The organism is Streptomyces sp. NPDC018045, assembly GCF_044327445.1.
Classification (GTDB): Bacteria; Actinomycetota; Actinomycetes; order Streptomycetales; family Streptomycetaceae; genus Streptomyces.
This window is the reverse complement of the sequence record NZ_JBIRFL010000009.1, coordinates 173015-286449: the sequence shown is the minus strand read 5'-3', so window position 1 is coordinate 286449 and position 113435 is coordinate 173015. Positions and strand designations below refer to the sequence as shown.

Sequence of the window (113435 nt, the reverse complement as noted above, 5' to 3'; positions counted from 1 at the left end):
GGCCGCCGCCCGCGCCCTCGACATGGAAGACGTGGATGGAATGGCCCTGGATGGTGAGCTGGGTGCTCTCGAAGAACCCCGCTTCGTTCATTGAGTCGGCGTGCAGGGCGATCTGGACGTCGACGTCATCCGCACAGACCTCCAGACACGCCTTGAGAGCGGCAGGGGTGGCCCCCCAGTCCTCGTGGATCTTGAAGCCGATGATGCCGGCGTTCAACTGGTGATGCATGGAATCCTTGGACATGGTGGAGCCCTTGCCGAGCAGCCCGATATTGACCGGGAAGGCGTCCAGCGCCTCGAACATCCGCTCCAGGTGCCAGGTGCCGGGCGTGACGGTGGTGGAGGTACTGCCGTCCGCCGGCCCCGTACCGCCGCCGATGAGCGTGGTGACACCCGACGCCAGCGCCTCGCCGATCTGGTCGGGGCAGGTGAAGTGGACGTGCGTGTCGATCCCGCCGGCGGTGAGGATCTTGCCGTTGCCCGAGATGACCTCCGTCTCCGGCCCGATGACGAAATCCGTAGGGGTGGGACGACCGTCGACGGAAACGGCCCCGTCGTGGATTTCGTTCATCGTCTCGGGGTTGTACGCCTTGCCGAGCGCGGTGATGTAGCCGTCGCGGATGGCCACGTCGGCCTTGACGACGCCCCAGTGGTCCAGGATGACGGCACCGGTGATCACCGTGTCGGGAGGATGAGTCGCGTCACCGGTCGGGGGGTTGTCCGGGTCGACGGGGGAATCACCCGGGGCGGTGGACGGCCTGCATGCCTCGTGCGTTGGGCGGGCTGCCGTGTCCTGGCACGGGTCGCGTGGCGTGATGGACTGTCCCATCGACTCACGGATCACCTTTCCCCCGCCGAAGATCATCTCGTTGCCGCTGTGGTCGGGACCGCCGCACCAGTCCTCCTCGATCCGGATCCACAGATCGGTGTCGGCGAGGCGGATTCGGTCACGGACCGTCGGGCCGAACCGCTCCGCGTACTCCTTGCGCGGCAGGGGGGCGAAGACCGTACGTTCAGGCGTCGTTCGCCGACCCCCCGTCGAAACGGAAGGAAGCCGCGGGATCGGCGTGTCCTTGGTCTTCTCGCGCAGGCCGTGGACTTCGCGGTTACCCAGAATGGGTACGAGCTCCACCTCTTGGGGATCGTTCCAGTCGAAGCGGACGGAGCTGCCGGCCGGGACGTTGAGACGCATGCCCAGAGCGACGTCACGTGACACCGTGGCCCCCTCGGCATCCTGGAACTCCAGACCGTCGTTGACCTCGAAGAAGTGGTAGTGCGAACCGACCTGGACCGGACGCTTCTTCTCATCGATGTTGACGACGGTGACGTACTCGACCTTGTTGTCGTCCACGAGCTGCTTGTTGTGGACCACCGTCTCATCGCCGACCTTCTCGGAGTACCGCACCTCACCCGGATGGACGGCCGGCCCAACCCGGTACTGCGGGCGCGGGTCGAAGACGGGGTCGCGGATGGTGACGAGTTTCGTGCCGTCGGGAAAGGTCGCTTCCACCTGCACGTACTCGACCATCTCGGGGACACCCGACATGACCTTCACGCCCTTCAGCACCTCCTCCCTCCCGGACTTCATCAGATCAGCGACGGTCTTGCCCTCCCTCGCCCCTTCGAGGACATGCGCGCTCAGCAGTGCCACCACCTCGGGATAGTTGAGCGGCCGAGGCGACGCCCCGGCCATGCGCTCCCTGGCGAGGCCCGCCACCGCACGAATCATCAGACGCTCTTGTTCATGTGAAGTCAGATGCATGGTTCCACCCAGTGCTCGCCATCCCCAGAGCCATTGCCCTGAAGCCCGTGAGCTGGGACCTTGCACCCTCAACAGCCCGGGCGGAGAACTTCACGGTTCCGCCTCACACGTCATCGGCGCAGTACCGTCTCCGCGGCCACCGGTCCGGTCCTCACACGAGGACCTTGGGCATGCCGACACCACTCAAAACGGCGTACCGGCCCACTCCCCTCGTACGGGTGACGGCCGAGCGCACATGCGTGACGTCATCAGCAGAGCACGATGCGGAACTGCCCTGGGGCGCAGCTCAGACATGGGCGGGCATCACCAGGTGGAGGGGAAGGCGCCGACAGGCTCACCGACTGGGCCACCGCCGAACTCGCCGAAGCATCCGCGAACGTGTTCCTCGCCAGGGGGCGGAGGTGCAGGCGGGCGGCACCGGCCGCTTGGGCAGCAGCGTCTCCCGCACATCGCCGCGCCCCTCCGTCGCGCGGCGGAAACGCCGGGCAGCCTGAGGGGCGGCGGCCCCCTGGGGCCCCTCCGGGGCTTCGCGTCAGGGCCGGGGCCGGTCGGGCCGGTTGCGGGTCGAGGCCGAACTCGGCCCTGCCCGGTCCGGGCCGCGCGAAGAAGCGTCGACGGCGCCGCCGCCCCCGTGCGCCCGCGCGAGGCGAGGCGAAGGGGGGTGTTGGTGCAGGAGTGCAGTGAACCACCTTATATATCACCGGAGTTGATGTCCGTGCGGGACGGATTTGCTTGACGGCTCATCAGGGCGGGTCCAGACTTGGATGCCAACCCGGCTCGCATGCTCATCCGCCCCTTCCGGCTGCGGTCAAGAAGAAGAGCGGGGTACCCCAGGGGCTACCGAGGGGAAATCCGAGTGAAGGTCAACCTGTATTACGCCCCGTTCCCGTCACAGATATTCAGGGGCTACGACGAGCCCATCAACACGGAGCGGCCGCTCAACCCGAAGAGTGCGCTGCCCACGCTCGCGGCGGGGCTGCGCATGTTCTCGGAAGAGATGGGTTTCGACTGCGACATCGAGATCGTCGACATGCAACTCGGCCGCGCGCGTACCTACTACAAGACGATCCCGTACGGCCCGCACCAGATGGACTGCTTCCGCTTCGGGACGCCTTTCGAGGCTTTCGTGGAGAAGATCAGAGAAGCGGACATCCACGGGCTCACGTGCAACTTCACCAACAGCGCGCAGATCACGGCGGACCTGGCGACGTTCATCAAGAGGGTCAGCCCGGACGCGTTCGTCGTCGCCGGCGGCGTGGACCCGACGGCCCGGCCGTACTACTACCTGGAGCGCGGGGTCGATCTCGTCGTCCAGGGCGAGGGCGAATGGGTCTTCTCGCGAGTGGTCCAGGAGTGGGGTGGCAACCGGGACTTCAGCGAGATCCCCAACATCACGACCACGAGCCGCGCCACCCGTAAGACGGATATGTCGCACATCCTCGACATGAATTCCCTGAAGCCGATGGCACTGGATCTCGTCGGGGATCTCTCACGGTTCACCGATACGGCCGAGGGGCCGCCACCGGACGGTGTGCGGACCAACTACATCTGCTGGGAGACCTCGCGGGGGTGCGCCTGGCGCTGCTCGTTCTGCACCGCGCCGTCCCGGGGCCGGTACCGCTTCATGTCACCGGAGTCGGTGGAGAAGCACCTGAAGCACTTCCGGGCGAACGGCATCCGGACCATCGTCTGGCAGGAGGACAACCCGCTCTCCCGGATCCAGCAGAACGGAACGGGGCGGTCCCTGTACGACTCGGGCCGCGAGGAGCTGCTGGACATCTTCCGCATGATCCGGGACTACGGTTTCTCCTGGGAGTTCGCCAACGGCATCGAGTTCGGGAAGTTCAAGCAGGGCGGACGGTTCGACCACGAACTGGCCCAGGCGCTGCTCGGGAACGAGAAGTCGGCCGACGGCTGGGTCGGCTGCTACCGCGTGCAGATTCCGCTGGACAACATGAACATCGTCAAGAGCCGCTTCCCCAAGCTTCTCGGATTCGACGATCAGGTCGACATCCTGGCCACGATGCTCACCGATTACGGGGTGGGGCACCAGACGTACGACTTGTTCATCGGCTACCCGGAGCAGGACGCGGCGGCCATCGACCAGTTCAACGACTACTGCCTGCGCATCAAGGACGAACTGGGGGAGCTGGGGGGAAGCGAGTACCACCCGTACTTCAACGTGTTCAACCTGTCGCTGTTGCCCGGCGCGCGCGACTACGTCACCCTGCGCGACCTGCTCGCCTTCGACATCGACCAGCACCCGGAAGTCATCGGGATCTTCCTGTCGGCGATCAACACCCCACACTTCTCGTACTACGACATCTACGAAAAGCGACTGGAAATGACCAACTCCTTGAACGACCGCGAAATGCACCGCCTCTACGACGGCATATACGCGGGCGCCGCGCCGACGGAGGTGTGAGCGGTGCGGGTTCACCTCTACTACGCGCCCTACCCGGGCCAGAAGTTCAAGGACGAGGAACACACCATCAGCCCGGTGCGGCTGTTCAACCCGAAGAGCGCCCTGGTCACCCTGGCCGCGGGTACCCGCGCGTACCTGTCCGAGTGGGGGGTGGACGCGGAGCTGAGGGTCATCGACACCCAGGTCGACGAGGACGAGCCCGTCCACTACAAGACCTTCGGCTACGGGGCGAGCAGCATCGACTGTCTGCGCTACGGCGGCGCCTTCGAGCGTTACGACCAGTCCTTCCGCGAAGCCGACATCATCGGCGTGTCCAACAACTTCACCAATTCCGCGGGAGTGGTCACCGACTTCGCCAAGCACGCGAGGACCGTCAATCCGCGTGCTGTGGTGATCGGTGGCGGCATGGATGTCACGGCGCGCCCGGAGTGGTATCTCGACAACGGCTTCGACGTCGTGGTGCAGCTTGAGGGGGAACTCACCTTCGCCAAGGTCGTCGAGGCGGTCGCCAGGAAGCAGCCGATCAAGGAGGCGGTGCTCACCCGGGAGCACGGCCCGGGGCTCGTCGTCCTCGGCGGGCCCGCGCTGAAGCTCGACGACCTCCCGCCCATGGCACTGGACCTGGTCGATGAGCTGGGGCGGTACAACGACACCGGGGAGGGCACCCCGCCGCCCACGGTCGCCGCGCCCTTCACCTGCTTCGAGTCCTCCCGAGGCTGCTACCGCACCTGTTCCTTCTGCGCGACGCCCCTGCGGGGCAAGTACCGCTACATGTCGCCCGAGGCCGTCGAGCGCCACTTCGCCTATTTCCGCCGCATGGGCATACGGAACCTCCTCTTCCAGGAGGACAACATCCTCTCCCGGCTCCAGCGCAGCGGCCGCGGCACGATGCTGCACAAGCAGGGCCGCGAGGAGGTCAAGGAGATCTTCCGGCTCGCCCGCGCCTACGGATTCTCCTGGGAGTTCGCCAACGGACTGGAGTTCGGAAAGTTCCTGGACCTGGGCAGGCCGGACACCGACCTCATGGCGGAGATGTTCTGGAGCGACAAGTCCGGTGAGCACTGGAAGGGCTGCTACCGGGTGCAGATCCCGCTGGAATTCCTCGGTGACGACCCGGGCAGCCGGTTCAACAAACTGCGCGAATTCGAGGAGGAGCTGGAGATCCTGGACGCCATGCTGGAGTACGGCGTCACGTACCAGACGTTCAACGTCCTCATCGGGCACGACGGCGACGACGCGGCGGCCATCGACCGCTACCTGGAGCGCAGTCTGCGGCTGAAGGAGGCGTTGCGCGAACGGGACGCCGAGGTGGTGCCGTACTTCAACGTCTACAACCGCACCCTTCTGCCGGGGACCGCCGACTTCAGGAACAAACACGAACGGCTGCGTTTCGACATCGAGCGTGATCCGGAGGTCATCAGCGTTTACCTTGCTCCCATGGACACCGAGTACCTCACGTACGACGAACTGCTGGACGCGCGTCTGAGGATGATGAGCGAACTGAACGAGGGCCTCATCGACCAGTACGACGGGATCCAGCGCCGCCCCGTGGCGGGGAAGGCCCAGCGGACGACGTGACAGCGCGACCCGAGCGGGGGTGCGGCAGTTCCGGGCCGGACCCCCGCGGTGCGTCCGGATTCGGAAAACTGTGGCTGGGGCAGAGCGTCTCGCTCGTGGGAACCCAGATCGGGGCGCTGGCGCTGCCCCTGGTGGCCGTCTCGTACCTGCACGTCAGCTCCGCTGAGCTGGGCTTCCTCAACGCCCTGCGCTACCTGCCGTTCCTGCTGCTGGCCCTGCCGCTCGGGGTGGTCGTCGACCGCGGCGACCGGCGCCGGCTCATGGTGCTCGCGGACTGGGCGCGGGCGCTCCTGGTCGCCGCGGTGCCGCTGCTGTACGCCTGGGACGTCCTGGCCATCCAGGTGCTGCTGGTGCTGGCCTTCGCCATCGGCGCCTTCCAGGTGCTCTTCGACTCGGCCTGTATGTCGTTCCTGCCGCAGTTGGTGTCCCGGGCGCGTCTGACCAAGGCCAACCGCAACCTCCAGGCCAGCCAGTCCGCCGCCGAGCTGGGCGGGCCGGGGCTCGGCGGCGCCGTGTGCGCGGCCATCGGCGCTCCGGCGGCCCTCGTGGTCGATGCCGTGTCGTACGTGGTCTCGGCGGTGGCCGTGGGCCTGGTCAAGTCCCCGCGCCGGCCGCCCGCGCCGACGGCGCCGCAGAAGCGGGGCGCCGGGCAGCCCTGGGCCCTCGTCTGGTGGACGGAGGTCCGGGAGGGCCTGTCCTTCGTCTTCCGGCACCGGGAACTGCGCGCCCTGGCCCTGGAGACCGCAGTCTTCAACACCTTCGAACAGGGCGTGCTCACCGTCTACATGCTCTACGCCGTACGGGAGTTGCACCTGTCCACCCTGCTGCTGGGCCTCACCCTCGCGGCGACCGGGGCCGGTTCCCTGATCGGGTCCGCCCTCGCCGAGCCGGCCAGCCGCCGCTTCGGCCTCGGGCCCGTCATCACCGCCGGATCGCTGCTCGGCTGCGGAGCCTACCTGCTGGTGCCCGCCGCCTCGGGAGGTCCGGTCCTGGTGCCCGTCGTGATCTGCGCGGGTTTCTCCGTCGCCGGGGTGGCGATCGGGCTCTCCAACGTCCTGCAGGTGTCCTTGCGCCAGACCACCACGCCCGACCGCCTGTTGGGCCGCATGACCAGCTCGTACCGCTTCGTCGCGTACGGCACCGTGCCGCTGGGCGCGCTGCTGGGCGGCATGCTCGCCGAGGTGGCCGGGCTGCGTCCGGCCCTGTGGCTGGTCGCCGCCGGGCTGCTGCTCGCCCCGGTGGCCATCGTGTGCTCGCCGCTGCCCCGCCGCCGCCGGCTCCCCGAGACCGCCACCGAGCCGACCGGGCGCTCGGTGGAGCGCGGCGAGGCACTCTGACCACGTGCCGGGCGCGTCCTCCGGGCACGCCGCGGCGGCCACCGGTTCCGGCCCCGTACGCGGATGCCGCCCGGGGCCCGTACAGAAGTGCCATCCGCTCCCCGTACGGAGGCGCCCTGTGCGTCCTGCGCGAGGGCCGGCCGGCCTGCCGCTAGACTCGCCCCCGACTGCCGCCCGGCCCGGTCCAGGCCAAGGAGGACGCGTTGGCGGACTGCTTCCACTACGACGACGGCGTGCTGCACTGCGAGGGTGCGAGCCTGGAGAAGCTCGCCCGTACCCACGGCACCCCCTCCTACGTGTATTCACGCGCCACCTTCCGCACCCACCTCGCCGGGCTGAAAGCCGCCTTCGCCGCGCTCGATCCCCTGGTCTGCTACGCGGTCAAGACGTGCGGGAACATCCACCTGCTGAGTGAGGTCGGCGCGAGCGGCGCGGGGGCCGACGTGGTCAGCGGGGGCGAGCTGTACCGGGCGCTGTCGGCGGGCATCCCCGCCGAGCGTGTGGTCTTCGCGGGCGTCGGCAAGTCCGACGGGGAACTGCGCGAGGCCGTCGAGGCGGGCATCCGCTCGGTGAACGTCGAGTCGGAGTCCGAGTTGTCGGCGCTGGGGCGGATCGCGGCCCGCGCCGGGCGCACCGTACGGGCCGCCGTCCGCGTCAACCCGGACGTCCAGAGCCGGGGCACGCCGGAGAAGACCACGACCGGGGTGCGCGGCAGCAAGTTCGGGGTGGACCTCGGCCAGGTCCCCGCGCTCTTCGAACGGGCCGCCACGCTGCCCCAGGTGGCGCTCGACGGGCTCCACCTCCACCTGGGCTCGCCCATCCACTCTCCGGAGCCCTACGTCGTGGCCCTGGAGAGGATCCTGGAGCTGACCGACAAGCTGCGCACGGTGGGCCACACCGTCAACTCGATCAACATGGGGGGCGGGTTCGCCGCCGCGTACGAGACGGGCGGTGCGCCCGGCTGGGACGCGTACGCCGCCGCCATCGTGCCGGTGCTCGCGCCGTTCGTCGCGTCCGGTGGCCAGGTGATCATGGAGCCCGGCCGGACCATCGCCGCCAACGCCGGGGCACTGCTGACCCGCGTGCGCTTCATCAAGCAGGCCGGCGACCACCGCGTCGCCGTCGTCGACGCCGGCATGAACACCCTCATTCGCGCCGCCCTGTACGACTCCTTCCACTTCCTGTGGCCGGTGCGCCCGTGCGACGGCCTGGTGCCGCCGCACCGCGCGGGCCGGCTGCACCTGCCCGGCCTGATCCGGTACGACATCGCCGGGCCCATCTGCGAGACCACCGACTACCTGGCGCGCGACCGCGAGCTGCCGCCGCTGGCCGAGGGCGACTTGATGTGCATCTTCGGCGCGGGCGCGTACGGGATGGCCATGGCCAGCCAGTACAACGCGACCCCGCGTCCACCCGAGATCCTCGTCGACGAGGAGCGGGCGACGCTGATCCGGCGCCGGGAGACCTACGCGGACCTGATCGAGGCGGAGCTGCCGCCGCCGTCCGCCACGAGTGCGGCGAGATAGGGCCGTATCTCCTCGGGTGTCGTCGGGCTCCAGTCCAGACCCGCCCGCTCCGCCAGGCAGGCGGCGCGCTCGGTGGAGAACCGCTGCGACACGTCGGTGAACAGCCGGTCCGGCCCCACCGGGCGCGCGACTGCCGGATCCGGCAGCACGGCGAGCAGTTGTCCCATGGCGGCGTCCTGCGCGTCAGCGGCCTCACGCACCGCCCGATGGAATTCCCGGTAGCCGACCTGCCGCAGCGGCACCCGTCGGGCGAGCATGCCGAGGACGGCGTCCAGCCGTACGCCCCGGGGGCGGACCAGGTGATGGATCCCCTCGGTGGCCGGGTCCTGGACCGCGGTGACGACGGCCCGCGCCACATGGTCGACCGGCGTCCAGTCGGTGACCGTGTCGCAGGGGAACCACAGCCGCAACCGCAGACAGGCCCGTAACAGCCGGTCCAGGGCCGAGCGCGGGTTGCCGTGCCCGGTGCGGGAGTGCGGCATCACCTCCCCCATCCGGTGGACCGTGGCCGGCAGGCCGCGCTCGCGGGTGGCCAGCACCATGCGCTCGGCCGCCCACTTGGACTGCCCGTAGCCGTGTGCGGGGACGTGCTCGCCGGGCGGCTCCTCCCGCACGGGAGCGGAAGACGGGGCGGCGGGGGCGTACGTGCGGTCGGCGCGGGGGCCGGCGGAACGGGGAAAGCCGGCGCGGGGGCCGGCGGGGCCGGGGAACACGGCCAGGGTCGACAGGTGATGAAAGCGCGCCGCCCGCCCCTGGGCGGCCAGCCGCAGCAGTTCCAGGGTGCCGAGCGCGTTGACCCGGCGCAGCGCGCGGTAGCCGAGCAGAAGGTTGACCTGGGCCGCTGCGTGCACGACGGTGTCCGCCGCGGCGGCCAGGGCGCCGAACGCGGCCTCGCCCAGGCCCAGGTACGGCCGCTCCAGATCGCCCGGGACCGCGCGGATCCTGGCCGGGTCGTAGCCCCGGCCCAGCGCGCCCAGCGCCTCCTCCAGGCGGCGCCGGGCCAGGGCGGAGGACCCGCCCTCGGCCCGTACGACGCAGTGGACCGTGGCGTCGGTGCGCTCCAGCAGTTCGACGAGCAGATGGGCTCCGATGAAGCCGGTGGCGCCGCTGAGCAGCACCTGTCGCGGCGGCCCGGCGGCGGCCCGGCGTGCCGGGGCCGGGAGGCCGGCGGCCCGTGCGATGTCCGCCAGCACGGCGGGCGAGGGGCGGTCCGCGCCGGGGCGGGGGGCGGCGCGCCCCAGCAGGGCGGCCTGTTCGCGCACCGTGGTGGCGGTGGCCAGCTCGCCCACGGCCGGGCTCGTGCCGCGGCGCGTGCGCAGCGCGGCGCTCAGCCGCTGGAGGTGGAGCGAGGTGCCGCCCAGGTCGTGGAAGTCGTCGTCGGGCGAGAGACGGGTGTCCGCGGGCAGCCCGAGGAGGTCGCGCCAGAGTTCCGCGATGAGCGCCTCGTGCGCGGACGGCGGCCCGGTCCGCCCGCCGGGTGCCGACGGTGCCGACCGTCCGCCGGGCGCCGGTGACGAGGGCCGGCGCGCGACGATGCGGCCCAGTGCGGCCCGGTCGGCCTTGCCGTTGTGGGTCAGCGGTATGCGGTCCAGGAAGACGAAGCGGCTCGGTACGGAGTGGCCGGGCAGGGCCGTGCGGACGTGGTCGCGCAGCACGCCGGGGGTGAGCGGCTCGGCCGCGACGACACAGCACACCAGGGCCCGGTCCGCCCCCGTGTCGTGCACCAGGGCTTTGGCCTCGCGCACCTGGGGGTGGGAGGCCACCGCGGCTTCCACCTCGGTGAGTTCGAGCCGCACGCCACCGATCTTGACCTGCTGATCGCGGCGGCCCTTGAACAGCAGGGCGCCGTCCGGGCGGTGCCGGCCCAGGTCCCCGGTCCGGTACAGCAGCGGCCCGGGTATCTCGGGGAAGGGGTTGCGTACGAAGGCGGCGGCGGTGCGCTCGGGGTCGTCCAGGTAGCCCGTCCCCAGGCAGTCGCCGCCCAGATGGATCTCGCCGGTCTCGCCCGGCGGTACCGGCTCCCCGTTCTCACCGAGCAGGACCGCGTAGGTGTTCTCGATGGGGCGGCCGATGGGGATGGTGTCCCCGTCGGTCTCGTCGACCTCATGGAACACACTGCCGATCGAGGCTTCGGTCGGGCCGAAGGTGTTGGTGAGGGCGACGTGCGGCAGCAGGCCGCGGAAGGCGCGTACGGCACGCGGGCTGATCTCCTCCCCGCCGATCAGCAGGCGGCGCAGCGAGCCCAGTTGAGGGACCAGCGCGGGGTCGGACACCAGCAGGTCGACCAAGGTGTTGAAGACCGAGGGGACGAAGTCGGTCATGGTGACGCCGTGGCGTTCGATCGTCTCGACGGTGCGGTGCAGGTCGACGATGCCGTTGTGGCAGGGAAGCACCACGCGGCCTCCCGTGGTCAGCGGCCACAGCAGTTGCCAGAGGGAGGAGTCGAAGGAGTGGCGGCTGTTCTGGAGCACCACTCCCCCGTCGGAAGCGAAGCGCCGGGTCATGACGAGAAACCGGTTGAGCAACCCGAGGTGCTTGTTCAGGGCGCATTTGGGCGTGCCGGTGGAGCCCGAGGTGAAGAATCCGTACGCGAGGTCCTGACGGGAGGGAGCGGTGCCGGGATGCGGGCGTGGGCCCGCCGGGGCGGAGGACGTCGAAGGAGGCTCCAGGGAGGACTCCGAAGAGGGCTTCGAAGGGGGCTCCGGGACCTCCAGGCACCGCCACCGCTCTCGGACGTCCGCCGGTGCCGGGCCGGTGCAGAGCACCAGCCCGGGGTGCAGCGTGTCCAGCGCGGCGCGTATCCGGGCCGGCGGCCAGGTGGCGTCGACGGGTACGAACGGGGCGGCGGCCTTCATGGCGGCGAGTACCGCCACGGCCAGTTGCGGGCCGCCGTGGGACAGGACCGGCAGCAGGTCGCCGTGGCCGATGCCCTGTGCGCGCAGCGCCCCCGCCCATGTGGTGGCCGTGCTGTCCAGCTCGCCGTACGTCAGGCTGCCTCCCTCCCATACGAGAGCCGTCCTGGTGGGGGTGGTGCGGGCCTGGCGTCCGATGAGGTCGATGGTCGTGGAGCCGTCCGGCGGGTAGGGTGCCGGGCACCCGTTGAACTCGGTCAGGACCTGGTGTCGCACTGTGGACTGCATGTCGGCTCCTTCTGCGCTCAAGGCGTCCCCGCTGCCCAGGTTCGGTGGTGCGAGTGCAGCGAAGGAGTCGTCGACGGGTCAACCTGCCGGGGAAAAGCGGTACGTGACCGACCGCTTGTGCCGGGTGCCGAGGGGCGCGCGGTGCGGAGGAGAGGGGGACGTGCATGCGGTACCGAAGGCTGGGGCGCACCGGATGGCAGGTCAGTGAGGTCGGCTACGGCATGTGGGGCGTGGGCGGCGGGCCGGGCGGCTGGACGGGTGAGGACGACCGGACCAGCGCCGCGTCGCTGCGGCTCGCGGTGGAGTCGGGGTGTAACTTCTTCGACACCGCCTGGATCTACGGGCGGGGCCACAGCGAGCGCCTGCTGGGCGGGTTGCTCAGGGAGCACGGGGCGAGGGGCCTTTACGTGTCCACCAAGATTCCGCCGAAGGACCGCGCCTGGCCCTCCCGCCGTGACTCCCGGCTGGAGGACGTCTTCCCCGACGACCATGTGCGCTGCTACCTGGACAAGAGCCGGGAGAACGTCGGTGTCGACCGCATCGACCTGCTGCACTACCACGTCTGGGAGGACTCCTGGGCCGCCGACCGGCGCTGGCAGGACCAGGTCCGGGCCATGAAGTCCGAGGGGCTGGTGGGCGCGGTGGGCATCAGCGTCAACCGCTGGGAGCCGTGGAACGTCCTGGCCGCGATCGCGACCGGCCTGGTCGACGTCGTACAGGTCATCTACAACATCTTCGACCAGGCGCCCGAGGACCGGCTCTTCGACGTCTGCGCGGCACACGACGTGGGCGTGATCGCCAGAGTCCCCTTCGACGAGGGCACCCTCACCGGCACCCTCACCGAGGACACCCGCTGGCCGGAAGGGGACTGGCGCAGCAGCTACTTCGTCCCCGACAATCTCGCCGCCAGTGTGGAGCGCGCGGAGCGGCTGCGTCCGGTCGTGCCGGAGGGCATGACGATGCCCGAACTCGCCCTGCGCTTCGTCCTCCAGCACCCCGCGGTCGCGACGGTGATCCCGGGCATGCGCCGCCCGGAGCACGTACGCGCCAATCTGGGTGTGAGCGACGGCGTGCGGCTGTCCGAGCGGCTGATGTCCCGGCTGCGCGAGCACCGTTGGGACCGGCAGCCCACGGAGTGGTCCCAGTGAGCGACCGGCCCCTCGTCGCCGTCGTCGACCCGTTCTCCACGGGCTCCCAACTGGCCGCGGAGTTCGGCCGCCGCGGCTGGGACACGGCCGCGGTGCTCAGCGGCACCTGCGTCCGTGACGGGTCCCGGCGCGACTACCGCCGGGAGGAGTACCGCGCGGTGATCGACATGGCCCGGGACGGCGACCCGGTCGGACGGCTGAGCGCCCTCGCGCCGACGCATGTGATCACCGGTTCGGAGTGGGGGGTGGCCACCGCCGACCGGCTCGCCGAGCAGTTGGGCGTGCCCGGCAACGGTACGGCGCTCAGCCTCAGCAGGCGCGACAAGTTCGCCATGGCAGAGCGGGTGCGCGGGGCAGGGCTGCCGGTGGCCGCGAGCCTGCTGGCCACGAACGCCGAGGACATCGTCGCCTGGGCCGACCGGCACGGCCACTGGCCCGTGGTCGTCAAGCCGCCGGCCAGCGCCGGGTCGGACGAGGTCACGTTCTGTGCGGACGCGGACGGGGTCCGGACGGCGTTCGCCCGGATTCACCGCAGGCCCAACCAGATGGGCGGCTTCAACCAGGCCGTACTGGCCCAGGAGCGGCTCGTCGGTGAGCAGTACTTCGTGAATTCGGTCAGCCGGGACGGCCGCCACCACCTCCACGAGTTCTGGCGGGAGCGCCGGGCACACCGCGCGGGACGGGTCGTCTACGACACCCAGGACCTGCTCCCGGCGCGCGGTACGCCCCAGGACGAGCTGTCCGCCTATGTCGTCGGCGTCCTGGACGCGCTCGGCATCGCCCATGGCCCGGCCCACACCGAAGTGATGATGACCGCGCGCGGTCCCGTGCTCGTGGAGTGCGGTGCGCGTCTGGAGGGTTCGGTGACCTCCCGCGGTCCGCTGGCCGCCACCGGCCACAGCCAGGTGTCGCTGACGGTGGACGCGTACACCGCCCCGGAGCGCTTCGCCGCCCTGCCGGGCACCGCCTACACCCTGCGCCGGCACCTGCGCGTGGTGTGCCTGATCGTGCCCGAGGACGGGTACGTGGCCGAGGCCCCGCTGCGGGCCGTGCGCGCGCTGCCCACGTATCTGTGCGGGTCCGTCGACGATCTGGCCCCCGGCACACCGGTCCGGGCGACCACGGATCTGTTCAGCTCACCGGGGCACCTGTACCTTCTGGGCCGCACCCCGCGGGAGATCGAGCGCGACTACGCGGCGATCAGGGCGGCGGAACGGGATGAGCTCTACCAGCGAAGCCCCCAGAAGTGCCACTGACACCGGTCCGCCACGCGGCGGGGTGCAACGGTAGCGGCATGGCGGCTGCCCGAGTCCGCGTACCGGCACGGGCGCGTCGCGTCGACCGTTCGGCTCACCGCAGGCGGCGCCTGAAGACGTCGCTCTCCCCGTTGCCGTCCTCGGGCACGAGGTGGCTCGCCGTGCTGTCGAACACCACCGCGCGCCCGGCCAGGTCGGCGCTGAAGTTCAGCGTGAACTCGTTGCTCTGCGTCCCGTCGGACGCGACGCTGACGCGTTCCACCGTGCCGGTGCGCAGGTCGCGTACGAACACGTCCGCCCGGCCGTTGGTGTCGCCCGGCACCAGGTTGGAGGCGGAGGAGGTGAAGAACGCGTACCGGTTGCCGAAGCTCATGGCCACGTGCCCGTAGGTCAAGTCGTTCCCCTCGGTGCCGTCGGCGGCCACGCTGAGCCGCCGGGCGACGCCCGTGCGCAGATCCGTGGCGAACGCGTCCGCGGTGCTGTTGGTGTCTCCGGCGACGATGTCGGTGTTGGAGCTCATGAACAGCGCGTAGCGCCCGTCAGGGCTCAGGCCGATGTCGGTGAGGACCGCCACCTTCGAGCCGGTGCGGTTGCGCGCGGCCAGTTGGGTACGGCCGGTCCGCAGATCGTGTGCGAAGAACGCGCGGGCCCGCGGCCGCGCCAGCCGGTCCTCGTCGTCGGCGCCCGCCGAGGGGTCCAGGTTCGACGCCCTGCTCTTGTACCCGACCCGGCTGCCGTCCGCGCTGATCACCGGGGAGGCGGAGTAGCCGTTCGCCTGGGTGCCGTCGGAGGCGACACTGACGCGTGTGACGGTGTCCCGCCACCGGTCCTTGACGAACACGTCTTCCACGTTGTTGGTGTCCCCGGGCACCAGGTCGCCGCGGGTCGAGCTGAAGGCGACATAGCGGCCGTCCGCGCTGATCGACGGTTCTCTGTTGTGGATACGCTCCTGCTTCGGGGCCCCGATGAGGATGTCGGTGCGCCCGGTCCAGCGGTCGCGTACGTACACCTCGGTACTGCCGGTGGGGTTGCCGCCCGGCACGAGGTTCGTCGCGTCCGAGCTGAAGACGACGTACCGTCCGTTGCCGCTGATCCCCGCGTCATCCGTCCGGCCGTCGGCCTCGGTGCCGTCGTTGGCCACGTTGACCCGCTCGACCCTGCCGGTGGGCAGGCTCTTCGTGAACAGGCCGCCCTTCTGGGGGTCGCCGGGAATCAGGTTGTCGGCCCCGGAGAGGAAGACGACGACGCGTCCGTCCCCGCTGATCCTGCCCTGCTCCGACCCGCCGTTCGCCTCCGTACCGTCGGCGGCGACGCTCACCCGTTCGGTGCGCCCCCGGTGCCCCTCCGCCCCGGCGGCCGCCGGCAGCACCGTCATGCAGGAGCCCAGGACCGCCGTCACGGCGGCCATCCGTCTGAGACAGCGCATACCGACCCCTTTGCCGACACGGCACATGGTGTGCGAGCAGAGCGAAGCCAACAGCCTATTGAGCCCACGGTCAACAGGCGGGGGCCGGCTCCGGCCGGTACCGGCCAGTGCTCAGCCGACCCGGGCCACGCGCCCCCCCGGCCCTCCGCCATGCGGTGGAGCCCCGTGGCGGGGCCTCCGCCGCATGGGGGAAGCGGATCGTCCGCCGGTCCGATCCCGGCACGCCGCGGACCCGGCACAGTGATCCCGTGGAGATCAGCGGGACGAGTGTGACGAGGCGGACGCGGGGCGGTCCGCGCATCCGACGGGGACGGTGCCGGCCGCTGCGCCGGCCGGCGGTGTTGAGGGCGGCAGGGGAGCATCGGTGACGGCTTGGCTGATGTCGTTCCCGGCGTTCGCGTGTCTGCTGGCGTTGTTCGCCCTGGTGGAGAGCGCGTGGCGATGGTTCACGGGGCTGGGTCTGGTGCCGTGGCTGCGCAGGCGCACGGGGCGGTCGTTGTCGCACATCGCCTTCGACGAATTCACGGCGGTCGTGAACGGGAACAAGACGGTGGAACTGCGGCAGCGGCGGGTGGAGCTGCTGCGGCGGGACGACGAGAGCGACGGCGCGCCACCCCGCTCCAGCGTCGACCTGACCGGGGGCACGGCGTTCATCGTGCTGCCGCGGCGGGTGGACGGACCGTACGCGGACAGGCGTGACGCCCTTGACGGCCGGCGGTGAGACGCCACCGGGAGCCGCGTTCGCCCCACCGGACGCACGCGACTGAGTCGCCCCGGGCGTCCGCCCCAGGCCCGGCCGTGCCGCATCGTCCGCGGCCCCGTGTTGCCCTGCCTTGGCCGGAACCCCATAAGGAAAACCGCAGGGCCGCACCTCTTCCACCGACCGCCGCACCGGTGACGACATCTCCCGCCGGTAACCACCCTTTTGTCGCTGGTTCTCGGGCCGCCGGCCGGTGCGTCACCGACCCCCGCGGGCAGTGACTCCGGTATCGAGGAAGCGCAGCAGCACGGCGGCCTCCGCACGCAGCCGCGCTGCCCGGTCGGCGTGTGCGGGGGCCGTCAACCGCGCGGCGACCGCGAGCCGTTCATCGGCCTCGGCCCGTACGATGTCCGTGACGCCGGACTCGCTCAGCTCCTGCCGTGCCGCTTCGGTGGAGCCGGCACCGGCCGGCGACTGTTCAAGGGCCACGCCGCGCAGCGCGGAAGCGTCCACGGGGACCGCTTCGGCGTTGTCCAGCGCGGCGAGCGTCGAGCGCAGGGCACTGACCGCGGCCTTGTCCCGGGCTCGCATCGCTTCCGTCAGGGCTTGGCGCATTCGCAGGCGTAGGGGCATGACGGTGACCTTATGTCCGTGGCTCGGCGCCGACAACGGGATTTCCGCTGCTCACGGGCCGGGCCACGGTCCGGCTCCCGCACCGGGCCACGGCCGTGCGAGCGCCCATGGCCGTGGACGCCCGCACATCATCGGCGCGTCTTCAGAGTTCCCGCCGGAACGTGACCCGGTCCAGTGTGGGGCCGTCGTAGTCCGGGATCGGGGCGGAGGGGGTGAAGCCGAGGGCGGTGTGGAAGGCGATGGAGCGGTCGTTCTGGGGCGAGGTGATCGCCTTGACGACGGTCCGGCCGTTCGCGCGTGCCATGTCGAAGAACCGCTCGTACAGGAAGCGACCCAGGCCGCCGCGCCGCCAGGCGGGGGCGACTCCGGTGAAGTGGATGTACGCCTCCCGGGGGTTGGACGGGGACAGGAAGCCGATGACGAAGCCCGCCAGCTCGCCGTCGCGCTCGGCGATCAGGCTGGTCTCGTGGAAGTGGTTGACGAACACCCGGGTCAGGTCGCGGGAGGCGGCGCGGCCCCACCACTCGTCGACCACGCCGACGACGGTGTCGAAGTCCTGGGGCACCGCCGCGCGCGTCGTGAAGGGCTCCAGGGTACGGACCTCCGGCGCGCCGAGCTTCCGGCGGAAGGCCACCCGGTCCTGGCCCGGTCCGTCGTAGTCGCTGTGCACCGGCAGGCCGTCCACCTCCCGGTCGCCCGCTTCCGCTGCGAAGCCCATGGCCTGGTGGAAGGCGATGGATCCGGTGTTCTGCGGCGAGGTGATGGCGCGTACCTCGGTACGGCCGGCCGCCGCGGCGCGTTCGAAGAAGGCGGTGTAGAGGCGGCGGGCCACGCCCTGTCCGCGCAGTTCCGGGTCCACGCCGACGAAGTGGATGTACGCCTCGTGCGCGTGGTCGGCGGAGTGGAAGCCCACCAGGAACGCCCGGATCCCCCGCTCGTCCTCCAGCACCAGGCTGGTGTCCGCGAAGTGCTGGAGGAACAGCCGGGGCAGCAGCAGCGACAGCTCCCGCGATTGTTCGGGGGTGCGGGAGTCGCCCCACCACCGCTGGACGCACTCCACGAGCGTGGTGTGGTCGGCCGTACGGGCCCGGCGTACGTCGTGCATGTCCTGCCTCTCGGTTGATGACGGAGTCGGTACAGGTACGCGGAGGTACGTGTACGGATACGCTGTCAAATACGGGTCGCGGTGCTACTTCTGGGGTGGCGTGTCGCTGCCCTGGTCCCGGCCGCCGTCCGGGATCACCGGGAGCGTCACCTTCGACGGGTGCGCCGCGTCGTGCAGCACGGTCTGCCGTGCGGTGCGCTGGTCCGTGGACACCCCCAGCCAGCTCCCCGTGTTGGGGTTCGGGTCGTACTGCGGGTAGTCGCTGGAGGACAGGTCGAGCCGGATCCGGTGCCCCTTCTTGAACAGATTGCTGGTCGGCCACACCTTGATGGTGTACTCGTACACCTTGCCGGGGACGATCGGTTTCGGGTCGCTCAGTGATTCCCGGTAGCTCGCCCGGAGGATGCCGCTGTTGAGGTTCACCGCGGTGCCGTCGGGGTGGACGTCGATCAGCTTGGCGGTCCAGTCGGTGTCCGGCGCGGAGGACCTGGCGTACAACGTGACCGTGATGGGGCCGGTGACCTCGGTGTCCTTGGCCAGCGGCGCGCCGGTGTAGACAGCGACGTCGGGGCGCTGCTCGATCTGCTGCTGATCGTAGGGGCCCTGGGTGCTGACGGCCGCCGTGCAGCAGGAGTGTCCGCCGACGCTGGGTACGGGATTGCGCGGGTCGTAGGTGTAGTGGTCGGCCGGGGTGTGCGCGGCGGGCCGGGCCGTGGACAGCGTGCCGTCCTGGGTGTTGCCGGCGGCGTGACCGGTGCTGGAGAGGTAGTAGTCGGTCCAGCGGGTCTGCGGGAGGGGCCAGGAGGGCGCGGTGCGCCACCTGTTGGCGCCCATGACGAAGTAGTCCACGCCGTTCTTGCCGACGCCGTTGTCCTTGCCCTTGAGGTGGTGGTCCCACCAGGCGAGCATCATCTCGTTGACGGGGCTGTTGCCCACCGGGCCGATCCGCTGGAGCATCGGGGCCGGGCTGCTGGTCGGCCGGCCCCAGCCGGTGTGGTCCCACGGGCCGATGACCAGCCGCTGGTTCGCGCGGGCCCGGGGCGAGCCGCCGCGCTGGACCATGCCCTGGTAGTTGCGGATCGAGCCGTCCAGGAAGGCGTCGTACCAGCCGGCGTAGTTGAGGACCGGAATGCCGACCTTCTCGTAGTTCTCCTTCGGGGCCCATCGGCGCCAGTAGTCGTCGTACGTCCGGTGCCCGATCCAGTCGAAGAAGTACGGCGCGACCTTCGGGTCGCCGGGGTGGAAGGGCCGGAAGCGGTTGTACGGGGCGCTGCCCAGCCACTTCTGTACGTCCTGGTAGTCCCGGTTGACCTGGTGGTACGTGTCCCGGTCACCGCGGTTGGCCGCGGCGGACGGAACGATCTTGCGCATGGCCCACGGGATGACGAAGTTCAGCCGGAACGCGCCGCCTTCGTAGGTCCAGCCGTCGTAGTAGTCGTCGGAGGTCTTGTCGGGCACGATCGTCTTCAGGTGCGGCGGGCGCTCCTGGGCGGCCAGCCACTGGGTGGCGCCCACGTAGGAGGATCCGTACATGCCCACCTTGCCGTTGGAGCCGGGCAGCCGGGCCGCCCATTCGACGCTGTCGTAGCCGTCCTTCGCCTCGTTGGCGAACTCGTAGAAGTCGCCGTCCGAGGCGTACTGACCACGGACGTCCTGCACCACGACGAGGTAGCAGTGCGAGGCGAACCACTGCGGGGTCTGGTAGCTGGAGGGCTGGACCTCGGCCGCCTTCTTGCCGTACTGCGTACGCATCAGGATGACCGGGACCTTCTCGTCGGTGCGCGGCCGGTAGACGTCCGCGCGCAGGACGGTGCCGTCCCGCATGCGCGCGCCGACGTCGCCGGTCCTGCCGACCTTGCAGGGGCCTGTGCCGGTATTGGGCGGCCAGGCCCCGGCCGCGGGTTCGGGGCTTGGGCCCTGGGCGGCGGCCGGGGCCGCCGCGGGAGTCTTCGCCGCGCCGCTGTCCGCGGCCTCGGCGCGGGTCCCGGTGCCGGTCAGGGCGACCGGGGTCAGCGCCAGCGCGCAGGCTCCGGTGAGCGCCACCGCGGTCCAGCCGGCCGTCCGTACACGCCGGTTCACCGCCGCTCCTCCCCGCCGTGGCCCGCGTGCAACGTGTCCGGGCCGATGTCCGCGATCGTGGTGCAGCCGGACAGCCCCATCGTCAGGTCGAAGTCCGCGAGCAGGCCGCGTACGACGTGCTCCACCCCCGCGGCGCCGCCGAGGGCCAGCCCGTAGACGTACGGACGCCCCAGCAGTACGGCCCGCGCGCCCAGGGCCAGCGCCTTGAACACGTCGGCGCCGCCGCGGATACCGGAGTCGAAGAGCACCTCCGTCTCGGCACCGACCTCCGCCACCACGTCGACCAGCGCGTCCAGGGCGGCCACCGCCCCGTCCACCTGCCGGCCACCGTGGTTGGACACCACGATGCCGTCCATCCCGGCCCGCACCGCCCGGCGCGCGTCCTCGGGGTGCACGATGCCCTTCAGGACGATCGGGCCGTCCCAGTTCTCCCGCAGGAAGCCCAGCTCGTCCCAGGTGTGCGCCTTGCCGCTGAAGATCGGCAGCCACTGCATGGCGGCACCCTGCGGGTCCTCCTCAACCGGCCGCTCCAGCCGGGAGCGGAAAACCGGGTCGGACAGCGGGATCGCCACTCCGTTGCCGCGCAGGAACGGCAGGTAGGCCTGGTCGAGGTCGTGCGGCCGCCAGGCGAGCTGCCAGGTGTCCAGGGTGACCACCAGGGCCGTGTAGCCGCAGGTCCGGGCCCGCTTGAGGATGCTGGCGGTCACCTCGTCGTCGTGCGGCCAGTAGAGCTGGAACCAGCGCTGTCCGTCGGCCCCGTTGGCCTCCGCGACCTCTTCGATCGTGTGCGAGGCGGCGGTGCTCAGCACCATCGGCACACCCGTCGCGGCGGCGGCGCGGGCGGTGGCCAGCTCGCCGTCCGGGTGGACCAGCGACTGCACACCGATCGGCGCGAGCACGACGGGGGCGGCCAGTTCGCCGCCCAGCACGGTGGTGCGCTGGTCGCGGGCGGTGGCGTCGCGCAGCATGCGCGGGACGATGCGGTGCCGGTCGAAGGCGGCCCGGTTGGCGCGCGCGGTGGCGCCGCTGCCGGCCGCTCCGGCGATGTACCAGTACGGCTGGGGGCCGATCCGTTCGCGGGCCACCTCCTCCAGAGCACCGAAGTCGGTGGTGAACGGCGGGATCCGGTCCTCAAGCCCGTTCATGTATATCCGGAACTGGTAGTCCGCGTAGCCGCGTTCGGGCGCTGTCATGTGCTGGTGTGCTCCTTCTTCCGTTCTTCCGCTTCCTCTGCCGTCCCCGGGGGCGCGCTCCGGCCCAGCCCGAGCAGGATCAGGGCGAGCCGGGCGCCGGCCGGGCCCAGCTCCTCCTGGTAGCCGCGCAGTACGGAGTTCTCCCAGGTCAGGTCGGTACGCGGGTGTCCCCGTGCGCGGCGCGCCGTCTGCAGGCGGTGGTCCTCGGCGGTGCGCAGGCGGACGAGCCGGGCGATGTCCCGGTCCAGCTCGTGGATGCGGGCCCGGTGGCGGGCCGTACCGTCCCCGTCGTCCACGGCGCCGGGCACCGTGCCGGTCCGCTCCCGTTGCTCCGTCCGCTCGCTCACGGCCGGTCCGGCTGTCGCAGGAGGCGGCGGTAGGCGGTGGCCACCCGGGCCACGAACGCGGCGGGCGCCTGGCGCGGCCGGTGCCCGAAGACCACCTCGGCGCCGCCCGCGTCGTCCGGCCACACCTCCACCTCCAGCTCGTGCACGGCCCGTGGGTGCGGTTCCCGGACGGTCTCGGTCACGCACCGCTCCAGGGCCAGGCGCGGTGGCGGGCCCTCCTGGAGGGCGAACATCGTCTGGAAGAGCGGGTGCCGGGACCGGTCCCGTGCCGGGTCGGCGGCCAGCCGTACCACCTCCTCGAACGGCACGTCCTGCGCGGCCAGACCGGCGTGGACGCCCTCCAGGAGGCGGGGCAGCGCGTGCGCGGTCCCGTCCCCGGCCGGGCGCATCCGGAAACAGACCACATCGATCAGGCAGCCGACCGCGTCGGCGGTGTCCGGGTGGTAGCGCTTGGCGATGGGCGCGCCGACCGCCAGATCGCGCTGCCCGGTCGCGGAGGCGAGGGCTTCGGCGTATGTCGCGAGCAGCACCGCGAAGCGGGTGCTGCCGTGGCGCCGGGCCCGCTCGTCCAAGGCCGCGTACTCGGCGGCGGAGAGGGGGAAGCGGAGCGAGGGCGGGGAGGGGGCCGAAGCGGCGGCCGGGGCCGGGTCCTCCTCGGCCGGGTCGGGCGAGGGCAGGTCCAGCGGTGGCACGCCGGTCAGTTCGGTGCGCCAGTACGCGCGCTGCTCCTCGGCGGCGGCCCGGTTCACCTGCGCGCGGTGGCCGGCCAGGACGGCCGCCAGCGGGGCGGGGCGCGCGGCCCGGGGCGCCGCGCCGCGCAGCCGGGCCGCGTAGGCCGCCGACAGGTCCTCGGCCAGTGGCCGTTCGGAGCCGCCGTCGAAGGCGATGTGGTGCACCACGATGCCCAGCAGCCAGCCGGCTCCGGCCCCCCACGGCGCCAGGACACAGCGCCAGTTGGCCCCTGAGCCGATGTCCAGCGGCTGGAGGAGCACGGTGTGTACGGCCGTGAGCGCGGCCGTCTCGTCCGCGTGCGGCTCCAGGACCCGTACGTCCACCGGTGCGGCCGGCCCGTCCAGGACCGCCACCGAGCGGCGGTCGAAGACATAGCGGGCGTGCAGCGACTGGTGCCGCCGGTGCACGTCGTCCGCCGCGGCCCGGAACGCCTCGGGGTCGAAGGCGCCGGTCACCCGCCACAGCAGGACGCAGTGCGCCGAGGTGCCGGCCGGGTCGAGCTGCTGCTCGTACAGGAAGCCGGTCTGGACGGGGAGCAGCGGCAGCGGACCCGCGTGTGCGGATTCCCCGGCGTCTCCCGGCTCTCCCGGCTCTCCCGACGGCTCGTCCGCCCGCCGTTTCTCGATCCACCGCGCCAGGTCGCGCACGGTCGGGCCCGCGATCAGTACGGAGGCCGGTACGGGGACGCCGGTGCGCACGCCGATACGGACGCACAACCGGGCGCCGTCGAGCGAGGTGCCGCCCAGCTCGAAGAGCGAGGCGTCGGCGGGAATGTCCTCCGGAGGCGTACCCAGGACCTCGGCGAAGGCCGCGGTCACCTGGCCCGCCACCGCGCCGCTCCCGGGGCCGGGGAGCGGGGGCGCGTCGGCCCGGGGCCGGGCCGCTCGCGTACCTGCCATGACCAGGTCGAGCAGCGCGGCGGTGTCCAGCTTGCCGTTGTCGGTCAACGGGAAGGCGTCCACGGGGGCCAGCGCACGCGGCACCAGGTACTCCGGCAGCCGCTCGGCCAGCACGCCGCGCACCGTCTCCGCGCACACCGGCTCCCCGCCGTCCCGCACCGTGTACGCGGCGGCCAGCCCCACACAGCTCCCGTCCGCCGTCATCGGGACGACGGCGCACCGGAGCACCCCGGGCACCTGGGCCACCGCCGCTTCCACCTCGCCCGGCTCGATGCGGTGGCCGCGCACCTTGATCTGCCGGTCGCCGCGGCCCAGGTAGTGCAGCACGCCGTCGGGGGTGCGGAAGCCGAGGTCGCCGGTGCGGTAGACGCGGCGTACGGCGCCGTCGTCCAGCGGTGTGTCGACGAAGGCGCGCGCGGTCTGCTCCGGGTCCGCGAGGTAGCCGCGGGCCAGCCCGGCGCCCGCGACGCAGATCTCGCCGGTGCTGCCCGGCGGGACCGGCCGCAGCTCCGCGTCCAGGACGAACACGTCGGTCCGTCCGACCGGACGGCCCACCGGGATCTGCGCGCCGGGGTCCGCGCCGTCGGCGACATCGGCGGCGGTGATCCGGTGGGTGGTGGCGAAGACGGTGGTCTCGACGGGTCCGTAACCGTTCACCAGGGCGATGCGGGGGTGCGCCCGTACGAAGCGGCGGACGTGTGCGGGCGAGAGCCGTTCACCGCCCACCATGAGCTGCCGCAGCCCGCGGAAGCACGCCAGGTCCTCCTCCACGAACAGGTTGAACAGCGAGGCGGTGAGCCACAGCGTGTTCACGCCCGCCCGGCGTACGAGGTCGCGCAGGCCGTCCACCGTCAGGTAGGGCTCGTCCACCAGGACGGCGGTGCCTCCGTTCAGCAGCGCTCCCCACAGTTCCAGGGAGGCGGCGTCCCAGGGCAGCGGGGCGGCCTGCGGCCAGACCGTGTCCGGGCCGAGGTCCGCGAAGCGGGCCGCCGGTTCGGCCGGGGTGAACAGCCGCACCGTTCCGGCGTGCGGGGAGAGCACGCCCTTGGGGCGCCCGGTGCTGCCGGAGGTGAAGAAGACACAGCACAGGTCGGTCTCCCGTACGGACACCCCGGACGGGGCGCTGCCGGTGGCGGCAGCCTCCTCGACGTCCGTGCCGGGCACCCACACCGGGACCGGCGGCCCGGCCGAACCGGCGGCACCGGGCGCCTGCCCGGGGGCCGCGGCGAGCAGCGGGGCATCCGAACGCCGTGTCAGCTCCGCGATCCGGGGCGCGGGCCAGCGGGGGTCCAGGGCGGCGTAGGCGGCACCGAGTTTCAGGACCGCCAGGACGGTCGCCACCTGGCGCGGGGAGCGCGGCATCACGACCGGCACGATGTCCCCGGGGCGTACGCCCGCCGCGGCGAGTTCGGCCGCGTAGGCGTCCGAGGCGCGGTCCAGTGTCCGGTAGCTCACGGCCCGCTCCCCGTGGAGCAGGGCGGTGGCTTCCGGGTGCGCCGCCGCCCGCCGCCGGAAGATCTCGTGCACCACGGTCATCGTCCACCCCCGGCGACCAGCCGCTGCGGCCCGCCCTTGTCCGTGTCCCGGTCTTCGTCCCGATGCTCGTCCCGGTGCTCGTGCCGGTGCTCGTTCTCGTACGGATCGCCGTCCTTCCGGACGAGCGGCTCCCGCGACGGCGGCGGGGCCGTCCGCGCACCGTCCGCCGAGGCGCGCGGCCGCTCGATCCGCAGGGCCACGCCGACGCACGCCACACAGCCCGTGCCCAGGACCACGGCCAGCAGCCAGGGCTGGCCCCCGGTGAGCAGTTGGCCGCCCAGCAGCGGGCCCACGACCAGGCCCGCCGACATGGCCGCGGAGTAGGCGCCGTTGTACCGGCCGCGCACCCGGTCGTCGGCCAGCGTGTTGACGAGGGTGGGCAGCGCCACGGCCAGCAGCGCCTCCCCGACGGCGAACACCGCGAGCGCGCCGATCACCAGCGCTGCCTGGACCGCCGTACCGCTGCCCACGGTGGCCAGCAGGAGCAGCAGCCAGCTCGCCGCCCAGCTCCCGGCGGTCCAGGCGAGCAGGACGGCGGGCCGGGAGCGGGAGATCCGGGTCACCGCGGCGAACTGGATCAGCACGATGCAGCAGGTGTTGGCCACGAACCCCCACGCCATGATCCGCGCGTCCATGCCGCGCACCGCGACCAGCCCGGGAATGCTGGACTCCAGTTGCCCGTACCCCACCACCATCAGCGCGACGGTGAAGGCCAGCACCTTGAGCAGCGCGCGGTCCCGGAGGACGACGGCGTACCCACGGGGTTCGGTGGCGGGTTCCGGCACGGCCGGCGCCGGTCCTCCCGTCCGCCGTCCCACCGCGAGGACGAGGACGGCGCCGGCCGCCACGAACGACAGGCCGTCGCCGATGTACAGGAGCTGGAAGCGGGTGGGGTCGGCCGTCGAGGCGAAGATCCCGCCGAGCAGGCCGCCGAGCCCCACGCCCGCGTTGAGCCCGACGAACTGCAACCCGAACGCCGTGGAACGGGCCGCCCCTTCGACGCTCCGGGCGATGGCGGTGTTCCATACGGAGACCATCGCCCCGTACGCCAGTCCGTAGGCCAGCCCGGCGAGCACCGCGCCGCCCACCCCGGTGACCAGGGCGAAGGAGGCCGTGCCCACGGCCGCGAGGGCCATCGCGGCGGCGGCCGTGCCGCGCAGCGAGCGGCCGTCGGCCAGCCGCCCGGCCACCGGGCCGCCCACCAGCGACGCCACCGCGATCACCGAGATGACGGCGGTGGCGGCACCCACCGGCAGCCCGCGTACCCGGGTCAGATACAGGACCAGGAACGGCTGGACCAGCCCGGTGCCCACCGAGCTGACCAGGTTGGCGCCCATCACCGCACGGGTGCGCGGCGGGAGTTGCCGCAGGGCGGCCACTGACTGGATCTTCACGGCCGGGCGGTCTCCTCGTGGCCGGCTCCGGCCGCCGTCAGCACGGCACCGACGGCCCGCAGCGAGGCGTCCTCCAGCAGCGCGCCCAGCGCCACGGGGACGCCGAACTCCTCGCGCAGCCGCTGCACCAGGGACATGGCCTGGAGGGACGTGCCGCCCAGGGCGAAGAATTCGTCCTCCGGGCCGAGGGGTGTCCCGGCGTCCAGGTCCAGGATCTCCCGCCAGATTCCGGCGGTCCTCTCCTCTACCGTCGGCATGTGCTCATTCCTCCACGGGATGCAGTAGAACCGCGGCGACGTGCGCCGCGCCGGTGCCCAGCAGTACGACGGGGGACGGCTCGGCGCCCCCGGCCGTACGGTCGGTGAGATTGATCAGCGGGTCGCTGCCCAGACAGTGCGCGGTACGCGGGACGTTGTCCAGGTAGAGCTGGCCGTCCGCGAGGCCGGCCTCGCCCAGGAACGTCCGCAGGGTGTCCCGGGCGAGGTTGCTGGGCAGCACGGCGCCGGCCCCCAGGTCCCGCGCCGCCAGCCCCGTGGCCTGCCACAGATCGGCGAACACCCCTTGGTACAGCGCGAGCTGGGCGATCAGCCGGCGGCCCGGCGGGCCGGGCCCGAAGACCTCGTGGGCGATCCGGCGGGCCCCGCCGAGCACCTCCCAGCCGTGCCGCCGCCGCGAGACCACGGCCGCGGCGGCACCGTCGCCGGCGACCGCCGTGCCGCCCGGAATCACCCGGCCGTCCGGCAGCACCGTACGGACGAGGTCCCCGGAGACGACCAGTACGGTGCCGGACGCGCCCGACCTGACCAGGGACGCCGCGAGGTCGAGGGCGGCGGTGGCGGTGGAGCAGTCGGCCAGGCCCAGCGTCAACGGGTAGGCCCGGCGCAGGCCGAGACCGCTCAGCAGCTCCATGGCGGCGTGCCGGGCCGGGCCGTCGGCGGGCAGCGACTCGGTGGCGAGCAGCACGGTGTCCACGTCCGCCGGGTCGGTCCCGGAGGCGTCCAGGGCACCGCGCACGGCCGGTTCCAGGAGGCCGAGGATGCCGCCCTCGGCCTCGCGGTACTCGGCGAAGCCGGTGCCCGGGGCCGGTGGCGCGGCCGCGTACTCGGGAAGGTCGGCGACCGTTCGGCGGAGCGCGCCCAACTCCGCGGCGCAGCCGTTCACATAGGCCGCCGCCCCGGCGCTCACCCGGCCGCCTCCGCCGGCAGCGGGCGGGCGCCCAGCAGCACGGCCGCCAGGTGGGAGATGCCCGCGCCGAGGAGCACCAGACGGTCCGCGCCGTCCGCCTGCTCCTCCCCCGTGGCCTTCGCCTCCGCGAGCCGGTCGGCGAGGTTGATCAGCGGGTCGCTGCCCAGGCAGTGCCCGATCCGGCCGACGTTGCCCAGGGCGAGCCGGTCACCGCCGTAGCCGACGTCGGAGAGGTAGATCTCCAGTACGTTGCGCGCGAAGTTGCTGGGCAGGACGGCCCGCACCTCCTCGGGCCGGACCGGATGACGCGCCGCGAGCCGGGTGAACAGTTCGCGGTGCGCGGCGACCCGGGCCGCCAACTGCCGCCTCGCGGGCTCGCCCGGAGCCGGTTCCGGGGCGGCGTGGTGGGCCATGCCCAGCACCGGGAGCCCGGCCGCGGTGGCCGACACCAGGGCGGTGGCGGCGGCGTCGCTGGCGATGGCCGCGCCACCCGCGACGACGCGTTCGCCGCCGGTGGCGTGGTCGGCCAGGTCGCCGGAGACGACCAGGACATGGCGGGCGCTGCCGTCCCGGACCAGGGAGGCCGCGGTGCCGACGGCGGCCATGGCGGTGGCGCAGTCCATCAGGCCGAGCGTGCTCGCGGTGGCCCGGGTCAGCCCGGTCTCCTGGAGCAGTTCGGCGACGTCCCGGTGGGCCGAGCGGTCGCGGGGCAGCGAGTCGGTGGCCAGCAGCACCAGGTCGACCTCGTCGCCCGGCACTCCGGCCTCGCCCAGGGTGCGCTGGGCGGCGGCGGCCATCAGCTCCACCACCTGCCCGTCCGACCAGCGGTAGGTGTCGAATCCGGCGGCCGGGGCGGTCAGCCGGTCCGCGGCCTCGGGGTCCGCCAGCAGCTCCGGCAACTCGGTGACGGGGTCGGCGTACTCGCCCAGTTCATAGGCCGGGGCACACAGCCGTGCGGTGGTCATCCCTGGTCCCCGTCCCCGCCGCCCGCCTCGGCCGCGGCCGTGGCCAGGGCGGTGAACCGCTCGGCGAGACGGCGCACGGTGGCCGCGTCGTACAGCTCGGAGTCGTACTCGATCCAGCCCTCGGTGCCCTCCGGGCCGGGGTAGACGGACAGTGTCAGGTCGTAGCGGGCGGTGCCCTTGTCGAGGTCGGCGGTGGTGGCGCGGGCGCCCTGGATCTCCCGGCCGCCCTCCCCGAGGTTGTCGAAGACGAAGACGGCGTCCAGGAGGGCGTGGGTGCCCGGCACGCGGGGCGGCGACACCTCCGCCGCGATCAGCTCGCCCGGGTACGCGGCGTGCCGCAGGCCGGACCGGGTCGCCGTGCGGGCGGCGCGGGTCCGGGCGGCGTGTGAGCCGTCGCCCGGGTCGCGCAGCCGGACCGGCAGCACGTTGAGCAGGTAGCCGGCCACCTCGGCGGTGCCGGGGCGGTCCCGGCCCGCGGTGAACGTGCCGAGCAGGACGTCCGCGCGGCCGCCGAACTCGGCCAGCGCGGCCCAGGCCACGGCCAGCCAGCCGGTGTACGCGGTGGCCGCCGCGCGCTGCGCCGCGGCGGCGATCGCCTCGGTGACGTCCCGGGACACCGTGAAGTCCACCCGGCCGCCCTCGCGCGAGGTGCCGTCGGCGGTGCGCGGCCGGTCGGTGGGCAGCGGGGGCGGGGCGTCGGCCACTTCACCGGCCCAGTACGCGGCCGCCTCCTGCCCCTCCGGGCCGGCGATCCACTGCCGCAGGCCCTGGGCGTGGTCGCTGAACGCGGGGGCGGCGGCGGGCTCCGTGTCGGCGGGGCGGGCCAGTTCGTCCAGCAGCAGTTCGAAGGACCACGCGTCGAAGACCAGGTTGTGCACCACGACCAGCAGCCAGGCCTCGTCGGGAGCGGACCCGTCGGCGAGGACGACCCGCAGCAGTGGCCCGGCCGCCAGGTCGAACGGTTCGGCGGCCAGTTCCCCGGCCAGCCGGTGCGCCTCGTCGGCGTCGGCGCAGCGGGTCCGGGCCAGCCGGGGCGGCAGTTCGTCGTGCACCACCGGCCGGAGGCCCGAGCCGTCCTCCTGGAAGGTGGTGCGCAGCGCCTCGTGCCGGGCCGCGAAGCCGCGTACGCGCTCGGCGAGCAGGTCGAGGTCCACGGGGCCGCCGGTGAGGTGTACGGCCTGGCAGACCACGTCCACCGGCCGGCCGGGCAGCCGCTGCTGGGTCAGCCACAGCCGGCGCTGCCCCGGGGTCGGGCGGCGCTTGTCCGCCAGCGCCCGGGGGATCCGGCCGCGCAGGCGATCGCGCTGGCCGGGGGTGAGGGCGGCGAGCCGGGTGACGAGGTCGGCGCGGGAGGGGGCGGTGGTCATGCGTAACGCCTCCGGAGTTCGTTGAGGTGGCTCAGGCTCTGCACGACGAGGTCCTCGTCGACGCCGAAGTCGATCAGGCAGGCGATCTCGTTGACCCCCATGCCCCGGAAGCGGTCGACCACCGCCGCGCAGGAGTCGGGGGTGCCCAGCAGCGCGCCCTTCTCGAAGTACTTGTCGAAGGCGAACTTGATCAGTTCGTCCTGGTCGTCGGCGGAGATGTCCCGGACGCCCGCGCCGGGCGCGAGGTTCTTCTTCTGCGAGTCGATGACGGTGAAGAAGGAGCGCAGGTAGTCGCTGAAGGGCGGCCGGACGGTCTCCCTGACCTCCTCCAGGTCGGTGCCGATGAAGGTGTGCAGCATCAGCGTGACCGTGGTGCTCTCGGGGTCGTGCCCGTACTCCTCCAGGGTCTTGTGGTAGAGGGCGAGCTTCTCCTCCAGCTCCTCGTTTGTCATGTCGATCAGCGCGGTCAGCACGTTGCAGCCGAGCCGCCCGGCCGTCTCGAACGTCTCCGCGCTCTTGGTGCAGGTGAGCCAGATGGGGAGTTCGGGCTGAACGGGCTGCGGGTGCAGCTCCACCTCGACGTGGTTGCCCAGGCCGTCCTGGACGTAGACCGGCGCGCCCTCCCACAGTTCGCGGATGGTGCCCACCGCGTCGAACGTGCGCTGCCTGCGGTCGGACCAGCCCTCCGGCCGGATGGCGAAGTCCAGCGGGCTGAAGCCGGTGGCCAGGGCGATGCCCGCCCGGCCCCGGGAGAGGTTGTCGACCACCGCCCACTCCTCGGCGACCCGGATCGGGCTGTGCAGCGGCAGGATGACGCTGCCCGCCCGGATCTGGAGGCGCTGGGTGTGCATGGCCAGGCCCGCGCCGAGCACCGAGGGGTTGGGGTAGAGGCCGCCGAAGCGGTGGAAGTGCCGCTCCGGGGTCCAGATTGCGGTGAAGCCGTTCTCGTCCGCGTAGCGGGCCGCGTCGAGCACGAAGCGGTACTTGTTCTTCTCGTCCCCGGAGAAGAAGATCAGGCTGAAGTCCACGGTCAGCGCTCCTGTTCCTGCCGGTCCTGGTCGTTGTGGCCGTCCTGCCGTGCCTCGGCCAGCAGGCGTTCGATGTCGTCCGGGTCGAGCGCGGCCAACTGCGCCGCCAGCGACGCGATGTCGTCGGCGGGGGCGTCGGGGGCGGGCGCGTCGGCCGCCCCGGCAGCGGCCGCCGTACGGGCGTCCAGCCGTTCCTGTACGAGCGCGGCCAGGGCCCGGGGCGTCGGCTCGCCGAGCACCTCCGCCAGCGGCACCTCCGCCGAGAACTGGTCCCGCAGGTCCGACAGCAGCCGCACGATCAGCAGCGAGTCACCGCCGAACTCGAAGATGTCCCCGTCCAGCGGCATCTCCTCGGCGCCCAGCGCGGTGCGCACCAGCCGCGCCACCTGCCCGACGAGGTCGTCCGCCGCCTCCTGCGCGCCGGCGCCGTCCGCCGCGGCGGCGGTGCCCGCAGTCGGCCGGGCGATCCGCTCGTCCCGCACCCACTGGTCGAGCCGGTGCCCGATGTCCCAGGTGGACACGGCGACGTGGGAGACGTCGCGCAGTGTCAGCAGGCGGCGGACGGCCTCCAGGCCCTCCTCGGGCTGGATCGCCTTGTCGTCCATGCTGCGGCCGATCGCGGAGATCGCCCGTTTCTCGTCCTGGTGGTGCTGCCACACGTCCCAGGCCGCGCTGATCCACACCGTACGGTCCAGGCCGCGGTTGGCGCGCTCGGCGGCGGCGTCCATGAAGTGGTTGGCGGCGCCGTAGCCGAGCAGCCGCAGCCCGCCGAGCACACCGGCCAGCGAGGAGAGCAGCAGGACGAAGTCCACGTCGTGGCCGGCCAGTACCTTCTCCAGGGCGATCTGGCCGTGTGCCTTGGGCGCGAAGTGCCACCGGCACTGCTCGGCGCTCGCCGCGGTGATCGCCCGGTCCCACTGCTCGCTGGGCAGCCCGGCCGCGTGCACGACCCCGTGCACCGTGCCGAAGTGCGCGGTGACCTGGTCCACCGCGGCCCGCAGCGCGTCCTCGTCGGCCACGTCGGCGTGGACGAGGAGGGGCTCGCCACCGCCGTCCTCCAGGGCCCGCAGCCGTTTGATGCGCAGCGCCGTCCCGTCGTCCTCGTCGTGCGTGTCCAGCCAGGTGTCCCACTCCGCGCGGCCGGGGAGCGGTTCGCGGGTGAGCAGTGCCAGGCGGACGCCGGGGCACTCGCGGCGCAGCCACTGCGCGATGGTGGCACCGATCTCGCCGAGGCCGCCGGTGATGAGGTAGACGCCGTCCTCGCGCAGCCGGGAGACGGCCTTGGCGGTCCAGTCGGCGCGTACCGGCTCCAGGTCGGTGATCCACCGGGTGGCGCCGCGCAGGGTGGTGGCCACCTCGGGGCGGCGCTGTCCGGCCAGTTCGGCGGCGAGGGTGCGCAGCGAGTGCTCGTCCACGGGGGCGGGCAGGTCGAAGTGGCGGGCGCCGATGTTGCCGTGCTCCTGGCCGATGACCCGGGCGGCGACGGCGAGCGGGACCAGTTCGGACGCCGGTTCCGGCTCGGCCGGGCTGACGGCGTAGGCGCCCGCGCTGATCAGGTCGAGGTGCAGCGGTTTGCTGACGCCGTGTTCGCTGAGCGCCTTGACCAGGGCGATCAGGCTGTACAGGCCGTGCCGCTGGGCGGCCTCGAAGCGTTCTTTGCCGCGTTCGGCGGGCAGCGGCGCGGTGGACCAGGCGTGCAGGATCCGGTCCGGCAGCCGTTCCTCGGCCAGCAGGTCGGCGACGAGGCGGGCGTGGTCCTCCTCGGAGTCCGGCCGCAGCGTCCAGGTGTCGCCGTCCCGCCCGTACGCGGTGCCGGCCCGCACCGTCAGGATCTCCCCGGCGCAGGCGTGCGCGGCGATCCGGCCGGCGGTGCCCGGCGCGTCGGCGAAGAGCAGGACGGGGTCGGCGACCGGCTCGGCGGGCGCGTCGAGGGTGCCCACGGCGGGGCGCCACACCGGGGCGGAGAACCACTGGTCCAGGGGGAGTTTGCGCACCCCGCCGCCGGTGCCGCCGCCCGCTCCGGTCAGGGTGCCGGTGCCGGGCTCGACCCAGTAGCGGGTGCCTTCGAAGGGGTACGTCGGCAGTGGCACCCGGCCGCGGCCGCGGCCTGCGTAGTAGCCCTGCCAGTCCACCGGCAGGCCGGCCGCCCACAGCCGGCCGAGCGCGGCGGTCACCGCGGTCAGGTCGGCACCGGCGTCCCGCCCGCGGGCCGCGGAGGTGAGGACCGGTACGCCGGTCTCGCGGTCCGGGTGCCGCCGGGTGAAGGTGGCCAGCGTCTGGCCCGGCCCGGCCTCCAGGAAGACCGGGGCCTCGCCGTCCAGCACGGTGGCCACGTTGTCGGCGAACCGTACGGTCTCGCGCAGATGCCGTCCCCAGTAGGCCGGGTCGGTGGCTTCCTCGTCGGTGATCCAGGTGCCGGTCCGGTTGGACAGGAACGGGATCTCGGGGCGGCGCAGCGGGACATCGCGCAGCAGTTCGGTGAGGGGGCCGACGGCCGGGTCCATCATGGCCGAGTGGAAGGCGTGCGAGGTGACGACCTTGCGGTGGGCCACGCCGTCGGCGGTGAGCCGGGTGGTGAGCGCGCGGACCGCGTCCTTGGGCCCGGCCACGGTGCACACCGCGGGCTCGTTCACCGCGGCGAGCGCGACCCGGCCGTCCTCGGTGCCGTCTTCGAGGTACGGGGCCAGTTCGGCGGGCGGGAGCATGACCGCCGCCATCACCCCGCCGGGCAGCCCGTCCACCAGCCGGCCGCGCTCGGCGATCACCCGCAGGGCGTCGGGGAGCCGGAAGACCCCGGCGAGGGTGGCGGCCACGTACTCGCCGACGCTGTGCCCGACGAGCGCGGCCGGGCGCACGCCCCAGGCCGTCCACTGCCGGGCCAGCGCGTACTCCACCGCGAACAGCGCGGGCTGGGTCAGCCGGGTGCGGTTGAGGTCGTGCGGGGCGCCGGTGTACTCGCGCAGTCGCGGGTAGAGGGCGTCCCGCAGGTCCAGGCCCAGGTGCGGTTCCAGCAGCCGGGCACACTCGTCCAGCACCTCGCGGAACACCGGGAGGTGCTGGTACCAGCCCTGGCCCATGCCCGGGTGCTGGGCGCCCTGGCCGGGGAAGAGGAGCACGACGGGTCGGTCGGCGGGCTGCCCGGAGTCCTGGTGGGTGAAGCGCGGGTCGCCGCTGCGCAGCGCGCGCACGGCCGTCGCGCGGTCCGGGACGGTGAGCACCGCGCGGTAGTTGAAGGTGCGGCGGGCGGTGGCCAGGGTGTAGGCCGCGTCCTCCAGGGCGGTGTCGCCGAGGGCCTGGGGCGCGTCCTCGCCGGGCGCCGTGGCCTCCAGGTGGTCCGCCAGCTCCTGGCGCGCGGTCTCCAGCGCGGCCGGGGACTTGGCGGAGACCGGCAGCAGGACGACGGGGGCGGCGGGCCGTGCCGCCGGGCCGGGCTCCGGGGCTTCCTCCAGAACGACGTGCGCGGTGGTACCGCCCATGCCGGTGGAGGTGACCGCGCAGCGCAGCGGGCCGCCCTCCGCCGGCTGCCAGGGCTCGGTCCGCGTACCGACACGGAAACGGGTGCCCGCGACCTCGCACTGCGGGTTCCACCCGGTGAAGTGCGGGGTGGGCACCAGTGTGCGGTGCCGCAGCATCAGCACGCACTTGATGAGCGAGGTGACACCGGCGGCCGTACTCAGATGGCCGAGGTTGGCCTTCACCGACCCGATGGTCAGCGGCGGCGCGCCCGCCACCTGGTAGGACTGCGCGACGGCGGCCAGTTCGACGGGGTCGCCCATCGCGGTGCCGGTGCCGTGGGCCTCCAGGTAGCTGACGGTCGCCGGGTCCACGTCCGCCACGGCCAGCGCCTCGGCGAGGACGGCCGCCTGGCCCGTGACGCCCGGCGCGGTGTAGCCGACCCGGTCGGCGCCGTCGTTGCCGACGGCGGAGCCGCGCAGCACCGCCCAGACGGTGTCGCCCTCGGCGAGGGCGTCCGCCAGCCGTTTGAGCACCACCACACCGACGCCGTTGCCGAAGACCGTGCCGTCCGCGCCCGCGTCGAAGGGCCGCACCGTGCCGGACGCCGAGGTGATCCCGTCGGTCTCGTGCCGGTACCCGGCCTCCTGCGGGAAGCGCAGCGCCACCCCGCCGGCCAGCGCGACGTCGCACTCCTGCGCCAGCAGGCTCTGCGCCGCCTGGTGCACCGCGACCAGCGAGGTGGAGCAGGCGGTCTGCACGGAGATGCTCGGGCCGGTGAGGTTGAGGTGGTACGAGACCCGGGTGGCCAGGTAGTTGGAGTCGTTGCCCATCAGCGCGGACAGGTCCTGGCGCAGCCTGGGCAGCGAGCCGGCGAAGCCCTGCTCCCCGGTCAGCACGTTGTTCAGCAGGTACGTGCTGTTCAGCGCGCCCGCGAAGACGCCGATGCGGCCCGCGTACTGCTCGGAGTCGTGGCCGCTGTGCTCCAGCGCCTTCCAGGAGGACTGCAGGAACAGCCGGAGCTGCGGGTCCATCCGCTCGGCCTCGCGGGCGCTGAGGTAGAAGAAGGAGGCGTCGAAGAGGTCCGCGTCCTCGACCGTCGCGGCCCGTCGCACGTAGCGGGGGTCGGCCAGTTCGCCGGCCGCCACTCCGGCGGCGGTGAGCTGCTCCTCGTCCACGTCGCGGATCTGGTCGGTGCCCGCCAGCAGGTTGCGCCAGAAGGCGTGGTGGTCGCGGGCGCCCGGCAGCCGGCAGTCCAGGCCGACGACGGCGATCCGTCCGTCGAGGTCGGCGCCGTCCGCCGCGGCGGCGTCGGCGTAGGGACGGTCAGTCACGAGTTCCTCCTGGTTGCTGGGGATGCGGCGGCGGACCGGCGGGGCGCGTACGGGCGGCGGCCCGGCGGGTACCGCCACGGGCGGCCGCGCGCCTGCGGGCGCCCCGTACGGTGCCCGCGGTGGAGTCCTCCTGGCCGCTGCCGATGAGCCGTACCAGGCTCCGGATGGTCGGTGCCCGGTAGAGGTCGGTCATCCGCAGTCCGGGCGCGACGGTGCGGGTGAGCCGTTCGTGGACGGCGGCCACCCGCAGGGACGTCCCGCCCAGGTCGAAGAAGTTGTCGTCCAGCGCCACCGCGCCGGTGCCGAGCACCTCGCGCCACGCCTCGGCCACGGCCCGCTCCAGCGGCCCCGTCCCGGGCGCGCCGGCGGCCGGCCCGGTCTCCCGGGCCGCGAGCGGGTCGGGCAGGGCCGCCCGGTCGATCTTGTGGTTGGGGGTCAGCGGCAGCGCGTCGAGCAGGACGTACGCCGTGGGCACCGCGTGGTCGGGCAGCACGCCGCGCAACTTCGCCCGCAGCGCCGCCGGTTCGGCCCGCGCCCCGTCGGCCGCCACCAGGTACGCCGCCAACTGCCGCTCGCCCAGCCGGTCGGTGAACGGCATCACCACCGCCTCGCGCACCTCGGGCAGCTCCTTCAGTGCGCTCTCCACCTCCCCGGTCTCCACCCGGATCCCGGAGATCTTCACCTGGAAGTCGCGGCGCCCGATCAGCAGCAGAGTGCCGTCCGCCAGCCGCCGGGCCAGGTCGCCGGTACGGTACGTCCGCCCGTCCGGGACCGCGCCGGGCGCCAGGTAGTCGCTGCGTACGACGATTTCGCCCTCGCCCGCCCCCTCGACCGGCTGCCCGTGCTCGTCCTGGAGCCACACCTGGGTGGCGGCCACCGGGGAGCCCAGCGGGAAGACCCCGGTCGGCGGCCGGTAGTCGCGGTCGGCGACCCGCAGCAGCGCGCAGGAGCACTCGGTCGAGCCGTAGGCCCCGGCCACCCGGCAGTGCGCCGCGAAGGCCCGCCGGGCGGCGTCGAGGTCGGCCAGGTGGAGGGTGTCCCCGCCGAGGGCGAGCATCCGCATCGCGGGCAGCGCGGTGCCCCGCGTCTCCATGGCCCGTACCAGGGCCCGGAAGACCGGGAGCGTGGAGTGGTAGACGGTGATCTCCTCGTCCGCCATCCACCGCAGCAGGCCGCCGATGCCGAGCGACTTGAGGTCGACGGGGTACAGGGCCGCCCCGTTGAGCAGGGCGGCGAAGGTGTCCTGCACCGCCGAGTCCCAGCTATAGGCGGACTGGAGGGTGAGCCGGTCCAGCGGGCCGATGCCCAGGCCGTCGGTCCACGCCCGCGTGTGGTGCAGGACGTTGCGGTGCCGCTGCGCGACCGGCTTGGGCTGCCCGGTGGAGCCGGAGGTGTACAGCACGTACGCCTCACCGTCGGGCCGCGCCCGCACGGCTGCCGCCTCGTCCGCGTCCCCCGCCACCAGCTCCTCGTACGCCAGCACCGGCCGCTCCCCCGCCAGCCGGCCGGCCGGCGACAGGTGCTGCTCGGTGGCGGCCAGGGCCCGTACGCCCGCGTCCCGCGCCATGAAGGCGAGGCGCGGCTCGGGGTAGGCGGCGTCCAGCGGTACGTACGACAGTCCGGCGCGCAGCACGCCGAGCAGTGCCGCGATCATCTCGGCGCCGTGCGAGAAGAGCAGCCCGACCCGGTCGCCCGGCCGCAGTCCGGCCGCGGCCAGCGAGGCGGCGACGCGGGCCGCGCGGTCGGCGGTCTCCCGGTAGGTCCAGCGCGCCTCGGGGGTGACCACGGCCGCCCGCCCCGGGTGGGCGGCGGCCTGTTCCAGGAAGCGGTGCACCAGGGTCCCGGCCTGCTCGGCGGGCGGGAACGGCCGGTGCCCGGTGGGCACTTCGGCGGGTGCTGCCGGCGTCGTGGTCATGGCGTGGTGCCCCCTTCCGGTGCGGCGGCCGGGCCGTGGGAGAAGAGGACGGCGGGGTGCGCGGGCCGCTCGCGCAGCCGCGCGTAGGCTTCGGCGGCCCGCTCCAGCGGAAGGCGCGGCAGCCCCATCAGGGCCGGGCGGATCGCGCCGGAGCCGATCAGGTCCAGCGCCCGTCGCAGGTTCTCGGTGACCGTGCCCTCGCCGTCCGGCGCCACGACCTCGGTGAGCCCGCGGGCGTACGAGGCGTCCCGGTACCCGGCTCCGCAGCGGGCCGCGTACCGGATGTCGAGGTTGCCCAGCTCCACGCTGAAGTCGATGTGTGCCGCGAACCGGCCCACCCCGACCAGCCTGGGGCGCCCCGGGGCCCGGCCCGCCCAGCGGGCCGCCGCCGCGACGGTGGCCCCGGCGTCCCCGGTGCCGCACAGGAAGACGCACCGGCCCCCGCGCGCTTCCTGCCCGGGGTCCGCTGCCCGCTCCGCGAAGAAGCGCTCCCCGTCGGCCGCGGCCAGTCCGAGCGCCGACGCCGTGCGCAGCCGCTCCGGGCGCAGGTCCAGCAGGGTGGTCGGCAGGCCCCGGGCCGCCGCGATCTGGGCGACCAACTGGCCGACCATTCCGGCGCCCACCACGGCCACCTCGTCCGCGGGTTCCAGCACGGCCCGGTCCACCGCGTGCACGGCGGTCGCCGCCAGCCCCGCCACCACCGCGTCCGCCAGGTCGAGGCCGGCCGGCACCCGGTGGCACAGCCGGTAGGGCACGGTGACCGCCTCGCTGTGCACGGCCTCGCCCCAGCCCATGGCGATCACCCGGTCGCCGGGCGCGAACCCGGGCGCCCGCGGGCCGACCGCGTCCACTTCCCCGGCCGAGCAGTACCCGAGGACGAAGCGCTCGCCGGTGCGTGCCGAGCGGTCCAGGTAGTGCAGTTCGGTGCCCGGGCTCACCAGGCTCCACGCGGCGCGCAGCCGTATCTCGCCGCGCCCCGGGGGCTGCCGCAGCACCTCTTCGACGACCGGGTCCGGGCTTCCGTGCGCCACCAACTGCCGTACGGGTAACGGGAGTACGGCGGCCGCTCCGGACACTGCGGACACGTCACCGAGCGGCGCCGCGGCCGCCCCGGACACCGCCGCACCGGCGGCCTCCGGCGCGATCCGCTCGAAAGACGTCTGGTCCGTCATCGCCCCGCCCCCTCATCGGCCCCTCGCCGCATGGTTTCCCTCCCGCTCGGGTGCCGCTATCCACCGCTCGTCCGGCACGATGTCCAGTTCCTCGCGGTGCCCCGGTATCGGCCCCAGCGGCACCGGCCGGCCCGACCGTTCGTAGGTGGCGCGCCGGTTGCGTTTGCGCTCCAGGCCGAGGTTGAGGCCCGCCAGGTCCACGGGTTCGTGGGTGAGCAGCCCGTGCTGCCGCCCGACGGCCACCGCCTCGGCACCGGCCCCGGTACGGATGAACACCCGGCCGTGCTTGGGCTGCCCCTCGCCGCTCACACTCGCGGCGAAGATGTTCGGGTCGCCGTCGCTGACGCTCACGTCGGCCAGCCCCGACATCCAGTCCCCGCAGGACAGGCAGCGGTGCGTCTTGTTGCCGGCGAAGTCCCGGACCGCCTGCCAGAACTCCACCTGGTGGTCCACGCCGTCTTGCGTACGGATCCCGATGTTGCCCGGGTACTCGCCCTCGCGGTACCGCAGCCGCACCACCGACTCCAGCGGCACGTGGGCGCGTTCACGGATCACCGCGGCGGTGCCCTCGGGGCGCGTACTGGAGGAGCACGCGGGCTCGACCAGCAGGACGACGTGGTCGCGTGCCCACCGTCCGGCCTCGGTGTCCATGGCCTGGAGCTTGCGCATCGCCTGAATATGACAGGCCACTCCGGACATGGCGACCCGGGCGTCGGGCTCCTCGGTCATCACCTGCCGTAACGCTCCCAGGTACGGAGCGAGTTGATAGGTGGACTGCGCGGTCTCCACCAGGTCGCCGGGGTCGCGTACCAGCGCGGGCGCCGCCCGCCAGGGCTGCTCGGCGTCCCGTCCCATGGAGAGCACCGCCGTCACGTCCAGCACCCGCATGGCCGTCTGGAGCAGCGCGGTGAGGCTGCCGCCGCTGGCGGACGCCTCGTACACCACGGGGTCCAGCGCATGTCCGGCGACCACCTCCTCGAAGACCCCGGTCCAGCGCTCGTCCGGGGTGCGGGTCCGGCCGAACAGCCGCTCCTCGGCGGCCGGGGTGCCGGGGTCGGCCCCCGGGCAGACGTCCAGGCAGTCGGTGCACTCCCCGCAGTCGGCGGCGGTCCAGGAGGCCACGGTGAGCACCGGGTCCAGCTCGTCGAAGCCGATCACCCCGGCCGGGCAGGCCAGCTCGCAGGCCCCGCACACGGTGCACAGTTGCGGCGCCAGCACGTCCTTTTCCAACTGCTGGAACGTCATGCGCGACCGCCGTTCGGGGTGGGGGTGGCGGGGGCGGCGTGGTGCCCGCCGTTCCGTGTGGCGTCCGGGACGGCCCCGGCCACCGCCGCCTCCAGCGCGTCGATCAGGAACCGGTAGCCGTCCTCGTCCAGCAGCGCCGGCGGCACGATCTTGACGGTGGCGCCCTCCGGTCCACCGCCGAACAGCAACAGCCGGCCGCGCAGCGCGCCGCCCGTGACGGCCCGCGCCCGTTCCGGGTCCGGTCGCCCGTCCCGTACGCAGTCGAAGGCCGCCAGCGCGCCGGTCGCCCGCACCGCCCGCATCCAGGAGTGCCCGGCGGCCAGTGCCGCCAGGTCGGCGCGCAAGCGTCTCCCCAACTCCCGTGCCCGGCCCGCCAGGTCCTCCCGTACGACGACGTCCAGGACGGCCCCGGCGGCGGCACAGGAGACCGGATGCCCCGAGAACGTGGAGGTCTGCACGCCCGGCGGCAACGCGTCGACCACCGCGCGCTCCCCCACCACGGCGCCGACCGGGAAGCCGTTGCCCAGCGTCTTGCCGAGCAGCGTCAGGTCCGGGCGCTCGGTCATCAGCTCGGCGGTGAACAGCCGCCCGGCGCGCCCCAGTCCGGTGTAGATCTCATCCAGTACGAGCAGCGCGCCCCGGGAGTGCGCCTGCCGGGCGATCTCGTCCAGCAGCCCCGGCGCCACATCCAGCACGCCCTCGGTCACCTGGACCGGCTCCAGCACCACGGCCGCGGTGCCGCCGCGCCGGTCGGCGGCGTCCAGCGCCGCGGACAGCCCCGCCGCGAACCGCGCCGCGTCGTCGGGCCCCGGTTCCCTGGGGTCGGGCAGCTCCGCGATGACGGCCGGCCCGCGGCCGTCCTCGTCCCCGAAGCCGCTGTAGGTCTTGAACTCCGCGCGCCAGGTGAGCGCCAGCGCCCCGGCCGTCTTGCCGTGGAAGCCGTAGCGGAAGCCGACCACGGCCCGGTGCCCGGTGGCCGCGCGGGCGATCTTCAGCGCGGACTCCACCGCCTCCGCGCCGGTCGTGGTGGGCAGCACTGCGGGCTCCGCGTACGGGGACAGCGCGCCGATCCGCTCGACCATCCGCCGGCGGGCGTCCGAACCCAGCTTGCAGCCGGTGTGCGCCAGGCGGCCGGCCTGAGCCGTCACGGCGGCGATGACGTCCGGGTGCTGATGCCCCAGGGTCGCCGCGCCGCTTCCCGCGGTCCCGTCGAACCAGGCGGTGCCGTCCTCGGCGTAGAGCCAGGGCCCGCTGCCGCCGCTGAAGGCCGGCCCCAGGGTGCTGCCCGTGGACCGCGCCTCGGTACTCGCCTCACTCATCATGCCTCGGGGTCCTTTGCGATCCGGGCGCCGACGGCCCGTTGCACATCGGCGAAGTCGGGAAATGACGTGCGGTGACAGGCGCCGCCGCGCACCGTGGTGCGCCCCGGCAGGCACCCCGCGAGCGTCGCGGCGGCCATGGCGATCCGGTGGTCCTCGAAGCCCGGCACCACACCGGCGCGCAGCGGCGCGCCGCCGTGCACCGTCAGCCCGTCCGCCGCCACCTCGATCCGGGCGCCGAAGGCTTCGGCCATCCGCGCCGTGGTCGTCAGCCGGTCCGTCTCCTTGAAGCGCAGTTCCTGCGCGCATCCGATCCACGATGTCCCGGGCAGCCGGGCCGCGACCAGGGCCAGCAGCGGCACCTCGTCGATCAGCGCGTGCAGCAGCCAGGGCTCGTCCACCCGCACGGACTCGACGGCGTCCAGCCCTCCCCGGACCACCACGGTCCCCACCGGCTCACCGGCCCGCGGGCGTCCCCCCTCGGTGCTTCCGGTCCCGCTTCCGTCCCCGCACTCGGGCGCGTCCCCGCGCCCGTGCTCGTACGCGTAGGAGATGTCCGCCCCGCCCCGCCGCAGCACCTCGAAGAATCCGGTCCGGGTCGGGTTCAGGCAGACGCCCGGCACCCGCAGCGTACCGCCGTCCCCCCACAGCAGATGCGCGGCCACGGGATACGCCGCGAGCGACGGATCGGCCGGTACGTCGATGCCTCCCGGCACCTGGAACGCCCGCCCGGCCCACACGAGTTCGCTGTCCCCCTCGTCCAGCTCACCGCCGAACGAAGCGAGCATCCGCTCGGTGTGGTCCCGCGAACGCACCGGGTGCCGTACGGTCCCGGGCAGGCCGGCGGCGGCCAAGGCCAGCAGTACCCCGGACCGTGCCTGCGCGCTCCCCACGCGTAACTCCACCGTCCTGCCGGGCCGGCACACCGGTCCCTTCACCCAGACGGGCAGGCAGCCGTCGTCCCCGAGATACGTGATGTCCGCGCCCAGTTCGGCCAGCGGGTCGACCAGCCAGTCCATCGGCCGGTGCCGCAGTACGTCGTCGCCGTCCACCACCGCCGGGGTGCCACTCCCCGCGAGTACGCCGATCAGCAGCCGGGCCGCGGCGCTCGACCCTCCGGTCTCCACGTACGGCACGCCCTCGGGCCACCGGGCGACATCCGGGTGCTCCCGTACCCGCTGCGGCACCGGTGCCGCACCGCGCCGCACGGTCAGCGTGGCGCCGTCCGCACCGGCCACGACCTCCACGCCCAGCGCGCGCATCGCCGGCAGCAACGCGCGTACGGCGCCGCCCACGTTGGCGTTGCGCACCGTCAGCACCTCGGGTGCTCCCGGAAGCAGGGCCGCGAGCAGGGCCCGGTGACTGACCGACTTGTCGCCCGGCACCCCGACGCTCAGCGCACCGGCACCGACGGCCGCCGCGGCCCGCCCGCCGTCCACCACCAGATCCGCCGATTCGGTACCCGGCTTGTCGAATGTCTTCCGGGTCCCTCTCCGGGCGTCAAGCACACCTTGCTCCTTGTTCCTGGACACCGGGTTCAAAGTCGCCCGGGACACCCGCCTTGCAGTCGGCATCACCATGACGGCACGGGGGATTCACCGCGTACGGCAACGTGAACGCCTCACCGACACCGCATCAAGAAGGGGAAAAACCCCTCGGTCAAAACCGCGGTCGCCGCGGCGGACCGGAATGTCCGGCAGATGCCGGGGACGGGGATTCGATGGTCAGGGCTCGATGGACAGGACTCAATTGACGGTCACCCCTCCCCGCGGTACGGCAAACCATGGGCAAGGCCCCCGTGGCGAGGCCGACTCAACCACCCGTACAGAGCAACTGTCAATGAATAGTTGACCACTTCATCAAGTCCCCCACACCCCCCGGCCCCCAAAGAAAACCATCCTTCCCCCACGCGCCCCACCGCAATCCCACCGCCACGCAAAAGGTTCCCGGAAACCCCTCGAACCCCGCTCCGCAGCCCGTCACCACCACCCACCTGACACCTCGCGCACCCTCTCCCCAGGCCACCACGCACCCACCACGACCGCGCCCGGCCACTCCCACCACCTCATCCACAAACTTCCCACCGGAAGCAACAGCGAGAAATACAGCGACCAATAAGCGGCACAGAAACACCCTCGGCGGCGGTGCCGACGACGCCTTTGCCGCATTCGCAGAACGGTGCGCCGCCCGGATGGCCGATGCAGCCATCCCGGAATCCCGCTTCAGCCGCGGTGAACTCACGATCGGGCGAGGCGCGCGACGAGGCAACGCCCCACCCGAATCGGCCCGGCAGGGTTTTCTGTTGCGGTGTGGCGGCGGAGGCACAAGGGCCGCCCGACCCGCCCCGCCGGCTCCCCTCGTGTCCCATCTCACGCGCCGCCACACGAACAGGTCTGTCCGTACGAGGGGTGAGGGACCTACTCTGTCCGGTGCAACTGGTTCGCCCTGTCCGCCAGGCAGGTGCGTCGCAAGAGGGAACCCGGTGGGAATCCGGGACTGCCCCGCAGCGGTGAGCGAGAACGACCGCCGTCATACGCACTGGATCCGGGCCGCGGATCCGGGAAGCGACGGCCAGTAGGTGCCCGCCGGACGAAGGTCCGGCAGGCGTGCCCGCGAGTCCGAAGACCTGCCCGTTGCCCGCGTGCGTCCATACGTGCGCGGACATTCCGGTGACCTCGAGGGCGGGTCGGCGTACACATCAGACGAGCACGCGTGCCGTTCGGCGGCGCCGGGTGGCCCGTCCGGTGCGTCATTCCTTCGCGTTCTCGTCCCGTCACCGGGACTCGGAGAAGAACACGTCCGCGAAGGAGATTCCGTGACAGCGAAGCCCGCAGCCGCGGCAGCACGGGCCACCGTGTACGGCTACCCCCGCCAGGGTCGCAACCGGGAACTGAAGAAGGCCGTCGAGGGGTACTGGAAGGGCCGCGTCAGCGCGGACGCGCTGACGGAGACCGCGAAGGACCTGCGCCGTTCGAACTGGCAACAGCTCGCCGACGCCGGCATCCACGAGGTACCGACCGGTGACTTCTCGTACTACGACCATGTGCTGGACACCAGCGTCATGGTCGGAGCGGTCCCGGAACGGCACCGCCCCGCCGTCGAGGCCGACGCCCTGGACGGCTACTTCGCGATGGCGCGCGGCACGCAGGACGTGGCGCCGCTGGAGATGACCAAGTGGTTCGACACCAACTACCACTATCTGGTACCGGAGTTGGGCCCTGACACGGTCTTCACCACCGACTCCGCCAAGCAGGTCGGCGAGGTGCGGGAGGCGCTCGCGCTCGGCCACGCGCCGCGCCCGGTCCTCGTCGGCCCGGTCACCTATCTCCTGCTGGCCAAGCCCGCCCCGGGTGTCGCCGCCGACTTCGATCCGCTGACCCTGCTGGACCGGCTCCTGCCCGTCTACGCGGAGGTCCTGGCCGACCTCCGTGCGGCCGGTGCCGCGTGGGTGCAGCTCGACGAGCCCGCCCTGGTGCAGGACCGCACCCCGGCCGAACTCAACGCCACCGAGCGCGCCTACCGCGTCCTCGGCGGCCTCGACGACCGCCCGAAGCTGCTGGTCGCCTCGTACTTCGACCAGCTCGGCGAGGCCCTGCCGGTGCTCGCCAAGAGCCCCGTCGACGGTCTCGCGCTGGACTTCACCGAGGCCGCCGCGGACAATCTGAACGCGCTCGCCGCCGTGGGCGGCCTGCCCGGCAAGCGGCTGGTCGCCGGTGTCGTCAACGGCCGCAACATCTGGCTCAACGACTACGAGAGGTCGCTGGGCACGCTCGGTACGCTGCTGGGCCTGGCCGACCGGGTCGACGTGGCGGCCTCCTGCTCCCTGCTGCACGTGCCGCTCGACGCCACCGCCGAGCGGGACATCGACCCGCAGGTCCTGCGCTGGCTCGCGTTCGCCCGGCAGAAGACCACCGAGATCGCCACGCTCGCCCGCGCACTCGCGCACGGCACCGACACGATCGCCGCCGAACTGGCCGCCAACCGAGCCGCCCTGGCGTCCCGCGCCGGTTCCGCGATCACCCACGACCCCGCCGTACGGGCCCGTACCGCCGCCGTCACCGACGCCGACGGCCGCCGCTCGGCGCCCTACGCGCAGCGGACCACCGCGCAGCGGGCCCACCTGGGCCTGCCCCTGCTGCCGACCACCACCATCGGCTCCTTCCCGCAGACCGCCGAACTGCGCACCGCCCGCGCGGATCTGCGCGCGGGACGCATCGACACGGCCGGGTACGAGGAGCGCATCGAGCACGAGATCCGCGAGGTGCTCTCCTTCCAGGAGCGGGCGGGCCTCGACGTCCTCGTCCACGGCGAGCCCGAACGCAACGACATGGTGCAGTACTTCGCGGAACAGCTCACCGGCTGCCTCGCCACACAGCACGGCTGGGTCCAGTCGTACGGCACGCGCTACGTCCGGCCGCCGGTCCTCGCGGGCGACATCTCACGGCCCGAGCCGATGACGGTGCGGTGGACGCGGTACGCGCAGTCGCTCACCGACCGGCCCGTCAAGGGGATGCTGACCGGCCCGGTCACCATGCTCGCCTGGTCCTTCGTCCGGGACGACCAGCCGCTCGGCGACACCGCCCGGCAGGTGGCGCTGGCCCTGCGGGACGAGGTCGCCGACCTGGAGGCGGCCGGCACCTCGGTCATCCAGGTGGACGAGCCGGCCCTGCGCGAGACACTGCCGCTGCGCGCCGCCGGCCATGCCGCCTACCTCGCCTGGGCCACCGCGGCGTTCCGCCTCACCACCAGCGGCGTACGGGACCGTACGCAGATCCACACGCACATGTGCTACGCCGAGTTCGGCGACATCGTCCGGGCCATCGACGACCTCGACGCCGACGTCATCAGCCTGGAGGCCGCCCGCTCCCACATGCAGGTGGCCCGGGAACTGGCCGAACACGGCTACCCGCGGGAGGCCGGGCCGGGCGTGTACGACATCCACTCGCCCCGGGTGCCGAGCGCCGAGGAGGCGGCGAGCCTGCTGCGCAAGGGTCTCGGAGCCATCCCGGCCGAGCGCCTGTGGGTCAATCCCGACTGCGGTCTGAAGACCCGCGGCTGGCCCGAGACCCGCGCTTCGCTGGAGAACCTCGTCGCCGCCGCCCGGACCGTCCGGGCGGAGCTGCCGCCCTCGGCCTGACCTGAGCCGGTGGCGGTGGCGGCGAGGACCTCGGCTCCTCCGCCGCCTCCGGTTCCGCACGGACGACCGGGGCTGAGGGGCCCCGGTGTGCCGCCGGGGTGAGGGCCCCGGCCGCAGAACGGGCGGGCGCGGAACGGAACTGAGGCTGCTCCGCGCCCGCCCGTGACGTCCTGAAGGCGGTCAGCTCTCCCCCGCGCTCTCCAGGACGATTTGCAGCTCGACCTCCTGGTCGCCCGAGACCGTGCCTTCCGTACGGACGGAGAACGCGCGCGTCAGCACGTCGCGCAGCCGGTCCACCGCCAGGTGGCTGCCCTGGAGGTCGGCGGTGACGGTGGCGGCCAGGCCCACGCTCGGCCGGACCTCGCCGCGTACCTCCGAGGTTTCGAAGGTCTCGGTCCAGACGGTCGGGTGCCCGGGCTGTTTCGGCTCGTCGTGCGCGGTGTCGCCGGCGGCCCGGTCGGAGTCGAAGCAGCTCCGCAAGGTGCTGAACACGGCCTCGGCGTCGGCCGGGGACTGTGCGCTGAGCACGACCTGGGCCGGCTCGTCGTTGTGGGGTGTGCGGGTCATGTGGGCTGTGTCCTCTCCGCGCTGTGCGTTGGGGTGGTGCGGCGGGCTTCCTTGGCCGCCCGTTGGGGTACGACGGTGTACTTCGGGTCCTCGGCGGAGGCGATGCCGGCCGCGAAGACCCCGAAGCGGGTGCACGCGGAACCGGCGAGCAGCGCCAGGCCGCTCGCGGCGGCCAGCGGGCGTGAACGGCCTCCGCACACGGCGCCCACGGCGGCTCCGGCCGCGGTGAGCGTCCTCGCCGTACGGAGCAGCGTGCCGGCCCGCCCCGCGCGGTAGGTTTCCGCGACCATGCCGAGGCGCCGTTCGGCGGCCTTGGTGACCGCTTCGTCGGCGGCCGCGGCCAGTACCGCGGCGCAGCGGGCGGGCGCGGTCTCCCGTGCGGGGGCGACGACGAGCGCCATCCCGCAGGCGGCGGCCGTCGCCGACGCGGCGAACAGGTACGGGAGTTCGCGGTGGGCGCCGTGCCAGGCGGGGACGGCGGTGTCCGCCGCGAGGACCGCGGTGTAGGTGGCGACGGCCGGTCCGAGGAGCGCCGCGGCGCCGGTCGCCACGGCGCCCGCCCGGGGCAGCCTGCCGGTGACCGCGGCCGCGGCCGCGGCGCCCGCGGCGGGCCCGTAGGCGGCCAGCAGCCAGGAGCCGACGCTCATCGGCGAGGTCGGCTTGAGGACCCGCAGCATGTTCCCGAACCGGCCGGGTCTGCCGAGGTCGTTGACGAGCGCCGCGGTGGACAGGGAGACCGCCGCCAGGGAGGAGACCTTCATCGCGGTGGCGGTGGTGGCGCGGCCGGTCGCGTGGGCTCCGGCGGCCAGCACCGATCCGGCGCCGGCCAGGCCGCCGAGGAAGAAGTACCCGGCGATGTCCCGGGCGCGCCAGGCGGGCGCCTTGATGACCGGTCTGCCGTAGTACGACGCGAACTCGGCCGGCGGTGCCATGAGCTGCTCGCCCCGGCCGCGCTTGCCGCCCCGGCGTCGTCCTCGGCCGTCGCCCTCTCGGCCCGGCCCGGCCCCGTCAGGCCCGCCCGGCCCGCTCGCCCCGCCGCGCAGCATCTCCGGCGCGGCGGCGCGCCCAGGGAGCCCGCCCTCGGAGCCCTCACGGGTGACATCGGAGCCGTTCATCCGTTCATCCCTCGTCCGTTGATCGCCATCCGTTCATCGCCTGCCCTTCCGGACGGTGGTGATGCCGAGGTGCTTGAGTGCGGGCCCGGCGAACGCCAGCGCGATGCCGCCGGCCAGCGAGAGCGCCGCGGTGCCCGCGTGCTTCCACATGGCGGGCAGGTCGCGGGTGGTGACGACGGGGTCCGGTGGCAGTCCGTAGACCTCGGGTTCGTCGAGGAGCAGGAAGAACGCGCCGTCCCCGCCGACGCCGTCGGTCGGCTCGTGACCGTACAGCCGCGCGTCGGTGACGCCTGCCGCGTGCAGTTGGCCGACGCGGAGCGCGGCCCGCTCGCGGAGTTCGTCCAGCGGCCCGTACTGGATGGATTCGGTCGGACACGCCTTGGCGCAGGCGGGTTCCTGTCCGGCGCCGAGCCGGTCGTAGCACATGGTGCACTTGAAGGCGCGGCCGTCGGCGGGGCGCTGCTCGATGACGCCGTACGGGCAGGCGGGTACGCAGTAGCCGCAGCCGTTGCAGATGTCCTCCTGGACGACGACCGTGCCGAACTCGGTGCGGAAGAGCGAGCCGGTGGGGCAGACGTCCAGGCACGCGGCGTGCGTGCAGTGTTTGCAGACGTCGGAGGCCATCAGCCAGCGCAGCTCACCGCCGGGGCCGGCCGGGTCGCCGCCCGGCGGCGCGCCGCCGGTGCCCGGCGTGTCGGCCAGGGGCAGTTCCGTACGGCCCTCGGGAGCGGGCGGAGCCTGGTCCGCGGCCGGGTCCCGGCCCGGCGGTACGGATTGTTCGATGAAGGCCACGTGCCGCCATGTCGACGCCCCGAGGCCCTGTGTGTTGTCGTAGCTCATCCCCGACAGGGTCAGGCCGTCCTCGGGAAGCGCGTTCCACTCCTTGCAGGCCACCTCGCACGCCTTGCAGCCGATGCACACCGACGTGTCGGTGAAGAAGCCCGTCCGGGGCGGTGCGCCGGGGTGGCCCGCGTCGCCGACCGGGTCCGGTTCGACGCCGCTGAGCAGGTGGCCGGTCATGGGCGGGGCTCCGTTCCGGTGGTCGCGTCGAGGCCGGCGCGCCGCCGGTGGGCCGCGACCAGTTCGGGCAGTCCGGGGCCGCGCGGGCGGCGTCCCGGCCGGATGTCGGCGGTGAGCGCCTTGTCCTCCTGGATGTGGGCGTTGGGGTCGAGGGCGATCGCCACCAGCTCATTGGCGGCGTCGCCGGTGACCACGCCGTTGGGCCCCCAGTGGAAGGGCAGGCCGATCTGGTGGACGGTGCGGCCCTGCACGGTCAGCGGGGTGATCCGCCGGGTGACCATGACGCGGGCCTCGATGGCACCCCGCGCGGTGATGATCGTGGCCCAGCCCAGGTGCTCCAGTCCGCGTTCGGCGGCGAGCCGCGGGGAGATCTCGCAGAACAGCTCCGGCTGGAGTTCGGCGAGGTAGGGCGACCAGCGGCTCATGCCGCCCGCGGTGAAGTGTTCGGTGAGCCGGTGGGTGGTGACGATGTACGGGTAGACGTCGGCGCCCGGCTCGTCGCCGCTGGGGTGGTAGCGGTTGCCCTCGTGGGGGTGCAGGCGGCGGACCGGTGAGCGGGGCGTGGCCGGGTACAGGGCGTTGCCGAACGGGGAGTCCTGGGGTTCGTAGTGGGTGGGCAGCGGCCCGTCCACGAGGCCGGCGGGCGCGTACAGCCAGCCCTTGCCGTCCGCCTGCATGATGAACGGGTCGTCGCCGCGCAGCGCGTCGGGGCCGGTCGCGCCGTCCGGCGGCTCGTGGTCGGGGGCGCGGTCGGGGATGAAGTCCGGCACGTCGTGGCCGGTCCAGGTGCCTTCGGCCGCGTCCCACCAGACGTACGCCTTGCGTTCGCTCCACGGTGTGCCGTCCGGGGCGGCGGACGCGCGGTTGTAGAGGATGCGGCGGTTGGCGGGCCAGGCCCAGGCCCATTCCGCGGCCACCCAGTCCTGTTCGGTGTGCGGCTTCCTGCGGGCCGCCCGGTTGACGCCGTCCGCGTACACGCCGCAGTAGATCCAGCAGCCGCACTTCGTCGAGCCGTCGTCTCTCAGCTCTGTGTACGCGGTCAGCGGGGCGCCGTCCGGGCCGTGTCCGTTGATCTCGGCGAGCACGGCGTCGGCGACCGGCTCGTCGAGCGGCCCGTGCACCGGGTAGTCCCAGGTCAGGTCCTGTACGGGTCGGTCCATCGGGTCGGTGGAGGCGGCCAGTTTCGCCTTGATCCGCCGGCCGAGGTGGTACATGAACCACAGGTCGCTGCGGGCGTCGCCCTCGGGTTCGACGGCCGCGTGGTGCCACTGCACCCAGCGGTTGGTGTTGGTGAAGGAGCCGGACTTCTCGGTGTGCGCGGCGGCCGGGAAGAAGAACACCTCGGTGCCGATGTCCTCGGTGCGCAGTTCGCCGGTCTCGATCTCCGGGCCGTCCTGCCACCAGGTCGCCGACTCGATGAGGGAGAAGTCCCGTACGACCAGCCACTCCAGGTTGGCCATGCCCAACCGTTGCAGGCGGGTGTTGGCGGAGCCGACGGCGGGGTTCTCCCCCATCAGGAAGTAGCCCTCGCAGACGCCGTCGAGCTGGGCCATGACGGTCTCGTACGTGGCGTGCGCGCCGGTCAGACGCGGCAGGTGCCCGAAGCAGTAGTCGTTGCCGGCGGTGGCCGCGTCGCCGTAGTACGCCTTGAGCAGGCTGACGAAATAGGCCCGCATGTTGCCCCAGAAGCCCTTCTCGGTGCGGCTGGAGCGGACGAAGGTGTCCAGGTCCTGGTGCGCGTGGGCGTGCGGCATCGGCAGGTAGCCGGGCAGCAGGTTGAACAGGGTGGGGATGTCGCTGGAGCCCTGGATGGAGGCGTGGCCGCGCAGGGCCTGGATGCCGCCGCCGGGGCGGCCGATGTTGCCGAGGAGCAGTTGCAGGACGCTCGCGGCCCGGATGTACTGCGCGCCGACCGTGTGCTGGGTCCAGCCGACCGCGTAGACGAAGGCGCTGGTGCGGTCGCGGCCCGAGTTGGCGGTCAGCTCCTCGCACACCCGCAGGAACGTCTTCTTCGGCACGCCGCAGATCCGCTCGACCATCTCGGGGGTGTAGCGGGCGTAGTGGCGCTTGAGGACCTGGTAGACGCAGCGCGGGTGCCGCAGCGTCTCGTCGCGCGGCGCCTGCTGCGCGGTGCGGGCGCCGCCGGAGCCGTGCGACTCGGGGCCGCCGGCCTCCTGGACACGGGCCTCGTACAGCTCGTCGACCTCGCCCGACGGGGCCTGCACCGCGACGCCCTCGTACTGCCAGCTCAGGGTGTCGTAGTGGGTGGTGGCCTCGTCCAGGCCGGAGAAGACGCCGTCCAGGTCCTCGGTGTCCCGGAAGTCCTCGCCGACCAGGGTGGCGGCGTTGGTGTAGTTCAGGACGTACTCGCGGAAGTCCTTCTCCTCGGTCAGGACGTGGTGGACGAGCCCGCCGAGGAAGGCGATGTCGCTGCCCGCCCGGAGGGGGACGTGCAGGTCGGCCAGGGCGCTGGTGCGGGTGTAGCGCGGGTCGACGTGGATGACGCGGGCGCCGCGGGCCTTGGCCTCCATGACCCACTGGAAGCCGACGGGGTGCGCCTCGGCGAAGTTGGAGCCCTGGATGACGATGCAGTCGGCGTGCTGGAGGTCCTGCATGAAGGTGGTCGCGCCGCCGCGCCCGAAGGAGGTGCCGAGGCCGGCGACGGTGGAGCTGTGGCAGACCCGGGCCTGGTTCTCCACCTGGACCACACCGAGGCCGGTCAGCAGCTTCTTGATGAGGTAGTTCTCCTCGTTGTCGAGGGTGGCGCCGCCCAGGCTGGCGATGCCCAGGGTGCGCGCCGTGTAGAGCCCTTCGCCGGACTCCCACTCCCAGGTGCGGCGGCGGGTCTCGACAACCCGGTCGGCGACCATGTCCATGGCCGTCTCCAGGTCCAGCGGCTCCCAGTCCGTTCCGTACGGGCGCCGGTGGAGCACCTGGTGGCGGCGGGCCGAGCCGGTGGTGAGCTGGAGCGTCGCCGATCCCTTGGGGCAGAGCCGGCCGCGGCTGACGGGCGAGTCCGGGTCGCCCTCGATCTGGACGACCTTCTCGTCCTTGACGTACACCTGCTGGCCGCAGCCGACCGCGCAGTACGGGCAGACGGAGCGCACCATCCGGTCGGCGGTGTCGGTGCGCGGGCGCAGCCGCTCCGTGTACGGCGACATCGCGGCGCGGCCCCGGCCCAGCGGGTCGCCCCCGGTGAGCTGCCGGTACACGGGCCAGTCACGGACCCGTTTGCGCACGCCCATCGCTTTCCTCCAGCGCGTCTGCGGTCCGCCACGGCGGGTGGCCGGCGGCGGGTGCCCCCCTCAAAGGCTCGCCCGCCGGAGCCCCGGCGGCGAGCGGGGGCGGCCGGCGGGGCACCGGGCGGCAGGCCGGTACCGCCGGTGTCCGGCCGGCGGCGCGAGGGCGGGTTCCCCGCGCCGGGCCGGGAAAACCCGCGTGGACCGGCGAAGATCCACGAGCGGTGGGCCCGCGCCTTCCACCGTACGGGCGGGAACGCGCCCGCGTGGCCCCGTACCCGTCGCAACGCGCCCGCCTCGCGTCGTACGGGTGAGCGGCACCACGGGCGGAATCGGACCGTACGGTGATTGACCCGTCCGGGCCCGGGGAACCCCTGGCCCATGGCTGTCGATCACACGCAGGCACCGGTTCTGGAGGCGCTGGCCCGCTACCGGCAGGCCGGGGAGGTCTCCTTCACCCCGCCGGGGCACAAGCAGGCCCGCGGCGCCGACCCGCTGGTGCGGGAGGTGCTGGGCGACGCGGTCTTCCACAGCGATCTGCTGGCCTCCGGCGGTCTGGACGACCGGCTGGGCCGGGGCCGGGTGCTGGAGCGGGCCGAAGCGCTGATGGCGGACGCGGTGCACGCCTCGCACACGTTCTTCTCCACCTGCGGCAGTTCCCTGTCCGTCAAGGCGGCGATGCTGTCCGTCGCGGGTCCGCACGAGAAGCTGCTGGTCGGCCGGGACGCGCACAAATCCGTGGTGTCCGGTCTGATCCTGTCCGGCGTACGGCCGATCTGGGTGGACCCGCAGTGGGACGCGGAGCGCCGGATCGCCCATCCGCCGCCGGTCGCGGCGTTCGAGCGGGCCTTCGAGGAGCATCCCGACGCACGCGGTGCGCTGGTGACCAGCCCGACGCCGTACGGCGCCTGCGCGGACCTCGACGCGCTGGCGAAGGTGTGCCACCGGCGAGGGCGCCCGCTGGTCGTGGACGAGGCGTGGGGAGCGCATCTGCCCTTCCACCCGGATCTGCCGTCCTGGGCGATGGACGCCGGCGCCGACGTCTGTGTGACGAGCATCCACAAGATGGGCAGCGGCCTGGAGCAGGGTTCGGTGTTCCATCTCCAGGGCGACCTGGTCCGGCCGACGGTGCTGAAGTCCCGGGCCGACCTGTTCGGTACGACCAGCCCTTCGGTGCTGCTGTACGCGGGCCTGGACGGCTGGCGGCGGCAGATGGCCCTGCGGGGCCGGGACCTCCTCGGCCGGGCCCTGGACCTGGCCGCGCGGGTGCGGGCCGCCATCGAGGAGATCGACGGGCTGCACGTCAACGACCGGGCCGACTTCTGCGGTCCGGGGCTGGCCGACGCCTTCGACCCGCTGCCCGTGGTGATCGACGTCAGCGGACTGGGCACGTCCGGCTACCGGGCCGCCGACTGGCTGCGCGAACACCGCCGCGTCGACGCCCATCTCGCCGATCACCGGCGGATCAGCGCCCAGCTCACCCACGCCGACGACGACACGACGGCGGGCGTGCTGCTCGACGCGCTGCGTGACCTGTCGCGGCACGCCGCCGACCTGCGCCCGGCCCCCGAGGTCGAGGTGCCGACGCCGGGCGAGCTGCGGCTGGAGCAGGTGTGCCTGCCGCGGGACGCCTACTTCGGCGAGGTCGAGGACGTACCGGTGAGCGCGGCGGCCGGCCGGATCGTGGCCGAGATGCTGACGCCCTACCCGCCGGGCATCCCGGCCGCGCTGCCCGGCGAACGGCTCGACAGGCCCGTGGTGCGCTACCTGACGAGCGGGGTGCGGGCCGGGATGAACGTGCCGGACGCCGCCGACCCCGAGCTGAAGTCCGTCCGGGTGCTCGTGGAAGGAAACGGCTGACATGCGTACGGCGCTCATCGTGATCGACATGATCAACACGTACGAGCACGAGGACGCCGAGCGGCTGCTGCCGTCGGTACGCGACGCGCTGCCCGGCATGCTGCGCGTGCTGGAGCGGGCCCGCGCGAAGGGCTCGGACGTCGAAGTCATCTACGTCAACGACAACTTCGGCCGGTGGCGCTCGCACCACGACGAGATCCTCCGTACGGCGCTGGACGGGCCGCACGCCGACCTGGTGGAGCCCCTGCGCCCCGACGCCGCCTCACTGTTCGTGGTCAAGGCCCGGCACTCGATCTTCTACGAGACGCCGCTGGGGTACCTGCTCAGTCAGCACGGCATCGGGCGGATAGTGCTCTGTGGCCAGGTGACCGAGCAGTGCGTCCTGTACTCGGCCCTCGACGCGCACATCCGGCACCTGGACGTCACGGTCCCGCGCGACGCGGTGGCCCACATTCACGCCGATCTCGCCGATGCCGCCCTGCGGATGATGGAGCGGAACATGGGCGCGGACGTGACGGAGTCGACGGCGGAGCAGCTCTTCGGCTGACTTCGGGACACAGCAGTGCCAGGAACCGCCCCCCTTCCGGCCGCTTCCTCCGGCCCGAACGGCCGCTCCTCCCCGCCCGCACCGAAGTGCCCCCTGGTCAAACGGGGGCGCGTGGTGGCCAGTTGAAGGCACACTCCACGCTGAAGCGGATGAACGCGGCGCCGACCACCAGCAGTGCGGAAGCGGCCATCACCCCGTCCCGCCGTCCCCGGTACGGCGGGGATTGTCCCCGCGTACGGGCGGGCTCACCTCCTGGCGTGCCCCTTCTACCCCCAATGGTCGATATGTCGATTTAGGAGTACTTTGGGAGGTGGCATCGGGGGCATCACCGACCTTGGTGGTGACATCTCTTCGAGGGAGCGAATGATGCTTGCCCAGACCCTTCAGCCCACCGGCCTCACACTCGACAAGGAAGCACTCGGGTGGGTGGCGGCCCAGCCCGAAGCGCCGCTGAGCGACGCGCCCGTCCCCGCCCCGCACGGCGCCGCCTGGGGCGTCCTGCTCCTGGGCCTCCTGATCTCCCCCAAGGAGCCGAAGGAAACGAAGCGCCGGTGATCTCCGAGCGTTCACGGACCGCCCACAGCGAATCGGCCGACCAGTTGGCCCGTCGCGCCCTCGATGCCCTCCGGGGCACCGGGGGCGCCGCCGTGGCCGCGGCCCATGTCGAGGCAGCCGCGTCGGAGTCCGGGGGCGACCCGGCGGTGGCGCTGGGCGCCGTCCGCATCCTGGGGGCGGACGTCCTCGCACCGTATGTACTGACCGGTCAGGCCCCCTCCGCCGGTGAAACGGCCGCCGTCGGCCTGGCACTCAGTGCCCTGCCGCCCGACGAGGCGCCACCCCCGCCGCCGCCCGCCGGCACCGAGGAAGCGTGGGTCATGGCCTGGATCGACTGGGGACTCGCCACCGTGCTGGCCCGCCTCGATCCCGCCAACTCACCGGTCCGGGCGGCGCCTCTCCCCCAGGGCCCGCCGCGCTGCGACGACTCCGCACCCCGCGGCCTGCCACCCGCCACCGTCACCGGCGGCGGTCAACCGGACGGCACCGGCAGCCCCGTACGGGAAGGCTGGGTGTCCTGGTCCGTACGCATGGGGAAGCTGGCCTCACTCGCCCTGCCGGGACTGGACGGGCCGGTGCACGCCGCCGCCCGGTCCGGAGCCCTGGGCCTGGCCCGCGGTGCCACCCGCGCCGCGCTGCGGCGGGACCACCCCACCGCCGCCCGTATCACCCGCTGGCTGGCCTGGCTCCGCGCCGACGGGGCCGCGCTGCCGCTGGATCCCGCGCCCCTGACCGAGCACATCGCGCTGCTCGGCGGCGGCGACCGCCCCGCGCTGGACACCGCCGTCGCCCGCCGGCTGCTCGGCCTGGAGGACATATGAGTCCCGCCCCGGCGCAGACCGCGCACACCATCGGCTCCCGGGCCCTGGCCTGGCTGCACGCCAACCGCGAGCACGGCAGACTCTCCGACTGCCCCCGGGCCGACCTCCTCGACGACGCCGACACGTACAAAGGTCTGGGTGAAACGGCGCTCGCGGCCTCCCTGGTCCTGCGCGGCGGCGTCGCCGGAACCACGGAACTGGCCCTGGCCCGCGAGCTGCTGGAGTTCTGCTGGCAGCAAGTGGACAGCGGGGCGCTGCTGTACGAGCGGCTGCTGCGCCATCCGCTCAAGACCGACCCGCTGGAGACCTACGCCCACTTCGTCCGCGGCGGCTACCGCCACCCGCAGTTCGAGCGGCTGGCCGCCCACACCGTCACGCTGCGTTCGACGCACGCCGTGGAACACGTACCGAACCGGCGGCTCGCGGTTGCCAACTCCGCACGCGTCACCGGCCTCGACCACGGCCCGGCGGCCCACGACTGGGCCACCCTGACCCGGGCCACCTGGCTCGGGGCCACCCCCGAGCCCTGGCACATCGACTGGCTGACCGGATACGGCGTCACCCACGTCGTCTTCCACCTCACCGACTGGGGCCGCCTGCCCGCCGAACTCCCCGCCGACATCGCGGAATACCTCACCCGGTGGCTCCCGGCGTGGACCGAGATCTGGGCGGAGAGCGGCCAGTGGGACCTGATGGCCGAGCTGATGATCGCCGGCGCCTGTCTGCCGGAGCCCTGGACGGAGACCGACGACTGGCAGCGGCTGGCCGGCCTCCAGCGCGACGACGGGCTCGTGCCCCGCGACGACCAGCCCGTCGAAGGCGACCCGGCCGAACTCTTCGACGCCCACCAGCACCCCACCGTCGTGGCCGTCGTCGCGGGCACCGTCGCCCTGACCCGAGCGCTCGGTGCCACCGGGCAGCCCGGCCCATGACGGCGCCGGCCCCGGGCCCGGCGGCACATGGCCGGCCCGAAGCGCTGCTGCGGCACCTGCCGGAAGCACTGCTGTCGGCCGCCCCGGACGCGAGTGCCGTCGCCGTCGGCCTGTACCGGCGCGGGCAGCGGGCCTTCCTCGTCCGGGGCAGCACCGCGTTCGAGGGCGGGGTGCCGGTGGAGCCGTCCACCCGCTTCGAGATCGGCTCCCTCACCAAGACGTTCACCGCGCTGCTCTTCGCCGAGCACGCCGCCCGGGGCGAGGTGGGCCACCACGATCCCGCCGTCCGCCATCTGCCGCCGGGCACGCGCGTCCCCGTACGCGGTACCCCCATCACCCTCACCCACCTGGCCACCCACACCTCGGGCCTGCCCCGCCTGCCGCCGGGGCTGCTGCGCTCCGCCGCCCGCCGCCTCCCCACCAACCCCTACGCCGGCTTCACGCGCGCGGACGTGCTCCGCGCCCTGGCCCACACCCGGCTGCGGTCCCGGCCGGGTGCGCGGGTGCGGTACTCCAACTTCGGTGTCGGCCTCCTGGGGCACGCGCTGTGCGGCGCGGCGGGGGGACTCCCGTACGAGGACCTGCTCGCGGCCCGCGTCCTGCGACCCCTCGGCCTGTACGACACCAGTGCCACGGCCGACCCGCCCCCCGGAGGCACCCAGGTCACCGGCCACTGGCACCGCCGCCCCCGGCCGCCGTTCAGCATCCCGGGCCTGCCGGGCGCCGGCGCCGTCCGCTCCAGCGCCCGCGACCTCCTGACCCTCGCCGAGGCACTGGCCGGCCCGGGAGAGGCGGCCGTCACCGGCGTACCGTCGGCGCCCTTGCGCACGGCCCTGGAGGACGTGACCCGCCCCCGGCTCGTCCTGCCCCGCACGACCTCCCGGCTCGCCCTGGTCTGGAACATCCGCCCCCGGCCCGACGGCCCGGACCTCTACCACCACTCGGGCGGCACCCGCGGCTGCACGGCCTTCGCCGGCTTCAGCCCACAGCACGACACCGCGCTGATCGCCCTGGCCAACTGCGCACCGGGCTTCGGCGCAGCCTTCGTCCAGGAGGCGTACGACGCCCTGTCGGCCCTGCTACGTGATCCCTGACGGCCTCGACCGCACCAGTACTCCCCGTACCGGCCCTACCCGTACGCCTCGCCGCCCAGCTCCAGACCCGCCGTACCCGCCGTCGCGTCGGCCAGCCAGCCGCGGAAGGCGTCCAGGTCGGACTCCGGCAGCCCGACCTCGATGCGCACGTCGGCCCCGTACGTCACCTCGCGCACGGCCCGGCCCGTGGTCCGCAGATCGTTCTCCACCCGTCCGGCACGCTGGTGGTCGACGGTGACGGTGACCAGGCGGAAGCGCTGCCGGGTGACCGTGCCGAGCGCGTCCAGGGTCTCCCCCACGGCGCCCCCGTACGCGCGGATCAGACCGCCGGCCCCCAGCTTGATGCCGCCGAAGTAGCGGGTGACGACCGCGACGACGTACCGCACCTCGCGGCGCACCAGCATCTGGAGCATCGGCACCCCCGCGGTCCCACCCGGCTCGCCGTCGTCGCTGGCCTTCTGCACCCCGCCGTCGGCTCCGAGAACGTACGCGAAGCAGTGGTGCCGCGCGGTGGGATGCTCCTTGCGGACGCGCGCGATGAAGTCCTGGGCCTCGGTCTCGGTCGCGACGGGGGCGAGCGCGCAGATGAAGCGGGACTTGTTGATCTCGATCTCGTGAACACCCTCGCGCGCGAGAGTCCGGTACTGCTCCTGCATCAGACCACCCTATGCGCCGCACGACGAAAGCCGGCACCCGCGGGAATCCTCACCCCCGCGCACACGTTGAGCGAACCAGACGGCCGCCACCGCACGGCCGCGTCCGAGCGGCCCCGGCCCGACCCACGGGAGGCAACTGTGTACGGCGATCCGGCGACCATCCGCAGGATCCTTCAGGACTCCGGCACCACCTGGGCCGTCGTGGGCCTGTCCCGGAACGAGAACCGCGCGGCGTACGGCGTCGCCGACGTCCTCCAGCGGTACGGCAAGCGCATCGTCCCGGTCCACCCGAAAGCCGAGCCGGTCCACGGCGAACAGGGCTACCCGTCCCTGGCCGCGATCCCGTTCCCGGTCGACGTCGTGGACGTCTTCGTCAACAGCGACGCGGCAGGCGGCATAGCCGACGAGGCCGTGGACATCGGGGCCAAGGCGGTCTGGTTCCAGCTCGGCGTCATCGACGAAGCGGCGTACGACAAGGTCAGGGCCGCCGGTCTGGACATGGTGATGGACCGTTGCCCGGCCATCGAGATACCCCGCCTGGGCTGACGCGCCGGGCATTCCGCCGCCACGGGACCTCTTCCCCGGGAAGCGCCATTGGTGGAAAGCACCGTGGCAAGCGGTCGCAACGACATCAGCGGGACGCGGCCGCGGGGAGGGTTCGATGCGGACGACACAGCGGACGGGCTTCGCGACGTTCGTCTGCGCGTTCGCTCCGGAAGGGCCGCGGGCGGGCTCGATCATCTTCGCTGCACCGCCACCAGCGAGGTGTGGCGCTCGTTCCGGGAGTGTTCGTCGGTCACCCACGGGGTGGGCGCCGAGGCCGGGCGGAACCGGATCCAGCCGGCGGGGACCGTGCGCCGCCCTGGCCTCGCCCCCGCTCCCAGCCCCGCTCCGCCGGTACGAACGCCTCAGCGGTGCCGCTCGATGAGCGTGCGGGCCATGTCCTGCGCCCGCCGGGCGGCCTCGGTGTCGCCCTCGGCCGCCGAGATGATCGACCCCTTCATGAGGATGTGCCAGGAGCGGGCGAAGTCCTCGGTGTCCCGGAGCCCGGCCTCCTCGGCCAGGGACCGCACGATGGCGCGGATGTTCTCCAGGTAGCCGATGCTCGCTCTCCCCAGCGGGTGTTCCCGGCCCATCTCCAGCAGCACGTTGATGAAGGTGCAGGCGTCGAAGTCGGGCAGGCGGAACCACTCGTCGAACACATCGAAGACGGCGAGGAGCCGCCCCTCCGCGTCCGTGCCCCGCCCCCGGGCGCCGGCCTCCACGAAACCGCGGGTCCAGCGCTCCTCGCGGCGTTCGAGGAACGCCAGCACCAGGGCGTCCTTCGAGGGGAAGTTGCGGTAGAGCGTGGCCTTGGCCACACGGGAGCGGGCGATCACCTCGTCGACGCCGACCGCGCGGATGCCGCGCCGGGAGAACAGCTCGTAGGCCGTCTCCAGGATGCGCTCGCGTGCCTGGGCGGGCGGACGGACTGCCGGCACCGTGCCTTCGGCGGCCGTCGCGTCCCCTGGAGCCATCGTGTCCCCCTGACAACGTGGGCGGTGATTGTGGACAGGCTCGTCCGACCCTGACACGGTAAGGGCATGGCCCCTGAGACAGAACTGTCTGGCCCGGACTTCCTGAACATCTTGACGGTCCGCACCCGTCTGCACGGCGACCGGGCGGTGCTCCGCCCGAGAGGAGAGATCGACTGCGCTTCCGTACGCCTGCTCGACCAGGCCCTGGCCGGGCTGCCGGCGATGACCAGCAGCGTCACCCTGGACATCGCCGAGGTCACCTTCATGGACTCCGCCGGCCTGCACTTCGTGGAGCGCCTGCACGCCTTCGGCCACCGGCGCCGCATCCTGGCCCGCACCCGTAACTGGGGCAGCCAGCCGAGCCGACTACGGGAAGTCGCCCGGCGCCCCTGACCTTCCCGGCCCGGAATCTCCCCCCTTCGGCGGCACGGTCCGTACGGCGCCGGGTGGTCACCCCGGGGTGCCGGCGGCTAGCGTCCGCGCATGGAAGGAGTCCAGGCAGTCTTCGATCCCTGGTCGCCGGGTTTCGTCGCCGACCCGTACCCCGCCTACGCCGAACTGCGTGCCCGCGACCGGGTGCACCACTTCGAGCCCTCCGGCCAGTGGCTCGTCCCGCACCACGCGAACGTCTCGGCCCTGCTCCGCGACCGCCGGCTGGGCCGTACCTACCGGCACCGCTTCACGCACGAGGAGTTCGGGCGCGACGCGCCGCCGCCGGAGCACGAGCCGTTCCACGTCCTGAACGACAACGGGCTGCTCGACCTGGAGGCGCCCGCCCACACCCGTTGTCCGCCGGCTGGTCGCGAAGGCGTTCACGCCCCGTACGGTCGAGCGGCTGCGGCCGTACGTCGAGGACCTGGCGGACCGGCTGGTCCGGGATCTGGTCGCGGACGGCGGCGGGGACCTCGCGGCGCGGGTCACGGAGCCGCCGCCGGTCGCGGTGATCGCCGAGATGCTCGGTGTGCCGGAGGGCGACCGGCCTCTGCTGCGGCCGTGGTCGGCCGCGATCTGCGGCGTGTACGAGCTGAACCCGTCCGCCGACACGGCCCGGCGGGCGGTCGCCGCTCCCCGTGAATTCCTCACGTATCTGCGGGAGTTGATTGCCGTCCGGCGGGCGGGCCCGGGGGACGACCTGATCTCCGGGCTGATCGCCGCGTACGACGAGGGTGCGTCGCCCAGTGAGCAGGAGATGGTCTCCACCTGCGCCCCGCTGCTGAACACGGGGCACGAGGCGAGCGTCGACGCCACGGTCAACGGCTGGTACGCGCTCTTCCGCAACCCGGCGCAACTGGCGGCCCTGCGCGCGGATCCGGCCGGGCTGCTGCCCACGGCCGTCGAGGAGCTGCTGCGCTACGACACCCCGCTCCAGCTCTTCGAACGCTGGGTGCTGGACGACATCGAGATCGACGGCACGGTCGTCCCGCGCGGCAGCGAGGTGGCGCCGCTCTCCGGCTCGGCCAACCACGACCCGGCGGTCTTCGCCCGCCCCGAGGAGCTGGACCTCACCCGTAAGGACAACCCGCACCTCTCCTTCGGCGCCGGCGTCCACTACTGCGTCGGCGCTCCCCTGGCCCGCCTCGAACTGGCCGCTTCGCTGGCGGCGTTGCTGCACGGGGCACCGTCCCTGCGGCCGGCCGCCGTGCCGGAGCGCAAGCCGAACCTCGTGACGCGGGGACTGCGCGAGCTGCTGGTCGAGGTGTGACGGCCCCGCACCGGGACTCGCCGGACAGCGGGCCGGGGCCGGCGGTTCCGGGAGCGGCGGTCCGGGCGGTGCCGGTCTCTCGGGCGGGCTAGCCGGCCCCGCCACCCACCGCTTCTTCCGGTACGTACACCACCCACACCTGGCCGGACGCGAACTTGAGCGGCACCCCCGACGCGGTGGTGACATCCGTACCGCCGTCGGCGGACGGCCGTGACCAGCGGGCTTCGTACGCCTTGCCGTCGCGCAGCACCCGCGCGGGTCCGGAGCCGGTGGTCTCGGTGTACGGGGAGGGGGCGCCCCAGCGGTCGTGGTAGCGCGAGGGGCGGATCCGTACGCCCTGGACGACGACCGTGGGGGCGGCGAGCCGCTGCCCGGAAGCGGTCTTGGCCGGTGTGCCGTCCATGGACACCAGCCAGCCCCGCCGCTCCGCCGACCAGTCGAAGGAGAAGCGGGCGGCCGGATAACGGGCCGTGTACGAGGACGTGGCGCGGCCGCCCGACGGAGCGGCGCCGAAGCGGAATCCGATGTCGCGGGCGGTGCTCGCGCCAGGGGCCGCCTTCAGGGCGCGTTCGGGGCGGAGGTAGAGGTTGTGCGGCGCCGAGCGGTCCCGGTCGCGGAAGTAGGCTTCGCCGGTCCTGCCCGGCGGCTGCGGGTACAGCGGGGCCGCCTCGACGACGGGCTCCAGTTTCGCCTGCGTGCCGGAGTAGGCGAAGGCGGGGCGGCCGAACTGGCGCAGCAGTTCCAGGTCCGACTCGCGGGCGCTGCGTACGGGGCCGACGGCCGACGGCAGCCGGGAGGAGTAGACGGCCAGCAGCCGCGACAGCCCCGACTCGACCCGCTCCACGTAGACGATGTCGGCGGCGTCGAGGCCCGTCTGGGGGCGCGCGGCACGTACGTTGTCGATCTTCACGGCGATCACCGGGGCGGCCCGCGCGGCCTTCCCCGTGAAGGGCGAACGCCCGTCGGGCGTACCGCCCTGCTGACAGCCGCTCGACACGCCGGCCAGCAGGGCGCAGAGCAGTGCCGCTCCCGCCCGCACCGTACGCTTCTTCGTTCGCACCGCCGACCTCCCGTCAGTGCCGCCCCGTCCGTCGAGGACACCACAGGAACGGCCGCGTGGCGAGAGGGCGCAGGCGGGCCGGGCGCCCGACGCGGTCCCGGGCGGCCCGGTGGGCGCCGGGCCGCGGCGCGATGGCATGCTGACGGCGTGAACCGACCCGAGATCCACTTCGCTGTCGCCCCCGAGCTGCGGCTCTTCGTCTCCGCCGGCCGACGCCAGGGGCGGACCGCCCTGCTCACGGACGGGACGTCCACCCTCGGACACGTCGTGGAATCGCTCGGTGTCCCGCTCACCGAGGTGGGCCGCCTGCTCGTGGACGGGCGGGAGGTGCCGGTGTCGCATGTGCCGCGGAACGGCGAGTCGGTCGAGGTGGGCGCGGTCGAGCGGCCGCAGGAGGTGCCGGGCGCCCCGCTGCGGTTCCTGCTCGACGTGCACCTGGGGACGCTCGCGCGGCGCCTGCGGCTGCTGGGCGTGGACGCGGCGTACGAGAGCGAGGACATCGGCGACCCGGCCCTGGCCGCGCGGTCGGCTGCCGAGCGGCGGGTGCTGCTGTCCCGGGACCGCGGGCTGCTGCGGCGGCGCGAGAACTGGGCGGGGGCGTACGTCTACAGCGACCGCCCCGACGAACAACTGCGCGATGTGCTGGGCCGGTTCGCGCCGGAACTCGCGCCGTGGACCCGGTGCACCGCCTGCAACGGCCTGCTCCGGGAGGCGGCGAAGGGCACCGTCGAGGAGCGGCTGGAAGGCGGTACGCGGCGTACGTACGACGTGTTCGCCCAGTGCACCGCCTGCGACCGCGTGTACTGGCACGGCGCGCACCACGCGCGGCTGGAGGCCGTCGTCGCCGCCGCGGTACGCGAGTTCGGCGGCACCGCGGCACCACAGGGCGGCGCTGCCGCCCACGGGTGAGACCGGGCGGAACACCGCCCCGAGGCCCTGGCCCCGCGCTCGGCCCCGGTCTCTCAGGACGCTTCGGTGGCCGCCCCCGTGGCCGCTGTGCCGTGCCCCGGCTCCACCGGCAGCGCGGCGTCCGCCCCGGCCTCCAGGGCGGCCAGGGCCATGAGCTCCCTGGACGTCACGCCCTCGGGCACCGGTACCGGCGCCGGGGTGCGCAGCGGCGGCTGCCAGCCCGCTTCCGGGTCCCAGGAGCGGACGACCCTGGCGGGCGCCCCGGCCACCACCGCGTGGTCGGGGACCTCGCCCCGTACGACCGCGCCGGCCGCGACCACCACGTTGCGGCCGAGCCGGGCACCCGGGAGGATCACCGCCCCGGTGCCCACCCAGCTCCCCGGGCCGATCGAGACGGGCTCGCTGCGCGGCCACTGCTTGCCGACCGGCAGTTCGGGGTCGTCGTAGCTGTGGTTGGTGGTCGTGACGTACACGCCGGGGCCGAAGAAGCAGTCGTCGCCGATGGTCAGCCGGACGTCGGCGATCACATGGCTGCCGCGGCCCAGAACGACGCCGTTGCCGAGGGTGAGGATCGGGTCGGTGCCGAGGTCGAGGTCGGGCATCATCCCGGCGGTCAGCGTCACGTCCTGGGCGATGATGCAGTACTCTCCTATCTCGATCCACGGGTCGCCGAAGACGGTGCCCTGCGGGAAGGCCAGCCGGGCGCCCGCCCCCAGGCGGCGGAAGCGGTACGGTCCCGGGCGCTCGGCGGTGACGGCGCCCGCCTCCCGTACCCAGCGCGCTCCGCGGTGCACCGCGCGGGACACCGCCCGGCGGCGCCACGCCGCCACGGATGAGAACACGTTCTTCTTCGGCACCCGCTCACCGTACTCAGGCCGGTGTGCCGACCGCCCCGCCACCCCCTGTGATCTTCACCCCACCGCCGGGCGCCGGCCCCGCCCGGCAGCGGTCCGGCGCCGACGGGACAGCGTCCGGCGGCCCGCCTATCGTTGGGGCATGGAACCCGCCGCGCAGGCTGCCGAGGGCCGTCGCGAGTCGGCCGAGGAGCGCGCCGACCGGCGGTGGAACGAGCTGCTGCAAGAGGTCAGGGTGGCCCAGACCGGTGTGCAGATCCTCTTCGGCTTCCTGCTGACCGTCGTCTTCACGCCCCGTTTCCCCACCCTCGCGGCGCCCGAACGGGCCATCTACGTGGTGACGCTGTGCCTGGGCGCGGCGGCCACCGGCGCTCTCATCGGCCCGGTCGCCTTCCACCGGTTCGTCACCGGGCGCAACATCAAGCCGCAGACCGTCGTCTGGGCCTCCCGGCTGACCATCGTCGGCCTGCTGCTCCTGCTGGCGACCATCATCTCGGCGTTCCTGCTCATCCTGCGCGTCGCGCTGCACGACAGCGCCGTCCCGTGGATCGTCTCGGGCCTGGTCGCGTGGTTCCTGCTGTGCTGGTTCGCGCTGCCCGCCTGGGCGCGGCACCGGTACGCGGGTGACAGGTGAGCGCCACCGTGCCGCGCCCCGCGTCCGCACCGTGTCGAACGGCGGGGCGCGCGAACCCGGGATACCGTCCACATCACAGGTGACCGGGCCACCACGGTGTGCTCACACCCTGTCGATCCCCGAGGAGCTGCCATGATCCGGGCCCTGGCCTTCGTCTGCACCCTGCACCCCTCCCCCACCTCCTCCAGCAGCCAGTTGCTGGCGGACCAGGTACTGGCCGAGCTGGGCGGCCTCGGGGCACAGTGCGAGTCCGTACGCGTCGCCGACCACGACATCCGTCCCGGTGTCGCCGTGGACATGGGCCACGGCGACGCCTGGCCGGGGCTGCGCGAGAAGCTCCTGGCCGCCGACATCGTGCTGCTGGCCACCCCGATCTGGCTCGGCCACCCGTCCAGCCTGTGCCAGCGGGTGCTGGAGCGGATGAACGCCGACATCGCCGAGACCGACGAGCAGGGACGCCAACTGATGTACGGCAAGGTCGGCGCGGTGGCCGTCGTCGGCAACGAGGACGGCGCGCACAAGGTCAGCGCCGATCTGTTCCAGGGCCTGAACGATCTCGGCTTCTCCCTGGCGCCCAACGCCGTCACGTACTGGGTGGGCGAGGCACAGCACGGCACGGACTACCAGGACCTGGACGAGCGGCCGAAGGCCGTGGCCGCCACGACACGCACACTGGCCGTGAACGCCGTGCACCTGACGCGGCTGCTGCGCCAGTACTCCTATCCGCCGTCGTCGTGAGGACGGCGGCCGGTCAGTGGCCGCGCCGGCCGCGCCGTACGGGCCCCAGCACGGCGCACACCGCCGCGCCCGCCGCTGCCGAGGCGGCCGCCACGAGCACGGGGTGACGTGCGAGGGCCGCCTGGGGTGACCGCGGGTGGGAGCTGTCGTCGAAGACGCCATGCGCGCCGTGGTCGGTGCCGTCGGGGCCGTCCGCCGGGTGCCACAGGTTCTCCGGCCGGTCCGGGCCCGCCTGTTGGTCCCTCTGCTGCGAGGCGTAGCCCGTACGGGCGAGATAGCGGTCCAGGAGGGCGGGCGCGACCCGGTTGCCCAGGATGGACGCCACCGTGGAGCAGCCGACGTAGTACTGCTTGCGCCGCGGGTGGTCCGCCGCGTGCAGCACGGCCCGGGCGGCGACCTCCGGCTGGTAGACCGGGGCCACCGGCCGGGGGGACTTCGGCAGCCGGGACAGCACCCAGTCGAACTGCGGCGTGTTGACGGCTGGCATCTGGACGACGGTGATCGCCACCCGGCTGCCCTGGTGCAGCAGTTCGGTGCGGACGCTGGACGTGAAGCCGTTGATGGCGTGCTTGGCGCCGCAGTACACCGACTGCAAGGGTACGGAGCGGGCGCCCAGGGCCGAGCCGACCTGCACGATCGCGCCGGCGTCGCGCGGCAGCATCCGCCGCAGCGCGGCCCGCGTGCCGTTGACGAACCCCAGGTACGTCACTTCGGTGGCGCGGCGGTACTCCTCCGCGTCGACCTCCGTGAACGGCGCGAACACCGTGCTGAAGGCGTCGTTGACCCACACGTCGATCGGCCCGAAGGCGTCCTCCGTCGCCTCGGCGGCCGCTTCGACCTGGTCCGCGTCGGCCACGTCGGTGGGCAGCACCAGGGCCCGGCCGCCGCGCTCCTCGACCTCGGCCGCCGCGGCGTCGAGTCCGGTGCGGCCGCGGGCGACCAGCGCGACGTTCGCGCCCCGCGCGGCGAACAGCCGGGCGGTCGCACGGCCGATGCCGGCGCTGGCGCCGGTGATGACGACGGTCTGCGGCCCGGGCCGGTCCGGGCGGCTCACCGGGCACCGCGCGAGGCGCCGCCGAAGAGGCGGGCGAGGGCGCGGAAGGGCAGGGTGACGACGGTCGCGATCGCGTTCCCGATGGCACGGAACACATCAGCGATGGCGCTGAGCATGGGAACCTCCTTGGGGTGCGGATATGGCTGCGGCCGGATGACTACGGCAGTGGTGTGCCGCCGGTCGCGTTGACGATCTCCGCGGTGATGTAACCGGCCTGCTGGGACGCGAGGAAGACATAAGCGGGCGCCATCTCCACGGGCTGGGCGGCCCGCCCCAGCGGGCTCTGCTTGCCGAACTCGGTGGTGTCCGGCAGCGTCGACGGGATCAGCGGGGTCCACACCGGCCCGGGGGCCACCGCGTTGACGCGGATACCGCGTTCGGCGAGGTCACCGGCGAGTGCGTGGGTGAAGGTGACGATGGCGCCCTTGGAGGTCGCGTAGTCCAGCAGATGCGGGCTCGGCCGGTATGCCTGGACGGACGTCGTGTTGATGATGCTGCCGCCCTCGGGAATGTGCGGCAGCGACATCTTGGAGAGCCAGAACATGCCGTACAGATTGGTGCGCATCACCCGGTCGAACTGCTCCGTGGAAATGCCCTCGATACCCTCGGACTGCGCCATCTGATAAGCCGCGTTGTTGACCAGGACGTCGATACGGCCGAATGCGCGCACCACCCGGTCCACCAGATCGCGGCACTGCTCCTCCACGCGGATGTCGCACGACACCGCGAGGGCCTGCCGGCCCGCCTCCTCGACCAGCCGGACGGTTTCCCGCGCGTCCTTCTCCTCTTCTTCCAGATAGGTGAAGGCGACGTCCGCTCCTTCCCGGGCGAAAGCCAGCGCGACCGCGCGTCCGATGCCCGAGTCACCGCCGGTGATCAGCGTACGGCGGTCCCGCAGCCGTCCGGTGCCCTCGTACGACGTCTCGCCGTGGTCGGGCCGCGGCGCCATGTCCTCCGTCGCGCCGGGATGCGGCTGGTCCTGCTGGGGGAATTCCGGCTTCGGGTGTTCGTCCACGGGATTTCGCTGGTCGTTCCCGGTCATCGTGGATACCTCCAAACGCGTGTATGTCTACGCGGTACCCGTCCTGCCGCCGGGAACACGTGACGTCTTCACTCCTCCCCGGCGCCTTTCCGGTCCGTGTGCCGCGGGACAATGAACGCTAATGAACGCTCCGGAAAAGCGGTGCCTGCCGAAGAGTTCACAAAAAAGGGAGGCGCCGCGGGCGTCGCGTACGTACGGGTCGAGCCGGAGGAACCGGACGGCATCGCGCCGGCCGGTCCAAGGCGCAGGCCCGGCCAGTACGAACGCGCCACCGGGGCCGGCGTCCAGGGCCGGTCCTCGATGGCGCGTGCCGCTCTCGTCCAAGCGCTGTCCGGAGACGGCAGCGACGGCGGCCGGCGCTCCGCGAAACCGTCCTGACCTGCGGCGGAGCCGACCCGGCCGGACGGCGCGCCGAGGGCCGTCGGCGGGCGCTCAGCGCGAGAGGTCGGGGTCGTCGACGATGTGCACCGCGGCTTCCTCCGCCGATGCCGCCCCGCCGTCGATCCCCACGTCGCGGCCGATCTCGTCGTTGCGCAGCCGCAGGGCGTCGCCCTCGTCGGTGCCGGTCATCCGCCCAGCACGCTTGTCGCCCACCTGGCGGTCGACAGGCTCGCCGTCGGCGTCCTGCTGGTCGCCGATGCCGTCGCCGTCCGGCGGTTCGACGTCCGGTTCCTCCTCGGCGAGCCGTTCGTCGAGGCTCTCGCCCTCACGCTGTTCGTTGGCGGTGGTGCCCGTCCGGTTCACGGCCAGCGGCTTTTCGGGAGGCGAATAGCCCTGGTCCAGCATCTCGTCGTAGTCCGGTTCGTCGAGAGCGTCTTCCATGTCGAGTTCGTCGGACGTTCCCTGATTGTCGGACGCGGACGGCTGATAGACCTCGTCGCCCATCGCTTCATCGGACATGACTGCTCTCTTTCCAGCGCGGTGCCGGTTTCCCGCCCGCGGCGGGCTTCTCGGTACGGCCCGCCGCGGGCGGGGCATACTCCGGCGATGTCGGTGACGGTCGTTTCGGGTGCTTACGCGGTCGCGCTCCTCGCTATCGGCTGAGCCCCAGTGATTCCACGATGCGCTGTGCGTTCTCGTACCGCTCGTTCTCCGGGAGGCGCTCGGCCAGGGCGACCAGCCGGTCCGGCGCGTTGTTCTGCCGGAGAGTGCTGATGATGGTGGCGCGGTCGGCCGGGTACAGACCGCGGCGCAGGTGCTGGGCCATTTCGGTACGGATTTCCACGGCTTCCGGTGTCATACCGTCCGGAACACTGCCCGGCGCCGTGGTCCCGGCGGTCCGGCTCACCGCGGGCTGGTCCTCGCCCGACGGTTCCAGTTCGTGGTCCTCTTCGGCGCGCAGTGCGCGGTCGGCCTTCAATTCTCCCTGGAGTTCCTTCTTCATCATCTCGTCCCGGGCCGGGCCGGCCTTGTTCGTACCGTGATCCATTGCTTTTCTGCCTCCAGGACTCACCGATTTCTTTCCGTCCCCGCCCCGCACGTCCAAGCCCTCCCGTGCCATGCGTTACGGGGTGCCCGTTGGCCCTTTCGCGAAACAGCCCGAAGCCGAGAGCGAACGAGGGGAGCGCACGCGCCCCGGGCGCCCAGGTCCGGGTGCCGGCCCACCGGTCAGCCGGATCCGGGCCGGGCGAACGGGCCGGAGTCGGCGGATCCGCCGATGATCTGCCGGGCGACCTCGGTGAGCTTGCACTGGTGCGCACGGGCATGGCCGCGCATCGCCTGGAACGCGTCGTCGACGGTCCGGCCCTGGCGCTCGGCGAGCACGCCCTTGGCCTGCTCGATGACGACCCTGCTGTCCAGGGCGGTCTGGAGCTGGCGCGTGCGGTCCCTGAGCTCGTGCAGGTCCCTGCGGTACGCCAGCCCGATGGCCACGGCGTCGGCCAGTGCCTGCCCGGTCGTGACCTCCCTGCGAGCCAGCGCCCGGTGCTGGTGGAAGAAGTTGAGGGAGCCCAGCCGCCGGCTCCGGTAGCGCACCGGCAGGGCGGTGGCCGCGCTGAAGCCCTCGTCCAGCGCCTCGGTGGTGAAGCGCGGCCAGCGGGCCCGGCAGTCCGGGTGGCCCAGCGGTACGTCGGTCAGGCTTCTGCCCGTATGCCAGGCGTCCCGGCAGGGGCCCTCGTCGAGGGCGACTTGGAGGCGCTCCAGGCGGGTGGCCCTGGCGCCGAAGCCCACCGCCAGGGCCGGCCGCTCCCGGTCGCAGGCCATCAGCACACCGCCCGCCTGCACCCCGGGGAGCCGTAGGCAGTACTCGGCGAGCCGCTCCACGGGGCCCGCCGCGTCCTGCCCGGCGGCCGGGTCGGCGAGTTCGAGCAAGGCGGCGATCAGCAGTTCTTCCCGGTCCGACGCTGACATGGCGGGGCTCCCTTCGACAGGCCGTACCAGCGGCCGCGGCTCCGGGGCGGGCGCGCCACCCTGGTATGTACCTCGGGTATCCCGGAACCGGCCGGTGAAAGCTCCTGGTGGGGGCGCGGGCGTGCACCGGGGCGCGCGGTCCGTGGCCCGCGCCGGGGCGCTGCGCCGTCGCGGGCGCCCGCGAGTCCGCCCGCCCCGCGGAGTCCTCCCGTCCGGTGCACGGGACGGCTGCCCCGGCGGCACACGTCCGGCAGGGCTGCGACTCGGGCGCTAAAACGGGCCGGAAGGGGTACCCGCACCGACATGCGCTTAGCCGTCCTCGACGCCGGGTCGAACTCCGTACATCTGCTCATCAGCGAGGTGGTCGGCGGCGTGCCGCTGCCCGCGCACTCCCTGAAGGGTCCGGTCCACCTGGCCGAGCACGTGGCCACGGACGGGACGGTGCCCCCGAAGGCGGCACGGCGGCTGGCGGCGGCGGTGGCGCGGGCCCGGGAGCAGGCGGGGCAGTGGCGGTGCGACCGGCTGTTCGCGTACGCCACGGCGGTCGTCCGGGACGCCGCCAACCGCGACGAGGTGCTGGAGACGGTGCGGGCCGGAAGCGGGATGCGGCTGGCGGTGCTGCCCGGTGAGGTGGAGGCGGAGCTGACGTTCCGGGCGGCGCGGCGCTGGGTCGGGCTGCAGGCCGGTCCGATGGCGCTGCTGGACATCGGCGGGGGTTCGCTGGAGGTCGCGTTCGGCCGCGGCGCCCTGCCGGACTTCGCGTTCTCACTCCCCCTCGGCGCGGGGCGGCTGACCCGCGAGTTCCTGCCGGGCAAGGGCAGACCCGGCCGTACGGCGCTGCGGGAGCTGCGCCGGTACGTACGCGCCACGCTCAAGGACGTGGCGGCCCGGGTGCGCTGGGAGGAGCCGCACACCGTGGTGGCCACCTCCCGGATGTTCCAGCAGCTCGCCCGGTTGTGCGGAGCCGCGCCCGGCCGGGACGGCCCGTTCGTCGCGCGCCGGCTGGCCCGTACCGACCTGAAGGAAGCGGTGCGGGAGCTGTCGGCGCTGACCGCGGCCGAGCGGGCGGAACTGCCGGGTATCTCGGCCGCCCGCTGCCGCCAGGCGCCGGCCGGGGCCGTCGTCGCCCACCAGGCGATGAAGAGCATGGGGATCGACGAGGTCGTCCTCTGCCCGTGGGCGCTGCGTGAGGGCGTGCTGCTGCGTCATCTGGAGCAGGGCGGCCAGGACTGGTGGCCGGGTCCGGGGCCTCGGCACGAGGCCGCCGGGAGGGGCATCGCGTCCGGCAGCGGCACGTCGCCACGCGTCCCGCGCCAACTGCCGCTCGGCCGGGCGCCGGCCGACTGAGGACGTGGGTCCGTACGGGCCGGTGCCACGGTCGCGAGCGTCCCGTTCCGGAGGCCAGGCCGCGCTCAGGGCCCGGCAGCGGCCTTCCCGCGTCCGGAACCGTACTGCACCATCCATGCCGAACCACACCGGGCGTTCCGCGCCCCGTGCCGGAGACATCATGTACCTGTCGAACTACCACATCGCCGACCGCCTCGTGATCGAGGTTCCCGAGATCATCGACATCGCCAACACCGGCCAGGTCGCCGCCGGCCTCCAGGGCCTGCTGCGCGAACCCGAGGCCAACGGGGTCGTCATCGACCTGCGCGCCCCCATCATCACCGTGGCCGGACTACAGACCCTGCTGAGCTGCCAGCGGACCGCGCGGGAGCACGGCGTGACGCTGAGCGTGGCCGCGGACCGCCCCATGGTCCGCAAGGCGTTCCGCCTCACCGGCGTGCACCGCACCATCCCGCTGCACAGCTCGCTGGAGGACGCCCTCGCGGCATAGCCGTACGGGACATCGCGTCCCGGCCGCCACACAAATGGTGTGTTTACCGACGGGGGCGGTGAGTTACCCGTCCCCCACCCTTCCGCAAGCGGCCGCCGGAAGGCAGGCGCCGGGCCGGTTGAGACCACAGCCGCCGGCGCCGCTCCTCACGTCCGGCCACCGGCCGGTCAGGAGGACGGCCCGTGACCATGGCGCCGGGGAAGCCGCTGGGGCGCACCGGTCCTGAGGACCAGCGGGTGGGCGGGCAGCCTGGTCAGCGGCGGGGAGTGCCGGTAGCGGTCGATGGAGGCGGCCCGGCCGTAGGGACTCTGCCGGCGGTGCGGCCGACCGCGGCCGGTCGTGTCCGGCAGCTCGGCCGAGGGCGGCCGGTGGGGCCGGCGGGGGCGGAGCATGGCGTCTTCGTACCGGCCCAGGGCAATCACGAGTCCGAGCATCGCCAGAGGCCAGAGGGCGGCGAGCAAGGGCATGGCCGCTCCCTTCCTTGCCGGTCGTACACGCTGGCTGGAGCTTCACGTCGTCTGTCGGGTCACCCTGCGAAGACACGGCAAACCACCGGGTCGGCGCGACCACTCCACCGGGCCCGCGCGCGGCGGTTTTTCCGGACGGCGTCCACGGGGCCGGCCGGACGAGCAACCGGCAGGTCAGCGCGGTGCGCCCGGCCGACGGCCGGCTCCCGCCCCGGCCCGGAAAGCTGTTCGACGACTTGCGCGGACGCACCGCCCGTGCGGCCCGGCCCGTAGCGCGGAGGGGCCGACCGGCGGCAGCACGAAGGGGCCGCCATGAAGGGGCCGGCCAGTGATCAGAAGCGGTGCGTGGGTGGCCGGGATCAGTCCAGCCGGGTCAGATCGGGCCGCAGCCGGTGCCAGGTCGGCTGCCGGAGGCGGCCGGCCGGGGTCCAGCCGGAGAAGGTGACCTCGGCGACGAGCCGCGGCTCCGCCCAGCGGGCACCCGGCACGTCGACCGTGTCCATGAAGGGCGAGGTGTCCCGCCGTACGACGTCCAGGTACCCGGCGAGTTCCCGGCGTTCCCGGCCGGAGAGCCCCGACCCCACCGAGCCGACGTACCGCAGCCCGCCCGGCTCGTCCGCCCCCGCCAGTACGGCGCCGGGCAGCCCGGCGAGACCGCCGCGCCCCTCCGTCCAGCCGCCGATGACCACGTCGAGGGTCACCAGATGCTTCGTCTTGCGCCACTCGGACGACCGGACGCCGGGCGCGTAGCGGGACGTCAGCCGTTTGGCGACGACCCCCTCGAAGCCGGCGTCCAGGGTCGCCTCCCAGGTCGCGCGCGCGTGGCCGGTCACGTACGACGGGACCGACCAGTGCGGCCCGTCGTCGAGTCCCAGCCCGGACAGGACGGCGCGGCGGTCCACGTACGGAAGGGTCAGCAGCGGCTGCCCGTCGAGGCGCAGGACGTCGAACAGGACGAGGTGGACCGGGTGGTCCGTGGCCAGAGCGGCCGCGCGGCGCCGGCTCGTGACGCCCATCCGGCGCTGGAGCAGCCCGAAGTCCGGCCGCCCCGCGGCGTCCAGGACGACCACCTCGCCGTCGAGGACCGCCGGCCGGTCCCGCAGCCGTTCACCGAGCGGTGCCAGCTCGGGGTAGGTCGCCGTCGCGTCGTTGCCCGCCCGGGTGATCAGCCGCAGCGTCCCGTCGCCCGGCGCGTCGGCCAGGCACCGGGCCCCGTCCCACTTCGCCTCGAACGCCCACTCCCGCTCCTCCCCGGCAGCGGGCAGCGGGCCGGGGGTGGCCAGCATGGGGCGGAGGGCGGACGGCGCCGTGGACGCAACCATGCCCCCGATGATCGGCCGCCGCCCCGCACCCGGCCACCGGGCGCGGGTGACCCGTCGGGCCGTTACCGGCCCTGTGCCACCGCGCGATGGCTCTCGGCCAGCTCGACGTACATCGTGGCGTTGAGCCGGATGCCGTCCCGCTCCTCCTCGGTCAGCTCCCGCCGGACCTTGGCGGGCACCCCGGCGACCAGCGAGCCCGGCGGCACCCGCATCCCCTGCGGCACCAGCGCCTGCGCCGCGACCAGCGACCCGGCCCCGATGTGCGCGCCGTTGAGCACGGTGGCACCCATACCGATCAGTACGTCGTCCTCGACCGTGCAGCCGTGCAGGACGGCGTTGTGCCCCACCGAGACCCGCTCACCGACCGTCACGGGGAACCCGGGGTCGACGTGCACGGTGCAGTTGTCCTGGATGTTGCTGTCCGCGCCCAGCACGATCGGCCCGCAGTCGGCGCGCAGCACCGCGTGGTACCAGACACCGGCCCCCGGCCCGAGCGTGACGTCGCCGATCACGACGGCGGTCGGCGCCGTGAAAGCCGCCGGATCGACCGACGGTTCCTTGCCGCCCACACCCGCGATCAGTGCTCGCTGTTCCATGGCCGTACTCCTCGTCGCCGGACCGTTCGCGCCTGGGGGCACAGTAGGCGAAGGGATGGCGGGCGCCGCGGGCGGGACCGCGATCACGCGGCGCACGGGGCCGTGGCTCCGGGTCGGGGGCCGGGCGGGGGGCTCAGGAATTCGGCCGGGTCTCCATCGCCACCGGCCCGAGCATCTGCTCGCTGATCCAGTGCAGCGACTCCGGCATCCGCTGGATGTACGTGTGACCGCTGTGCTTGCCGTCGGGGATCTCGAACAGCGTGTGGTGGACCGGGCCGCCGGTGTGCTCCCGGATGAACTTCTTCACGTACGGCACCGCCTCTTCCTTCGAGCCCAGCTCGAAGGCGAGATAGACCTCGGGGCCGCCCCTGGCCTTGAGCTGCTCGGCGAGCAGGCGCGGGTCGTTGGCGCGCTTCTCCGCGGGGTGCCCGTTCCACATCGGCGAGTCCGGCACGGTGTCGGGCCCGTTCGCGATGACGGCCTTGAACTGCTTCGGGTGCTTCAGCACGGCTTTCAGGGCGGCGAAGCCGCCCGAGGAGGACCCCATGAAGGCCCATCCGTCGCGGCTGTCGTACGTGCGGTAGTTGGCGCGGGCGAAGGCCGGGACGTCCTCCGTCAGCCAGGTGCCCATCTTCGGCTGCCCGGGGATGTCACTGCCGTCGTGGTACTTCTTCTTCGGGTTCAGGACCGGCATCACCAGGATGAACGGCAGCGTCTTGCCGGACTGCGACCATTCGGCGATCTTCTCCTCAAGCTTGAAGTCGCCGCCGATCCAGTAGTTCTTCGGGTATCCGTACGCGCCGGGCAGCGCTATGAGGACCGGGAAAGCGCTCTTGGCGTACTGCGGCTGGTTGTACTGCGGCGGCACCCAGGACCATATCTCGCCGGTGAACCCGGACTTCTTCCCGTGCCAGCGGGTCCTGACTATCTTCGTCCCGTCGTCGCCGGTGGTGCGCTCCGTCTCGAAGTGTGAGCGCGGCCCGGTGGGCTGGACGACCTTGGCGGTGCCGCTGCTCGCCTCGCGCGCCTGCTGCCGTAGCTGCGGCACGTGGGAGGCGTCGACCTCGTCCCGGTCCTTGGTGCCGCAGCCGGCCACGAGCCCCATCGCCATCAGACTCACGGCGGCGACGGCCGCGGTACTGGTACGCAGGCGCTTCATCGGGACGAACTCCTTGCAAGACTCGTGTCCGGCGGGGGCAGCGGGCGCCGCCTCCACCGCTCCAGGCGAAAGACAACAGAATAAGATCAGCCGACCGGCCGTCCGCGGCTCCCCCAGGGGTGCCGGTCCGGCCGCCCGCCGGCGGCGGCACGGTCGCGCACACCGTCGTACGCCTTCCAGGCTTATGGATGTCGAACAGGCGGGTTCAGGTTCCCTCGATCGGTATGCCGGTTTGCGGTTGATTCGCGCACCGGCTCTCGGCATCGTGTTTTTCCGACCGGCGACAGCGCGGCACGAGGTGGTGCCACGGACGGGGTGACCGATGAGCGCAGGGGCCGAGGGCCCGCCGCCGCCCGGGTTCACGGGGCGGGCCGTGGAGCACAGCGCACTGCGCGGGCTGCTCGCCCGGACGCCGCTGGTGACCGTGACCGGGCCCGCGAACGTGGGGAAGAGCACACTGGCCCGCGCCGTCCTGGAGGAGGCCGCGCGGGGCGCCGGCCGCCCCGGCGGCGGTTTCGTGCGGGTCGGCTGCCGGGAGGACGTGGACGAGTCGGGCGTGACCGCGGCCCTCAACCGGGCGGCGGGCCTGCCGTACGACACACCGGCGCAGACGCTGGCCGCCCACTGCGCCGGGCGGGGCCTGACCGTCCTCCTGGACGACTGCGATCCGATGGCCGGCGCGTGCGCCTGGCTGGTGCGGCAGTTGCTGCGCACCGGGACGGACGCGGGCGCGGCCTCCCGGGCGAGGACCGGCGCGCGGGCCGGACTGCGGATCGTGGCCACCGCGCGGCAGCCTCTGGGGCTCGGCGCGGAACGGATCGTCGCGGTACGGCCGCTTCCCGTGGCGCCCGTCGGCGGGCCGCTGTCCGCACCGTACGACGCGACCCGCGCTGCGGTCGTCGCCCCGGGCACCCGCCCGGTCGGACCGCCCCGGCCGGTGCCCCCGCCGACCGCCGCTCTCGGCCCCTGCTCCCCCGCGGACCGTCTGGTGTGGGCGCGGCTGTCCGTCCTTCCCGGGGACTTCGACGGCTGGCTGGCGGGGTGCGTAGCCGGTCGCAGTGACGTTCCTGCACCGGAGGTCGAGGCCGCGCTCGAACGCCTGCGCCGGGCCTCCGTCCTCGCCCGGCCACGGCAGTCCCCGGGCACCGGCCCACACCCCGCCCCCGGAGCCGAATCCGCCCTCACCTGCCCACCCGACCGGCCGCCGCACCCGCCCCGCTACCGCCTGCCCGCCGCCGCCCGTGCCCTGGGGCTCGCGCACCTCCGAGCGGCGGGCGAGGAGGCCACGGCGCTGCGCGCCTTCCGGATGGCCTGCGCGGCGCTCGCCGCCGAGGCGCAGATCGCCTGGCAGGGCCCCGACCGCCGGGCGGCCCTCCACCTGGCCGAGACCGAGCGGCACAACTTGCGCGCGGCGCTGACCCTGCCACCGCAGGACGCGGAGGACGCCCTCACCGCGCTGGAGACCGCCGTCTCCCTGTGGTTCCGCTGGGCCGTCTGCGGGCGCCGGAGCGAGGGGCGCGCCCACCTCGCCCGGCTGCTGCGGCATTCCCGGGGCGACACCGCCGTACGGGCCCGGGCCCTGTGGCTGGCGGGCTGGCTCGCCACGCAGGACCACGCCCACCGCACCGCCGAGGCGCTGCTGGACCGGGCCGGGCGGGCGGCCGCGCGGCACGCCGACCCGGACACGCTGGCCCGCGTCGCACACGCCCGCGGCGTCCTCGCGCTCCGCCTCGCGGACACCCGTACCGCCGTCGCCTGCCTGCGGCGCGCGGCCGAGCACACGTATCAGGACGCCTGGTACGGGCCCGGGCCCGCGTACAGCCAGGCCCTGCTCGCCATCGCCCTGGCCGCGCCGGGACCGGCCGAAAGCCCCACCCCGGCGGCGACCGGCGCCACCACCACGGGCTCCGGCACCGCCGCCGCCCCCATCGCACACGACGAAGCCCGCAGCGGCCCCCTCCCGGGGACCCGCTGCGGGCTCCACCTCATCTGACGGGACGTCCGCCCGTCACTCCGCCATCGCGTCGGCCGGCTGGGCCGCGGCCACCTCGCGCCGGGCCGCCGCCTTCGCCGCGCGCCGCTTCATCACGAGGAACGAACCGACACCGAACAGCACCGCGGCCACCAGGCCCAGCCAGGAGAACCGCTTGAGCCAGGACTCGGCGACGACACCGACGTAGTAGATCAGCGCGGTGGTGCCACCGGCCCAGACGACACCGCCGAGCACGTTGGCGATGAGGAACTTCCAGTACGGCATTTTCAGCACACCCGAGAGCGGACCGGCGAAGATGCGCAGCAGGGCGACGAAGCGGCCGAAGAAGACCGCCCACATGCCCCACTTGTCGAACTTCTCCTCCGCCATCGCCACCTGGTCGGGCCCGAAGTGCTTCGGGAACTTCCGCCCGGCCCAGTTGACCAGCGGCTGTCCGCCCTTGCGGCCGATCAGATAGCCGATGGAATCCCCGATGATCGCGCCGGCGGACGCGCAGGCGCCGAGCACCAGCGGATCGATGTGGTCCGTCGTCGCGGCGAGCAGCGCCGAACTCACCAGGACGATCTCACCGGGCAGCGGAATGCCGAGGCTCTCCAGGCCGATGACCACCCCCACCAGGAGGTACACGCTCACGGCCGGTACCGTCTCCAGCCACTCCATCTGCAACGCCGCATCCTCCACTAGGTGTAAGGCCCCCGTGGGCCGCCGCCCGGCGTCCGGCGACGCCGTCGATGATCGCGTTTCCCCCGTGTCCGCGCGCCACGGCGCGCCCGGGAAGCCTACTCGATCTCTTCGGGCCGCCCCGCCGACCGGCGGCACGCCCCCGGCCCGCCGCGGCGGACGCGACGGGCCGGGGTGACGCACCGGTCGGCGGGCCGTTGACCGGGCCTTTTCTCCGTATGAGCGCTCTGTACGGGCGCATGCGGGCGCGAGCGCTCCCCACAGGTCTCGCTGTACGAGACGCACCTCGGCGGTGTGGAGTTGCCTGGGGCCTTGAGGAATGTGCGCGCGAACCACTGCGTGGCACGGATCTCCCCGGAGCACGCGTACGCGGATGCGGTTGCGGTTGCGGTAACAGTGCGGACAGGACGACGCGGCCGGTCCGGACCGCGGGCCCCGGCACCGTACGCGGCGGGCGGCGCCCGGGCTCTACGCGGCGGGGTTGTTCGGGCGCAGCGTCCACACGATGGTCATCTCGCCGGTGACCGCGCCGTCCTCCCTGGTGATGGTGACGTTCACCGGGAACTCCGGCCGTTCCCCCGCGTCGAGCCGGGCGACGATGTCGGCGGCCGGCCGGCCGAGTTCGGCGGTGGCGGTGACCGGGCCCATGGCGAGCTTCTTGTAGCCGATCTCGGCCCGTACGGCGAGCGGCACGGCCCGCGAGAGCTGGTCGCCGAAGGCCGCGAGCACGATCGCGCCGCTGGCCGACTCGGCGAGCGTGAACATCGCGCCGGCGTGCGGGCCGCCGACGTGGTTGTGGTAATCCGCCTGGTCGGGCAGCCGGACCACGGCCCGCTCGGGGCTGGTCTCGGAGAATTCGAGGTTGAGCGTACGGGCCATCGGCACGGTGGCCGCCATCATTTCGCCGATCGACGGCTTGGTCTCGGAGGACATGACGGCATGTTACCTGCGAGTAGCTTGCCGGGGAAGCCCCGCCCGGCTTTCCGGCCCGCAGGTCCCGGCGCCTATCGTGGTGGCTCATGTGGCCAGGTCAGCAGCCGCCCGGAGGCGAGCAGAACCCGTATCCCGCGCGGCGCGCGGTCCCGTGGCGGCCCCAGGGGCGTCCGTGCTGACCGACCGCGCGGACGACCGCGACGGCATACCCCGCCCCCTGCGCCGTCCCTCCTGGGCCGGACGCAACTACACCCTGCTGACCACCGCCGCCGTGGTCACGGGCCTCGGCAGCGCCGGTTCGCTGATCGCGGCGGCGTTCGCGGTGCTCGGCACGGGCGGCTCGGCCACCGACGTCGGCCTGGTCGCCACGGCCCGCACCGTCCCGCTCGTCGTCTTCCTGCTGATCGGCGGCGCGGTCGCCGACCGGCTGCCGCGCCACCATGTCATGGTCGCCGCGAACGCCCTCAACTGCGTCTCGCAGGGCGTCTTCGCCGTCCTCGTGCTGACCGGCGAGGCGCGACTGTGGCAGATGGCCGTGCTGGCCGCCCTCGGCGGCACCGGGCAGGCGTTCTTCGCGCCGGCCTCCGAGGGCATGGTCCTCTCCAGCGTCTCCGGCGAGCACTCGGGCCGGGCCTTCGCCTTCTTCCGTATGAGCATGAACGGCGCGAACATCGGCGGTGCCGCGCTCGGCGGCGCCCTGGTCGCCGCCGTCGGGCCCGGCTGGGTGCTGGCCGTCGACGCCGCCGCCTTCGGCGTCGCGGGCGCGCTGCGCGCCTTCCTCGATGTCGGCCACATCCCCCGGCGCGCCCCTACGGCCGGAGTCTTCTCGGACCTGCGCGACGGCTGGCGCGAGGTGGTCTCCCGGCCCTGGCTGTGGGCCGTGGTCGGGCAGTTCGCGGTCGTCAACGCCGTCGTGGTCGCGGCCGAGGCGGTGTACGGGCCGATGGTCGCCGAGGAGCACCTGGGCGGCGCCGGCCCGTGGGGCCTGGCGCTGGCCGCCTTCGGCGCGGGCACGGTCGGCGGCGCGCTGCTCATGATGCGGCTCAAGCCCCGCCGGCTCCTGCTCACCGGCATCCTGTGCGTCTTCCCGCTCGCCCTGCCCTCGGCCGCGCTCGCCGTGCCGGTGCCGGTCGCCGGCCTCCTCCTGGTGATGTTCGGCACCGGCATCGCGCTCGAAGTGTTCGGCGTGCTGTGGATGGTGGCACTGCACCAGGAGATACCGGAGGAGAAGTTCTCCCGGGTCTCGTCGTACGACTGGTTCGGCTCGCTGGCGATCACTCCGGTGGCCACCACGCTGGCCGGACCCGTACAGGACCTCATCGGACGGACCGCCGCGCTGTGGGGCTGCTCCGCGCTGATCGCGCTGCTGACGGCGGCCGTCCTGTGCGTACCGGACGTCCGCCGGCTCACCCGCCGACCCTCCGACGCCCGGGAGCCCGCCGACTCACCGGCCACGGCGCCGGCGGCGCCCGGAGCGGCCTCGCCGGCCCCCGGGGGCGCTGCCGCGGGTTCCTAGCGGCTCCCGGCAGCCGGCGCCCGCCGGCTCACCCGATGCTGAAGGCCCCGTCCGGCGGGCGGGGCGACGGCACGGCCTGCGCGTCGTGCACGGGCGCGGCGTCGCCGGTGAGCCGCCGGAGCGCGGCGCCGTGTTCGACCCGCGCGGGGAACACGTCGGCGGCGGCCCGCCGGGCCACCTGCGTGAGCGGCAGCTCGACGCGGGACGCGGCCACCACGATGTTGCCGAAGCGGCGGCCGCGCAGCACGGCCGGTTCGGCGATCACACAGAGGTGACCGAAGACCGTGGCGTAGTTCGCGAGCTGGGACCGCAGGAAGCCGAAGGGCGCGCTGTCGGCGAGGTTCGCCGCGTAGATCCCGTGCGGGCGCAGCACGCGGGCGGCGGCCCGCGCGTACTCCACCGAGGCCAGGTGCGCGGGCACCCGCGAGCCGCCGAAGACGTCCGCCACAATCACGTCCGCGCTGTGCTCCGGCGCCGCTTCCAGTGCCGTACGGGCGTCCTCGGCCCGCACCGCGACGCCGCAGTCCGCAGGCAGCGGCAGTACCTCGGCGACCAGCGCGAGCAGCCCCCGGTCGGCCTCGACGACGTCCTGACGGGAGCCGGGGCGGGTCGCGGCGAGATAGCGCGGCAAGGTCAGCGCGCCGCCGCCGAGGTGCAGCACGTCGAGCGGTTCGGCGGGCGCGGCGGCCGCGTCCAGGACGGCCGCGAGCCGGCGCGCGTACTCGAATTCCAGGTCGGTCGGCGCGTCGAGGTCGACGTACGACTGCGGGGCCCCGTCGACGGTCAGCAACCAGGCGCGCTGACGGTCCACGTCCGGCATCAGCTTGGCGGTACCGCAGTCGACGACGCGGGTCACAGGAAGGGGGCCGGACTGCGGCGCGCCCGATACCGTCCGGGCCGTGGGCCGGTCCGGTGCCGCCTCCGGGGCCGGGTCGCGGGGCGCGATCACGCCGGGGGCCGGCTCGGCCGCCCCGTCCTCGGCCGGGGTGCCCGGTATCTGCTCGGCTGCTTCGTCCACCGTCCCATTGTGCCGGTACCAAGGCGTGCGACGACCCTCCTGGAACCGGCCGCCCGCCGGGCCGGGCTCACCCTGCGGCCTCCGCTCCGTCTCCCTCCCGCCCCCCTCACTCCGCCCACACCGACGCGATCTCCTTCAGACGGGTCGCTGCCTGGCGGCGCCCGGCGCGGGCCGCGTCGGCGCGTTTCGCCGGGTCCAGGACGTTACGGCCGAAGGCGGCGCGGGCGGCCCGGTCGGGCACCAGGACGCACACCCGTGCGCCGCGCCGGGCCAGGGCCGCGCCCTGCGACCGTGCGGTGGCGATGGGCCCGCCGCCGGACGCCATCGGCGCCAGGACGACGACCCGGCCGTACCCGGCGGCGAGGTCCGCGTTGGCGCTGGAGTGCACCCCGCCGTCGATCCACCACTTCCCGCCGATGCGCACCGGCGGCCACACGCCGGGCACGGCGCAGCTCGCACTCACCGCGTCGACCAGGTCCACCCCGCTCGTGTCGTCGAAGGCCGTCCGCTGCCCGGTCACCGCGTCCACCGCGGTGACCATCAGCCGTCGCGCCGGCCAGTCGTGGCTGACCAGGCGCCGTGCGACGGCGTCGCGCCGGCTGGGCCCCGCGGCCGCCCGGGAGCCCCGTGCGAGGCGGCCCATCCGTACGCCGAAGTCCGTGGTGTCCCGCGAGCGCAGCGCCAGGTACGCGAACCGGGCCAGCTCCCGCGCCCCCATGCGCGCCGCGGTCTCCCCCGTGACCGGGGCGAGCTGGCGCGCGAACAGCTCGTCCGGTGCCAGCCGCCCCGACGTGAGCTGGGCGCCCACGATCGAACCGGCCGAGGTCCCGATGACCACATCGGCCGTCGCGAGGTCGACACCGGCCTCGACGAGTCCGGCGAGCATCCCGATCTCCCAGCCGATGCCCGTGTAGCCCCCGCCGCCCAGTACCAGCGCCGTCCCCGTCATCGCGGTCCCCTCTCCGGTCGCCCGTCCGCCGCTCGGGAGCCCCCCGTACGGCGCGCCTCGTACGGCAGTGTGGCAGCCCGTGCCGCCCCGTACCCGGTGCACCGGGTACGGGGCGGCACGGGGCCGGTCACGCCTCGGCGACCGTGCGGACCGTGCCGGCCGCCACCGTCCTGCCGCCCTCACGGACGGCGAAGCCGAGCCCGGGCTCCAGCGGGATGTCGCGTCCCAGCTCGACGGTCATCGTCACCGTCTCGCCGGGCCGGGCGCTGCCGCGCTCGCCGAGGTCGACGTCGCCGACCACGTCCGCCGTTCGGATGTAGAACTGCGGGCGGTAGCCCGTGGACAGCGGCGTGCGGCGGCCGCCCTCCTCCGTGGACAGGACGTACACCTCGGCGGTGAAGCGCCGCCGCGGCGTCACGCTGCCCGGGGCCGCGACGACATGGCCCCTGCGCACCTCGTCCCGGTGCAGGCCGCGCAGTAGCAGGGCGACGTTGTCCCCGGCCTGGGCCGACTCCATCGGCTTGCCGAAGGTCTCCACGCCGGTCACGGTCGTCTCCGTGCCGTCGCCCAGCACCGCCACCCGGTCGCCGACGCGTACCGTGCCGCGTTCGACGGCGCCGGTGACGACCGTGCCGCGCCCGGTGATGGTCAGCACGTTCTCCACCGGCAGCAGGAACGGCGCGTCGAGATACCGCTCCGGCGTCGGCACATACGTGTCCACCGCGTCGAGCAGCGCCTCGATGGCCTGGCTCCAGCGCGGGTCGCCCTCCAGGGCGCGCAGCCCCGAGACCCGTACGACGGGTACGTGGTCCCCGTCGTAACCGTGCGCCGTCAGCAGTTCGCGGGCCTCCAGCTCCACCAGGTCGGTCAGCTCGGGGTCGCCCGCGTCCGCCTTGTTCAGCGCGACGACGACGTGGCGGACGCCGACCTGCTTGGCGAGCAGGACGTGCTCGGCGGTCTGCGGCATGATCCCGTCGAGCGCGGAGACGACGAGGATCGCGCCGTCGAGCTGCGCCGCGCCGGTGACCATGTTCTTGATGAAGTCGGCGTGGCCCGGCATGTCGACGTGGGCGTAGTGCCGGGTGCCGGTCTCGTACTCGACGTGCGAGATGTTGATGGTGATGCCGCGCGCGGCCTCCTCGGGGGCCCGGTCGATCCGGTCGAAGGGCACGAAGGTGCCGCTGCCCCGCTCGCTGAGCACCTTGGTGATCGCGGCGGTCAGGGTGGTCTTGCCGTGGTCGACGTGGCCCATGGTGCCGATGTTCAGGTGCGGCTTGGTCCGCACGTATGCCGTCTTGGGCATGGCTGTTCTTCCTCGCGAAGCGATGCGGTGAATACGGCGGCGTGACGCGCCGCCGTGGGAACCCCTGAGCCCCACCGACCCTCCCCCTACGGGGTTCGCCGGTCGATCCGGAGAGGGTCAGCTTCGCGCGCCGCCGGCCGCGGGGACGGCGGTGCCCGCCGCGGCCGCGGAGGCGGCGGTGACGGCTGCGGTGTCCGCTGCGACGGGGCCGGTGGCCTCGGCGGTGCCGGGGGGCGGCGCGGCGTCGGCCACGGCCTGGAGCGCGGCGATCAGGGCCGCGAGCGAGTCGACGGCAGCCCTCGGCGCGTCCGCGACTGCGGACGTGAGCGCGAGATACGGCTGCCGGAACATGCGCCAAGGATCTCGCCCGGAACCACGCCACGTCGAACGATTTATCAGCGACCCGAGCCGCCTTGCTCCTTGCCTGCTCCCCCACCCCAAGCCCCCCTTCACCCCACTCACCCCCCGCCCCTCACACCCTTCACACCCCTCCCTCCCCGCCTATCACCCCACCCCCCTTCACCCCACGGCGATCACGAATACACCTGCTCGCCATGCTTGTCGGTTACGCTCCCGGGATGCTCGAACCCGCCGCAACGCCCGACGGCCTCGCCGCGCGCTGCACGCGTGTGCTCTTCTCCCCCTGGGCCCGCCTCGCCGTACTTCTCGTCCTGCTCGCCTGCGCCGCGACGGCGATGATCGTCTGGCAGCCGCAACGGCTGCTGGCGCACGGCTGGCCACCCGAGTGGGCCGGCGGTGGCGCCGTGGTGATCTTCGGGCTCGCCTACGGGGTGTGCACCACCGCCTTCGTCCCCCGCCCGGTGCTGAACCTCGCCGCCGGTGCCATCTTCGGCAGCCTCTTCGGCTTCCTGTCCGCCCTGGCCGGTACGGTCCTCGGCGCGGGCCTGGCCTTCGCGCTCGGCCGGATGCTCGGGCAGGACGCCCTGCGGCCCTTCCTGCGCGCCCGCTGGCTGACCGCCGCCGACCGGCAGCTCAGCGAACACGGCTTCCGCTCCATGCTGGCGATCCGGCTCTTCCCCGGCCTGCCGTTCTGCGCCACCAACTACTGCGCCGCCGTCTCCCGCATGGGCTGGGGCGCGTTCCTGCTGGCCACCACCCTCGGCAGCGTGCCGAACACCGCCGCGTACGTCGTCGCCGGCGCCCGGGCCTCCACGCCCACCTCACCCGCCTTCCTGATCTCCACGGCCTTCATCGCGGTCTCCGGTCTGGCCGCGGTGCTCGTGGCCTGGCGCAAGCGCGCGTCACTCCGGGGGCGTTGACCGACAGACGTCCGGAAAGAACCCTTTGAGCACCCGGGCACTTCCGGGCGCTACGCTGCCCTCGACCGGTCACCGATCCCGCCGACCGCCCGCCCGCACCCCCGTCCCTTCCGCCTCGTGTCGCCTGACCCGGGTCTCCGCCGGGTAAGCGCTTGATCCCTCTGGATAACGTAGCTTCGATGAACTGGTTCGAATCCTTCATCCTCGGCCTGGTCCAAGGATTGACCGAGTTCCTGCCCATCTCCTCCAGCGCACATCTGCGCCTGACCGCGGCGTTCGCGGGCTGGCACGACCCCGGCGCCGCCTTCACCGCGATCACGCAGATCGGCACCGAGGCCGCCGTACTGATCTACTTCCGCAAGGACATCGTGCGGATCGTCTCGACCTGGGCGCGCTCCCTCGTCAACCGCGGCCTGCGGCACGACCACGACGCCCAGATGGGGTGGCTGGTCATCGTCGGCTCCATCCCGATCGGCGTCCTGGGCATCACCCTCAAGGACGCCATCGAGGGCCCCTTCCGCGACCTGCGCCTGATCGCGACGACCCTCATCGTCATGGGCGTCGTGCTGGGCATCGCGGACCGCCTGGCCGCCCGCGACGAGTCCGGCGGCCGGCACCGCGCCGTCAAACAGCGCAAGACCCTCACCGACCTGAACGTCAGGGACGGCCTGATCTACGGCGTCTGCCAGGCCATGGCCCTGATCCCCGGCGTCTCCCGCTCCGGCGCCACCATCAGCGGCGGCCTCCTGATGGGCTACACCCGCGAGGCGGCGGCCCGCTACTCCTTCCTCCTCGCCATCCCCGCCGTCCTGGCCTCCGGCGCCTACGAACTCAAGGACGCCTTCGGCGCCAACACCACCGCAAGCCACGTCTCCTGGGGCCCGACCATCTTCGCCACGGTCATCGCCTTTGTCGTGGGATATGCCGTCATCGCATGGTTCATGAAGTTCATCACCACGAAGAGCTTCATGCCGTTCGTCATCTACCGGATTCTGCTGGGGGTGGCACTGTTCGCCCTGGTCAGCGCGGGCGTACTGAGCCCCCACGCGGGGGAATCGGCGGGGTGAGGGGCGAGTAAGGGCGGCAGGGGGCGCCTGTTTCTGCCGACAGAAGCCGACAGAAACAGGCAGCTTCCGGCGGCTTCGCGCGGGCAATTCCCTTGATCGTCTCCCATTCGTCTCCCAATTGATCTTGCTTTGCCGCCGTGGCGCCCGGCCTGCCGACCGAAGCGGCCCACGAGACGGGAAAGGCCCACCCGCCCCACCGGGCCGCTTCCGCCCCGGTGACCTGCCGGCCGACACACCACCGCAGAAACCCACGACGGCACGAGCCGCTCGATGTCGACAACGCCGCGCCCCAGACCGACAGCCAGCTCCCCGGCCTGATTGGAGTCGTAGGCGGCCAGGACCTCGTACGCGGCCAGGCGCCGCACCGCTTCGTCCGGCGGCCACGTCGACTGAATCTGCGGAGCCGGCGCCCGGTGCGGACGACCGTCGTACGAGGCCGCCATGACCGGCTTGTAGTTCAGCCACGACCCGGCATCGATGAGGAAACGCGGCAGGCCCACCAGCAACATCCAAAGCGTCAGCCCCGCGCCTCTGACCAGCGGAGCCGGGGAAAGGCACTCGGCCCCGGCAGGGACGGGCAGTGATGGCCACAGAACGGCCTGCAGGGCCCGGTGAGCGAACGAAAATGATTTACGCGCCATCTTGGTTCTGTCTCTCCGATCACGACCGGAGAGACGGACCGTCGACGTGGCGTCTCCTCAGTTCTTGTGTGCGGCGACCAGAGGGAAGGAGAGGAATTCTCCGCGGTCTGTGGTGAGCGTGTCGATGACAGGCTGGTTCGCGCTCCGGCCGTCCGGATGGTGTTCAGCGCCCGCCCGGACCGCGGGTTGGCACCGCCGCCCGAGATCGGTGGACACGTCACTGGCGCGAGCTCCAGGTTGGCGCGCGTCCAAGATCGACCTGTTCAAGCGGGGTGCGTCTGATGACGGTTCAAGCAGTGGTGGCCGACTGCGGACGGCTGCCCTCCAGGAACGCCAGGTCCTCATCGAACCAAGGAATCCTTCCTGTGGATCTTCCACGCATCTGGACCATTCGCGAAAGCAGCCACCGCATCCACTTCGTTCACAGCGACGCCTCCGGCTACGTAGCGGACGAGCCGGTCGATCTCGCCCCGTGTATCGACGCCACCTGGATCGGAGGCGGCATGGCCGGCACCGTCGAGCTGCTGGGCCGCAGCCTCAGCCCGGGCGGCCTCATGCTGATCGGCGAGCCGTACTGGCGTCAGGCACCACCGACCCAGGACGTCGTCGAAGGCTGCCACGCCAGCAGCAGAGCCGACTTCCGGATGCTGCCGGAGCTGATCGAGCACTTCGGCGACCTCGGGTACGACGTCGTGGAGATGGTGCTGGCCGATCAGGACAGTTGGGACCGGTACCAGGCGGCGCAGTGGCTCAACCTCCGCCGCTGGCTCGACCGGAACCCCGATGACGAGCTGGCCGCCGAGGTGCGGGCCGAACTCACCACCGATCCCGCCCGCTACGTGCAGTACCACCGTGAGTACCTCGGCTGGGGCGTCTTCGCGCTGATGAGCCGCTGGCACTCCGGGCAGTGCGGGTCTGGGCAGCACGCGGCCCGGACCCGCACGTTTCAGCAGGCCGTGCCCCGGTCTCGCTGACTGCTCGTCGGGCTTCCCGACGCCGAGCTGGAGGGTGCCGCTGACGAGCCTGTGCGGGTCATTCCATTGATCCCCAAGGCCGTCTTCGGTCACGAGCGGAGCCGGATGAGAAGTGCGGCAGCGGTGACGGTGCCGAGGAAGACGTGTCCATGCTCGCCGTAGCGGTTGGCGACGGCCGAGAAGTGCTTGATTCTGTTGATCGCCAGCTCGACAGTTTTCCTGGCTTTGTACCGGATCTTGTCGAAGGGGGCGGGCCGGCCGCCACGTGAACCTCTGCGCAAGCGGGCCGCCTTTGCATCGCTCTTCTCCGGTATCAGGTGCGGTACCGCGTCGTCGCAGGTAGGCGCGGATCACGCCGTTGCTGTAGGCCTTGTCGGCGCCGAGGCTGTCCGGTACTGGCCGTGGCCTGCCGGCGCCGAGCCGGGAACACGGCTCTTGTCCATGACCCGTTCGAGCTGGGTGCGGTCCGCCCGCTGCCCGGGGTGATGACCAAGGAGTGCGGGCGGCACTTGCCGTCCGCACTCAAGGGGAGCGACTGCTGCCGCGCGGCAGCAGCCGCTCCCCTTCACGAGTTGGTGCGGCGAGCGGCCGAGGGCTTCGGCTGGAGCACCGCCCCCGCCGGGAACGGGCGCGGGGGCGCGTGCGCCCGCACGTGAACTGAGATGTGTGCGGCTCCTTTTGAAGCACCGGACGTCACCGGCGGCGTCTTACGGGGCCCCGGCGGCGTGCTGGTGGGCGCGGGTCGAGGTGGAAGCGATGTTGATATTCCAGTCGAGGTCGCCCATGGCGTCGGCGGCGGCCTGAACGTGTTGGAGCAGCTTCTTCCAGGTGCCGCCGGCCGACCACCGCATGTGGCGTTTGTGGACGGTCTGCCACGGGCCGAAGCATTCGGGCAGCTCACACCACTGGCAGCCGGTACCGAGCCGGTGAATGATCACGTTGCTCACCTGGCGGTGGCCCCGCCACCGGCCGACACCGGTTGCTCCCCACGGACAGGAGCGGTTGCAGGGTCGCCCACTCGCCATCGCTGGGATCCCTCCGCTGAGCATGACCAGAGCAACGAGCCGCCGCGCGAAGGGATACGACCTTCACCGAGCAAAAGCCCCGGTCGGCAGCCCGGAAATGAGTTGGCCTACTGAGGAGGGGCTACTACGCTCACGCCAGCGCGACAGGCGCGTGATCTCGGGATGAGGAGGTTGATGAATATGGCTGCCGTTGGCCGTCATCAGCATGCCCTCATCCGGCCCGTGCGATAACAGAGCGCGGCCGGTCGTTACAACGACCAGGAGAGACACATGTCTTCCACCTCTTCACCCGTCCACGCCGACGTGGTCACCAAGCGCCTCGTTCTGCGGCCCTGGACCAGGAGCGAGGCCACCGCGGTCCTCGACGGCACCCGACCCCCGCACTGGGCGGATGACTTTCCCGCCGAAGGTGATCGCGTGGTCGCGGGCCTCTTCGACAAGTATCCCGACTGGCTCGGCGCCTACGGCCACCGTCTGGTCATCGAGCACGACAGCGGCCTGGTGGTGGGCTCCATCGGGCTGTTCTGGCCGCCCAGCGAGGGGGTCCTTGAAATCGGATACGGCATCGTGGCCTCCCGACGCGGCCGAGGCTACGCTCCCGAGGCCACCCAGGCTCTCGCCGAGTTCGCCCTCACTGCGCCAGAAGTCCACACCGTGTCGGCCGACGTGGAACTGGCGAACCCGGCCTCAGTCCGAGTACTGGAGAAGGCCGGCTTTTACCGCTGGGCAACCGGGGAGAACGTAGCCACGTTCAGGATCACGATCCCGGACCGCGACGTGCGCTGATTGCGTGGGTTCCGGAAGCAACGCCCTCCAGGACCCCAACGCGGTTGCTGACTTCCCGGGCAACCGGCGTGATCGGAGAATCAGGACCTTGTAGTTGGTCCCCCTCTGGGGCCACAGGGGCGCTCTGCGGTGTTTCGTATTGCCGTGCTGACGCCGGTTCCCCCCCCCCGCATTGCTGCGGGGCTTGGGGTGTTCTTCTGTAGTTATTGGTTGTAGGTACTTACAAGGATCCCTGGTGGGCCGGTCGCGGGTACACCGAACCCTGGTTCACCGGTCCCTGAAAACCCGTTGTCGGTGGGCCTCGGCTCGCTTCATCGTCACCGGCTGCTCAGCGACGGCCTGACAGCCTCCCGTCCCGGTACGAGATACCACCCGCGGTGCCGGGGACCGTGCCCGCGAGCTGCGTGAGTCCGTGTACTGCGGCGTCCATCCGGTCCGGACTGTCCATTCCGGCGACCCACGTGACCATCTGCTGTTCCAGTTGCGGCCAGGCCCCGACGTGGTGAACGCGCCCCTGCTCGTAGAGCTGGGCGATCGGCTCCGCGCGCAGCCGTTTGCCGTGCCTGGCCGTCACCGACAGCACCGCCGGCATGGGCAGGCCCTCGGTGCGCTGCTCGCGCTCCAGTTCCTGCCACGCCTGCCGCAGGACCTGCCGGGACGCCGGCAGCGGCGAAGCCGCCTTCGGTTCCGGCGATGTCGAATCAATTCGCCGCTGAGGAGCCCGGCCGCAGCGCGATGCCGATCTGCGGCCCGTACGAGACGATCGCGTCCCCGATCCACCGGCCGTGATCATCGGCAAGGCCGGTGGAGTACGGGGTGATCATCACCCGGTGCTCCGGGCGCCGCCGCAGGTACCACAACGGCGCCCACCGCGCGGCCCGCCTCGACTTGCCGTGCCGCGGCGGCATGGTCAGCAGCAGCTTCGTCGGCCGCCCGGCCGCCACCCGCTCGAAGGCGGCGTCGATCTGCGCCAGGTGCGGGGCTGCAACACCCGACCCTCGGTGAGCACCGCGGCCATCGCGCCAGGGGAGCGGCCCAGCGCCATCTCCCGCTCGATCCGCACGAGCTGGGCCTTGAGCTGCGGAGTGGAGGCGGCGGCAACCTCGCGGCGGCGCGGCGCGGGCAGCGACCGGTACGCCTGGAGGACCGCCGCCTCGTCAGCCCTCTCCATCCTCGACCGAACCGCCGACCAGGCCGATCAGGCGCTCCAGCTCCTCCAGCCCCGCCGTCTCCACCTGCACCACGGCCCCGTCCGGCCCCGACGCCTCGGTACGCGCCGGACGGTCCAGCCCCAGCAGGCGACTGCTGCGCTCGATGATCCGCACCGCGCGGTCCACCTCCTGTAGATCACCGCTACGGATCGCCGACCGGTGGACAGGAAAGAACAGCCGCTCCAGTCGCTCGGCATCACCTGGCGCAGCTCGTCGGTGTTCGCATCCAGCGTCGTGCTGCGCTCCCGCAAGGCTTTGGTGACGTCCTTGCAGGCCAGCTCGATCAGCCGCTTGTCGCTCGACGGCTCCGGTCCGCGCTTGTACTTGTCGATGCCGTACCCCTGTGGGTGGGCGACGCGGCCGGAGTTGATCGCGGGGTCCGCGGCCGGCTTCCGGCCGATCGTCACCCGGTGCACCCCGGCCAGCTTCAGGTCGATGGCGTCGGCGCGGCGCTGGGTGATGGCGGCCCGCGTGGCGCGATTGGGGCGGCCCACGCAAGCTCCCTGGGCCCCGCGCCGTCTCACCATGATCCCTGACCGAAGCCACCAGCCGCTGACCTGGGAACTCCGGACTTCCAGGTCCGACAGCAGCACTGCGGACCAGCACCTGAGAGAAGGAGCGCGTCTGCCGACTTCCTTGATCAAAGTCCGATCAACGAGCTGGGGAAGATGGCCGCAAGGAAGCACCTGCCGTCTCGCCCGTAATGATCAACATTGTCACCCAGGCGCCCAATGCGACAGAACGCTCGGTTTTTTCGTGCTACCCGTACGGTTGCCGAGGGGAATGGTGCAGTGCAGGAACGGGCGATCAAGACGCGGGAGGCGATCCTTCAGAGGGCTGCCGAGCTAGTTGCCGCGGGTGGGCGCCCGGAGAAGCACCAGCGCCGCAAGCCTTCAGCCGCGGGAGCGCAGTATGCGGCGCATCCGGTCGGCCCGGTCCAGGAGGTTCGTGCGGACGACTGGGACAGCCTGTGCCGCCAGGTCTTCCGCTCGTGCCACGAAAGTCAGGTCGATACCGAACAGCGGGAAGAGGGTTTTGGAGTAGATCGTCGCCGACTGGGTTCCGCTGCGGTGGATGGTTGCGACGAGATCGAGGTAGGCCTCGGTGTGGGGCCTGAGCAAGTCGTCCTGGCCGGCGCTCCAGAACAGCGTCGCGACTGAGTGGACCGAAGCGAGAGGCACCGCGCGGTCCGTCGCCAGCGTCTGCCAGACTGCTCTCTTCTCGGCCGCGTCCGGGGTGGCCGCGCGGACCCGGAGCCTGCTGATCCATGCGTCGGGATCCGGGTCGCGGTCGAGCAGAGCCTGGGCCTCGGCTGCGGTCGGGCTTCCGAGCTGAGCCGTGCGAACCAGTGCTCGCCACTGGAGATCGATGTCGTTCCCGGCCTCGGTCTGGAGCCACGCAATCTCCTCCGGTTCGGCCGCGGTGCGAGCGAAGCCGCGCAACGCCGCTTTGCGGTAGGCGCCGACGCCGGAGAGGCTGCGGCACGCCGCGGCCACGGCTCGCAGCAGCTCGTCCCGGTGCGACCTCGGGCTCCACAGATCTGCGGCCTCGACAGCCAGGTTGAGATACGGCTCGATCACTGACGCGGACGTCTCGACAGCGAGCACTCCGGTCAGGCACTCCACGACCTCGGCGGCTGTCGCTTCGCCGTTGATCAGCATGTCCCAGGCCGTGGTGACGGCGACACCCCGCGCGGTCGCAGTGGGCAGGCGGGCGGCGTTGCGGAAGAACGCGTCTCTGGTCGTGGCGTCAGGTCTCGTCGAGGCGAAGGTCAGGTCTTCATCGTTGACCAGATACAGGTCGGCTCCTGCTGGTAGGTCGAGCCGGGTTCGTTCGCCCGCTACTTCGACTTCGACGAGTGCAATGCGCTCAAGGTGGTCCCCGGAACGCTCGTAGGCGCCGACGGCAAGCACATGCGGGCGTGGCCGGCCGCCTGGGCCCTGAGCGACCAGGGCGAACCCGTCTGCGTCGTGGTCGAGAGCCAGCCGGTCGGTGCCCGCTGTTTCCAACCATCCCGTGCGCCACTGGTCCAGGTCACGTCCGCTGGCGTCGGCGACCGCGTCGATCAGGTCATGCAGCGTGGTGTTGCCCCAGGCATGCGTGGCGAAGTAGCTGGTGAGACCGGCGGAGAAGTTCGCTTCGCCGACGTACGTCATCATCTGGCGCAGTACGGATGCACCCTTGGGGTAGGTGATGGCGTCGAATGTCGCTTTCGCCTCGGAGACGTCGCGAACCTGCTGGCGGATCGGGTGTGATGTCGGTCCCTGGTCCGTGAAATAGGCTCTGATTTTCTCGCCGGCCAGATGTGCCGTCCAGGCATCGGTGTACGACGTCACGCTCACGGCGGCCCAATTACTTGCGAACTCCGCGAACGCCTCGTTCAGCCACAGGTCGTCCCACCAGCGCATCGTGACGATGTTGCCGAACCACATGTGCGCGAGTTCGTGCAGCAGGTACCGCGAGAAGATGTCCCACTCCGCCCTGGTCGGCGTGCTCCTGCGCAGGAACCAGTCCATCCAGGTGACGCAGCCGAAGTTCTCCAATGCGCCGGGGAACTCGGGCGTGAAGACCTGGTCGTACTTGTGCTGCGGAAACGGCATGCCGAACTTGCCGGCGAAGAATTCGAGCCCCTGAGTGGTCAGGGTGAACAGCTCGTCGGCGTCCCGTTCCAGGATCGAAGCCAGCGACTGTCGGGCGAAGAGCCCGAGATCATGACCAGCTCCGCGACGACGCAATGCGTGGTACGGGCCCGCATTGATCACAGTGTTGTACGCCGCCAGCGGCGGCGTCGGCGGGAAGGTCCAGCGTCGCATGGAGCCGAGGTGTTCGATCTGCGGGTCACCGCTGTTGCTCAGCACCCGCCAGCCGGCAGGAGCGGTCACGGTGAACGCCCACGGCGCCTTGAGGTCCGGCTGATCGAAGCAGGCCAACACGTACCGGGCGTAGTCGGGACTGAAGTCGGTGTAGACATACGTCTCGCCGTCGGCGGGGTCGACCGCCTTGTGCACGCCCTGGACATCGGCCGAGCACTCCGTCACCGAGACCACCGTGAGGACGTTGCGCTCGGCGAGATCGGTCAGCGCGATCCGGCCCTCAATAGCCGACCGCAGTACGACCCCGTTGAGCGTGGCGCTCTCAACCGCCGCCGCACAATCGACAAAGGTCTCAGCCCCGGGCCGGTGACACGTAAAAGTGATCGTCGATTCGCACCGAACCCGCGAACCGGTCATCAACTCCGAGAGATCGACGGCCACGTCATACCGCTCGACCGTCAGCAGCCTCGCGCGCCCCTCGGCCTCGGTTTGAGTCAGACTCTTGCCGCTCATCGCTTTCCCTCTCAGAGGTCCGTTCATTCGCCGCGAACCACCCGCTCATCAGCAAGAAGCTCGTGTTTCCATCGCGTCGCCTACCGCTGATTGGCGGCCTACTCCCAGACTTGGAGGGCAGAGCACCCGAAGCGATAACTGATCACCTTCCTGCTGCATCGAGTAGTTCCTGCTCATCTCCACTGTGGAACCTGGCGATCGCCCGATTGAGAAATAGGGTGCCCCGGCGCCTGCCATACGCTCGTCTGGCATGGCGTGCCGGTTTAGCCCTCATGCCGATGCGAGTACCGAGGCTGCACCGGGGTTCACCTGGCGTCCGATCGATCGGACCTGCCCGCTCGGCCGCGCCTGCGTCAGGCAATCGAGGCGGTGGACAACGACGGAAGGCCCCCATCCGAGGCGGAGCTGGCGCAGCGCTTCACAGACTCCCATGTCGACATGGCGCGCGGCAGCATGGCCGCATGGGATGGCGATCGTATGGCCGGCCACCACCGGATGAAAGCGCGGACCTCGGCAGAGCCCTTTCACGACTTCTGGCAACCGGGCGGTGTGGACCCGGAGTACCGGGGCCTGGGCATCGGCACTCGCCTGCTCGACTGGGCGGAGCAGGCGTGGCCTTCCCCTCGTAGCGTGGAGACGTGACCGGAGGGGAAGTTGAGGGTCATAGCGGGGAAGCGACGTACGTATGACGCGCCGTTTCGTGAGGGTGCGGTACGGATCGTATTGGAGAAGGGGAAGCCTGCGGCGGAGGCGGCGCGGGATCTAGGGGTGCACGAGGGCACGCTGCAGACCTGGGTTCACCGGGCCAAGGTGCGCGCGGATGCGGAGGCTGCGGGCGGGCTGGACGAGTCCGAACGCGAGGAGCTGCTGCGGCGGCGTGAGGAGAGCAAGAGCCTGCGCAGAGAGAACGCGGAGATCGGGATGGAGCGCGATGTCCTCAACCGTTCCGTGGCCCTCTGGGTGAAGGCCTGTGTGGCCGCCTCGGCGTGGTGCAGTCCATGGGACGTGTGGGGCTCGGCCCTGGACAACGCGGCTGCGGAATCGTTCCCATCATCGATCAAGGTGGAGTACATCCGACGGCATTGTTTCGCCACTCGGGCCGAGCCCGGCTGAAGATCGCCACGTGGATCACGGACTTCTTCAACACGCGCCGCAGGCACAGCGCGGCCAGCGTGGACTGGCGCCGGTGAAGTTCGAACGGACCGTCACCGACGCCAGGACGCGAGTGCATCAAGAGGACCGGCCAGCATGAGGAAATCCTACACGCTTTCAGGGAATTGCCAAAAGCGACGCGACTCCCCAACAGGAGCGCTCGGCCTCTACAAACGCCTTGGCTACCAACCGGACTTATGCGCTTCAGCGAAAATTCGTGCAGGCGGTCCGGCCGGATTCTCATCCGGTGGAGCTCTCGTGCCCGTGGTAGTAGGAGCATCCCCCACACTGACATCGGCGACGGCCAGCCAGATGGCATGGGAGCGGGCTGGGTGAGCGCGTGCGGGGATTCGCTCTCCCGTGGGACTACGAGGCTCGACTCAAGAACGAGTCGCCCGAGTACTGGCCTACTGGGGAAAGTATCGCCTCCTTGTTGCCTAACGGCACTCCGCAGGTTCTGTTATCCGCAGTTACCAATATCCGCACACGGCTCGGCCGCGACTGGTGCATCGCGTCGACACGCTGAACTTGACAGAGAATCTACAGGATGGGGATCGCGCGCTCCCCTGATGGTCGAACTCGTCAACCGAACCTCGTCGTGGAAGTAAGCGGTGACACAGCCGTCGATGCCGGCAGATGGCGGCACTCTGTACGAATATTGCGAGTGCCGGGCCGTACCTGGCGGCGCCCAGAAGAACCGGCTCGGCAGGCTCCTGCATGTCCGCCGCTGTCAGTTCGTCCTCGCTCATGGCATCCATCGCTTCCCAACAGATCACTGTGAGGCGAATCCTCACCGCAGTCTGCTCGCCGCTGCCTGCGACAGAAAGATCACCAGATCGTGTGACGCTGTCCAGCTCACCGTCCCCCGCTTCGAGGCTCCGTATGCCACGAGCGGCAGCACGAGGCCGGGCCTGGCCTGGCCTCACCGAGCCCGAGGAGCCGTACCGGCCAAACCTGACGAGTCGAGTGGCCGTTCGCCACCCTCGTGAGCCGCCGCCTGACCGGCACAGTAGTGCACCCCTGCGGCGCAGGGTCGTGCCGGCCTCCAGCAGCAGATCCCGTACGAAGGTGGCCGTGTGGCCACTCGCCTGCATCAGGTCCGGCAGCGTGGCGCCGTCCTCGTCATCCGGTGGATGCCGTGGCCTGGTCAGCCGCGGAGCTGCGATGAAGGACTTGCCGGTCTCACCGGCCCCTTGTATGAACGAGGCTGTTTGGCGGGCGCGACGGGGTCGGCTCGGGTGGAAGGGTTTGGCGGGCACCACTGGCTGTGACCGTCAAGACGGATGCCTATCCGCGATCTGAACGTGGCGTGGCGGTGCCGTGTGAGGTCGTTTGGGCTTTCGGGTGGAGGATGTCGCGGGCCTGGTCCGCCGCGCGGGTCATGCTCTCGCTGACGAAGTCGAGGAAGCGGGCGACGCCTTCGAGGCGGGCGGCGGCCGGGGTGCCGGGGCCGAGGATGCTGACGCCTTGCCGTGCGGTCTCGATGATCAGGGCGTTGGACCGGGCGCTGGCGATCGACGCCTGGTACCAGACGTCGTCGTCGACGATGTAGCGGTCTCGGCGGCGTTCGTCGCGTTCCCGGCGGATGAGGCCCTGGTTCTCGAGGAGCGTGATCGCTTTGGAGATGGACGCCGGGCTGACCTGGAGGCGCTGGACGAGTTCGGACGCGGTGAGGCTGCCCGCGTCGGTGGTGTAGAGGCAGGTCAGCACCCGGGACGTCATCTTGGGCAGGCCCGCTTGCATGATGACGGTGGTGAGCACCTCCTCGTACTCGCGCACGGCCTCGATGTCGCGTCCGTGGGCCTGCACGGGCGCCTGCGGCTCCCGGGGCGCGGCCGGCCTGCGCCGGCGGGCGCGGCGTTCGGTGGCGCGGTGGGCCAGGTCGGCGCGGTAGGCGGTGGGGCCGCCGTTGCGCATGACCTCACGCGTGACCGTGGAGGTCGGACGGTTGAGCTGTCTGGCGATCTCCGCGTAAGCGAGGCCGTCGGCCAGCCCCAGCGCGATCTGCTGGCGTTCGGGCTGGGTGAGTCTGCCTCCCGGCATCGTGGCCTCCTTCGTGCCCCTTGATGCCTCCAACATAGCGTTCACTCTCCACCTATTGCAACGAGTAGAGCGACCGGCGTTGCATTGTATTCGACACCATTGCAACGATATTGGCGCTTCTAGCTGCTCAGATGACGTTTTGACGCAACGGACTCCTTGTCGATTGCTGGAATGCAACGTAGCGTTTCCGATATCCGAAACGACGAGTCGCAGGAGAGCACGATGCAGACGTTCGACACTCCCGCCCCGGTCTCCGCCGTCCTCGACATCCCCGCGGGACGCATCCGGTTCAACGCCGCCGACCGGGCCGACACCACGGTCGAGGTCCTGCCCGCGGACGCCTCGAAGGGCCGCGACGTCAAGGCGGCGGAGCGGACCACGGTCGCATACCACGACGGCGTCCTGCGGATCGCGGCCCTGCCGGCGGAGAACCGGCTCCTTGGCAACCCGGGGGCCATCAAGGTGACCGTCCATCTGCCCGCCGGCTCCCGCATCGAGGCCAAGGCGGCCAGTGCCGAATTCCGGGGCGCCGGACGGCTCGGCGGCGTCGCCTTCGAGGGCGCGCACGGCTCGGTCAAGCTCGACGAGGCCGAAAGCGCCCGCCTCACCCTCGCCGCCGGCGACATCTCGGTCGGCCGCCTGGGCGGCCCCGCGGAGATCAGCACCCAAAAGGGCGATCTCCACATCGCCGAGGCCGTACGCGGCACGGTCGTGCTGCGCACCGAGGCCGGCGGGATCGCGGTCGGCGCCACCTGCGGAGTCTCCGCCGCGCTGGACGCCGGCACCGCCTACGGCCGGATCCACAACGCGCTCACGAACACCGACGGCGCCGCCGCCGGCCTGAACATCCACGCGACCACCGCCTACGGCGACATCACCGCCCGCAGCCTGTGACCCACCGCGCCGGGAGGCATCCCGTACAGCGAACGCAGCACGGCCTCCGCCCGGGACACGCTCGCCCCCGGCGGCCGGCACCACCTCACCGCAACGACCACCCACGCAACCGATAAGGAGCACAGCCATGCCCCTCACCCTCACCGGGCAGGACCGCCCGGAGCTGCGGAAAGCCATCGAGGAGACCGTCGATTCCGGATTCGCCGGGGTGCAACTGCGCGTGCACGATGAGCGGGGCGCGTGGGTCGGCAGCGCCGGGGTGCGCAAGCTGGGCGAGAGCGCCAAGCCCGGCCAACGGGCACTTCCGGATCGGCAGTACCACCAAGACCTTCGTCGCGACCGTGGTGCTGCAACTGGTGGCCGAGGGCAGGATCGGGCTGGACAGCCCGGCGGATGACCACCTGCCCCGGTTCGGGCTGGACCGGCGGATCACGGTGCGGATGCTGCTGCAGCACACCAGCGGGCTGTTCAACCACACCGGCGAGTACCACGAGGACGGAACGGTCGCGCCGGGGATTCCCTGGCAGGGCCAAGAGTGGGTGGACAACCAGTTCCACACCTACCAGCCGGAGGAGCTGGTACGGCTGGCCTTGTCCAAGCCGGCGCGGTTCGAGCCGGGGACGGACTGGAGCTACTCCAACACCAACTACGTGCTGGCCAAGTTGCTGATCGAGGACGTCACCGGCCGCTCGTTGGCCGAGGAGATGCAGCGGCTGATCCTGCGGCCGCTGGGACTGTCGGGCACCCTGGTGCCGGGCGCCTCGCCGGAGATCCCCGAGCCGCACGCCCACGGCTACTACCGGTACGAGCACGCCGGCCAGTGGAAGGTGGCCGACGTCACCCGCTTCAACGTCTCCTGGGTCTCCGCCGCCGGTGACATGATCTCGACCACCGAGGATCTCCACACGTTCTTCTCCGCACTGATGAGCGGCAAGCTCCTGGCGGACCCGCTGCTGGCCGAGATGCGCACGCCGCACCCCAAGAGCGGCGACCACCACTACGGCCTGGGCGTGTTCGTGGAGGAGACGCGCGATGGCGGCACCATCTTCCATCACAACGGCGGCTTTGCCGGCTGGGCGGCGCTGATCTACAGCACGCCCGACGGCAGCAAGACCCTGACCGCCTCGCTGACCACCGGAGACGCCGAGCTCGACTTCGCCGCCACGGCCAAGGCGTTCCAGAAGGCACAGCAAAGGCTCGTCACGGAGGTGTTCCGCGGCGGGCAGACCGAGCCGGCTCACACGACGGCCGAGCCGGCTCAGTGGACGGCGCCGAGCAGCCCTTTCAAGAACAGGGACTCGTTCACCGTCGTAGTGCACACCCGCGGCGTGAAGGCCGATGCGAATGCGATCGCGCGTAGCCCCTGCCTCAAGGTGCCCTGATCCGACCCCGATAGCCCGTCTGAGGCGGCCCGCCGGTTCTCACCGGCGGGCCGCTTTGCGGCATCAGTTTCCATGCGCACCATTGGTGAACACCCCGATGACGTCACGAAGTTGAGCGAAGGCAACCTGGCCCCCATTCAACACAGCACCCCACCGGGAGTTACGGGACAAGCTTTAGGCCGCCGCGCGAGCGTCCACGTCACCAGCGCCGTATACTCGAAAGCCGAAATCGGTTTCGCAGCCCGAGGACCGGGCCGATCTCCAGCACGGTATGGCCGAACTCCTTATACAGGCACGCAGTCTCTCCCACTGCCGGAGTGCGAGCCTGCCGTTCAAAGGCTTGCCCGGGTGCATCCATGGGTTGATGGAGTAGGTGACGTCGAAATGACGCGGGGGCACATCAGGATCGGTGTGGTGTTGCCGTGCGGTGCCTGGGGAGTGGGGCGGACTGGTTCGCAGGCATGTGCGCTGGTCGCCTAACTGGAGGAAATGAGAAGGAATGTCGTCATTTTCCACCGGCCCTGTCGGGCAGGTGCGGAAGTCGGCGAGACTGCCGTCCGGGGTGTTCCAGGCTAGAAGTCACCGTTCGGGCAGCGCATCCGGTTCCGTGAGGCCAGGTTTACGTAGGCTTCCGGTCGTTGTGCGCTTGCGCAGCAGCATCCTCGTCTATCAGCGGTGTCGTTATCACTGCCGACAGCCGCCTCAGAACCGACTGGCGATCATGGAAGCTCGCTCATGAGCTGGGCTGTCTCCCGGTGCCGACCGCACTCCCGCCGGGCGAAGTCGTCCCGCACCCGATCACGAACATCGGGCTCCTGCTCCTGGCTCAGCTTGAACATTCCTTCAGCTTTGGACACAGTAATCCGGAACGCTCCCACACCGGGCACAATTTTGCGGAAGTAGTCCAAGGATTCCGACATGTCCCAACCGGTTCCGAGCTCTCCTTCATACATTGTCACCGTGGACTTCACCACGTCCAGCGTCTCTTCGAGTGAAGAAATCTTTTCTACGACACCACGCACATGCACTGCCGTGAAGTTCCAGGTAGGAGCAGCTGGCACCTTGTCGTAAATCGTCGGAGAAACGTAAGCATGCGGACCGGTGAACGCAAGCAACACGGCATCACCCGTTTCGAGCGCCGCCCAATGAGGGTTCGCCCTGTTCATATGCCCAAGGAGCTGACCCCACGGCGCATCTACCGCGCATTCATCGGTAGGCTGCGGGTCCTGAATAATCGGCAGATGTGTAGCAAACGGCCCGTCACCCACATCGGCATTACTTACGAGTAGCGCCAAAGGATTACGGCGGATCAAATCGGCCATCCACGAACGATCCGGCTCTCGGTACACACAAGGGACGAACATGAGGAACGCAACCTCTCAGCTTCCAGCCCTAATAACCCACAGCTTTTCAGAGGCGCGGGAGCCCCCTCTCTGTCAGACCCTCACCCCCGACTGCTCTTCCACATCCTCCAGGGCCCGCCTGGCCTCATTGTCAAGTGTCGCCCACACCCATTTTTCGAAATCGACGCCCGCATGCAGTGCAGCCTGGCGCCAACAGTCGACCCGATGGCTTGGCACCGCCAGCCGACGAGTCACTGCGGGACGCGCATGAGCATCGGAGCCACCATCGCTGGCATCTCGGAGAGAGGTTCGGAGTTGTTTGGTGGTCCAGTGCATTTCCTCGGCACGGCCGAGCCACCACTCCTGCTCATCGACGGTGAGCGAAGCGACTTCAGCATGATGCTGGAACCTCAGCTTGCCCCGCCGCCGGCTGAGCACGAACCGACGCGCGACCCAGGCATAGTTGCGTAACGTCTGGTATTTGAGGCCGGCAGCACGGATGCCACGTTGATACCGGTCGGCGTAGTGGTCCTTCCCGTACACGAGCCAGTCACCCAGCCACCATGAGGACGAGTCCAGAACCCCCGAGAGTCGGCATCCGGCCTGCTCCCAGTCCTCGAAGCTCAAAGCGGGCGGCATCTGCAGGCCCACTCGCGTCGTCAGCACCTTGGCATTTTGCCCCGTGTCGCCTCCCAATCCATGACGCCCGATTCCCAGCATCGGCCTGGGGCGCTGGACATATCCGGACGGACGTACGTCGCTGTTCGCATTCATCACGCCTCCACACTGAAGAAGAATTGCGCGGAAGAATTTCATGAAGCCTGCCAGTGGGCACACGTTCGCGAAATCGCGACTAACGCCGGGCGATGAGTATCCCAGTACCCATAGCATTCCGCGCCAGCAGCTACTCGTAAAGGTTGACGGAGTGGAACGCGCAACAGAACGGAAATACCTGCTGCCGACTCACTGTATTGACGTCAACGCCTTCACTCATCATTGACTCGATGCGCCCTATCGATTCGAGTAGAACCCATCAGATGCAGCAACGGCAAGGGCGAAAGAGGCTGACAGTGCGACTTGCAAACGTCAACCACCATAAGCGCCCGATTGGCCACGGAGCGTGACGGGTGTACCGCCACTGGTCGCGACACCTCTGCACCGTTAAAAGACCATCAAAATTCTGAGGCGTTGATCGGGAGCGGTATACCCTGCCGCCGACCGCAATCGCACGGGGAAGCACGGGGAATCATGTCATTCAGCGCAGCTGGCCGGACGGACTCGACCAATGAGTTAGCGGCTTCAGAAGCCGAGGCAGCCTCGCTCGGAAATTTCATTTCACAGATTTTCAGACACCTGGCGAGAGTCGACCAGCACAGATTGGCCAAAATGTACCTGGCCGCCCTCCTCGCCACTTCCGGCAAGAAGTCCATTCGCCGGTTAGCCGATACCGTCTCGGCCTCGTCGGCCACCATGCAGTCGATGCGCCAGTTCGTGAATCTCAGCCCGTGGGACTGGAACCCTGTCCTGCGCGAGCTCACTACTTGGGTCGCAAAACACGGTTCAGTACCTGCGTGGACGATCGGCCGCGCGCTGCTGCCCAAACGCGGCGATCAGACCGTAGGTGTGCACCGCTACTTCGACCCGGGCTCCGGCCGCACCCTCAACTGCCAGGTGGGGCTTGGCCTGTTCTTATGCGTCGGCACGACACAGGTGCCCGTTGAATGGCGTTTGTTCCTGCCCCAGCCCTGGACTGATGACCGTCAGTTACGGCAACGCACGCGCATTCCGGACACCGAGTCCTACCGTCCGCTGTGGGCACATGCCCTCGGCCTGGTGGACACACTGGCCGAGCGCACCGCTCCCGCTCCCCTGGTGGCCGACATGAGGGATGATCCCCACGTTCGGCCGCTGATCCACGCGCTGGCCCAGCGTGGCCACAACCTGGTCATCGCCGTACCAGAGCACCTTCTGCTGCTTCCCGGCGAACGCGGCCCGAGCGATTCTCCGCTCCTCAGCGCTCGGGCCCGTCTTTCCTACGGGACCGCCCGGGACGTCATTGTCCAGACCGAGGATGGAGGACGGCGCCGCGTCCGTATCGTCTGCGCGCCGGCCCGCCTGCCGGATGCGACCGGTTCCTCTGCTGACTCGAAGTACCAGCTCTTCACCGAGTGCGGCACGGAAAATCGCACCGGCGGGGTATGGATCACCACGTTCCCCGAGCGGTCCCTGGCTGAGGCGTTCTCGCTCAGAACTCTTGCAGAGGCGACAGTCTCGACTGTCTCTCTCATGGAACGCTCCGTCGGCCTCCTCGACTTCGAAGGCCGTTCCTTCCCGGGCTGGTACCACCACATGACCCTGGCGTCCGCAGCCCATGCCTACCAGCGCCTCGGCAGGCACGCTGCATCCGGTCTCCAGGCGCTCGCTTAGCGAGGGGATGCGACCGGACGGACAGGCGTGTGTACGACCACCCGCCTGATATCCAGTGTGCAACACGGCACCAGAGGAGGCGACTGGTCGCAATGGCGTGGCCAGGGTCTCGTGGGTTCACCAAAGACCATGGCCCAAGGCGGTCGGTCGAACGGCAAGTGGCCACCGCGGACAGTCCTACGCTCACACTGCGGCGGTCTCCCGGCGGGGGCGGGTGCGTACACCACGGCTGCCGTCCTGTATCCGGTCGAGCAGTGACAGCAGCGGGCCGGTGAGGGCGGTGGTGACGAGGGCCATCACCACCAGCCCCAGGAACATCGGTGCCGTCACGATGCCGGCGTTGTAGCCGACTTGCAGGGCGATCAGCTCGGTGAGCCCACGAGTGTTCAACAGGACGCCGACACGCGCAGCCGTTATGGGTGACTCCCCTCCCAGGCGCGCGCCGAGATAGCCGCCGCCGATCTTGCCAATGGTGCCCAGAGTCGTGCTCAGGACCAGCAGTGCCCAGGGCGCCGAGCCGAGCGCGGCGGTGAGCACCGTGATCCCCGTGACCACGAAGAACACCGGCACGAGCAGTCGGCCGAACCAGGTCACACGAGACACCACCGCGGCTGCTTCCGACGAGGTGCCGACGGGGATCGCCAGGCCGAAGAGCGCGGCGCCGAAGATCATGGACAGCCCGAGTCTCTCCACCGCCAAGGCGGCCACGATCGCGCCGGTGCCGACCGCCACTGCAGCCAGGCGCGGGGAACGGGCCATCGCCAGGCGGGCGATCTCGGTACGCAGCACAGCCCTGAGGAGCGGTACCACGACCACCGATGCGGCCATGACCGCCAGCACCCGCAGCGAATTGACCGCGCTGCCCGCGCTCAGCCCGATCACGACGGACAACAGCACCCAGCCTGCGGCGTCCAGAATGATCGCGCCGGTGAGGGCCAACCGCCCCGCAGGGGAGGCCGTCAGGCCCCGGTCCGCCATGATGCGTGCCAGTACCGGCACCGCAGTGATCGACAGCGCCACTGCGATGAACAGCACGAACGCGGGTAACGGCGACGTGCCGCGCAGCGCCGGATCGTCGATGAGCAGCACCCACCCAGCCAGCAGGCTGCCGGCCAGCAGTGACGGCACCAGCGCACCGAACACGATCCAGGACACCGTACGGCGCCCGAACCCCAGGGAGCCGGCTCGCAGTTCGTGCGTGAGCCCTACCAGGAACAGCGCCAGCCCGCCCTCGCCCAGCAGTTTCAGCGCATCCCGTACACCATCGGGTAGCAGCAGACCGAACGCGTCCGCCCCCACCAGTGCACGCAGTGTGGGACCGGCGAGCAAGCCCCCAGTGATCTCGCCGATCACCTCCGGCTGGCGCAGCCACCGGGCCAGCGCACGGCCGAGCCAGGCCAGCCCGAGAACGACCGCCAGGCACACGGCCACATGGGCCAGGTACAGGGCGGCCTCTGCCACACTCATCAACTGCGTCCTTTCTCCGTGCAGGCAGCGAAGCGTCTGGGGCAGACACCGGCCTGCTCCCCGGCCGGAACGGTGATGCCGCGCCCGCGGCCGGTCCGAGAAGGGGCGTTGACTGCCATCGCCTGATTCGGCCGTCGCGTCCTCAGGTCAGTCAGGCGGTCGATCGAGCCGTACCGTGCTGTGCCATGAAGTCCGTCGCGACCTGCAACAGCGCGTCCTGCGCGCTGAAGAGCGAGATATGGTCCCCGTGGGCCTCCACACGGAGCTGTCCATTCGTGAGGCCCGCGGCCACTCGTTCCGAACCGGCTGGGTGAGCGATGTCGTCGTCCCGGCTGGTGACCACCAGCGCAGGCTGCCTAACCCTGGCGAGGTACGGTTCGACATCGGTGCCGGTGATACCGGTATTGAGGCGGCAGTATCGGTAGAGGAGTTCCGGGCTCGCGTACGGATACAGCACAAGGTGGGCCGCGTCGGCGGGGGTGCTGGTGAGCATGGCCTGGCAGAAGGCGGCGTGCACCGCCCGCGCAGCGGCGCGGCTGCGGGCGGCGGAGGTCATCAGCTCGATCAGCCCTTCCTGGTGCTTGGTCTTCGCGCCGCCGTCGGTGAATCCATACGCCCCGTGCCACAGGCTCAGCGAGGCGATCCTCTCCGGCCGGCCGGCTGCCGCCGCCAGGGCGATCACTGCGCCACCGCACAGGCCGACCACATGGGCACCGGCCACGCCGTAGTGATCCATCACCGCGAAGAGGTCGGCTGACTGCGCCCCGACGTCCACTCCGTAGTCGCCGTCGTGACCGGCCGCGCCGAACAGCCCCCGGCTCTCCCAGGTCAGCACCCGGCGGTCGCGGGCGAGGAAGCGTACCCAGGATTCCGAGAGCGCGACCGGCATGCCGCAGGCGGGTACGAGGACGACGGTCTCGGCTCCCTGGCCCGCGGCGTAGACGTGCAACGGCACCCCGTCGACGGAAGTGATGGCCTCCTTGGGGGAGAACGCCTCGAAGCTGTCCGCCAGCGTCCGGGTCAGCACCTGGTCCACCTCGCCGAGGCGGTCCACCGGTACCGCGGTGGCACAGCGCATCCACTCCGCGAGCGCCAGCCGCTCGCTGATCACGCGCTCGAACATCTGGAGGTCGTCGAACGCCGTGTCCCGGGCGAGCGTCAACCCCGCGACTCCGGAACGCCGGGCGACCCGGTCCAGCAGCCGGCGCAGCGCCCGCCACTCCCCGGCCGGCCGGCCGGCCGGGGAGACTGTGGCGTCGCGGCCGCCCGGGACGACCCGGACCGGTGATGCCAGGCCCTCGACGAGCGGCTTCACCGACAGTACGGACTCGGCGAGCCGTGCGATGGCCTTTCTCGTGTCGCGTCCGAGCATTCGACGACCTCCTTCAGCCGACCCCTACGCCAACGAGCTCACCGGGTGGGGAACTTGTGGCCCTTCGTGGTGTGCGTCACCTTCCGGTTGTGGGTGTGGGTGTCTTCGCCCGCCACCAGCACCGTGCCGTACTCGCTCAGGCTCACCCGGCCGCCGTATTCGTCGACGTCATCGGTGTCGGGGTAGACCGCCACCGAAGTCGGTACGTACCGGCCTGCGAAGCCCAGCCGCATTTCCCTGTCCATCGCGGAATGCGGCTTGGAGGCGTGCATCATCGTGGACCAGAACATGACCGCCTCTCCCGGCTTCATGACCATGGACACCGCTCGGTCTTCATCGGGCTGCCAGTCGGGGTCCTTTTGCAGTTCGCGGTAGTCGTAGCCGTAGAAGCCACGCGCGGTTCCAGACTTCTCCTGACGGTTGATCTTGCCCGGTTGGTAGTGCATCTTCTTCGTCTCGTCATAGAACATGGTGCGCTGCGTCCCCGGAATGAACTGCAGGCAGCCCGTTTCTTCCGAGGCTTCGGTAAATGCAGTCCACACCGTGATGGTGCCACCGAATTCTCTTTCGGACTCCGGCCATACGATCTGCGGCTTGCCCGAGGCGAAGGCGAAGGTGTCGGCCTGGTGCCAGTCCGTTCCCTCGTCTCCCGGGTATTTCGGGAAGAACTCCGAGCGCCAGCAGAGAACGTTCGGCCCGAGGACGGCCGACACCCGGTCCACGATCTCCGGCCGGCAGATGTGGTCGGCCAGGAACGTGGAGTCCAGATGGCGGTCGTAGTTGGCGATGTTGGTGTTTCCGGCCTGCGCGTCGGTTTCTTCGTATACGGCCTTGCTGCGGTCCATCAGCTGGAGCCGCTCGCGCCGCCAGAGCCGCTTCATCTCCTCGACTTCGTACACCTTGAAGGGTCCCAGGTAGCCCCGCTCGTGGAACTGGGCGACTTCTTCGGGGGTGGGGGTGAAACTCTGCTGCATCGTGTTCGTCATCGTCAGTCCCTTAACGTGAGCGGCTCTTGGCTTGTGATGTGCGCCTGAGCGAGCGCCGACAAGGAGTCGACACTCGCTTCGTCGAGCGCCGTGACATCGACGGCAATGTCGTACTTCTCGTTCACCTGGGCCACGATCCGAATGAACGCGAGCGAAGTGGCGCCTTGGTCGAACAGGTCGACGGCCGGATCGACCGCCTCCCGTTCCAGTACGGTCCGGGCTATGGCGTCGATTTCCTGCTTGATACCGGCGGTACCTTCGCCGGTTCTGATCGAAGCGGTCATGATGTCGCCTCCCGTTGCGGTACGGAGTTACTTTCCCAGCGCATGACGATTCACCTTTCCCTGGGGCGTTACAGGAATATCCGTGACGATTTTGTATACGGAAGGACGAAGGTGCTGCGGCAACGACGCTCGCGCATGCTTCTCTGCCACAGCGACAAGGCGGGAAGTGCTCCGCTCACTGAGATCCGGGCTGTGTGCGGGCAGCAGATAGGCGATCAGCCGGATATCACCATCCCCGAAATCTCGGGACGTGACAACAGCTCCCGCGACATCCGGCAGGTGCGAGAGGCATTCTTCTATCTCGCCGGGTTCGATCCGGTATCCGCGGACCTTCAGTTGGCTGTCCATCCGCCCGAGGTAGACCAGTTCGCCGCCGGGCAGGCGCATTGCGCGGTCGCCGGACCGGTAGACCCGTTCCTCACCCAGTTGCGGCGCGGGGGACAAGAAGCGCTCGGCCGTGAGTTCCGGCCGGTTCAGGTAGCCGCGGGCCAGGCCGGCCCCGGCGATATACATCTCGCCGGGCACGCCGTCCCGTACCAACTGCCCGTCGTCGTCCACGACATGGACCCGGAGGTCGGGCAGGGGCACACCGATGGGGCTCCTGCCGCCTTCCGCCAGGTCCGCGGCGGTAATCCTCCGGTAGGTGCAGTGCACCGTCGTCTCAGTGATCCCGTACATATTGACCAGAGCCGGACGGCGATCCCCGTGCCGGTCGATCCACGGGGCCAGCATGTGCGGGTCCAGCCGTTCCCCGCCGAAAAGCACCAGCCGCAGGGCCAGGCCGGCCGTGCTGTTCTCCCCCGAGGGCAGGACGGTGAGCAGTTGGCGGAACGCCGAGGGCGTCTGGTTCAGAATGGTCACCCGCTCGGAGCGCAGCAGCGACACCAGCAGCGCGGGCGAGCGCGAGACCGCCTCGGGTGGCAGGACCAGCCGTCCGCCGTACAACAGCGCGCCCCAGATTTCCCACACCGAGAAGTCGAAGCTGATCGAGTGGAAGAGCGTCCAACTGTCGCGGTGGTCGAACGCGAACCGGGGCTGGGCCTGTTCGAAGAGCCGTACCGCGTTGCGGTGTTCGACAGCGACGCCTTTGGGCGCTCCGGTCGTACCGGATGTGTAGATGACGTAGGCCAGACCGTGCCCGGCAGGCTCCGCCGGCTGCTCGCCGCATCCCGGCGTGGCGGTGCCGGATTCGCCGGTGACGCGGTCCCCTTCGATCCATACGATCGCCGGGTGGCGCCCGGCCATCAACTCCGCGGTGTCCGCGGCGGCCACCACGACCGGTGCCGCGCAGTCGGCCAAGAGATAGTCGACGCGTTCCGGCGGATAGGTGGGATCGATGGGCACATACGCACCGCCCGCTTTCAGAATGCCGAGCATGCCGGCGATGGCTTCCGGGCTTCGGCGCGCGCACAGCGCGACGAGGACGTTGGGCCGTACGCCCAGCTCGGTGAGCCGGGCGGCCAGGAGATCGCTGCGCTCGTCGAGCTCTCGATACGAGACCGTCTCGCTTCCCGAGGTCAGCGCGATCCGTTCCGGAGCGGCGCGAGCGCGTTCCTGGAAGATGCTGTGCAGACAATTGCCCGGCAACATCGCGGATTCCCCTTCACGATTGATGGGTGACATGGCGAGGTGATACGTCGCGGAGCCGTACGACCGGGTCCCTTCACCGGCGTACTCCCGTTCACCGCCGTACTGTCGCCAGGACATCTGCTTCCCGGCGGAGCGCCTACGCGCGGCTAACTGTCCTTGGCCGGCCCGAAGCGCCCGGCAGATACGCGGCCAGTACCGCGGTCACGTCGGCTTCGCCGTCGAAAAGGTAGAAGTGGCCGCCCGGCAGCACGATCGCGTCGAAGCGGCTGGTGGTGAACGCCGACCACGCCTCCAGGCCACCGCGGTCGACCTCCGGGTCGGCGTTGCCGCTGAGGGCGACCAATGGCGCCTTCACCGGAAGCGGGTCATGGCGTTCGTATTGCTCGCTCAGCCGGTAGTCGGCACGCATCATCGGCAGCAGCACCTTGACCAGCTCCGGCTGTGCGAGCAGATCGGCAAGAGAGGCATTGACACGCTTGAGGTCCGCAAGCAGCTCGCTGTCGGTCAGCTCGTGAATCCGTCCACGCCCTTTGTGGTGGGGCGGGGAAGCGCCGGACACCGCGAGGAGATCGATCACCTGACCGTGGCGGCGCTCCAGTTCAGCCGCTGCTTCGTAGGCGATATAGGCGCCCATACTGTGGCCGAAGAGCGTCAGCGGCTCATCGGTCCACGGCTCCAGAACGTCCGCGACACGCTCGGCCATCGTCCCGATGTCGTCCACGAGCGGTTCAACGAAACGGTCCTGCCGGCCGGGGTACTGCACCGCGTACACACCGACGTCCGTCGGAAAGCGCGCGCCCCAGGAACGGAACTCATGGGCCGTTCCTCCCGCGTGCGGCAGGCACACCAGTCGTGACCGTGGCTGCGGTACGGGGGTGTGGCACGGGCGCAGCCACAATTCGAGCGAGGTGGGATTCGGGGAACGCAAGGGGGCCTCTCCCGTCATCCGAAGAGCTCTTCGACGGTGTTCATGTCCAGCGACACGGGCGTGAGCCGGTATCCGGTGGGCGGTTCGACGCCCATGAGATGACGGACCAGGAAGTCCCACCGGCGCCGGTTGAGGTAGTGGTCATAGCCGACGTAGACATGGTCCGCGCCTGGGATGACAAGCAGTTCGAAGTCCTTGTCCGCCGCGATGAGGCGTTCGGCCAGGCGCAGCGTCAGGTGCGGGGAGACGCTGTCGTCCAGCCCCCCGTGCACCAGCAGCAGCTTGCCTGTGAGCCGGTCCGCGATGTCCACGTTGGACGCCTCCGCGTAGGCCGCCGCGTCGAACGGGCCGTTGAACGCCTCGGCCACGCCGAGCTCGGCGTAGCGGATGTCGTGCATGCCGCCTTCGGCGACCCCGGCCTTGAACATCCCGGGGTACTCCAGCATCGCCCTTACGGTGGCGAATCCGCCGGCGGAGGTGCCGAACGCACCGACGCGGTCGAGGTCCATCCAGGGGCGTGTCAGAGCCAGTTCGCGCAGTGCCGCCACATGGTCGGCCAGTCCCACGGCGTCGGCGATCCGGCCGTAGGAGGCGTCGTGGAACGCCTTGTCACGCCCGGGAGACCCCCTGCCGTCGACGGCGATCACAACGAACCCGAGGGCAGCGAGGCTCTCGGCGTCACAGCCGTAGAAGCCTGGGTCGAAAGACGGGCTGACCCGGTTCGCGTTCGGAAAGCAGTAGGGATGGTCGAGCACGGGGTACCGCTTGGCCGGGTCGAAGTCATGGGGCCGGTAGAGCATGCCGTAGATGTCGGTCTCGCCGTCGGCAGCGGTGGCGCGGAACCGTTCCGGAGGGCTCCAGCCGGTCTCCAGCAAGCCCGATATGTCGGCCCGTTCCAGCACGACCAGCACGCGGCCGTCCCAGCCGCGCACGGTGGTGACCGGCTCGACGGCGTTGGTGGACGCCGAGTCGATGAAGTACGCCGCACCCGGCGGCACGGTCACCACATGATCGAGGTCATCGTCGCTCACCCTGGCGAACCCGGAGCCGTCCAACCCCACCCGGCACACCGTTCGGCGGTAGGGGTCCTCCTCGTTCAGGCCCGACGCCAGGAAGTACACGATCCGCCGCTCTTCGTCGACGTGCAGGATCTGCCGCACCGCCCAGGGCCCCGACGTCACCTGCGTCCGCAGCTCGCCGTCCTGTGTCCCGTACAGATAGAGGTGGCCCCAGCCGTCGCGCTGGGAGTACCACAGCACCTCCTGTCCCTCCGACAGCACCTCGACCATGGGTGCCTGCGCGAAGTACTGCCCTGGCTCCACCCGCGTCGGGCCCGACTCCGAGAGCACGGTACGCACCTCGCCGGAATCCGGGTCCAGCCGCCGCAGGCTCAGAACCTTCATGTCCCGTTGCTGGTCGAGGTAGTATACGGCCGAGCCGTCCTTGGCCCACCACGCCCACTGCCGGGAGATCGGCGACATCATCGGCATCGCGACGGGCTCGGCCCGCGCGGGTACGGCCTTGCCGCTCGCGATGTCCAGCACCACGAACTCGGCCATCGGCAGCCGCTCGTCACCGGGGTGGGCGAAGCGCTGGGTCAGCAGCCGCGGGGCGCCGCCGTCCGGGGGCAGGACCTGTACGAGATGGGTCCGGCGGACGCCGCGCTGGTCGCTGCGGTGGGTGAGGACACGGGTGGAGTCCGGCGACCAGGTCAGAGCGGGCGGCAAGTGCAGGATACCGATCTTCGGCAGCAGCGTGGAGTACATGTAGTAGTCCGGGTTGGAGCCGTAGTCGCGGTCGTGCGTGCCGTCGTCGGTCAGCGCCCAGTCCTCGGAACCGTCCAGCGACCGGGCCCGAAGATCGTACCCGTCGCGGAACACCGCGTGCCGGCCGTCCGGTGCGACGGCCTCCAGCACATTGCGCGCCGGTGCCCCCTCGGTCCTGGCGCAGGCGTAGTCGCCCAGTGTGCAGGTCCACCGCTCGCCGAACGCGTGGAAGGCGACGGCGACGGAAGTCTGCTCGAACGCGGCGAACGGCAGCGCGGCCGGATCGACCTCTCGGCCGGATGCCGCCGCCAGCGCGCCGGCGAGCCGTTGGTGGTCGAACGCGGGGTGACGGGTGCCCTCGGCCGGGGTGACGAGGATGAACCGCCGTCCCGCGGCAGAGTCGACCGTGTACCAGAAGCGCGCCCCGCCGTCGATCCACCTCGGCCGGATCTTCCCACCGAAGACGAGCTTGTCCCGGTTGTGCCGCAGCAACTGCTCCGCCGTCCGGTAGGTGTGGGCGTCGAGTATGGTCGGGTGCATCGTGCTCTCCTCGGGCGGTCCGGTCAGCCGGCGATGACCGGGAGCCTGGTCACGCCGTTGAGGTTGGGGCTGGTCATGAACGTGGGCGGATCCTGCGGGTCGCAGCGCAGCCGGGGGAATCGGTCGAAGAGCGCGTTCATCGCGACCCTGCTCTCCCGCCTGGCCAGGGCCGCGCCGATACAGAAGTGGACACCTCGGCCGAAAGAAAGGTGTGGGTTGGGCTCACGGGCCGGATCGAAGGTGTACGGGTCGGTGAAGACCTGCTCATCGCGGTTGACCGTGGGGATCCACACCGCGACCATCTGGTCGGGCCCGATGACGGCGCCGCCCAGTTCGGTCTCGGTGTTCGTCACCCGCACCATGGACGCGATCGGCGCGAAGTAGCGCAGCGACTCCTCAAGCAACGGAGGAACCAGCCCGCGGTCCGTGCGTACCGCCCGGTCGGCTTCCGGGTAGGCGTCCAGGCACAGCACCGTGCTGCCGATCAGCAGCGTGGTCGTGACATGCCCGGCGACGAGCATGGCGTTGGCGAAGTTGGCGATCTCGTTCTCGGTCAGCCGCTCCCCGTCGACCTCG

94 protein-coding genes, 4 pseudogenes and 1 riboswitch (2 of these 99 running past the window's edge) are annotated in these 113435 nt (G+C 71.9%); of the genes and pseudogenes, 34 read left to right on the top strand and 64 right to left on the bottom strand.

Annotated elements, in window-relative coordinates; genetic code table 11:
* Positions 1-994, bottom strand: the start of a protein-coding gene (gene ureC, locus ACH4EB_RS22590; RefSeq protein ID WP_398349391.1) for an urease subunit alpha. 1061 nt of this gene lie to the left of the window's left edge; the window shows 994 of its 2055 coding nt (coding positions 1-994); the start codon lies at positions 992-994; its stop codon lies off the left edge, out of view.
* Between the two features lie 90 nt (positions 995-1084).
* Positions 1085-1762: pseudogene (gene ureA / locus ACH4EB_RS22585) on the bottom strand (urease subunit gamma); the annotation flags it as partial.
* A gap of 856 nt (positions 1763-2618) precedes the next feature.
* On the opposite strand from ureA, the gene ACH4EB_RS22580 reads away from it, so the two are divergent.
* The 4 genes from ACH4EB_RS22580 (at position 2619) to lysA (ending at position 8628) form a co-directional block, all read left to right on the top strand.
* Positions 2619-4187, top strand: a complete 1569-nt coding sequence (locus tag ACH4EB_RS22580; RefSeq protein WP_398349344.1) for a B12-binding domain-containing radical SAM protein — start codon at positions 2619-2621, stop codon at positions 4185-4187.
* Between the two features lie 3 nt (positions 4188-4190).
* The gene (locus tag ACH4EB_RS22575) at positions 4191-5765 is read left to right on the top strand and encodes a B12-binding domain-containing radical SAM protein (RefSeq protein WP_030999136.1); all 1575 of its coding nucleotides are present in this window, start codon (positions 4191-4193) and stop codon (positions 5763-5765) included.
* Positions 5762-7102 (top strand): MFS transporter, encoded by a 1341-nt coding sequence (locus ACH4EB_RS22570; RefSeq protein WP_398349343.1) that lies wholly within the window; start codon positions 5762-5764, stop codon positions 7100-7102. Before ACH4EB_RS22575 ends, ACH4EB_RS22570 begins: the two co-directional genes overlap by 4 nt.
* A gap of 203 nt (positions 7103-7305) precedes the next feature.
* Positions 7306-8628 (top strand): diaminopimelate decarboxylase, encoded by a 1323-nt coding sequence (lysA, locus tag ACH4EB_RS22565; RefSeq protein ID WP_398349342.1) that lies wholly within the window; start codon positions 7306-7308, stop codon positions 8626-8628.
* On the opposite strand, the gene ACH4EB_RS22560 is transcribed toward lysA, so the two are convergent.
* The gene (locus tag ACH4EB_RS22560; protein ID WP_398349341.1) at positions 8568-11768 is read right to left on the bottom strand and encodes an amino acid adenylation domain-containing protein; all 3201 of its coding nucleotides are present in this window, start codon (positions 11766-11768) and stop codon (positions 8568-8570) included. The two genes, lysA and ACH4EB_RS22560, sit on opposite strands and share 61 nt — an antisense overlap.
* A 164-nt stretch (positions 11769-11932) precedes the next feature.
* On the opposite strand from ACH4EB_RS22560, the gene ACH4EB_RS22555 reads away from it, so the two are divergent.
* Positions 11933-12916: an aldo/keto reductase gene (locus ACH4EB_RS22555; protein WP_398349340.1), complete on the top strand. Its 984-nt coding sequence runs from the start codon at positions 11933-11935 to the stop codon at positions 12914-12916.
* Positions 12913-14172: an ATP-grasp domain-containing protein gene (locus ACH4EB_RS22550; protein ID WP_398349339.1), complete on the top strand. Its 1260-nt coding sequence runs from the start codon at positions 12913-12915 to the stop codon at positions 14170-14172. The genes ACH4EB_RS22555 and ACH4EB_RS22550 overlap by 4 nt, the downstream gene beginning before the upstream one ends.
* Positions 14173-14266: 94 nt before the next feature.
* On the opposite strand, the gene ACH4EB_RS22545 is transcribed toward ACH4EB_RS22550, so the two are convergent.
* Complete coding sequence (locus ACH4EB_RS22545; RefSeq protein ID WP_398349338.1) at positions 14267-15598, bottom strand: hypothetical protein; 1332 nt, start codon at positions 15596-15598, stop codon at positions 14267-14269.
* A 364-nt stretch (positions 15599-15962) separates the two neighbouring features.
* Here ACH4EB_RS22545 and ACH4EB_RS22540 point away from each other — a divergent pair, with 364 nt between their 5' ends.
* Positions 15963-16319, top strand: a complete 357-nt coding sequence (locus tag ACH4EB_RS22540) for a DUF6191 domain-containing protein (RefSeq protein WP_398349337.1) — start codon at positions 15963-15965, stop codon at positions 16317-16319.
* A 237-nt stretch (positions 16320-16556) separates the two neighbouring features.
* On the opposite strand, the gene ACH4EB_RS22535 is transcribed toward ACH4EB_RS22540, so the two are convergent.
* From ACH4EB_RS22535 to ACH4EB_RS22450, 18 genes are all read right to left on the bottom strand, one after another.
* On the bottom strand, positions 16557-16889 hold the full coding sequence (locus ACH4EB_RS22535) for a hypothetical protein (protein ID WP_398349390.1): 333 nt from the start codon (positions 16887-16889) through the stop codon (positions 16557-16559).
* A 184-nt stretch (positions 16890-17073) separates the two neighbouring features.
* The gene (locus tag ACH4EB_RS22530; protein ID WP_398349336.1) at positions 17074-18036 is read right to left on the bottom strand and encodes a GNAT family N-acetyltransferase; all 963 of its coding nucleotides are present in this window, start codon (positions 18034-18036) and stop codon (positions 17074-17076) included.
* A gap of 84 nt (positions 18037-18120) precedes the next feature.
* Positions 18121-20115, bottom strand: coding sequence for a CocE/NonD family hydrolase (locus ACH4EB_RS22525; RefSeq protein WP_398349335.1), 1995 nt, complete (start codon positions 20113-20115; stop codon positions 18121-18123).
* Positions 20112-21308, bottom strand: a complete 1197-nt coding sequence (locus ACH4EB_RS22520) for a lactate 2-monooxygenase (RefSeq protein ID WP_398349334.1) — start codon at positions 21306-21308, stop codon at positions 20112-20114. Before ACH4EB_RS22520 ends, ACH4EB_RS22525 begins: the two co-directional genes overlap by 4 nt.
* A complete protein-coding gene (locus ACH4EB_RS22515; protein WP_398349333.1) occupies positions 21305-21655 on the bottom strand; it encodes a hypothetical protein in 351 nt (116 codons plus the stop codon). Before ACH4EB_RS22515 ends, ACH4EB_RS22520 begins: the two co-directional genes overlap by 4 nt.
* Complete coding sequence (locus tag ACH4EB_RS22510; RefSeq protein WP_398349332.1) at positions 21652-24822, bottom strand: amino acid adenylation domain-containing protein; 3171 nt, start codon at positions 24820-24822, stop codon at positions 21652-21654. The genes ACH4EB_RS22515 and ACH4EB_RS22510 overlap by 4 nt, the downstream gene beginning before the upstream one ends.
* A complete protein-coding gene (locus ACH4EB_RS22505; protein WP_398349331.1) occupies positions 24819-26216 on the bottom strand; it encodes an MFS transporter in 1398 nt (465 codons plus the stop codon). Before ACH4EB_RS22505 ends, ACH4EB_RS22510 begins: the two co-directional genes overlap by 4 nt.
* Complete coding sequence (locus ACH4EB_RS22500; RefSeq protein ID WP_398349330.1) at positions 26213-26473, bottom strand: acyl carrier protein; 261 nt, start codon at positions 26471-26473, stop codon at positions 26213-26215. The genes ACH4EB_RS22505 and ACH4EB_RS22500 overlap by 4 nt, the downstream gene beginning before the upstream one ends.
* A 4-nt stretch (positions 26474-26477) precedes the next feature.
* A complete protein-coding gene (locus tag ACH4EB_RS22495; RefSeq protein WP_398349329.1) occupies positions 26478-27401 on the bottom strand; it encodes an acyl carrier protein in 924 nt (307 codons plus the stop codon).
* Complete coding sequence (locus ACH4EB_RS22490) at positions 27398-28366, bottom strand: acyl carrier protein (RefSeq protein WP_398349328.1); 969 nt, start codon at positions 28364-28366, stop codon at positions 27398-27400. Before ACH4EB_RS22490 ends, ACH4EB_RS22495 begins: the two co-directional genes overlap by 4 nt.
* Entirely contained in the window at positions 28363-29733 is a 1371-nt protein-coding gene (locus tag ACH4EB_RS22485; protein ID WP_398349327.1) for a condensation domain-containing protein, read from the bottom strand. Before ACH4EB_RS22485 ends, ACH4EB_RS22490 begins: the two co-directional genes overlap by 4 nt.
* On the bottom strand, positions 29730-30761 hold the full coding sequence (locus ACH4EB_RS22480) for a MupA/Atu3671 family FMN-dependent luciferase-like monooxygenase (protein ID WP_398349326.1): 1032 nt from the start codon (positions 30759-30761) through the stop codon (positions 29730-29732). The genes ACH4EB_RS22485 and ACH4EB_RS22480 overlap by 4 nt, the downstream gene beginning before the upstream one ends.
* A gap of 2 nt (positions 30762-30763) precedes the next feature.
* The gene (locus ACH4EB_RS22475; RefSeq protein WP_398349325.1) at positions 30764-35548 is read right to left on the bottom strand and encodes an SDR family oxidoreductase; all 4785 of its coding nucleotides are present in this window, start codon (positions 35546-35548) and stop codon (positions 30764-30766) included.
* A complete protein-coding gene (locus ACH4EB_RS22470) occupies positions 35541-37463 on the bottom strand; it encodes a non-ribosomal peptide synthetase (RefSeq protein WP_398349324.1) in 1923 nt (640 codons plus the stop codon). Before ACH4EB_RS22470 ends, ACH4EB_RS22475 begins: the two co-directional genes overlap by 8 nt.
* Positions 37460-38635: a 3-hydroxyacyl-CoA dehydrogenase NAD-binding domain-containing protein gene (locus tag ACH4EB_RS22465; RefSeq protein WP_398349323.1), complete on the bottom strand. Its 1176-nt coding sequence runs from the start codon at positions 38633-38635 to the stop codon at positions 37460-37462. The genes ACH4EB_RS22470 and ACH4EB_RS22465 overlap by 4 nt, the downstream gene beginning before the upstream one ends.
* A gap of 12 nt (positions 38636-38647) precedes the next feature.
* On the bottom strand, positions 38648-39880 hold the full coding sequence (locus tag ACH4EB_RS22460; RefSeq protein WP_398349322.1) for a Coenzyme F420 hydrogenase/dehydrogenase, beta subunit C-terminal domain: 1233 nt from the start codon (positions 39878-39880) through the stop codon (positions 38648-38650).
* A complete protein-coding gene (locus ACH4EB_RS22455; protein WP_398349321.1) occupies positions 39877-41199 on the bottom strand; it encodes an aminotransferase class III-fold pyridoxal phosphate-dependent enzyme in 1323 nt (440 codons plus the stop codon). The genes ACH4EB_RS22460 and ACH4EB_RS22455 overlap by 4 nt, the downstream gene beginning before the upstream one ends.
* Positions 41199-42707, bottom strand: a complete 1509-nt coding sequence (locus ACH4EB_RS22450) for a 3-phosphoshikimate 1-carboxyvinyltransferase (RefSeq protein ID WP_398349320.1) — start codon at positions 42705-42707, stop codon at positions 41199-41201. The genes ACH4EB_RS22455 and ACH4EB_RS22450 overlap by 1 nt, the downstream gene beginning before the upstream one ends.
* 911 nt (positions 42708-43618) lie before the next feature.
* A riboswitch (cobalamin riboswitch) is annotated at positions 43619-43848 on the top strand.
* 166 nt (positions 43849-44014) lie between these two features.
* On the opposite strand from ACH4EB_RS22450, the gene metE reads away from it, so the two are divergent.
* On the top strand, positions 44015-46336 hold the full coding sequence (gene metE, locus ACH4EB_RS22445; protein ID WP_398349319.1) for a 5-methyltetrahydropteroyltriglutamate--homocysteine S-methyltransferase: 2322 nt from the start codon (positions 44015-44017) through the stop codon (positions 46334-46336).
* Positions 46337-46516: 180 nt separating this feature from the next.
* Here metE and ACH4EB_RS22440 read toward each other — a convergent pair whose 3' ends face one another.
* From ACH4EB_RS22440 to fdh, 4 genes are read right to left on the bottom strand one after another with little or no spacing between them, the layout of a single operon-like run.
* Entirely contained in the window at positions 46517-46903 is a 387-nt protein-coding gene (locus ACH4EB_RS22440) for a hypothetical protein (RefSeq protein WP_398349318.1), read from the bottom strand.
* On the bottom strand, positions 46900-48018 hold the full coding sequence (gene nrfD, locus ACH4EB_RS22435) for an NrfD/PsrC family molybdoenzyme membrane anchor subunit (protein WP_398349317.1): 1119 nt from the start codon (positions 48016-48018) through the stop codon (positions 46900-46902). Before nrfD ends, ACH4EB_RS22440 begins: the two co-directional genes overlap by 4 nt.
* Positions 48019-48051: 33 nt before the next feature.
* Positions 48052-49038 carry a 4Fe-4S dicluster domain-containing protein gene (locus tag ACH4EB_RS22430; protein WP_398349316.1) on the bottom strand — a complete coding sequence of 329 codons (987 nt, stop codon included), beginning with the start codon at positions 49036-49038 and terminating at the stop codon, positions 48052-48054.
* Positions 49035-52283: a formate dehydrogenase gene (fdh, locus tag ACH4EB_RS22425; RefSeq protein WP_398349315.1), complete on the bottom strand. Its 3249-nt coding sequence runs from the start codon at positions 52281-52283 to the stop codon at positions 49035-49037. The genes ACH4EB_RS22430 and fdh overlap by 4 nt, the downstream gene beginning before the upstream one ends.
* Before the next feature lie 375 nt (positions 52284-52658).
* Here fdh and ACH4EB_RS22420 point away from each other — a divergent pair, with 375 nt between their 5' ends.
* The 6 genes from ACH4EB_RS22420 (at position 52659) to ACH4EB_RS22395 (ending at position 58086) form a co-directional block, all read left to right on the top strand.
* Positions 52659-54137 carry an aminotransferase class I/II-fold pyridoxal phosphate-dependent enzyme gene (locus ACH4EB_RS22420; protein ID WP_398349314.1) on the top strand — a complete coding sequence of 493 codons (1479 nt, stop codon included), beginning with the start codon at positions 52659-52661 and terminating at the stop codon, positions 54135-54137.
* Between the two features lies 1 nt (position 54138).
* A complete protein-coding gene (locus ACH4EB_RS22415; protein ID WP_398349313.1) occupies positions 54139-54684 on the top strand; it encodes a cysteine hydrolase family protein in 546 nt (181 codons plus the stop codon).
* Positions 54685-55050: 366 nt separating this feature from the next.
* Entirely contained in the window at positions 55051-55239 is a 189-nt protein-coding gene (locus tag ACH4EB_RS22410) for a hypothetical protein (RefSeq protein WP_199930990.1), read from the top strand.
* Positions 55236-56060, top strand: coding sequence for a hypothetical protein (locus ACH4EB_RS22405; protein WP_398349312.1), 825 nt, complete (start codon positions 55236-55238; stop codon positions 56058-56060). The genes ACH4EB_RS22410 and ACH4EB_RS22405 overlap by 4 nt, the downstream gene beginning before the upstream one ends.
* The gene (locus ACH4EB_RS22400) at positions 56057-56992 is read left to right on the top strand and encodes a DUF6895 family protein (protein ID WP_398349311.1); all 936 of its coding nucleotides are present in this window, start codon (positions 56057-56059) and stop codon (positions 56990-56992) included. The genes ACH4EB_RS22405 and ACH4EB_RS22400 overlap by 4 nt, the downstream gene beginning before the upstream one ends.
* Positions 56989-58086 carry a serine hydrolase domain-containing protein gene (locus tag ACH4EB_RS22395; protein ID WP_398349310.1) on the top strand — a complete coding sequence of 366 codons (1098 nt, stop codon included), beginning with the start codon at positions 56989-56991 and terminating at the stop codon, positions 58084-58086. Before ACH4EB_RS22400 ends, ACH4EB_RS22395 begins: the two co-directional genes overlap by 4 nt.
* A 35-nt stretch (positions 58087-58121) precedes the next feature.
* Here ACH4EB_RS22395 and ACH4EB_RS22390 read toward each other — a convergent pair whose 3' ends face one another.
* Positions 58122-58742: a YigZ family protein gene (locus ACH4EB_RS22390; RefSeq protein WP_398349309.1), complete on the bottom strand. Its 621-nt coding sequence runs from the start codon at positions 58740-58742 to the stop codon at positions 58122-58124.
* 138 nt (positions 58743-58880) lie between these two features.
* Here ACH4EB_RS22390 and ACH4EB_RS22385 point away from each other — a divergent pair, with 138 nt between their 5' ends.
* The gene (locus ACH4EB_RS22385; RefSeq protein ID WP_398349308.1) at positions 58881-59288 is read left to right on the top strand and encodes a CoA-binding protein; all 408 of its coding nucleotides are present in this window, start codon (positions 58881-58883) and stop codon (positions 59286-59288) included.
* 362 nt (positions 59289-59650) lie between these two features.
* Here ACH4EB_RS22385 and ACH4EB_RS22380 read toward each other — a convergent pair whose 3' ends face one another.
* A complete protein-coding gene (locus ACH4EB_RS22380) occupies positions 59651-60259 on the bottom strand; it encodes a TetR/AcrR family transcriptional regulator (protein ID WP_398349307.1) in 609 nt (202 codons plus the stop codon).
* Positions 60260-60325: 66 nt separating this feature from the next.
* Here ACH4EB_RS22380 and ACH4EB_RS22375 point away from each other — a divergent pair, with 66 nt between their 5' ends.
* Together ACH4EB_RS22375 and ACH4EB_RS22370 are read left to right on the top strand one after the other, a co-directional pair.
* Positions 60326-60652, top strand: coding sequence for an STAS domain-containing protein (locus ACH4EB_RS22375; protein ID WP_398349306.1), 327 nt, complete (start codon positions 60326-60328; stop codon positions 60650-60652).
* Positions 60653-60742: 90 nt separating this feature from the next.
* Positions 60743-61961 (top strand): annotated as a pseudogene (locus ACH4EB_RS22370) (cytochrome P450).
* A gap of 88 nt (positions 61962-62049) precedes the next feature.
* Here ACH4EB_RS22370 and ACH4EB_RS22365 read toward each other — a convergent pair.
* The gene (locus ACH4EB_RS22365) at positions 62050-63021 is read right to left on the bottom strand and encodes a DUF3048 domain-containing protein (protein ID WP_398349305.1); all 972 of its coding nucleotides are present in this window, start codon (positions 63019-63021) and stop codon (positions 62050-62052) included.
* Positions 63022-63168: 147 nt separating this feature from the next.
* On the opposite strand from ACH4EB_RS22365, the gene ACH4EB_RS22360 reads away from it, so the two are divergent.
* Complete coding sequence (locus tag ACH4EB_RS22360; protein ID WP_398349304.1) at positions 63169-63930, top strand: Mut7-C RNAse domain-containing protein; 762 nt, start codon at positions 63169-63171, stop codon at positions 63928-63930.
* Positions 63931-63983: 53 nt separating this feature from the next.
* On the opposite strand, the gene ACH4EB_RS22355 is transcribed toward ACH4EB_RS22360, so the two are convergent.
* Positions 63984-64787 carry an acyltransferase gene (locus tag ACH4EB_RS22355; protein ID WP_398349303.1) on the bottom strand — a complete coding sequence of 268 codons (804 nt, stop codon included), beginning with the start codon at positions 64785-64787 and terminating at the stop codon, positions 63984-63986.
* 139 nt (positions 64788-64926) lie between these two features.
* Between ACH4EB_RS22355 and ACH4EB_RS22350 the strand changes: the two genes are divergently transcribed.
* Together ACH4EB_RS22350 and ACH4EB_RS22345 are read left to right on the top strand one after the other, a co-directional pair.
* Positions 64927-65418 (top strand): DUF6328 family protein, encoded by a 492-nt coding sequence (locus ACH4EB_RS22350; RefSeq protein WP_398349302.1) that lies wholly within the window; start codon positions 64927-64929, stop codon positions 65416-65418.
* A 132-nt stretch (positions 65419-65550) separates the two neighbouring features.
* Positions 65551-66156 carry a flavodoxin family protein gene (locus ACH4EB_RS22345; RefSeq protein WP_398349301.1) on the top strand — a complete coding sequence of 202 codons (606 nt, stop codon included), beginning with the start codon at positions 65551-65553 and terminating at the stop codon, positions 66154-66156.
* A gap of 13 nt (positions 66157-66169) precedes the next feature.
* Here the strand turns inward: ACH4EB_RS22345 and ACH4EB_RS22340 are convergent, their stop codons facing one another.
* Genes ACH4EB_RS22340 through ACH4EB_RS22330 form a run of 3 tightly spaced genes read right to left on the bottom strand, consistent with a single transcriptional unit; the run spans position 66170 to position 68252 of the window.
* Positions 66170-67210: an SDR family oxidoreductase gene (locus tag ACH4EB_RS22340; RefSeq protein ID WP_398349300.1), complete on the bottom strand. Its 1041-nt coding sequence runs from the start codon at positions 67208-67210 to the stop codon at positions 66170-66172.
* On the bottom strand, positions 67207-67326 hold the full coding sequence (locus ACH4EB_RS22335) for an LPFR motif small protein (protein WP_398349299.1): 120 nt from the start codon (positions 67324-67326) through the stop codon (positions 67207-67209). Before ACH4EB_RS22335 ends, ACH4EB_RS22340 begins: the two co-directional genes overlap by 4 nt.
* Positions 67327-67367: 41 nt before the next feature.
* The gene (locus tag ACH4EB_RS22330) at positions 67368-68252 is read right to left on the bottom strand and encodes an SDR family oxidoreductase (protein ID WP_398349298.1); all 885 of its coding nucleotides are present in this window, start codon (positions 68250-68252) and stop codon (positions 67368-67370) included.
* Positions 68253-68393: 141 nt separating this feature from the next.
* On the opposite strand from ACH4EB_RS22330, the gene ACH4EB_RS22325 reads away from it, so the two are divergent.
* Positions 68394-68630: a hypothetical protein gene (locus tag ACH4EB_RS22325; RefSeq protein WP_398349297.1), complete on the top strand. Its 237-nt coding sequence runs from the start codon at positions 68394-68396 to the stop codon at positions 68628-68630.
* A gap of 54 nt (positions 68631-68684) precedes the next feature.
* On the opposite strand, the gene ACH4EB_RS22320 is transcribed toward ACH4EB_RS22325, so the two are convergent.
* From ACH4EB_RS22320 to ACH4EB_RS22310, 3 genes are all read right to left on the bottom strand, one after another.
* Positions 68685-69152, bottom strand: coding sequence for a DUF5709 domain-containing protein (locus tag ACH4EB_RS22320; protein WP_398349296.1), 468 nt, complete (start codon positions 69150-69152; stop codon positions 68685-68687).
* 133 nt (positions 69153-69285) lie between these two features.
* The gene (locus ACH4EB_RS22315; RefSeq protein ID WP_398349295.1) at positions 69286-69681 is read right to left on the bottom strand and encodes a DUF2795 domain-containing protein; all 396 of its coding nucleotides are present in this window, start codon (positions 69679-69681) and stop codon (positions 69286-69288) included.
* A gap of 179 nt (positions 69682-69860) precedes the next feature.
* On the bottom strand, positions 69861-70601 hold the full coding sequence (locus tag ACH4EB_RS22310) for an ANTAR domain-containing protein (RefSeq protein ID WP_398349294.1): 741 nt from the start codon (positions 70599-70601) through the stop codon (positions 69861-69863).
* Between the two features lie 303 nt (positions 70602-70904).
* On the opposite strand from ACH4EB_RS22310, the gene ACH4EB_RS22305 reads away from it, so the two are divergent.
* Together ACH4EB_RS22305 and ACH4EB_RS22300 are read left to right on the top strand one after the other, a co-directional pair.
* Entirely contained in the window at positions 70905-71948 is a 1044-nt protein-coding gene (locus ACH4EB_RS22305; RefSeq protein ID WP_398349293.1) for a Ppx/GppA family phosphatase, read from the top strand.
* Positions 71949-72063: 115 nt separating this feature from the next.
* Entirely contained in the window at positions 72064-72438 is a 375-nt protein-coding gene (locus tag ACH4EB_RS22300; RefSeq protein ID WP_398349292.1) for an STAS domain-containing protein, read from the top strand.
* A gap of 167 nt (positions 72439-72605) precedes the next feature.
* Here ACH4EB_RS22300 and ACH4EB_RS22295 read toward each other — a convergent pair whose 3' ends face one another.
* The 4 genes from ACH4EB_RS22295 to ACH4EB_RS22280 all read right to left on the bottom strand — a co-directional run bounded on the left by ACH4EB_RS22295 (position 72606) and on the right by ACH4EB_RS22280 (position 75982).
* Positions 72606-72905 carry a hypothetical protein gene (locus ACH4EB_RS22295; protein ID WP_398349291.1) on the bottom strand — a complete coding sequence of 100 codons (300 nt, stop codon included), beginning with the start codon at positions 72903-72905 and terminating at the stop codon, positions 72606-72608.
* A 359-nt stretch (positions 72906-73264) separates the two neighbouring features.
* Complete coding sequence (gene ligD, locus ACH4EB_RS22290) at positions 73265-74227, bottom strand: non-homologous end-joining DNA ligase (protein ID WP_398349290.1); 963 nt, start codon at positions 74225-74227, stop codon at positions 73265-73267.
* 62 nt (positions 74228-74289) lie between these two features.
* On the bottom strand, positions 74290-74823 hold the full coding sequence (locus ACH4EB_RS22285; protein WP_398349289.1) for a gamma carbonic anhydrase family protein: 534 nt from the start codon (positions 74821-74823) through the stop codon (positions 74290-74292).
* A 133-nt stretch (positions 74824-74956) separates the two neighbouring features.
* Positions 74957-75982, bottom strand: a complete 1026-nt coding sequence (locus tag ACH4EB_RS22280) for an alpha/beta hydrolase (protein ID WP_398349288.1) — start codon at positions 75980-75982, stop codon at positions 74957-74959.
* Between the two features lie 322 nt (positions 75983-76304).
* On the opposite strand from ACH4EB_RS22280, the gene ACH4EB_RS22275 reads away from it, so the two are divergent.
* The gene (locus tag ACH4EB_RS22275) at positions 76305-77975 is read left to right on the top strand and encodes a LuxR family transcriptional regulator (protein WP_398349287.1); all 1671 of its coding nucleotides are present in this window, start codon (positions 76305-76307) and stop codon (positions 77973-77975) included.
* A gap of 15 nt (positions 77976-77990) precedes the next feature.
* On the opposite strand, the gene ACH4EB_RS22270 is transcribed toward ACH4EB_RS22275, so the two are convergent.
* Positions 77991-78635 (bottom strand): DedA family protein, encoded by a 645-nt coding sequence (locus ACH4EB_RS22270; RefSeq protein WP_398349389.1) that lies wholly within the window; start codon positions 78633-78635, stop codon positions 77991-77993.
* Positions 78636-79124: 489 nt separating this feature from the next.
* Positions 79125-79589 (bottom strand): DUF4442 domain-containing protein, encoded by a 465-nt coding sequence (locus tag ACH4EB_RS22265; RefSeq protein WP_398349286.1) that lies wholly within the window; start codon positions 79587-79589, stop codon positions 79125-79127.
* 172 nt (positions 79590-79761) lie between these two features.
* On the opposite strand from ACH4EB_RS22265, the gene ACH4EB_RS22260 reads away from it, so the two are divergent.
* The gene (locus tag ACH4EB_RS22260) at positions 79762-81105 is read left to right on the top strand and encodes an MFS transporter (protein ID WP_398349285.1); all 1344 of its coding nucleotides are present in this window, start codon (positions 79762-79764) and stop codon (positions 81103-81105) included.
* Between the two features lie 28 nt (positions 81106-81133).
* Here ACH4EB_RS22260 and ACH4EB_RS22255 read toward each other — a convergent pair whose 3' ends face one another.
* From ACH4EB_RS22255 to ACH4EB_RS22240, 4 genes are all read right to left on the bottom strand, one after another.
* Complete coding sequence (locus ACH4EB_RS22255; RefSeq protein ID WP_398349388.1) at positions 81134-81925, bottom strand: spermidine synthase; 792 nt, start codon at positions 81923-81925, stop codon at positions 81134-81136.
* A 304-nt stretch (positions 81926-82229) separates the two neighbouring features.
* A complete protein-coding gene (locus ACH4EB_RS22250) occupies positions 82230-83072 on the bottom strand; it encodes a patatin-like phospholipase family protein (protein WP_398349284.1) in 843 nt (280 codons plus the stop codon).
* A gap of 127 nt (positions 83073-83199) precedes the next feature.
* On the bottom strand, positions 83200-84375 hold the full coding sequence (gene tuf / locus ACH4EB_RS22245) for an elongation factor Tu (protein ID WP_398349283.1): 1176 nt from the start codon (positions 84373-84375) through the stop codon (positions 83200-83202).
* A 117-nt stretch (positions 84376-84492) separates the two neighbouring features.
* A complete protein-coding gene (locus ACH4EB_RS22240; protein WP_398349282.1) occupies positions 84493-84726 on the bottom strand; it encodes a hypothetical protein in 234 nt (77 codons plus the stop codon).
* Between the two features lie 227 nt (positions 84727-84953).
* On the opposite strand from ACH4EB_RS22240, the gene ACH4EB_RS22235 reads away from it, so the two are divergent.
* From ACH4EB_RS22235 to ACH4EB_RS22225, 3 genes and pseudogenes are all read left to right on the top strand, one after another.
* The gene (locus tag ACH4EB_RS22235) at positions 84954-85655 is read left to right on the top strand and encodes a TVP38/TMEM64 family protein (protein WP_398349281.1); all 702 of its coding nucleotides are present in this window, start codon (positions 84954-84956) and stop codon (positions 85653-85655) included.
* 179 nt (positions 85656-85834) lie between these two features.
* Positions 85835-86722 carry an undecaprenyl-diphosphate phosphatase gene (locus ACH4EB_RS22230; RefSeq protein WP_398349280.1) on the top strand — a complete coding sequence of 296 codons (888 nt, stop codon included), beginning with the start codon at positions 85835-85837 and terminating at the stop codon, positions 86720-86722.
* Positions 86723-87770: 1048 nt separating this feature from the next.
* A pseudogene (locus ACH4EB_RS22225) lies at positions 87771-88256 on the top strand (SAM-dependent methyltransferase); the annotation flags it as partial.
* A gap of 170 nt (positions 88257-88426) precedes the next feature.
* Here ACH4EB_RS22225 and ACH4EB_RS22220 read toward each other — a convergent pair.
* Together ACH4EB_RS22220 and ACH4EB_RS22215 are read right to left on the bottom strand one after the other, a co-directional pair.
* Entirely contained in the window at positions 88427-88618 is a 192-nt protein-coding gene (locus ACH4EB_RS22220; RefSeq protein ID WP_398349279.1) for a hypothetical protein, read from the bottom strand.
* A gap of 426 nt (positions 88619-89044) precedes the next feature.
* Positions 89045-89362: a transposase gene (locus tag ACH4EB_RS22215; protein WP_398349278.1), complete on the bottom strand. Its 318-nt coding sequence runs from the start codon at positions 89360-89362 to the stop codon at positions 89045-89047.
* A gap of 270 nt (positions 89363-89632) precedes the next feature.
* On the opposite strand from ACH4EB_RS22215, the gene ACH4EB_RS22210 reads away from it, so the two are divergent.
* Positions 89633-90148, top strand: a complete 516-nt coding sequence (locus ACH4EB_RS22210) for a GNAT family N-acetyltransferase (protein ID WP_398349277.1) — start codon at positions 89633-89635, stop codon at positions 90146-90148.
* A gap of 328 nt (positions 90149-90476) precedes the next feature.
* Here the strand turns inward: ACH4EB_RS22210 and ACH4EB_RS22205 are convergent, their stop codons facing one another.
* The 5 genes from ACH4EB_RS22205 to pepN all read right to left on the bottom strand — a co-directional run bounded on the left by ACH4EB_RS22205 (position 90477) and on the right by pepN (position 94685).
* Positions 90477-90740 (bottom strand): hypothetical protein, encoded by a 264-nt coding sequence (locus ACH4EB_RS22205; protein WP_398349276.1) that lies wholly within the window; start codon positions 90738-90740, stop codon positions 90477-90479.
* A gap of 109 nt (positions 90741-90849) precedes the next feature.
* Positions 90850-91056 carry a hypothetical protein gene (locus tag ACH4EB_RS22200; protein ID WP_398349275.1) on the bottom strand — a complete coding sequence of 69 codons (207 nt, stop codon included), beginning with the start codon at positions 91054-91056 and terminating at the stop codon, positions 90850-90852.
* A gap of 2 nt (positions 91057-91058) precedes the next feature.
* Positions 91059-91319 (bottom strand): hypothetical protein, encoded by a 261-nt coding sequence (locus ACH4EB_RS22195; RefSeq protein WP_398349274.1) that lies wholly within the window; start codon positions 91317-91319, stop codon positions 91059-91061.
* Positions 91320-91346: 27 nt separating this feature from the next.
* Positions 91347-91853 (bottom strand): hypothetical protein, encoded by a 507-nt coding sequence (locus ACH4EB_RS22190; RefSeq protein WP_398349273.1) that lies wholly within the window; start codon positions 91851-91853, stop codon positions 91347-91349.
* 399 nt (positions 91854-92252) lie between these two features.
* Complete coding sequence (pepN, locus tag ACH4EB_RS22185) at positions 92253-94685, bottom strand: aminopeptidase N (protein WP_398349272.1); 2433 nt, start codon at positions 94683-94685, stop codon at positions 92253-92255.
* Between the two features lie 369 nt (positions 94686-95054).
* On the opposite strand from pepN, the gene ACH4EB_RS22180 reads away from it, so the two are divergent.
* Together ACH4EB_RS22180 and ACH4EB_RS22175 are read left to right on the top strand one after the other, a co-directional pair.
* Positions 95055-95327 (top strand): GNAT family N-acetyltransferase, encoded by a 273-nt coding sequence (locus ACH4EB_RS22180; RefSeq protein WP_398349271.1) that lies wholly within the window; start codon positions 95055-95057, stop codon positions 95325-95327.
* A gap of 12 nt (positions 95328-95339) precedes the next feature.
* Complete coding sequence (locus ACH4EB_RS22175) at positions 95340-95798, top strand: transposase (RefSeq protein WP_398349270.1); 459 nt, start codon at positions 95340-95342, stop codon at positions 95796-95798.
* A gap of 1326 nt (positions 95799-97124) precedes the next feature.
* On the opposite strand, the gene ACH4EB_RS22170 is transcribed toward ACH4EB_RS22175, so the two are convergent.
* Positions 97125-97880, bottom strand: coding sequence for a helix-turn-helix domain-containing protein (locus ACH4EB_RS22170; protein WP_398349269.1), 756 nt, complete (start codon positions 97878-97880; stop codon positions 97125-97127).
* Between the two features lie 222 nt (positions 97881-98102).
* Between ACH4EB_RS22170 and ACH4EB_RS22165 the strand changes: the two genes are divergently transcribed.
* Both ACH4EB_RS22165 and ACH4EB_RS22160 read left to right on the top strand, forming a co-directional pair.
* On the top strand, positions 98103-98774 hold the full coding sequence (locus tag ACH4EB_RS22165; RefSeq protein ID WP_398349268.1) for a DUF4097 family beta strand repeat-containing protein: 672 nt from the start codon (positions 98103-98105) through the stop codon (positions 98772-98774).
* 127 nt (positions 98775-98901) lie between these two features.
* Positions 98902-99994 (top strand): annotated as a pseudogene (locus tag ACH4EB_RS22160) (serine hydrolase domain-containing protein); the annotation flags it as partial.
* Positions 99995-100875: 881 nt separating this feature from the next.
* Here the strand turns inward: ACH4EB_RS22160 and ACH4EB_RS22155 are convergent.
* A complete protein-coding gene (locus tag ACH4EB_RS22155) occupies positions 100876-101520 on the bottom strand; it encodes an FMN-binding negative transcriptional regulator (protein ID WP_398349267.1) in 645 nt (214 codons plus the stop codon).
* A 72-nt stretch (positions 101521-101592) separates the two neighbouring features.
* Entirely contained in the window at positions 101593-102315 is a 723-nt protein-coding gene (locus ACH4EB_RS22150; RefSeq protein WP_398349266.1) for an LmbU family transcriptional regulator, read from the bottom strand.
* 432 nt (positions 102316-102747) lie between these two features.
* On the opposite strand from ACH4EB_RS22150, the gene ACH4EB_RS22145 reads away from it, so the two are divergent.
* A complete protein-coding gene (locus ACH4EB_RS22145) occupies positions 102748-103926 on the top strand; it encodes an IS701 family transposase (RefSeq protein WP_398349265.1) in 1179 nt (392 codons plus the stop codon).
* A 183-nt stretch (positions 103927-104109) separates the two neighbouring features.
* Here the strand turns inward: ACH4EB_RS22145 and ACH4EB_RS22140 are convergent, their stop codons facing one another.
* The 8 genes from ACH4EB_RS22140 to ACH4EB_RS22105 form a co-directional block, all read right to left on the bottom strand.
* A complete protein-coding gene (locus ACH4EB_RS22140; protein WP_398349264.1) occupies positions 104110-105393 on the bottom strand; it encodes a cation:proton antiporter in 1284 nt (427 codons plus the stop codon).
* A 151-nt stretch (positions 105394-105544) separates the two neighbouring features.
* Positions 105545-106765: an alpha/beta fold hydrolase gene (locus ACH4EB_RS22135; RefSeq protein ID WP_398349263.1), complete on the bottom strand. Its 1221-nt coding sequence runs from the start codon at positions 106763-106765 to the stop codon at positions 105545-105547.
* A gap of 38 nt (positions 106766-106803) precedes the next feature.
* Entirely contained in the window at positions 106804-107751 is a 948-nt protein-coding gene (locus ACH4EB_RS22130) for a chlorinating enzyme (protein WP_398349262.1), read from the bottom strand.
* A 2-nt stretch (positions 107752-107753) separates the two neighbouring features.
* Complete coding sequence (locus tag ACH4EB_RS22125; protein ID WP_398349261.1) at positions 107754-108035, bottom strand: acyl carrier protein; 282 nt, start codon at positions 108033-108035, stop codon at positions 107754-107756.
* 27 nt (positions 108036-108062) lie between these two features.
* On the bottom strand, positions 108063-109658 hold the full coding sequence (locus tag ACH4EB_RS22120) for an amino acid adenylation domain-containing protein (protein WP_398349260.1): 1596 nt from the start codon (positions 109656-109658) through the stop codon (positions 108063-108065).
* Between the two features lie 103 nt (positions 109659-109761).
* Positions 109762-110472, bottom strand: a complete 711-nt coding sequence (locus ACH4EB_RS22115) for a thioesterase II family protein (RefSeq protein ID WP_398349259.1) — start codon at positions 110470-110472, stop codon at positions 109762-109764.
* A gap of 95 nt (positions 110473-110567) precedes the next feature.
* Entirely contained in the window at positions 110568-112859 is a 2292-nt protein-coding gene (locus ACH4EB_RS22110) for a DPP IV N-terminal domain-containing protein (RefSeq protein WP_398349258.1), read from the bottom strand.
* A gap of 23 nt (positions 112860-112882) precedes the next feature.
* On the bottom strand, positions 112883-113435 hold the 3' end of the coding sequence (locus ACH4EB_RS22105; protein WP_398349257.1) for a cytochrome P450. Its footprint extends 641 nt past the window's final position; the window shows 553 of its 1194 coding nt (coding positions 642-1194); its start codon lies off the right edge, out of view; it ends in the stop codon at positions 112883-112885.

Excerpts from the sequence above, each read along its gene's own strand:
- ACH4EB_RS22275 (WP_398349287.1), top strand. The coding sequence starts at position 76,305 with ATGAGCGCAGGGGCCGAGGGCCCGCCGCCGCCCGGGTTCACGGGGCGG.
- ACH4EB_RS22195 (WP_398349274.1), bottom strand. The coding sequence starts at position 91,319 with ATGGAGAGGGCTGACGAGGCGGCGGTCCTCCAGGCGTACCGGTCGCTG.
- ACH4EB_RS22120 (WP_398349260.1), bottom strand. The coding sequence starts at position 109,658 with ATGTCACCCATCAATCGTGAAGGGGAATCCGCGATGTTGCCGGGCAAT.
- ACH4EB_RS22375 (WP_398349306.1), top strand. The coding sequence starts at position 60,326 with ATGGCCCCTGAGACAGAACTGTCTGGCCCGGACTTCCTGAACATCTTG.
- ACH4EB_RS22110 (WP_398349258.1), bottom strand. The coding sequence starts at position 112,859 with ATGCACCCGACCATACTCGACGCCCACACCTACCGGACGGCGGAGCAG.
- ACH4EB_RS22380 (WP_398349307.1), bottom strand. The coding sequence starts at position 60,259 with ATGGCTCCAGGGGACGCGACGGCCGCCGAAGGCACGGTGCCGGCAGTC.
- ACH4EB_RS22330 (WP_398349298.1), bottom strand. The coding sequence starts at position 68,252 with ATGACCGGGAACGACCAGCGAAATCCCGTGGACGAACACCCGAAGCCG.
- ACH4EB_RS22140 (WP_398349264.1), bottom strand. The coding sequence starts at position 105,393 with ATGAGTGTGGCAGAGGCCGCCCTGTACCTGGCCCATGTGGCCGTGTGC.
- ACH4EB_RS22420 (WP_398349314.1), top strand. The coding sequence starts at position 52,659 with ATGGCTGTCGATCACACGCAGGCACCGGTTCTGGAGGCGCTGGCCCGC.
- ACH4EB_RS22310 (WP_398349294.1), bottom strand. The coding sequence starts at position 70,601 with ATGTCAGCGTCGGACCGGGAAGAACTGCTGATCGCCGCCTTGCTCGAA.
- ACH4EB_RS22510 (WP_398349332.1), bottom strand. The coding sequence starts at position 24,822 with ATGACCGTGGTGCACGAGATCTTCCGGCGGCGGGCGGCGGCGCACCCG.
- ACH4EB_RS22165 (WP_398349268.1), top strand. The coding sequence starts at position 98,103 with ATGCAGACGTTCGACACTCCCGCCCCGGTCTCCGCCGTCCTCGACATC.
- ACH4EB_RS22395 (WP_398349310.1), top strand. The coding sequence starts at position 56,989 with ATGACGGCGCCGGCCCCGGGCCCGGCGGCACATGGCCGGCCCGAAGCG.
- ligD (WP_398349290.1), bottom strand. The coding sequence starts at position 74,227 with ATGGTTGCGTCCACGGCGCCGTCCGCCCTCCGCCCCATGCTGGCCACC.
- ACH4EB_RS22265 (WP_398349286.1), bottom strand. The coding sequence starts at position 79,589 with ATGTCCTCCGAGACCAAGCCGTCGATCGGCGAAATGATGGCGGCCACC.
- ACH4EB_RS22280 (WP_398349288.1), bottom strand. The coding sequence starts at position 75,982 with ATGAAGCGCCTGCGTACCAGTACCGCGGCCGTCGCCGCCGTGAGTCTG.
- ACH4EB_RS22335 (WP_398349299.1), bottom strand. The coding sequence starts at position 67,326 with ATGCTCAGCGCCATCGCTGATGTGTTCCGTGCCATCGGGAACGCGATC.
- ACH4EB_RS22230 (WP_398349280.1), top strand. The coding sequence starts at position 85,835 with ATGAACTGGTTCGAATCCTTCATCCTCGGCCTGGTCCAAGGATTGACC.
- tuf (WP_398349283.1), bottom strand. The coding sequence starts at position 84,375 with ATGCCCAAGACGGCATACGTGCGGACCAAGCCGCACCTGAACATCGGC.
- ACH4EB_RS22205 (WP_398349276.1), bottom strand. The coding sequence starts at position 90,740 with ATGCCGGCGGTGCTGTCGGTGACGGCCAGGCACGGCAAACGGCTGCGC.
- fdh (WP_398349315.1), bottom strand. The coding sequence starts at position 52,283 with ATGGGCGTGCGCAAACGGGTCCGTGACTGGCCCGTGTACCGGCAGCTC.
- ACH4EB_RS22235 (WP_398349281.1), top strand. The coding sequence starts at position 84,954 with ATGCTCGAACCCGCCGCAACGCCCGACGGCCTCGCCGCGCGCTGCACG.
- ACH4EB_RS22240 (WP_398349282.1), bottom strand. The coding sequence starts at position 84,726 with ATGTTCCGGCAGCCGTATCTCGCGCTCACGTCCGCAGTCGCGGACGCG.
- ACH4EB_RS22415 (WP_398349313.1), top strand. The coding sequence starts at position 54,139 with ATGCGTACGGCGCTCATCGTGATCGACATGATCAACACGTACGAGCAC.
- ACH4EB_RS22320 (WP_398349296.1), bottom strand. The coding sequence starts at position 69,152 with ATGTCCGATGAAGCGATGGGCGACGAGGTCTATCAGCCGTCCGCGTCC.
- ACH4EB_RS22125 (WP_398349261.1), bottom strand. The coding sequence starts at position 108,035 with ATGACCGCTTCGATCAGAACCGGCGAAGGTACCGCCGGTATCAAGCAG.
- ACH4EB_RS22520 (WP_398349334.1), bottom strand. The coding sequence starts at position 21,308 with ATGACAGCGCCCGAACGCGGCTACGCGGACTACCAGTTCCGGATATAC.
- ACH4EB_RS22145 (WP_398349265.1), top strand. The coding sequence starts at position 102,748 with ATGTCATTCAGCGCAGCTGGCCGGACGGACTCGACCAATGAGTTAGCG.
- ACH4EB_RS22465 (WP_398349323.1), bottom strand. The coding sequence starts at position 38,635 with ATGACGGACCAGACGTCTTTCGAGCGGATCGCGCCGGAGGCCGCCGGT.
- ACH4EB_RS22500 (WP_398349330.1), bottom strand. The coding sequence starts at position 26,473 with ATGCCGACGGTAGAGGAGAGGACCGCCGGAATCTGGCGGGAGATCCTG.
- ACH4EB_RS22400 (WP_398349311.1), top strand. The coding sequence starts at position 56,057 with ATGAGTCCCGCCCCGGCGCAGACCGCGCACACCATCGGCTCCCGGGCC.
- ACH4EB_RS22440 (WP_398349318.1), bottom strand. The coding sequence starts at position 46,903 with ATGACCCGCACACCCCACAACGACGAGCCGGCCCAGGTCGTGCTCAGC.
- ACH4EB_RS22470 (WP_398349324.1), bottom strand. The coding sequence starts at position 37,463 with ATGACCACGACGCCGGCAGCACCCGCCGAAGTGCCCACCGGGCACCGG.
- ACH4EB_RS22410 (WP_199930990.1), top strand. The coding sequence starts at position 55,051 with ATGCTTGCCCAGACCCTTCAGCCCACCGGCCTCACACTCGACAAGGAA.
- ACH4EB_RS22150 (WP_398349266.1), bottom strand. The coding sequence starts at position 102,315 with ATGAAATTCTTCCGCGCAATTCTTCTTCAGTGTGGAGGCGTGATGAAT.
- ACH4EB_RS22155 (WP_398349267.1), bottom strand. The coding sequence starts at position 101,520 with ATGTTCGTCCCTTGTGTGTACCGAGAGCCGGATCGTTCGTGGATGGCC.
- ACH4EB_RS22455 (WP_398349321.1), bottom strand. The coding sequence starts at position 41,199 with ATGAGTGAGGCGAGTACCGAGGCGCGGTCCACGGGCAGCACCCTGGGG.
- ACH4EB_RS22210 (WP_398349277.1), top strand. The coding sequence starts at position 89,633 with ATGTCTTCCACCTCTTCACCCGTCCACGCCGACGTGGTCACCAAGCGC.
- ACH4EB_RS22555 (WP_398349340.1), top strand. The coding sequence starts at position 11,933 with ATGCGGTACCGAAGGCTGGGGCGCACCGGATGGCAGGTCAGTGAGGTC.
- ACH4EB_RS22300 (WP_398349292.1), top strand. The coding sequence starts at position 72,064 with ATGCCGAACCACACCGGGCGTTCCGCGCCCCGTGCCGGAGACATCATG.
- ACH4EB_RS22135 (WP_398349263.1), bottom strand. The coding sequence starts at position 106,765 with ATGCTCGGACGCGACACGAGAAAGGCCATCGCACGGCTCGCCGAGTCC.
- ACH4EB_RS22315 (WP_398349295.1), bottom strand. The coding sequence starts at position 69,681 with ATGGATCACGGTACGAACAAGGCCGGCCCGGCCCGGGACGAGATGATG.
- ACH4EB_RS22350 (WP_398349302.1), top strand. The coding sequence starts at position 64,927 with ATGGAACCCGCCGCGCAGGCTGCCGAGGGCCGTCGCGAGTCGGCCGAG.
- ACH4EB_RS22485 (WP_398349327.1), bottom strand. The coding sequence starts at position 29,733 with ATGACCACCGCCCCCTCCCGCGCCGACCTCGTCACCCGGCTCGCCGCC.
- ACH4EB_RS22255 (WP_398349388.1), bottom strand. The coding sequence starts at position 81,925 with ATGCCGGACGTGGACCGTCAGCGCGCCTGGTTGCTGACCGTCGACGGG.
- ACH4EB_RS22250 (WP_398349284.1), bottom strand. The coding sequence starts at position 83,072 with ATGACGGGGACGGCGCTGGTACTGGGCGGCGGGGGCTACACGGGCATC.
- ACH4EB_RS22430 (WP_398349316.1), bottom strand. The coding sequence starts at position 49,038 with ATGACCGGCCACCTGCTCAGCGGCGTCGAACCGGACCCGGTCGGCGAC.
- ACH4EB_RS22215 (WP_398349278.1), bottom strand. The coding sequence starts at position 89,362 with ATGGCGAGTGGGCGACCCTGCAACCGCTCCTGTCCGTGGGGAGCAACC.
- ACH4EB_RS22170 (WP_398349269.1), bottom strand. The coding sequence starts at position 97,880 with ATGCCGGGAGGCAGACTCACCCAGCCCGAACGCCAGCAGATCGCGCTG.
- ACH4EB_RS22490 (WP_398349328.1), bottom strand. The coding sequence starts at position 28,366 with ATGACCACCGCACGGCTGTGTGCCCCGGCCTATGAACTGGGCGAGTAC.
- ACH4EB_RS22295 (WP_398349291.1), bottom strand. The coding sequence starts at position 72,905 with ATGCCCTTGCTCGCCGCCCTCTGGCCTCTGGCGATGCTCGGACTCGTG.
- pepN (WP_398349272.1), bottom strand. The coding sequence starts at position 94,685 with ATGAGCGGCAAGAGTCTGACTCAAACCGAGGCCGAGGGGCGCGCGAGG.
- ACH4EB_RS22270 (WP_398349389.1), bottom strand. The coding sequence starts at position 78,635 with ATGGAGTGGCTGGAGACGGTACCGGCCGTGAGCGTGTACCTCCTGGTG.
- ACH4EB_RS22535 (WP_398349390.1), bottom strand. The coding sequence starts at position 16,889 with ATGCGAGCCCGGGACAAGGCCGCGGTCAGTGCCCTGCGCTCGACGCTC.
- ACH4EB_RS22560 (WP_398349341.1), bottom strand. The coding sequence starts at position 11,768 with ATGCAGTCCACAGTGCGACACCAGGTCCTGACCGAGTTCAACGGGTGC.
- ACH4EB_RS22200 (WP_398349275.1), bottom strand. The coding sequence starts at position 91,056 with ATGCCGCCGCGGCACGGCAAGTCGAGGCGGGCCGCGCGGTGGGCGCCG.
- ACH4EB_RS22390 (WP_398349309.1), bottom strand. The coding sequence starts at position 58,742 with ATGCAGGAGCAGTACCGGACTCTCGCGCGCGAGGGTGTTCACGAGATC.
- nrfD (WP_398349317.1), bottom strand. The coding sequence starts at position 48,018 with ATGAACGGCTCCGATGTCACCCGTGAGGGCTCCGAGGGCGGGCTCCCT.
- ACH4EB_RS22460 (WP_398349322.1), bottom strand. The coding sequence starts at position 39,880 with ATGACGTTCCAGCAGTTGGAAAAGGACGTGCTGGCGCCGCAACTGTGC.
- ACH4EB_RS22530 (WP_398349336.1), bottom strand. The coding sequence starts at position 18,036 with ATGCACGACGTACGCCGGGCCCGTACGGCCGACCACACCACGCTCGTG.
- ACH4EB_RS22545 (WP_398349338.1), bottom strand. The coding sequence starts at position 15,598 with ATGCGCTGTCTCAGACGGATGGCCGCCGTGACGGCGGTCCTGGGCTCC.
- ACH4EB_RS22305 (WP_398349293.1), top strand. The coding sequence starts at position 70,905 with ATGCGCTTAGCCGTCCTCGACGCCGGGTCGAACTCCGTACATCTGCTC.
- ACH4EB_RS22345 (WP_398349301.1), top strand. The coding sequence starts at position 65,551 with ATGATCCGGGCCCTGGCCTTCGTCTGCACCCTGCACCCCTCCCCCACC.
- ACH4EB_RS22130 (WP_398349262.1), bottom strand. The coding sequence starts at position 107,751 with ATGACGAACACGATGCAGCAGAGTTTCACCCCCACCCCCGAAGAAGTC.
- ACH4EB_RS22285 (WP_398349289.1), bottom strand. The coding sequence starts at position 74,823 with ATGGAACAGCGAGCACTGATCGCGGGTGTGGGCGGCAAGGAACCGTCG.